The organism is Pseudomonas marincola (assembly GCF_900116605.1).
Lineage (GTDB): Bacteria > Pseudomonadota > Gammaproteobacteria > Pseudomonadales > Pseudomonadaceae > Aquipseudomonas > Aquipseudomonas marincola.
Map to the genome: position 1 here is coordinate 288,358 of NZ_FPBC01000002.1, position 103,070 is coordinate 391,427.

Here is a 103,070-nt window from a genome sequence, read left to right on the forward strand (position 1 = left end):
GATGGCCTGCGTGATGTTGGATCGCAGACCCGCGAGATCTTCAACGTCGAACAGATCGAAGTCAGCAAAGGCCCGGGCTCTGCCTACACGGGTGCAGGTTCTACCGGTGGTAGCCTCAACCTGATCAGCAAGTCGGCGAAAATGGATGACTTCGGTGATGCCAGCTTCACCTACGGCTCCGACCAGACTCACCGCTATACGCTGGATGTGAACCGCAAGCTGGCGGACAACATCGCCGGGCGTTTGAACCTGCTCAAGCATGAAGCCAACGTCGCCGGTCGCGATGGTGTCGATGTAAGCCGCTGGGGTGTTGCGCCGACTATCACATTTGGTTTTGATACGCCGACGCGCCTCACGCTGTCTTACTATCACCTCGAAACAGACGATATGCCTGACTACGGCATTCCGCTGACTGAGGCGAGCGCGAGCAACCCGATCCGTACACCGGTGAACACCGATGAAGATAACTTCTACGGTATCGACTCGCGTGATTACCGCGAAAGCACCAGTGATGCCGGCACCATCAAGCTTGAGCATGACCTGAACGACAACCTGACACTGAGCAACAACTTCCGCGCGGCGCGCACCACCCTCGACTACGTGGTGAGTAACCCGGATGACAGCCGTGGCAACGTCGATGATGGTTTCGTTTATCGTTCGGCCAAGAGCCGTAACTCAACCAACGAAAGCTGGATCAACCAGACCGACCTCAAGGCCTTGTTCAACACCGGCAGCATCGAGCACACGCTGGTAACTGGTATCGAAATCAGCCGTCAGGGCGTGCATAACCGCCCTTATGTTGTGACTTCTGCGGTGAGTGGTTCTACCTGTAATGCGGCGTTGATTGCCAATGGCGACTGCACCTCGTTGAGCAACCCGAATCCGGATTCGGGCTGGACTGGCACCATCACCGACAGCCAGGCCTACACCGACACTGATACCGACACGTTGGCGGGTTATGTGTTTGATACGCTGAAATTCAACGAGCAGTGGTCGTTGAACCTCGGCTTGCGCTACGACGACTACGAGACCACCTCTAGCGGTTACAGCACTGGCGGTCGTACCACGCCAGCAGGTGATTTCAAGTACGAGAACAAAAGCCATTTCTGGAGCTACCAGACTGGTCTGGTGTTCAACCCGACTGAAAACGGCAGCATCTATGTGGCGTGGTCGACTTCCAGCAACCCGGCCGGTGAAACCGCGGGTGAAGGTGCGGACAGCCTGAGCGCCGCTGTTGAATCGCTTGAACCAGAGCGTAACCGTAACTACGAAATCGGCACCAAGTGGGACCTTTTCGACAACCGTCTGGGCTTGAATGCGGCTATCTTCCGCACCGAGAAAACCAACGCCCGTGTCGCCGATGTTGATGGCACCACACGCAATATCGGTGAAACCAAGGTTGATGGTTTCGAGTTGGGTGCAACTGGCCAGATCACCCGTGACTGGCAGGTATTCGCCAGCTACACCTACCTCGATGGCGAGTTGGTGGACGGCGGCGCGGTCAGCGGCGTTGAAGGTGTATACGACGGCAACGATATCCCGAGCACTCCAGAAAACAGCTTCAGCTTCTGGACCACCTACAACATCACTCAAGACCTGAGTGTGGGGGCGGGCGCCAACTACGTCGATTCGCGTTTCGGCAACACCGCCAACACCATCGAAGTGCCTGACTACTGGCGCTACGATGCAATGGCCAAGTACCGTGTCAGCGAGTCGCTGGACCTGCAACTCAACGTGCAGAACCTGACCGACGAGCGTTATTACGATCAGGTTTACGCCAGCCACTACGCCCACGTTGCTGCTGGCCGTACGGCGCTGCTGAGCACCAACTTCCACTTCTGAGTGTCAGCGGTGTAACACAAACGGCCCCAGCAAAAACTGCTGGGGCCGTTTGCGTTTAGAGGGTTGATAGACCCTGGCGATTAACCCGCCGCCACTGGCGTCTGATCAATAATTTTGTCGAGATCGACAATTATTTGTTCGAGTAATTTACCGCCCTGCGTGGTTTGTGCGAGTACAACGGCGATGTACTGGCGACCATCCTTGCGCTCGATAATGGCGCTGTCTGCGTGGTAATCACGCCATGTCCCAGACTTTCTGAACACTTGTGCATCGGGGTGAATGGTGTTCATGCCTTTAACGAATTTATGGTTGATTGCTGAGTCAGCCAGTATGTCTTTCATCACCGGGCAGTTTTCTGGCGAGGCCAACTCACTGCGTTCCAGCATGTAGTAAAAGCGTGCGACTTGCAGGCCACTCGCACCGTGGCTGACATGCTCCAGCGGATCACGTTTCCACGCACCCTCTTTGCCATATTCTTTGCCGACCCAAAGTCCGCCACCGGCGTCCTGGTCGTAGAGCTGATAGCGCTCAGACTGCAAAATCTCGGCAATGCGGGCAGGCCCCACAAGGTGGTAAAGCCTTGAGGCTTCAACATTGGATGAGTGCTTAATCATTGCATCCAACGAGGTGCGCAGTGATGGCGTCATCTCAAGGTTGCCCTGTGAGATTTCTTCGAACACCGCCAGCATGATCGCCAGCTTAGGCAAGCTCGCCGCGTACAGCGTAGTGTCGCCGTTGATGTTGGCCATCTTCGGTTGTTTCAGCTGGCTGATATCAACCAGTGTGATGGAGATTTTCTTTTGCTTCATCAATTGAGAAATCCCGCGTTTGTCGACCACTGAATCAAGCAGTGTTTGCAAGTGTGGGTCGGCTTGCTTGGGGAAATCCTGATCCGCTACAGCCGATGGTGCGGCGTGTGCGGCGCTAATGCCCAAAGTGAACAGCATGCAGGTGGCGAAAAATAGTTTTTTAAACTGCATTTTCAAGCCCTTTAGTAATGAGTAGTCGGGTCGATGGGTTGCAGTACGAAATGGTTATGAGCGCAGAGCCCCGCGTCGTCACTAGCCGTCAGTTTCAGGCTCAGTGGGCTCAAGGCATGCGGTGCCACGCCCCTGAACAGCGCCTCTTTCGCGTGTAAGTTAAGCCAGCTTGGCAGGGCTGAACCGTCTGCCTGTTTGGCGCTCAGGTGTAAGCAGTCACTCGGGTCTGCTGCGGTGAATGTATTGCTGGGGATGCGAAATAACAGCTCTCTGCCCGGCATGACCGGGATTTCATCAAACGGCGCATTCAACTTCGGTGCTTCACCCGGATGTTCAACAATGCGGCGTTGATACTCAGTGCTGATCAGGCGGCTAAATACAATCCAGATAACGCCTAACACGGCGCAAAACATCATCAGTTGAGCGATCCCCCAGCCCAGCCAGTGGATCGATGCGTATATCAAACCCGCCTGAAATAAATCACCCAAGCGCCAAAACAAGGTGTCAATTGCGGTTTTGCCTTCAAACTTTTCCGCATGGGTAACAGGCAAAAACAAGGTTTGACGCACGGTGTTAGTTATAGAGTAATCAAGGCTGTTATCCGTTACTTTGAGCAGGTAAATAAAACTGAAAACGGGTAAAAAACCGCCGAGGAGGTAGCCAATAGTCATCAGCACAGGCATGACTAAAATGGCCACCGGCATGCCGAAGTGAATGAATATCCGGCTGACCACAAATAGCTGTAATGCAAGTGCAATTGCTGTCACCCAAAAGCTGAATTGGGCATACACCTGACCGATGTAATTTTGTCGCTGATACAAATCTACAATGCTCAGACTGTCGACATGGTCGAGCAACGCCTGGGCAAAAATATATTCGCCGCTGCTGTTGATAATGTTCAGTATCAACGCGTAGCCGGCAATCAGTAGCAGCAGTTTGGAGTTAAACACCACGCTGATTCCGCCTAGCAGCCCGCTGGCTTTGGGTTGATATAAATGGCAGTCGATACAGCGCGATTCTTTCGGCACGCTGTTACGGGCAAAGTAGGGCAGTGCAGCGGTTGATGCGATCACCAGCGATGCCACCAGCAAGCCGCTGAACACCCCCGAATAGCTCAGCACCCAACTGGCGATTTGCGCACCCATCAAGCCGCCCACGGATGCGCCCATTAAAATGATCGGAAACAAACGCTTGCCGCTTTTGACATTGAACGAGCCGTTGGCGAACACCCAAAACTGCGCCACCATCACCACGCCATATATCGATACCCAGACGTAATAGACGTAGCCGATATTCATGCCCGCTTGGTAACACGCGGCAAAAGCCAGTCCCATCGCGGCAAAGGCTAACGCCAGAATCATCACCAGCTTTTCACGCGAGACCGCACGAAACAGCGAGCTGTAAACCGGCATAAACAGCAACAACACCAAAGCCGCCAGTGCAGTTGAATAGGCTTTGGCATCTGCAGATGCGGACGCAATAACCAGGGGTTCGCGCAGCGTTTTAAAGATGTAATACGAGATGGTAATCAGGCCCGCATACAGCGCGAAAACGGCGACAGTGCGGCCCTCGCCAGCCCGTACCCGAGTGAAGAGGTTGAGCGTGCGCTCAAATAAGCTGAGTGTTTGGGTCATGGTTTATAGCCGAACTGCCAAATGAAAACCGCCAGTGACACGCAGTCAATCGCGGTTAGGGAGATTTGCCTTGTGGTCAACTACGGGGTTTTATCGGGATGCTGTGCTGCCACCAGCTTGGCCACACGGGCTGCCAGCGTTTGGTGTGCAACTGCCGAATTCACGCGCAGTACGTTCGATTGCACAACTACCAGATAGTGATACTTACGCTGCTTGGCGGGTGACTCGACAATCGCCAGTGAGGCGAGCAAGTTGCGTTTATTGCCTTTGTATTTGCCGCAGCTAAAGCCGGCTTCTTTTACGCAGCTGTAGAGCGAGCCAGATTTGAAGTAAATCGCATCGCCATACATATTGGGGTGCGAGGCATAACGAATCCGCCGTTCTGTGAGATACATCAAACGCTTGATTTCGATACTGGAAAACTGATCAACCAGTTGCCCGGCTTCCATCAGGTAGAGCAGTTTCATCAACTCGCGACTGGTGCCGTAACTGCTGGTGCCGGGAATACGTTGCTTACCGGTTCGGGTAAAAAAGCTGCCTTGGCGCAGTTTGCTGGTATCAATGCCCAACTCAATCAGCGGCGCATTCATGGCGTTTAGAAACACCTCGCCCAATTGTTTCTTGGGGGTGTTCTTCAGGTATGCCGCGCTTTCGTTACTCGGGGCGGGATAGCGCTTACCGAAGTGGCTCATCAATACCAGTTCTCGTTGCACCATAGCCGCGGCTGAGTTGGAACTGGGTGACAGCATCCAGTCGAGGTATTCGTAAAGATTACCGCTGTCACCGGGGCGCAGTGGTGCGCGGCGCAAGGTGCGTTTTTCGACATTCCAGAATCGCACGGTGTGACTGTCGCGCAGGCTGAACGAGTCGGCTACCACGCGGGTGTCTTTCAGAATCGCCTGGCGCTTGGCCGTGTCGTCGGGGTAGATGTCGCGCAGTTTGGCGAACAGGGCAACTGCGACCAGCATTTTCCCTACGCTGCCGACGTTATCGCGAAAGCCTGGATTATGTTCTGCATACAGCGGTTTATCGGGGTCGGATAAATCCAGCAGGCTGATGCTGTAACGGCTGGGTTGAGACGGTATTAATTTGCCAAGCTTTGCACTCAACTGGCGGTCTACGTTGGGCAATTTAACGGCGTTCTGTTGAGTGTCGAGCAAGCGCGGCATCACCGCTGGAGTGAGGAGTCTGGCGCCTTCATAGAGTTTTTTGCCTTTGATTAACCCTGCATCACCCAGGCGGTAATATTCCAAACGGCGGATGCCGGTTTCGGGGTAGCCATCGACGGGATAGGCGTAACTGAGGTCGGCGCTCAGCGTCAGTAAGCAGGCGCTAATACCACGCAAAAAATACTTCATGTTGGGCCTCATTCCTTGAGCGAATTATTCAGTGGGGCGTTTCAGGTCGACGGTTTTATGGGCGCTTTTGTTTAGCGCTTGATCCAGTCGCGTCAGACGGGTATCGAGGCTCGAAACCTTTGATTCCACCAGCGGGCGAATCTGAAACAGCACGAATTGCTCATTGAGAAAGCCGAACTCGACATCGGCAATGGCGTGCGGATCATCGCTGAACCATTGGCCGACGTTATTGCTGAAGGTGATCAAATCCTTAACATTGCCTGCGCTCAACTGCCGGGCTTTACCGCTCGCAGGCACTTGTGTGGCCCCACCGGTTTTCAGCAGTACGGTTTTGTAAGGGGCGGTGGCACTGGTATGCAGGTCGACATGGGCGCTGGCTTTATCAATCAGCACGCTTTGTGCGGACAATCCATCGACTCCGCCGGATACGCCCTCATTGAGAACCACCGTGAGCTTGTCGGGCTGCTGATTGAACACATCTGTTGTGACCAGTACGCCGGATTTATCCGACGCCACACTCTTGTGCAGCAGGATCGCAGTGTAGACGTGCTCCGGCTGGTTCATGCGGGCTTGCCGCCAGCCGAATGCGCGCTCACTGAAAGGCGATGCCCAAACTTCGCGGATCGCGTGCAAGATCACGTCGAAGCCAACCGCATTGGTCACGGTTAAATTTAAACCCGCGCCAGTGAAGCCGGGTAAGTCTTCAACATTGGTGTCGCTGCGCACGAATACGCCGTAGCTGCCATCGGGGCCGAACTCTCGGCGCATTTTGCGTTTCAAGTCGGCGACAAATACAGGGTCAAGTTTGACCGTCATAAACCAACTGCGCAGCTCGCTGAGCATCTTTCGCCGTGCTTGCGTTTTGGCGGTGCCGTGCAAGGTTTTAAGCGTTTTATATTGACTGCGAATCCACTCAAACATGCTCACGCCACTGGCATGTTGATTGTCGTCGAGCAGTTTTCTGAAGGTGCCAAATGGAATGGCCAAGCCAGGTGATACCTGGCCTGGGAACTGCTGACTCAACTGCGCCACCTTCGCCGCTTTAGGGCCAACGCTGACGCCTGAGTCGCTACTGTCTAAGTCTTTAGTTGAGCGCGCCAGGGTTTGTGTTAAATCGAGTTTGTCGGCATCGACAGTGATGGTCACGACACTTTTCTGTTGGCCTGCGCTGGTCTGGTTGATGGCTTCATTGGCTGCCAGTTGACGAACCTCAACCACGCCGCCCGCACTGGCGAGTAACTCAATACGTTGACCGTAATGCGGTTTCAATTTGGCTAATAATTGCGGGCCGACGACCACATTGGGCACGCCCAGATTCCGCGCGAGCAATTGCACATGTGACAGTTGGTTGCCCTCAAAAGCGGTGAGCAAGCCGGTGACAGCGGGTAAATCCGCCAACGTTTCGGGCACAACCAGAATCAGCCCTTCAGGTGGCGTGCGTTTAGCCGCGAGCATTTGCGGTGTCAGTAGCAGGCCGCGGGCAACGCCGGGATTGAGTACGCGAAACCCGCGACTAACTGGCGCTTTAAAGAGGCGATGGCTGATACCACTGAGACGTGATGAGTCTTTATTCAGTTGGTTGAGGACCGCGGTGTATATCAGCAGCGGCGAGCCGCGTAATCGATCCGGAATATAGTCATGCGCTTTGGGTTCGATCTGGCTGAAGCGTTGCACTTGGCCTTGGAAAAAGAACTGCAAGCGCCGCTCAGCCCAGACGGGGACGCGATCAAGGTCTTTTAACAAGCGTTGATAGGCGGCCAGGGTTAATTCTTTATCCGCTGATTTCTGTGCTTGTTGGATACTGCTGTCGGCCTGTTGCAGCTCAGCCTCCGTGAGCAAACCGACGCCGTAAAGCATGTCGTGGCTGGCCGCTAGCAGGTTGAGCAAGTCAGCGCGACTCATGCGGGATAATGTGTCGGGTGAGGCCAGTAATTGGCGACCTTTGGCAAAGACGATTTGCTCAAGTTGGGCGACTTGGTTGAACCTCTCAATACGGTTTTTGGGCGATTGCTCAATTTGCTCGCGTAGTTTCTTGCTGGCGCTTGCCAGCACTTGATACTGCTGACTTGGTGTTTTGGCTGCAGACCACTGCTGCGCAAGCGAGGCAAAGATCGCCGGTTGGCTCTGGGCTAAATCAGCCACCACTTGGCTGATGCGCTCAAAGGCAAATATTGAGTCGATATTGGCCGCGAGGGTGAGCATCTGCTTGTGCACGCTGCGCCCTTGGTAATCGCGGGCAAACTCGCGCACGCGCTGTGCATCTTTAGCATCGAGTTTGCCGTGGATCTTATTGCGCAGCGTGCCAAAGCGTGGCACTTGGTTTTGTATCGCCACCGCACTGCTGCGCACGGTGCTTAACAGTTGTTGGTCGCCACGGGTTGAGGGCAGGTTTTTGACTGCTTCTAATATCAGGGCGTAGCGCTCGGCTATCGGTTGGTTCGCAGCCGTGAGGCGGGTCAGAATCTGGTTGCCGACACGCTCCTCGCTTTCTATCTGAAATGCGCCACGATAGAAGCGTGCTTTGCGCAGAATCCATCCGTCATCGACGTTAAGTAAGAATTGCTCGATCAGAATGGCTTGTAATTCACCGTCTGGCGAATAGTGCTCAGCGATGGATTTGGCGTCAGCATCGGCGAGTACATTGGCGATCAGGAATCCAGACTGGCGCATCTTTTTAGTTTTAGCGCTCCACTCACCATGCTGTTCACCGCCGCGCTTGCCGCAAGCGTATGGTTTGGGCGGTAGCACACGGCCGTCGGCGCAAAACCAGCGCAGCCGCGCAAATGGGCCGCGTGGCAAGGTTTTCATCTGGGTAATCCACGTGCGGTATTGGCTGGCCTGCAGCGCACTAACCTTGGTTTCAGTGCTGACAGGTGCAGCATTGAGACCGCTACTGACCGCTAGAACCAGCGAAATCAGTGCACTCCGAGTGGCGTGGGCGAGCAAACCTGGGGCGTTTTTCTGCGGACGAGCAGATACGTTCATGAACAATCCCTGTTCTGTGCAGCCTGACGGCCTGCGTGCGGTATTGCAGGGCCGGGCACGCACATGAGAGCCCGGCCATACAGTTGAATCCGGCGTGGCCTTCCTGGCCGCGCAAGCATCTTGGGGTTGCAGCAATGGGCGAACGGTTCGCGGCAGGATTTATCCTAATACCCTGCGCGCACTGCGTTGCGCCATGGTCGCACAGCGATTGGTTACTGCCTATGCAATGGGTGGAGACCTCGTCGAATGGTCTGTAGTGGGCGTTAGCAAGCCAAACGCCCACCGTCTCTCAGCTGTTTATGACCTCGACGTGATGGCAGGCCACTTGCCGCGAGTCAATCAGGCGCAGCTCGGGCAGCGATTGTTCGCACAACTCGGTCGCATGCGGGCAACGCTTGTGAAATGCACAGCCCGATGGCGGATTGAGCGGGTTGGGCAGTTCGCCGACGATCTTGATTTTCGGTTTGTTCGGGTCAGCGTGAATGGCCGGCGTCGCCGAGAGCAGGGCTTTGGTGTAAGGGTGCAACGGCCGTTGGTAAATCAGCTCGCTGGGGCCCATTTCCGCCGGACGCCCCAAGTACATGACCAGCACATCATCGGCCACATGGCGCACCACGGAAAGGTTGTGCGAGATAAACACATAGCCGGTGTTGAACTCCTCTTGCAGGTCCATGAACAGGTTGAGCACCTGCGCCTGAATCGACACGTCCAGCGCCGAGGTGGGTTCATCGGCAACCAGTACCTTGGGCTGCAAAATCATGGCCCGGGCCAGGGCAATACGTTGGCGCTGACCGCCGGAGAACATGTGCGGGTAACGTTGGTAATGCTCGGGACGCAGGCCAACTTGTTGCATCATTGCCTGTACTTTTTCGCGGCGCTCGCTGCGTGACAATTGGGTGTTGATCAGCAGCGGCTCGGCCAGCTGATCACCAATCTTCTGTCGTGGATTAAGCGAGGCATAAGGGTTCTGGAAAATCATCTGCACATCGCGGCGCAAGCTCTTGCGTTGTGCCTTGCTCGCACCGGCGACTTCTTGCCCGGCGATTTTCAGGGAGCCTGAACTGGGTTCTTCAATCAGCGTGAGTGCGCGGGCCAAAGTGGATTTTCCGCAGCCGGACTCGCCGACCACCGCCAGGGTTTTGCCCGCTTCAAGTTCAAACGATACGCCATTGAGTGCGCGCACTTCGGCGCTCGGCTGGAACAAGCCACGGGACACCGAATAGTGGCGCGTGAGGTCACGGGCGGTGAGTACAGTCTGGGTTGGCGTGGTGCTCATTACGCCACCTCCGAATTCAGATTAAGCGGATAAAAGCAGCGCACGGCGCCGTGGGCATGAGGAACCAGATCGGGTCGTTGGGCTTTACAGTCGGCTTGTGCATATGGGCAGCGCGGCGATAACAGGCAGCCGTGCGGTCGATCGAAGCGCCCGGGCACAATGCCTGGCAATGTGGCCAGCCGCTTGGCGCCCAGCGAGTGCTCCGGGATCGCCTTGAGCAGTGCTTCGGTATACGGATGCTTGGGGCTGTCGAACAGCATCGGCACATGGCCCAGTTCTACCGCTTGCCCGGCGTACATCACGCATACGCGCTGAGCGGTTTCGGCGACTACGGCGAGGTCGTGAGTAATCAGCACCAACGCCATGTTTTGTTCGCGCTGCAAATCGAGCAGCAGCTCCATGATCTGCGCCTGAATCGTCACATCGAGTGCGGTGGTTGGCTCGTCGGCGATCAGCAGTTTCGGCTCGGCGGCAATCGCCATGGCAATGGCCACACGTTGGCTCATGCCGCCAGAAAGTTGGTGCGGATAGGCATCGAGGCGGCTGGCGGCAGCGGGTATTTCTACCCGTTCGAGGAGTTGCAGGGCGCGTGCGCGAGCAGCTTTGCCCTTGAGGCCCAGATGCTGCTGCAGCACTTCTTCAATCTGATAACCCACGGTGAAGCTGGGGTTGAGCGCGGTCATGGGGTCCTGAAACACCATCGACAAATCCTTGCCGACAATCTTGCGCCGTTGCTTGCCTTTGAGGCTGAGCATGTCGTGACCGTCGAACTGCAGCTGATCCGCCTTGACGATGCCGGGGGCTTCGATCAAGCCCATTAGCGCCATCATGGTGACCGACTTGCCCGAACCGGACTCGCCGACAATCGCCAGCACTTCGCCTTCGTTGACCTCGATATCGAGGCCGTCGACTACCGGCACTGCGTTAGCGTCACCGAAGCGCACGCTGAGATTCTTGATGTTAAGCAAACTCATGTCGGGCTCCTCAGACTGCGTTCTTGAGTTTCGGGTCGAGTGCATCGCGCAGCCCGTCGCCCATCAGGTTGATCGCCAGCACACTAAGCAGAATCGCCAGCCCCGGCAGCGTTACCACCCACCAGGCCCGCTCGATATAGTCGCGTGCCGAGGCCAGCATGGTGCCCCACTCAGGTGTTGGCGGTTGTACGCCAAGACCGAGGAAACCCAGCGCCGCGGCGTCGAGAATTGCCGAGGAAAAGCTCAGGGTTGCCTGCACGATAAGCGGCGCCATGCAATTGGGCAGCACGGTGACGAACATCAAGCGCAGCAGACCTGATCCGGCCAGGCGCGAGGCGGTGACATAGTCGCGATTCAATTCGCTCATCACCGCCGCGCGAGTCAGGCGTACGTAAGAGGGCAGCGACACAATCGCGATCGCCACCACAGTGTTGATCAGGCCAGGGCCAAGAATGGCGACGATTGCCACGGCCAGCAGCAAGGATGGCAACGCCAGCATGACGTCCATCAAGCGCATGATTGAGGGGCCAAGCAGGCGCGGGAAGAACCCGGCGACAAGCCCGAGCAATATGCCCGGCAGCATCGACAACAGTACCGAAGCCAGGCCGATCATCAAGGACAGGCGAGCACCGTGAATCAGCCTTGAGAGCATGTCGCGGCCGAGTTCGTCGGTGCCGAGCAGAAACTGCATCTGGCCGCCTTCAAGCCAGGACGGTGGCGTGAGCAGAAAATCACGGAATTGCTCGCTGGGGTTGTAAGGCGCAAGCCATGGTGCGAACAGCGCGCAGATAATCATGCCAATCATGAACAGCAGGCCGGCAACAGCGCCCTTGTTGTGGGCAAATGCCTGCCAGAATTCTTTTAACGGTGAAGGGTAAAGCAGGCTCTGATCGACTGCTTCCGGTGTCGTTGAGTGAGTCATGTTCAGGCCTCCTTAGCGCTGATGGCGAATGCGTGGGTTGGCCAGACCGTAGAGAATATCCACGATAAAGTTGACCAGAATGACCAGGCAGGCGATGAGCAAAATGCCGTTCTGGACCACTGGGTAATCACGCGCGCCAATCGACTCGATCAGCCACTTGCCGATGCCCGGCCAGGAGAAAATGGTTTCGGTGAGCACCGCGCCCGCGAGCAGGGCGCCAATTTGCAGGCCGAACACGGTCAGCACCGGAATCAGTGCGTTGCGCAGGCCGTGAATAAATACCACGCGCGCCGGCGATAAACCTTTGGCGCGGGCGGTGCGCACGTAGTCTTCACGCAGCACTTCGAGCATGGCCGAGCGGGTCATGCGGGCGATTACTGCTAGTGGGATTGTGCCAAGCACCACCGCCGGCAGGATCAGGTGGCGCAGGGCGCTGACAAACGCGCCTTCTTCATCGGACAGCAAGGTGTCGATAAGCATGAAACCGGTGCGCGGTTCGATGTCGTAGAGCAGGTCGATACGCCCCGAAACCGGCGTCCAGCCGAGCCACACCGAGAAGAACATGATCAGCAGCAGGCCCCACCAGAAAATCGGCATGGAGTAGCCCGCCAGCGATATGCCCATCACCCCGTGATCGAATAATGAGCCGCGCTTGAGCGCCGCAATAACCCCGGCAATCAGCCCCAGCGTACCGGCGAACAATAATGCTGCCAGCGACAGTTCGAGGGTGGCCGGAAACAGCGTGGTGAACTCGTGCCAGACGCTTTCGCGGGTACGCAGAGACTCGCCCAGATCGCCTTGGGCGAGGTTGCCGATATAGTCGAAATACTGCGTGTAAAGCGGTTTGTCCAAGCCCAGACGGTGCAGGGCTTCGGCGTGCATGGCGGGGTCTACGCGACGCTCGCCCATCATCACTTCCACCGGGTCTCCGGGGATCATTCTGATGAGGGCAAAGGTGAGTAGAGTCACGCCGAAAAAGGTGGGGATCAGCAGTCCCAGACGTCTGGCTATGAAGGACAACATGGTTAGAGGAAACTCCAGCGGTTTATTCGGGCAGCACTGCGTGGTGCAGCATTGTTGTTGTGCGTGTGTGGTGACAGTCGTGGTTTATCAGGTCGTTGCTTTCACGGTGTGCGGCTGACGCGGGCAAAGTTGTTGGAACCCATGGGGCTCTGCACGAAACCCTGAACATCGTTGCGCAGGGCGGTGAATTGCTTGGGGAAGGCCAGCGGAATCCACGGCGCCTCGTCGTGAAACACAGACAGCGCTTCGCGGTACAGGGCAATCCGTTGCGGGCGCGAACTGACGCGGCGGGCTTCGGTGATCAGCGCATCGAAGTGTTCATCACACCAACCCGACATGTTTTCGCCGGACTTGGCCGCGGCGCAGGACAGATTGGGCGTGAGGAAGTTATCGGGGTCGCCGTTGTCGCCAGCCCAGCCCATGAAAATCAAGTCGTGCTCGCCGCGCTTGGCGCGCTTGATCAGCTCGCCCCACTCGAATACCCGAATATCGCTGTCGATGCCGATAGCCGCGAGGTCGGCCTGGAGCATTTGTGCGCCGATTCCGGGATTGGGGTTGGTCGGGCCGCCGCCTGGCCGGGTCCAGATCGACAGCTTGAGGTCGTCGCCATGACCAGACTCGATCAGCAATTGCCGCGCGCGTTTGGGGTCATGTGGCCAGCCCAGCATTTGCGAGTCATGGCCCCAGAGCGTTGGCGGATAAGGCGCGACTGCCGGGCTGGCGCCGCCTTCACCGTATTGCGCACGCAGGTAGGCGCTCTTGTCGAATGCCATGTTCAGTGCCTGACGCACGCGTACATTATCCAGCGGTGCATGGCCGGTATTGATGGCGATATAGGCGGTGAGCAATGAATCCAGCGATTGGATTTTGATGTTGCTGTCGGCTTTCAGCGCAGCAATATCGGTTGGGCGCGGATAGAGCGCAATCTGGCAGGCGCCGGCTTTGAGTTGCTGAATGCGCACGTTCGGGTCTGGCGTAATCGCGAACAGCAGCTTTTGGATTGCAGGCGCGCCATCCCAGTAACCGGCGTTGGCGTGGAAGCGCACCTGAGCATCCTTGGCGTAGCGGTCAAACACGAACGGGCCTGTGCCAATCGGCAGTTTGTTGAGCTGGCCGGGCTTACCGGCCGCCAGCAACTGGTCGGCGTATTCGGCGGAATAGATAGAACTGAATCCCATGGCCAGATTGGCCAGAAACGGCGCTTCGGCATGCTTCAGCGTGAACCGCACTGTGTAGGCGTCTAGCGCCTCGATGCGCTCGATCAACTCGGCCATGCCCATCGACTGGGCATACGGGAAGCCTCGCACGGCCTTGTCATGCCAGGGATGTTGCGGATCAAGCTGGCGTTGAAAACTCCAGAGCACATCGTCGGCATTCAACTCGCGGCTCGGGGTAAACCATTCGGTGTGATGAAACTTGACCCCGTGGCGCAAGTGAAAGGTGTAGGTCAGGCCATCTGCGCCAACCTCCCAGCTTTCGGCCAACGCGGGCGCAAGCTCGGTGGTGCCCGGAATGAAACGCACCAGGCGCTCGAACAGTGTTTCGGCAGTCGCGTCTGCGGTTGTCGCGGCGGTGTACTGCACCAGATCGAAGCCTTCGGGGCTGGCTTCGGTACAGACCACCAGTGAATTCTTGTCATCAGCCATTGCCGGCGCTGCCAATGGCAGGGCGGCGAGCAACAGGCTGGTAAGTAGCAACAGTGACGGCTTGGGCATTGAGTGATACCTGTGGCGATTCGGTCTGCGCAGCGTCACCACGTCGGTAACGAGCGCCCGATTGGCGGACCGGAGGATAACCGGCCCGCCAACTACTTCGCGGGTTACTTCTCGACGCTTACGCCGTAAAACGAGTTGAGACCGAACGGACTGATTTTGAAGTCCTTGACGGTTTTGCTCATCGGTTGGAACACGGTTGAGTGAGCGACCGGTGTGATCGGTACGTTCTTCTTGAGGATCTGCTGGGCTTCCATGTAGAGGGCGCTGCGCTGATCCTTGTCATTGAGGGTCTTGGCTATTTTGACCTTGGCGTCGAAGTCCTTGTCGCACCAGCGGCTGTAGTTGTTGCCGCCAATGGCATCGCAACCGTATAGCACGCCCAGCCAATTGTCCGGGTCACCATTGTCGCCAGTCCAACCGATCAGCAGGGCGTCATGCTCGCCGGCCTTGGCGCGCTTGTTGTACTCGCCCCATTCGTAGCTGACGATCTTGGCCTTGATGCCAATTTTCGCCCAGTCGGATTGCAGCATTTCCGCCATCAGCTTGGCGTTGGGGTTGTACGGACGCTGAACCGGCATGGCCCAGAGCGTGATCTCGGTGCCTTCCTTAACGCCGGCTGCCTTGAGCATGGCCTTGGCTTTTTCCGGATCGTAGGCGGCGTCCTTGATGCTGGTGTCGTAGGACCATTGCGTCGGCGGCATGCTGCCAACTGCCAGCTGACCGGCACCCTGATACACCGCGTTGATGATCGCCTGCTTGTTCACCGACATATCAAGCGCCTGACGCACTTCGAGTTTGTCGAACGGCGCATGCTCCATGTTGTAGGCGATGTAGCCGAGGTTGAAACCGGCCTGCTCAGGCATTTGCAGCTTGGGCTCTTTTTGCAGCGATTCGATGTCTGCTGGGCGGGGGAATACCGAGACCTGACATTCGCCGGCTTTAAGCTTTTGCATACGCACCGAGGCGTCGGTGTTGATGGCGAAGATCAGGTTGTCGATCTTCACATCCGCAGGGTTCCAGTACTCTTTGTTACCGGTGAAGCGGATTTGCGAGTCTTTCTGATAACGCTTGAATACGAACGGACCGGTGCCGATTGGCTTCTGGTTGATGTCGCTGGCTTTGCCCTCTTTGAGCAACTGCGCGGCGTACTCTGCAGACTGGATAGAGGCGAAGCTCATGGCCAGGTTCTGGATGAATGCAGCATCAACCGAGTTGAGCGTGAAGCGCACCGTCATGTCGTCGAGCTTGTCGATCTTGGCGATGTTCTGGTCCATGCCCATGTCGGTGAAGTAGGGGAATTCAGTTGGGTAAGCTTTGCGGAACGGATCGTCTTTGTTGAGCATGCGCTTGAATGTAAACAGCACGTCGTCAGCATTGAACTCGCGGCTTGGCTTGAAATAGTCGGTGGTATGAAATTTCACGCCGGGGCGCAGGTGGAAGGTGTAGTTGAGACCGTCATCGGTCACTTCCCACTTTTCTGCAAGCCCGGGGATGACTGCAGTGCCGCCGCGCTCAAACTGGGTAAGACGGTTGAAAACAGTCTCTGCTGCAGCGTCGAAGTCAGTGCCGGTGGTGTATAGCGCGGGGTCGAAACCTGCCGGGCTACCTTCTGAGCAAAACACCAGATTGCTGGCTGCCTGAGCGAGTGGCGCAGTGGCGATCAGCCCGGCTACCAGCATCGCTTGTATGACGGCGTTCTTACGCATAAAAACCTCATAGTTGTTGTGGTTATGTATTGAGGGGTCTCTTGTGAAGACCTTGCAAGAAACTATGCAGGGCACGTGCCTGAGGCAAGCCCCCTGATGAAAATAGCTTAGCAACTGTGAGCGGGGTGTAAGGCGTTGTCGCATATTCGACATTTCGCGTCTAACAGCTGGCAAAACGCCGCTATCTTGCGAGAGCGGCGTTGTTTGCAAACGGTGCGTGTTGCGCACGGATGTTCAAGGCATCTGCACTTCAATGGCGCCATCGGCGTTTACCGTTACCTGGCTGCTGCCGCCCTCTATCTCGGGCGTTGGCGCTGAGTCCATCATCATCGCGCCCTTTGCGCGCATCATCATCGGTGGCTGAAAACCTGAAGTATTGAGGTTCAGGCTGACCAGTTTGTAGCCGCTGCCACCGAGTGCTTCGGTGGCCAACTGTGCGCGTGCCTTGAAGGCGTCAACCGCCTCTTTGATCAGCTTGTCTTCTTCGGCTTTGCGGGTCTTGTCGGCGATGCTGAAACTCATGTTGCCCATGCTCATATTTTGCAACATTTCGCCCGAGAGCTTCGACAGGGCAGCGAAGTCGGCACTTTCCAGGCGCACTTCACCGCGCTCACGCCAGCCAGTGATTTTCTGGCGTTTTTCGTCGTAAAGCGGATAACTGTTGCGACTGCCCAGCGCAACCTTCACGCCTTCTGCCTTGCGCGCCTGCTCCAGCGCCTTGTTCAGGTTACGGGTGATTTGCGCCCCGAGTGCGGCGGGGTCGGCGTCTTGCGCTTCGCTGTAGAGCGTTACCTGCATGAGATCGTGGGCAATTTCGTGGCTGACCTCGGCACGCAATGAAACCTGGTTGTAACGCGCCTCATCAGCTTGAGCCGCCGTCGCCAGCGTCAGAACGGCGCTGCTCAGCACCAAGCTTTGGGTCAGGCGGGCAAGACGAGAAGATGTTCGCATGGGTATTCCTTGAACAATGGTAATGAGTTGGCTTGCGACGGATCGCAAGGTTCTGCTCAGAGTAGACGGGCCAGGTTTTCAAAACGGGTTAAGCGCCGTTAAAAATATTTTCTGCTCTGCCAGCGTTGCCGGTCAGAGGCTCCGGTAGTCTGGCTGTGAGTACTTGCATGCGGCGTGTTGCCGCATCAAGCAGTGGCGAGCGTTGGTTATACTCGCATTGCTCGGTTGCCGAGTTTTTTGGAGTGCATATGCTCGCCCCGGTTCCACTACTTTCCGCAAGCCGACAGAATCTCTGGCGGCTGATCCTGATCCGCTTTCTGGTCCTCGCCGCACAAGCCGGTTCGGTAGGTCTCGCCTATAAATCCGAGTTATTGCCGCTGCCCTGGTTTGAACTCAGCGTGACGCTGTGCATCTCGTTGCTGCTCTGCGTATTCACCATGATCCGCCTGCGCGGCCCCTGGCCGGTTACCGAGCTTGAGTACGCCGTGCAGTTGGGCCTGGACTTGGTGATTCATAGCGTCCTGTTGTTTTACTCGGGCGGTTCGACCAATCCGTTCGTGTCCTATTATCTGGTACCGCTGACCATTGCTGCTGCCATCTTGCCCTGGCTGTATACCCTGACACTGTCTGGGCTGGCGCTCGGCGGCTACACGCTGTTGCTGGTCTGGACGCACCCGCTCGAGGTACCGTCTGAACCGCGTCAGAGTTTGCTGATTTATGGCATGTGGCTGAGCTTTGCCCTGGCGGCGGCGTTGATCACCTTCTTTGTGTCACGCATGGCCGGTGAGCTGCGTCGTCAGGAAGAACAGCGCGCGGAACGTCGGGAGGAGGGCCTGCGCGATCAGCAATTACTCGCCGTGGCCACGCAGGCAGCGGGCGCGGCGCACGAACTGGGTACGCCTCTGGCGACCATGAGCGTGCTGATCAAGGAACTGCGTCGTGAGCATCCCGAACCCATGCTGCAAGAAGATCTGGCGGTGCTGCAGGAACAGGTCAAGCTGTGTAAGGACACGCTGCAGCAACTGGTTAGAGCCGCAGAGGCTGACCGACGTCAGGCGATTGTCGAGCAGTCCAGTGTAGACTGGCTCGAAACCACGCTTAACCGCTGGCACCTGATGCGTCCCGAAGCGAGCTACCGTTATCAATGTCTGGGCCGCGGAACACCGCCTCGGCTGATGCCTCCGGCAGACCTCACGCAAGCATTGCTCAATTTGCTCAACAACGCCGCCGATGCTTGTCCCGAGAAGCTGGATATACGCCTCGACTGGGATCACCAGTGGCTGCAACTGAGCATCCGCGACTTTGGTGCGGGCGTGCCGTTGGCCATTGCCGAGCAACTTGGGCGGCCGTTCTTTACCACCAAGGGTAAAGGTTTCGGTCTGGGCCTGTTTCTTAGTCAGGCCAGCGTGACCCGCGCCGGTGGCACAGTTAAGCTTTATAATCATGAAGAGGGCGGCACCCTCACCGAGTTGAAGTTGCCGCGCTCCTACGGCTCAGCCTGAGGCCGACCAGCAAGGAGTATCAAATGTCTGATGAGGCGCTGTTTGAAGGCGACGAGCAACCGCACCTGTTGCTGGTTGACGATGATCCGACCTTTACCCGCGTCATGGCCCGCGCCATGAGCCGCCGTGGTTTGCGTGTGTCGATTGCCGGGTCTGCCGAAGAAGGCCTGACCCTGGCCAGCCATGACTTGCCCGACTATGCCGTGGTCGACCTGAAGATGGACGGCGACTCCGGTCTGGTGTTGCTGCCAAAATTGCTCGAGCTGGACGCAGAGATGCGAGTGGTGATCCTGACCGGCTACTCCAGCATTGCCACTGCTGTTGAGGCGATCAAGCGCGGGGCGTGCAATTACCTGTGCAAACCTGCCGATGCCGATGACGTGTTGGCCGCGTTGTTGACCCAGCATGCCGATCTCGATTCGCTGGTGCCGGAAAATCCGATGTCGGTGGACCGTCTGCAGTGGGAGCACATTCAGCGGGTTCTCGCCGAACACGAAGGCAATATCTCAGCCACTGCGCGGGCGCTGGGTATGCACCGGCGAACCTTGCAGCGTAAATTGCAGAAGCGTCCGGTTCGTCGTTAAGCGATTAAATATTTCACCCGCAGCCAGCTATCCAGATAGTTGGCTTGCTATCATTAGCCTCATTCAGTTCGGCGCCTTCGCGTCTGTTTTTTGAGGCTTTCATGTTCGCAGTCTTTCAGCAAACCATCAGCATCACGGCGCCGGTGTTCGTCATGCTGTTCCTCGGCCTGGGTCTGCGTCGGCTGGGTTGGATTGACGCTGCGTTCATCAATACGGCCTCGGCACTGGTCTTTCGCGCGACCATGCCGGTGCTGCTGTTTCTCGGTATTGTCCAGGCCGATCTTAAAACCGCATTGCAGCCGGCTCTCATTGCCTACTTCATCGGCGCGACCATTGTAAGTTTTCTGCTTGCCTGGGCCTGGGCACACTGGCGTTGCCCGCAAGAAGACCGCGGAGTCTTTGTTCAGGGCGCGTTCCGCGGCAACAACGGTATTGTCGGCCTGGCGCTGGCCACTAGCATGTACGGCGACTACGGCCTGGCGGTGGGCAGTGTGTTGGCCGGTGTAGTGATCTTTTGCTACAACGTGCTGTCGATAATCGTGCTGGCCATCTATGCGCCAGGGGTGAAATCGGACTTCGCAGCAATCGTGCGCAGCATTGTCACCAACCCGCTGATTATCGGTGTCGCCCTGGCGATTCCGGTGGCTTACTGGCAACTGCAATTGCCGGAATGGCTGCTAACGTCGGCGGGCTATTTTGCGCACATGACCCTGCCGCTCGCCCTCATCTGCATCGGTGGCACGCTGAGCCTGGCCGCGCTGCGCAAGAGCAGCTCGATAGCGCTGAGTTCGAGTTTGATGAAGCTGGTCTGGTTGCCTTTGGTGACAACGCTGGGGGCCTGGCTGTTTGGCTTTCGCGATGCTGATCTGGCTATCCTGTTTCTCTACTTCGCAAGCCCGACCGCTGCGGCCAGTTATGTAATGGCGCGCGAAGTCGGTGCCAATCACGAGCTGGCCGCGGCGATTATAGTGATCAGCACGCTGCTGGCGGTGATCACCGTTAATCTCGGGTTATTGCTGATGCAGGCGATTGGCTGGGTTTAAACCTTGTAGTTGCTCAGGATTGCTTGCGTTCACTGACGTAGCGACTGAACGCATCGAAGTCGGTTGTGCAAAGTAGGTGGGCGATGGAGTGGATCTCTTCAGCAGGCCAATCCCACCAAGCCGACGCTTGCAGCATCTGCCGAACAGGTTCTTCAAAGCGCCAGCGGATCAGGCGAGCCGGGTTGCCGCCAACCACGGCATAGGCCGGAACGTCCTTGGTGACAACTGCGCCCGCCGCAACTACTGCACCGTCGCCGATAGTGACGCCGGATAGAATCATCACGTTTGAGCAAATCCAGCAGTCATTGCCAATGACTACATCGCCATTGCTGATGATTGAGTCCTGGATGCCTGCCAGCTCTTTTATCTGCAACGGGAACGGGTAATTACTGATCCAGTCGGCGCGGTGATGGCCACCCAGATAGATATTCACACCGCCAGCAATAGATGTGTAAGCGCCAATGCGCAAGGTTGTGCCGTTATCCCAGTCATGCACTTCAGGATTGCCATAAGTGCCATCGCCAAAGGTATATTGCGGGTAGCGCTCTTTAAGGCGTTGAGTGCCTCTGTAGAGTTTTGGCGTGTTGCGGATTCGCTTTCTGGCGCTGCGATTTAATAGTTTTTTTATGAACCTCATCTTGACCAGTCCTTGAGGTGGAATGCTAGCCCGCGGTGTAACAGAAGTATCACAAAAGGCAGAGCAGGCTATCTTAAGTCCTTCTGTTAAGGCTTGTGTTCAAAAAAATTAAATTTCAGCGAAGTGCACGGCACAAACGCGATTTCATCAGCGCCGGCAAATAAAAAAGCCGGGCATCGCCCGGCTCCTTCAATCACGGTTCAGCATTTACTGTTTCGAGTACTCGTCAATCACTTCCTGGGCTGCGCGAAACGCGTCGACTGCGGCCGGAACCCCGGCGTAGACGGCGCAATGCAGCAGCGCTTCGCGAATTTCTTCGACCGTGCAGCCATTGTTCAAGGCGCCGCGCACGTGGCCTTTCAGTTCTTGCGGGCACTTCAATGCAGTCAGTGCCGCCAGCGTGATCAGGCTACGGGTTTTGCGCGGCAAGCCTTCGCGGTTCCAAACGCCGCCCCAAGCGTGGTCGTTGACGAAGTTCTGCAGCGGCTGGCTGAACTCGGTTGCGTTGTTCAGCGCGCGGTCAACGAAGCTGTCGCCCATGACTTCGCGGCGCACTTGCTGGCCATCCAGAGGTTTATCGGTCATTTAAAGCTGCCTCTTTATTAGTTTGCCGTACGTTGTTTGTGCCAGCTGCGAGCCGCCACTACCAGCAGTGTCAGTGCCGTTAGCGGGATTACATAGCCGATCATGGCGTGGCCGAATGTTTCCACGGCAGGGCGCCCTGTGGCGAACAGCACCAGATACAGGGTGTAGGCGCCGTAGTACGCGAGGAACAGCAGGCCTTCCCAGCGGTTGATGCGGTAACCGGTGAAGAAGATCGGCAAGCAGGCAACTGCTACGGCGATCATTACCGGGAAATCGAACGCCAGTGCATTGGGGGATACCGAAATCGGGCTCGGCGAAACCAGAGCCGCCAGACCCAGCACGCTGAGCAGGTTGAACAAGTTGCTGCCGACTATGTTGCCCACGGCAATATCGCGCTCACCTTTGAAGGCCGCCAGTATTGAGGTGGCCAGCTCAGGCAGGGAGGTGCCGATAGCGATAACGGTCAGGCCGATTACCAGCTCCGACAGGCCCAGTGCACGGGCCAGCGTCACGGCGCCTTCAACGAGGAAGTGTGATCCACCCACCAGCAGGACCAGGCCCACTACAATCAGGACCAGATTGATCAGCCAGGCATAAGGCTTGGCTGGCTCGTTAAGGCCAAACTCGGCCGCGAATTCATCGTCCGGCTCGTCGAGACTGTTGCGATTGCTGCGGATCAGGAAGAAGGTATAAGCCACAATGCCGGTGAACAAGATTGCCCCGTCGATCTTGCTCAGTTCGCCATCCCATGCCAGACCAAACGTGAGCAAGCTCGCGCCGATCATCAGTGGCACGTCCATACGGATTAACTGACGCGAGACGATCAACGGTGCGATCAGTGCGGTTGCGCCGAGTACCAGCAACACGTTGGCGATGTTGCTGCCGACCACGTTACCAATCGCCAGATCGCCGCTGCCATTCATTGCCGCTTGAACGCTCACGGCTGTCTCGGGTGCGCTGGTGCCGAACGCGACAACGGTCAGACCGATAACCAGAGGCGGAATACCGAATTGCGCGGCCAGCTTGGCAGCGCCGCGAACCAAAACTTCTGCACCACCGACCAGTAAAACCAAGCCGGCAATCAGGTACACAAAGGTCATTAACGTCATATCAGCGAGCTCCGAAAAGTGCCGCTAGTGTAGTGATCCGTTTAGCCTGCGCCAGTGGGCGCAAATGCTGTTTGGTTACCAGATGTAAAGCTTGCAAGTCATTACTCCAATTGTTCAATACGCACCGTTGCAACCCCTTCGCGAAGCATATCCAACTGCTCGGCGGCGTGCTTTGAAAGGTCGATTATCCGACCTCGCGCATACGGCCCGCGATCATTGATCCGCACCACTACGCTCTTGTCATTGCGCAGATTAGTCACCCGCACGCGGCTGCCAAAGGGCAGGGTGCGATGTGCGGCCGTCAGGGCGTTTTGGTTGAACGCTTCGCCACTGGCGGTTTTCTTGCCGTGATGCCGCGCGCCGTAATAAGACGCCTTACCCTCTGCGCTGTAGCCACCGGTCAATGTATGGCTGGCGCACCCGCTGAACAGGGCGACTAGTGTCAGCAGCAATGCAAAACGCAACATGGGTTGGACTCCTGAGAACTCAATAAAACGCCGGGCATGCCCGGCGTTTTAACTGCAACGATGGCTTTATCAGCCTTCGAGCTTCTTCTTCAGCAGTTCGTTCACTTGTTGCGGGTTAGCTTTGCCTTTGGAGGCTTTCATGGCCTGGCCCACAAAGAAGCCGAACATCTTGCCGCGCTTGGCTTCTTCGGCCGCACGGTATTGCTCAACCTGCTCAGCGTTAGCGGCGAGCATCTCGTCCAGCATCGACTCGATGGCGCCACTGTCGGTGACTTGTTTGAGGCCTTTGGCTTCGATGATCTGGTCGGCCGAGCCTTCGCCGGCGGCCATGGCTTCAAAGACCATCTTGGCAATCTTGCCGGAGATGGTGTTGTCTTTGATGCGCAGAATCATCCCGCCCAGTTGCTCGGCGCTAACCGGCGACTGCTCGATCTCCAGGTTGTCTTTGTTGAGCAGGCTCGAAAGCTCGCCCATTACCCAGTTGGCTGCCAGTTTCGGGTCGGCGCAAATCTGTTGCACCGCTTGGAAGTAGTCGGCCATCTCGCGGCTGGCGGCCAGCACGCTGGCGTCATACGCCGACAAGCCGAACTGCGCCTCGAAACGCTCGCGCTTCTGCACCGGCAATTCCGGCAGGGTGGCGCGCAAAGCTTCCAGGTAGCTTGGCTCGATGACGACCGGTAACAGGTCCGGGCAAGGGAAGTAACGGTAATCGTTGGCTTCTTCCTTGCTGCGCATCGAGCGCGTCTGATCCTTGTTCGGATCATACAGGCGGGTTTCCTGAACCACTTTGCCGCCGTCTTCGATCAGCTCGATCTGGCGCTGAACTTCGTGGTTGATTGCCTTCTCGATAAAACGGAACGAGTTGACGTTCTTGATCTCGGCGCGGGTGCCAAATTCAGTCTGGCCTTTGGGGCGAACCGACACGTTGCAGTCGCAACGCAGCGAGCCTTCGGCCATGTTGCCATCGCAAATACCCAGATAACGCACCAGCGCATGGATGGCTTTGACGTAGGCAACCGCTTCCTTGGCGCTGCGAATGTCCGGCTCCGAGACGATTTCCAGCAACGGTGTGCCTGCGCGATTGAGATCGATACCGCTCATGCCCTGGAAGTCTTCGTGCAGGCTTTTGCCGGCATCTTCTTCAAGGTGCGCGCGGGTAATGCCGATGCGCTTGACGGTGCCGTCTTCAAGGGTGATATCCAGATGACCGATGCCGACGATTGGGTCGTCCATCTGGCTGGTCTGATAACCCTTTGGCAGATCCGGGTAGAAATAGTTTTTACGGGCGAAAATATTGCGCTCGGCAATGTGCGCATCAATCGCCAGGCCAAACATGCAGGCCATGCGCACGGCTTCGGCGTTGAGCACCGGCAAGGTGCCTGGCATGCCCAGATCAACCAGGCTGGCCTGGGTGTTCGGTTCGGCACCAAAGGTGGTGGCGCTGGCCGAGAATATCTTCGAGTTAGTCGCGAGCTGTGCGTGGATTTCCAGCCCGATCACGGTTTCCCATTGCATCTGAGTGATCCTTAAAATCCAGCTGGCACGCGAGTGTGCCAATCAGTGACTTGTTGATATTGATGCGCAACGTTGAGCAGGCGGCCTTCCTGGAAGTACGGTGCGAGCAGTTGCACGCCCACCGGCAGACCGTCGACAAAGCCTGCTGGCATCGACAAGCCGGGGATACCGGCAAGGTTAGCGGTGATGGTGTAGATGTCTTCGAGGTAAGCAGCAACCGGGTCGTTGTTCTTCTCGCCGAGCTTCCACGCCGGGTTTGGCGTGGTTGGGCCGAGAATTACATCAACGTCATTGAAGGCAGCGACGAAGTCGTTCTTGATCAGGCGGCGGATCTGCTGAGCCTTGATGTAGTACGCATCGTAATAACCAGCCGACAGGGCGTAGGCACCGACCATGATCCGGCGCTTAACTTCAGCACCAAAACCTTCGCCGCGTGAACGCTTGTAGAGGTCTTCAAGGTTCTGCGGATTTTCACAGCGATAGCCGAAGCGAACGCCATCAAAACGCGACAGGTTGGAAGACGCTTCAGCCGGGGCGATCACGTAATACGCAGCAATTGCGTTCTGGGTGTTTGGCAGGCTGATGTCTTTAACTGTGGCGCCAAGTGTTTTCAGTTGCTCGACGACGGCCATCACGGCATCGGCGATGCGGCTGTCGAGGCCAGCGCTGAAATACTCTTTCGGCAAGCCGACGCGCAGGCCTTTCAGCGGCTGCGTCAGGGCTGCCAGATAATCATCAAGCGGCTGGTCGACGCTGGTGGAATCTTTCGGATCGAAGCCGGCCATGGCTTGCAGCATCAATGCGCAGTCTTCGGCGGTGCGGGCCAATGGACCGCCCTGATCGAGGCTGGAGGCATACGCGATCATGCCCCAGCGCGACACGCGACCATAGGTTGGCTTGAGGCCGGTAAGGTTGGTCAGTGCCGCAGGCTGGCGGATCGAACCGCCGGTGTCTGTGCCGGTGGCTGCTGGCAGCAGGCGTGCGGCCACAGCAGCGGCAGAGCCGCCCGATGAGCCGCCGGGAACACGTTCAAGGTTCCACGGGTTCTTCACCGCGCCGAAGTGGCTCGACTCGTTGGCCGAGCCCATGGCGAATTCGTCCATGTTCAACTTGCCAAGCGTGACGGTGCCAGCCTCGGCGAGCTTTTCGACTACGGTGGCGTTATAAGGCGCCTTGAAGTTGCCGAGAATCTTCGAGCCGCAACTGGTGAGGATGTCCTGCGTGCAGAACAGGTCCTTGTGTGCAATCGGCGCGCCCAGCAACGGACTGGTGTCACCGTCGGCGCGACGCTGGTCAGCGGCCTTGGCCTGGGTCAGTGCCAGGTCTTCGGTGACTGTAATAAAGCTGTTGAGCTGCGGGTCGAGTTGCTGAATACGCGCCAGCAGGCTGCGCGTCAGTTCTTCGGCGGAAAATTGTTTAGCGGCGAGTCCGCGGGCGATCTCGGCCAGATTCATTTGATGCATGCTGGGCGTTTTCCCTTACTCGATGACTTTCGGAACGAGGTACAAGCCGTTTTCTACGGCTGGCGCAATCTTCTGATACGCTTCGCGATGATTTTCTTCGGTTACTTCGTCGGCTCGCAGGCGCTGAGTCGTTTCGAGCGGGTGAGCCAGCGGCTCAATGCCCGTGGTATCGACTGCCTGCATCTGGTCGACGAGTCCGAGGATGCTGTTGAGTGTCTCTGTAGTTTGCGGAATTTCGCTGTCATTCAAGCTTAATCGTGCAAGATGAGCGATTTTTTCCACTTCGGAGCGATCAAGCGCCATCGGGTTCTCCATGGAAAGGCGGTCGTTAAGACGGCCAGTTGAAGTGTGAACGGGTTGCCATGCATCGGAAAATGCAGGGAACGGATGCAGTGAACTGGCGGTCAAACGCCGCGATGTTGGGCTCTAGTGCCCAGAAAACAGGCAATCTAACACATTGGTGCCTTGCTCAAAATCCCTACCGTTGTTAGAGTTTGCCGCACTTTTTTACCCACGCGTTTCCTAGGGTCCCATATCCCATGTTCAAAAAACTGCGTGGCATGTTTTCCAGTGATCTTTCGATTGACCTGGGCACTGCCAATACCCTTATTTATGTGCGCGAGCGCGGTATCGTCCTGAATGAACCGTCTGTCGTCGCAATTCGTACCCACGGCAACCAGAAAAGCGTTGTCGCGGTCGGTACTGAAGCCAAACGTATGCTGGGTCGTACTCCAGGCAATATTGCGGCTATTCGCCCGATGAAAGATGGCGTTATTGCCGACTTCAGCGTTTGCGAAAAAATGCTTCAGTACTTCATCAACAAGGTTCACGAGAACAGCTTCCTGCAGCCCAGCCCGCGTGTGCTGATCTGCGTGCCGTGCAAATCCACCCAGGTGGAGCGCCGTGCCATCCGTGAGTCGGCCCTTGGTGCTGGCGCCCGCGAAGTGTTCCTGATTGAAGAGCCAATGGCGGCTGCCATCGGTGCCGGCTTGCCGGTTGAAGAAGCACGCGGTTCGATGGTTGTAGATATCGGAGGTGGTACCACTGAAATCGCTCTGATCTCGCTTAACGGCGTGGTTTACGCAGAGTCGGTTCGTGTCGGTGGTGACCGTTTCGATGAAGCCATTATCACCTATGTTCGCCGTAACTACGGCAGCCTGATTGGTGAGTCGACTGCTGAGCGTATCAAGCAGGAAATCGGCACGGCTTACGCCGGTGGCGAAGTTCGCGAAGTTGATGTGCGTGGTCGCAACCTGGCTGAAGGTGTTCCGCGTAGTTTCACACTGAACTCCAATGAAGTGCTCGAAGCGCTGCAAGAGTCGCTGGCGACTATCGTTCAGGCGGTTAAGAGCGCGCTTGAGCAGTCTCCGCCAGAGTTGGCTTCGGACATCGCCGAGCGCGGCCTGGTGCTGACCGGTGGTGGCGCGTTGCTGCGTGACCTCGACAAACTGCTGGCACAGGAAACTGGCCTGCCTGTTATCGTTGCCGAAGACCCGCTGACTTGTGTGGCCCGTGGCGGTGGTAAGGCACTGGAAATGATGGATCGTCACACCATGGACCTGCTGTCCACGGAATAAGCCATCAGTTGTCAGTCTCAAGCTGCAAGTCGGGCCCGCCCACTTGCAGCTTTTTGTTACTGGCGGATGTGTAGAGGAATTTGTTATCAAACCGCTCTTCACCAAAGGTCCTTCGCTTGGTGTGCGCCTGTTGGTGCTGGCCGTGCTTTCGGTCGCCTTGATGGTGGTCGATGCCCGCTTTGCCTTTCTGAAGCCTTTTCGCAGCCAGCTTGGGGTTATCGTCGAGCCGATCTACTGGCTGGGCAATCTGCCCGTCACGCTTTGGGAAAATACCACCCAGGAACTGAGCTCGCGCACTGAGCTTGCCGCTGAAAACGAGAAGCTCAAGACCGAGCAGTTGCTGTTGCAGCGTCGCCTGCAAAAGCTCGCTGCCCTTACCGAACAGAACGTGCGCTTGCGTGAACTGCTGAACTCGGCTGCGCTGGTGGATGACGACGTGCTGGCGACCGAGCTGATCGGTATTGACCCGAACCCGTTCACCCACCGCATTCTTATCGACAAGGGCGAGAAAGACGGCGTAGTGATTGGTCAGCCGGTTCTTGATGCGCGCGGGTTGATGGGCCAGGTGGTTGAGGTGATGCCTTATTCCGCTCGCGTGCTGTTGCTGACCGACACCAATCACAGTATTCCGGTGCAGGTGAACCGCAACGGCTTGCGCGCCATTGCCAGTGGCACCGGTAACCCGGAGCGTCTGGAACTGCGTCATGTTGCCGACACGGCCGACATCAAGGTGGGCGACTTGTTGGTAAGTTCGGGGTTGGGGCAGCGCTTTCCGTCGGGCTATCCGGTGGCGACCGTAAGTGAAGTGATTCATGACTCTGGCCAGCCGTTTGCGATTGTCCGCGCGATTCCGACTGCCAGCCTCAATCGCAGCCGATACATGCTGTTGGTGTTTACCGACACACGCACGCCTGAGCAGCGGGCAACTGAATCGGCCGAGGCCGAGGTTGCCGCCGATCAGAAGGCGCTCGAAGAAAAGGCTGAAACGGCAGCAGGCTCGAATACGCCAGCGCCGAGTCAGTCCACCGCACCTGCGCCTGCGCAAGCCCCGTCAACCACTGCCCCCGCTCCGGTGAGACCCGCTCAATGAGTGCAACCAGCCCGCGCAATGTTTGGGTTATTTGGGTATCCATGCTGTTTGCTTTGCTGCTCAGCGTCTCGCCGCTGCCAGACTTCATGGAGATGGGCCGCCCGCTGTGGCTGGCGCTGTTCATGACTTATTGGTTGCTGGCTTTGCCGCAACGGGTCGGCATGCTCACAGCCTGGTGTTTTGGCCTGCTGGCCGATGTGCTCAACGGCGCGCTGCTGGGTCAGAATGCGCTGATTCTGACGTTGGTGACTTTCCTGGTGCTGAGCCTGCATCAGCGCCTGCGCATGTTTCCGCTGTCGCAGCAGTGCATCGTTCTGCTGATGGTCTTCGGCCTCGCGCAGCTGGTTCAGTTGTGGCTCAACGCACTCACCGGCAACCGCCCGCCGACTCTGGTTTTTATCCTGCCAGCGGTGGTCAGCGCCTTGCTGTGGCCTTGGGTCTCGATGATCCTGCGCTGGTTGCAGCAGCGTTTCGGCGTTAACTAACCCTTCCATCAAGCTCGGGATATCCAAATGGCATCGTTGTATCTGGCTTCAAGTTCACCGCGCCGCAGTGAGCTTCTGCAACAGATAGGCGTGCCGTTCACGCTGTGCATCGCGCCTGTCGACGAGACGCCTTTTGCTGGCGAATTGCCCTGCGACTACGTGCAGCGTCTTGCACTCGCCAAGGCGCAAGCGGCGCTTGCCAGCTTGCCTGAGGGCGACGCGGTCGTGCTTGGCGCCGATACGGCTGTAGTCCTTGGTCAGCAAATTCTCGGCAAGCCTTTGGATCGGGATGATGCATTGGCGACGTTGCGTAGCCTGTCTGGTCGTGAGCATCAGGTATTAAGTGCTGTGGCTGTGGTCAGTGCGCAACGATCGGACGTTCGTGTTGTCAGTACTGCCGTGACATTCCGCGCGCTCAGTGACGCCGAGATCGAAGCCTACTGGGCCACGGGCGAACCCTGCGATAAAGCTGGAAGCTACGGCATTCAGGGGCTTGCAGGGGTGTTTGTAACGCAGTTGCAAGGCAGCTATTCGGCCGTTGTGGGTTTGCCGTTGTGCGAAACAGCAGAGCTACTGGCCAGTTTCGACGTAGCCTGCTGGCAGGACAGCAACCCTACACTTTGATCGCAGACTCTTCAGTGCATGGCGATGATTGAGGCTGTGTATCGCCGACAGTCGCTTTTCTGATTTGTCGCCTGCGCAGCAGATCGCTTACTCTCGTGACATTACGCTGTAAGCTCTCGTCGCCTGCCTCGCGGCATACGTTGCAAGATGCAGCTAGCACCCTCCCGGATGAGACGGACACATGAGTGAAGAAATTCTGATCAATATCACGCCAATGGAATCGCGCGTGGCGGTGGTTGAAAATGGTGTCCTGCAAGAGGTTCATGTCGAGCGTACGCAGCGCCGCGGGATCGTGGGCAATATCTACAAGGGTAAAGTCGTGCGGGTTCTGCCTGGTATGCAGGCCGCTTTTGTCGATATCGGCTTGGAGCGTGCGGCATTTATCCATGCCTCGGAAATCTCCACGCGCGAAGGCGCGGCCGTTGAGAGCATCAGTGCGCTGGTGCACGATGGGCAAAGCCTGGTGGTGCAGGTTACTAAAGACCCAATCGGCAGCAAGGGCGCACGCCTGACCACGCAGCTGTCGATTCCTTCACGTTATCTGGTGTACATGCCGCGCACTGCGCATGTCGGCATTTCGCTGAAGATCGAAGATGAAGTGGAGCGTGAGCGCCTCAAGCAAGTGGTCACCGACTGCATCGCGGCGGAAGGTATCGAAGAAGTCGGCGGATTCATTCTGCGCACGGCGGCCGAAGGTGCCGGCGCCGATGAGATTCTGATAGATATCCGTTACCTGCGCCGCCAATGGCAGCAGATTCATCAGCAGATGCAAAGCTGCCCAGCGCCCACGCTGATTTATGAAGACCTCAATCTGGCCATGCGCACGTTGCGTGATCTGGTCAGCTTGCGCACAGAAAAGCTGCGGGTCGACTCGCGCGAAACCTTCCAGAAAATCACCCAGTTCGTCGATGAACTGATGCCCGAAATTGCCGATCGCCTGGAGCATTATCCGGGTGAACGGCCGATTTTTGATCTGTACGGCGTTGAGGATGAAATCCAGCGCGCACTGGAGCGCAAAGTGCCGTTGAAGTCCGGCGGCTATCTGGTGATTGATCCAACCGAAGCGATGAGCACCATCGACGTCAACACCGGCGCGTTCGTGGGACATCGCACGCTTGAAGAAACCATTTTCAAAACTAATCTTGAAGCGGCGACAGCGATCGCGCGGCAACTGCGCCTGCGCAATCTGGGTGGCATCATCATTATCGATTTTATCGACATGGAAGACCTGGAACATCAACGTCAGGTTTTGCGCACGCTGGAGAAACAGCTGGAGCGCGACCATGCCAAAACCAACATCATCGGTATAACCGAGCTGGGTTTAGTGCAGATGACCCGCAAACGCACGCGTGAAAGCCTTGAGCAGGTGCTGTGTGAGCCATGCGAGGGTTGTCAGGGCCGCGGCAAACTCAAAACCCCGGAAACCATCTGCTACGAAATTTTCCGTGAGATTCTGCGCGAGGCGCGGGCCTACCAGGCTGAAGGTTATCGGGTGCTGGCGAATCAGCGGGTCGTCGATCGCCTGCTCGATGAAGAGTCAGGCAATGTTGCCGATCTTGAAGCATTCATCGGCCGCACCATCAAGTTTCAGGTCGAGACCATGTACTCACAGGAGCAATACGATGTGGTCTTGCTCTAGCGTGTCGCGCACGCCAAACGAGCGCCGCTAAGTGCTGGCGCTAAGTCGGGGTATCTCGGCGCTGTTGCGTTGGGGGTTGGCGCTGCTTGCCTTGCTGTTGGTGCTGGCAGCGATTTACGTGAGCGTTGGTCGCGTGCTGTCGCCGATGGTGGCCGACTACCGTGATGAAGTGGCGACCAAAGCCACTGAGCTGCTGCAAATGCCGGTGTCGATTGGCCGACTGGAAGGCGGCTGGCACGGTTTCGCCCCGGAGCTTATCGCCCATGATCTGGTGCTGGGCGAGGCGGACGATGCGCTCAAGCTGAGCCGGGTCAGCCTCATTCCTGATTTACTGCAAAGCCTGCTCAGGCGTCAGCCACGCATTGCCCATTTGGTTGTCGAGGGCTTGCGCCTGAGCGCGCAGCAAGACGCCGAAGGCAAATGGAGTGTTGCAGGCTTGCCGCAGCCCAAAGCCAGTGCGCCAGTGGACATGCAGCAGGTGCTGCAACAGCTGAAGTCGCTGGAGCAGGTCTCGTTGCTCGACAGCCAGGTGACTGTCGAGGCGAATGCGCAGTCGCCAGTCACCCTCAAAGCTATCAATCTGACCTTGCGTCGAACGCTTCAGGGCCAGCGCCTGGATATGCGCCTGCACCTGCCCAACGGCAAGCCGCTGGAGTTGCAAGTCAACGCGGATCTCAACGCGCAGGAGTGGCAAGCCTCGAGCCTCGACGCTTACTTGAAGGTGGCGCCTGGCGATTGGGCAGACTGGATTCCGCCGTCCTACATTGGCGCCTGGCATTTGCAGCAGGCGCAACTGGGCGGTGAGGCCTGGCTGAGCTGGCGCGATGGCGTCGTACAGCGGGCAGTGACGCGCATGGTCGTGGCGAATCTGCAGGTGGCCCTGGGAGAGCAGGAACCCGTCGCGCTGCAAGACATCAAGCTCAACAGTTATTTCGCTGCTAACGAGCAAGGTTTTACCCTGCGCATGGCTGACCTTGGCCTGCGCATAGGCGAGGAGCGTTGGGGCAAGGTTCAGCTCGGCATTACCCGCAAGGTTGCTGATGACACTTGGCAGCTAAGCGCCGATCAGTTCGATGTCACGCCGTTGGTGCCACTGGTGACTGCGCTAGCGCCGTTGTCCGAGAATGGACGCAAGATCATCGAGACCCTGCAACCGCATGGCAAGTTGAACAACCTGCAACTGGCTTTTAAACCGCAGGCCGAGTTGGCCCGGCGTTTGAGCTTTTCCGCCAATCTCGACAAGGTTGGGTTCTCGGCGTTTGAAGCATCGCCTTCGGTGCAGAACATCAGCGGCAGCGTCGAGGGCGATATCGGCCACGGCGTGGTGCATGTCGATGCCGAGGAGTTCTCCCTGCATCTGGCAACCCTGTTCCCCAAACCCTGGGTTTATACCAAGGTCAACGGGCAGTTTGACTGGACCTGGGACGATGCCGGCGTAACGCTGCGCAGCCCTTATCTGCAAGCGATCGGCCCGGAAGGTAAAGCCGGTGCTGATTTCATTATCCGTTTGCTGGCTGATCCAGAAGCGGAAGATTACATGGACCTGCGTGTGGGGATTCGCGAAGGCGATGCGAGCTACACCAGCAAGTACCTGCCAACCCGCGTGCCGAGTTTCAGCCCGCAACTGGGCAAATGGCTGGCTGACTCGATCAAGGGCGGCGCGGTAAGTCAGGGTTTCTTCCAGTATCAGGGTTCGATCAATCACGGCTCGCCGCCAACCGCGCACAACATCAGCCTGTTCTTCGATGTCGACGATGCCGAACTGGATTACCAAGCCGGTTGGCCGGCTCTGAGCAAGGCCAAGGCGCAGGTTCGGGTTGAAGACACTGGCGTGCGCATCGACGTTGCCAAGGGCCAGATACTCAACAGCACGGTAACCGATGCGACAGCCAATATCGCGCTGGGCGTACCCGGCGGCGATACGCATCTGTTGATCGACGGCAAGCTGGCCAGCAACGTTGGCGATGCCATGCAGATTCTTCAGGATTCGCCGTTGCCCACAGCTGAAACCTTTGCCGGCTGGAAAGGCCAAGGGACGCTCGAAGGGGCGCTGAAACTCGATTTGCCGCTGCAGGACATGAGCAAGGTTGTGGTGCAGGTGGATTTCAGCAGCAAGGATTCATCGCTGACCATCGCCTCACCAAAACTTGAGCTGAGCAAGATCAAGGGTGACTTCAATTTTGATTCCCGCAAGGGCCTCAGCGCCGAAGGTTTGAGTGCGCGGGCGCTCGGCCACACGGTGACCGGCAAGGCCATTGCCGGCACGCCAGACGGCGCTAGCAATACCCTGTTCGACCTGAAAGGCAAGGTTGCGCTGGAGACTTTAACCCAATGGCTGGCGTTCAACCAACCGATACCAGCCAACGGTGTTATTCCGTATCGGCTGAGGATCAATCTGGGCGCGCAAGACAGCTATCTGCAGGTTAATTCCGATTTGCAGGGCTTGGCCATCGACCTGCCTGAGCCGCTGGGCAAGCCTGCGGCAAGCAGCAGCGATGCCGAGTTCAAGATGAGCCTTGGTTCAGTGCCTGCGACCTACACGGTGCAATATGCCGACCGCGCCAGCCTCGCTTATACCGCAGGGGCTGAGAACTTCCTGGATGGCGGTGGCCGCCTGGTGCTTGGGGCCGGGCGGGCGCAGCCCGGTCGTAACAAGGGCCTTAATATCAGTGGGCGCATTGCCGAGTTGGATGTCGATGCGTGGCAGGCCGCGATCAAGCCGTATCAGAATGCCCCGGTGGGGGATGCCAAGCAGTTGCTCAATGAGGCGCGCCTGCGCATTGATCATTTCAAGGGCATGGGCGTCGAGGCGGATAATCTCAACCTCGATTTGAAGCGCACAGGCGCGGCCTGGTCGGTGGGGCTCGACAGCTCATTGGCCAAGGGCCAGGTTAAATTGCCCGATTCTTCCAGCACGCCAATCGTGGTCAATCTGGATTACCTCAAGCTGCCCGCACCCAAGCCTACAGCCGACGGCGCGCCTTCTCCGGATGTTCTGGGCTCGATTAACCCGGCCGATGTTCCGCCCATAGACCTCAATATCAAGCTTGTCTCGCTGGGCGAGCGTCAGCTCGGCAGTTGGTCATTCAATGCCCGGCCGCTGGCCAACGGTGTGCAATTCAGCAATCTGGCCTTGCAACTCAGCGGCGCCACCATGAGCGGCACTGTCGGCTGGCAGGGCGCGGCGGGTAGCGCCAGCAGTTGGTACAAGGGCCGTCTGGAAGGTGAGAATCTGGTTGATACGCTGGTGGCGTGGGGATTTGCACCATCGGCTACCAGCGAAAGTTATCACCTTGATGTAGACGGTCACTGGCCCGGTTCGCCGGCCGGTTTTGCGCTGGCGCGTTTCAGCGGTTCGATGGACGCCTCGCTGAAGAAAGGCCAGTTTGTCGAGGTCAAGGGCTCGGCTAATGCCTTGCGAATTTTTGGCTTGCTCAACTTCAACTCGATCGGCCGACGCCTGCGTCTGGACTTCTCTGACCTGTTTGGCAAAGGCCTCAGCTACGACCGGGTGAAGGGCTTGCTGGTCGCCACCGATGGGGTTTACGTCACCAAAGAGCCATTGGCGCTCAAGGGGCCATCGAGCAACGTCGAAGTTAACGGCACCCTCGATCTGGCGCGCGAGGTCATCGACGCGAAGTTGCTGGTGACGCTGCCGGTCAGTAACAACCTGCCGTTAGCGGTGATCATTGCCGGCTTCAACCCGGCCATCGGCGGTGCGCTGTTCGTTGCCGATAAACTGCTCGGTGACAATATCGCCCGCTTGGCGAGTGTGCAGTACGACATCAAGGGGCCGCTCAGTGACCCCGAATTCACCTTTGACAAACCGTTTGAAAAACAGAAGTAGCGGCGCAAACGGGCAACTGCCCAGCGCCTGTGCTTGTTGTTCTCAACGCTTGCAGGAGCCGGTATGACACTCGCGGTTATCCAGATGGTCAGTCTGCCTGATGTCATGGCCAACCTGCAGGCCGCGCGCCAATTGCTCGAACGCGCGGCAGAAGGCGGAGCCAGGCTTGCGGTTTTGCCTGAAAACTTTGCCGCCATGGGAAGTCGTGACCTTCCCACGCTGAGCCGTGAAGAGGCGCTGGGGACCGGGCCAATTCTGCCTTGGTTGAAAAAAGCCGCCAGTGACCTCAACCTATGGATAGTGGCTGGTACGTTGCCGTTGCCGCCAGATGGTCAGCCGGATGCCAGGCCTAATGCCTGTTCCCTGCTGATTGATGATCGCGGCGAACGTGTGGCCCGTTACGACAAACTGCATCTGTTTGATGTGGATGTTGCCGACAGCCGCGGGCGATACCGAGAGTCCGATGACTACGCCTACGGTGGCCAGGTTGTGGTGGCTGACACGCCCGTGGGTCGCCTCGGTTTGACCGTTTGCTATGACCTGCGGTTTCCTGAGTTTTATGGCGCTCTGCGTGATGCTGGCGCCGAATTGATCAGCGCGCCGTCGGCGTTTACCGCCGTGACGGGCGCTGCCCATTGGCACGTATTGATCCGCGCCCGGGCGATTGAGACCCAGTGCTACATGCTGGCCGCCGCGCAGGGTGGAACCCACGCAGGTGGCCGCGAGACGTTTGGCCATGCGGCGATTGTCAATCCCTGGGGGCGGGTTTTGGTGGAACAGGCCTCTGGCGAGGCGATGCTGCTGGCCCCGCGTGATGCGGTCGAGCAGGCCGGCATTCGCCAGCAAATGCCGGTTATCCGGCATAAACGATTTTTTGCAGCGGCCGAACCGCGGCTGCCAGGTTTGGAGTAGTTATGAGCGATATGTTGTTATCCGTGTCCGAGCATATGTTGAGTCCTGGCGGCATGAGCCTCGACCTGTTGCCGGGTGTGCTGGGCGAATTGGCCGGCCCCGGTATCGATGCGGCGGACCTGTATTTCCAGAGTCAGGTTTCTGAAACCTGGGTGCTGGAAGACGGCATCGTCAAAGAGGGCAGTTTCAATCTTGATCAGGGCGTGGGCGTGCGTGCGCAGTCCGGTGAAAAAACCGGTTTCGCCTACAGCAACGCGATTACCCCGGATGCGCTGAGCCAGGCTGCTCAGGCTGCCCGTTCGATTGCACGCGCCGGTCAGAATGGCACGGTTCAGGCTTTCAAAACCGCGCAGATTGCGCCCCTGTACGCGCCACAGAATCCGCTGGACGTGTTGGACCGTGCGCAAAAGGTCGAGCTGCTGAAAGAGATCGATCAAGCCACGCGCGCGCTGGACTCGCGTATCAAGCAAGTCACCGTCAGCCTGGCTGGCGTCTGGGACCGCATTCTGGTGGCCGCGACTGACGGCAGCCTGGCGGCGGATATTCGTCCGCTGGTGCGTTTCAACGTCAGCGTTATCGTCGAGCACAACGGCCGTCGCGAGCGCGGCGGGCATGGCGGCGGCGGGCGCACTGACTATCGCTATTTCCTTGAACGCGAAGCCAATAATGAAACCCGGGCAATGGGTTACGCCCGCGAGGCGTTGCGTCAGGCCTTGGTCAATCTTGAAGCCATTGCCGCGCCGGCTGGCAGTATGCCGGTGGTAATGGGCGCCGGTTGGTCTGGTGTGCTGCTGCACGAAGCGGTGGGTCATGGTCTGGAAGGTGACTTCAATCGTAAGGGCAGTTCGGCCTACAGCGGGCGGATTGGTGAGAAAGTGGCGTCGAGCCTGTGCACTATCGTCGACGACGGAACGCTGGCTGAGCGCCGCGGCTCGTTGAGTGTCGACGACGAAGGCACGCCGACCCAGTGCACCACATTGATCGAGAATGGCATTCTCAAGGGCTACATGCAGGACAAGCTCAATGCGCGGCTGATGGGCGTTGGCGCAACCGGTAACGGCCGCCGTGAATCCTATGCGCACCTGCCAATGCCGCGTATGACCAATACCTACATGTTGGCGGGCGAGAGCGATCCTGAGGAGATCATCCGTTCGGTGAAGAAAGGCATCTACTGCGCCAACCTCGGCGGCGGTCAGGTGGACATCACCAGCGGCAAGTTCGTGTTCTCGACCAGCGAAGCCTATTTGATCGAAGACGGCAAGATTACTGCGCCGGTCAAAGGCGCAACTCTGATTGGCAACGGCCCAGAGGCGATGAGCCGGGTGTCGATGGTGGGTAACGATTTGGCGCTGGACAGTGGCGTCGGCACTTGCGGTAAAGACGGCCAGTCGGTGCCGGTTGGCGTGGGTCAGCCGACCTTGAAGATTGATGCGATTACCGTCGGCGGAACCGGTGCGTAACAGGAATAAGGGCTTGGGTGGAGTCTGACTCCACCCTGACGATGGCTTAACGCAAACCGCGTTGAGTTTCGTCCAGCTCGCGGATGTATTTAAAGATTTTGCGTGAAGCGGCTGGTGCTTTGTTCTGCGCCAGTTCGTGCTGGGCCTGACGGATCAGGTTGCGCAGGTGTTGGCGGTCGGTCTCGGGGTATTCGATTACGAATTTCTCGAGAATGGCGTCATCGCCGGCAATTAACCGGTCGCGCCAGCGTTCAAGGCCGTGAAAACGCTCGTTGTATTGGCGGGTAGAGGCGTCCAGTTGGTCGAGGAGGGTAAGAATCGCCTCAATGTCCTGGTCACGCATTAACCGGCCAATGAATTGGACGTGGCGTTTTTTGGCCGAGTTGGCCGTGTGCTTGGGTGCCTCTTCGAGGGCTTTGCGCAGGGCATCGGTCAGCGGTAGCTTGTTCAGCAGGTCCGGCTTTAGGGTGGTCAGGCGTTGTCCAAGATCTTGCAGAGCATGCAGCTCGCGTTTGACTTGGGTTTTGCTCTTCTCATCGGAGAAGTCATCAAGGTATTCAGACATGGGGACAATCCAGTGGATAACGTCGTCATGATAGCAGCAAGTTTCTGACTGCAAACGTCCGGCCATAGGCTGATGACGTATGAAGTTGATAAATCAGGAGTGGTTATGAGTGCAGTAGAAGTGGTCGGCCCACAAGGTTTGCCCGCATTGCAGGCGCAAGTGGAGCAAATTCTCGCCGAAGCCAAGAAGCAGGGCGCCAGTGCCTGCGAGGTTGCCGTGTCGGTCGAACAGGGCCTCTCGACCAGTGTGCGTCAGCGTGAAGTAGAAACGGTTGAATTCAACCGTGACCAGGGATTTGGGATCACCCTGTACGTGGGTCAGCGTAAAGGTTCTGCGAGCACTTCGGCGAGTGGCGACGCGGCCATTCGCGAAACTGTGGCGGCGGCGTTGGCGATTGCCAAGCATGCCTCCGAAGACGAGTGTTCCGGTTTGGCAGATGCCGGCCTGATGGCGCGTGAGCTGCCGGATCTGGATCTTTATCACGCCTGGTCAATTAGCCCGGAGCAGGCCATTGAGCAAGCACTGCAGTGCGAGGCCGCGGCCTTTGATACCGATGCGCGGATCAAGAATGCCGACGGCACCTCGCTGAGTACGCACCAAGGCTGCCGGATTTATGGCAACAGCCATGGCTTTATCGGTGGTTACGCCAGTACGCGTCATAGCCTCAGTTGCGTGATGATTGCCGAGCAGGACGGCCAGATGCAGCGCGACTATTGGTACGACGTTAATCGTCAGGGCGAGATGTTGGCGAGTGCTGAAAGCATTGGCCGTCGCGCCGCTTTGCGTGCCGTCAGCCGCTTGGGCGCGCGTCCGGTGCCTACTTGCGAAGTGCCGGTGCTGTTTTCGGCTGAGCTGGCGACTGGCTTGTTCGGTAGTTTCCTCGGCGCCATTTCGGGCGGCAGCATCTACCGCAAGTCTTCGTTCCTTGAGGGCACTATCGGCGAGCAGTTGTTTCCGCAATGGCTGAATATTGATGAGCGCCCGCATATTCCGCGTGCAATGGGCAGCGCAGCCTTTGATGGTGACGGCCTTGCAACTTACGCCAAGTCATTCGTCGAGAGCGGTGAGCTGTTGAGCTATGTGCTGGGCACCTACTCAGGCCGTAAGCTGGGAATGCCAAGTACTGCCAACGCCGGCGGCGTGCATAATCTGTTCGTCAGCCATGGCGATGAAGACCAGCAGGCGCTGATCAAGCGCATGGGGCGCGGGCTGTTGGTAACTGAACTGATGGGCCACGGCCTGAACATGGTAACCGGCGATTACTCGCGCGGCGCTGGCGGTTACTGGGTCGAAAACGGCGAGATCCAGTTCCCGGTGCAGGAAGTGACCATTGCCGGCAACATGCGTGACATGTTCAAGCAAATCGTCGCGGTGGGTAATGATCTGGAACTGCGCAGCAATATTCGCACGGGTTCAGTGCTGATTGAGCGCATGACCGTCGCCGGCTCTTAAGTCGCCGTAGCGTCATTTGCCAAAACCAGCACCCAATAAAAAAGCAGACGTTTAGAGCGTCTGCTTTTTTTGTGCGCGAAAGGGGGCTATTCGCCTTCGTCGAAGAAGTTATTGATCAACTCGATCAGCGCTTCTAGCGCCTCTTGCTCCTGTTCGCCTTCGGTGTGCAGGTGTACGGGCGTGCCTTTACCGGCGGCCAGCATCATTACCGCCATGATGCTTTTACCATCGACCAGGCTTTCTGGGCTGCGGCCAACACGAACTGTGCACGGGAAACGGCCGGCCACGCCGACAAACTTGGCGGCGGCGCGGGCATGCAGGCCCAGCTTGTTGATAATGATGATTTCGCAAGCAGGCATCGCGCCTTATCCTTAGCTGAGGTCGCGGTGGCGAACCTGAACATTCTTCAGTTGAGTTTTAAGCGCTTCACTCAGGCGCTGGGCCAGGTACACGGAGCGATGTCGCCCGCCAGTGCAGCCAATGGCGACGGTCACGTAGGCGCGGTTGCTGGCAGCGATACGCGGCAGCCATTTCTGCAGATAACCGGCGATGTCCTGATACATCTCTTCCACTTCGGGTTCTGCGCTCAGGTAATCATTGATTGGCTGATCCAGGCCGCTGTAATCACGCAGCTCGGGTTTCCAGTACGGGTTCGGCAGGCAACGCACGTCGAACACCAGATCGGCATCAACCGGCAGGCCACGTTTGAATCCGAAAGACTCAACCAGATAAGCAGTGCCCGGCGCCGGTTGCTTGAGCAGGCGCAGGGTTAGCGTGTCACGCAGTTGGTAGAGATTGAGATGAGTGGTGTCGATGCGCAGGTCAGCAAGGTCGATAATCGGTTCGAGCAACTTGCTTTCATCGCCGATAGCCTCCGACAGCGAGCGATGCTCGGAGGTCAGCGGGTGACGTCTGCGTGTTTCCGAGAAGCGCTTGAGCAGGGTGTCTTGCGCGGCATCAAGGTAGACGATATCGCAGCGGATGTTGCGGTCACGAACCTGACGCAGCAGCTCGGGGAAGCGCTTGAGCTGGCTGGGCATGTTGCGCGCATCAATCGACACCGCCACAAAAGGTTGCAGCTGCTCGGGATGCAACAGGGCCCGTTCCGCCAACTCGGGTAACAAGTCGGCAGGCAGGTTGTCGATGCAGTAGTAACCGTTGTCTTCGAGGACATCAAGGGCCGTACTTTTGCCCGAGCCCGAACGACCGCTGACGATGATTAAGCGCATAGGGCGTTTTCCTACTGGCCGCTTTGTACGTCCACTACAACGTCATAGAGGGCCTGATTGCTGTCAGCATGGCGCAGGCGTTCACGGACTTCGTTGCGGTCTAGCATGCTGGCAATCTGGCGCAGCAACTCAAGATGCTCGTCAGTTGCCGCTTCCGGAACCAGCAATACAAACAGCAGGTCGACGGGAGCGCCGTCAATAGCGTCGAAGTCGACTGCTGAGTCAAGTCTGAGTACCGCACTCACCGGCGCACTACAGCCAGGCAGACGACAATGCGGGATCGCAATGCCATTACCAAAACCGGTGGAGCCGAGTTTTTCGCGGGCAATCAGGCTTTCAAAAATGTCTTGGCCGTCAAGGTCGCTCAAGTCACGAGCGACCAGATTGGCGATTTGTTCAAGAACACGTTTTTTACTGCCGCCCGGCACGTTCACAAGGGAACGGCCGGGGGTCAGGATGTCTTCAAGTCGGATCATAGGAGGTGAGCGATGTCAGCGGGCCATAGCGCCTTGCTGACGGTCGAGCTGCTTTTCCTTGTGCTTGATAAGTTGTCGGTCAAGTTTGTCTGTTAGTAAATCGATTGCTGCGTACATGTCATCGTGTTCAGCGTTGGCAACGACTTCGCCGCCCGCTATGTGCAAGGTCGCTTCAATTTTCTGCTTGAGCTTCTCGACCTCCATGATGACTTGTACATTGGTGATCTTATCGAAGTGGCGTTCTAATCGACTGAGTTTCTCCTCGATATAGTCACGCAGGGCGTCGGTCACATCCAGCTGGTGTCCACTGATGTTGACTTGCATACCGCTTTCTCCTTGTTGCCGTGTAGTAGTGACAGGCAATTTGCCTGCCGCCGGAACACTGAAGCTTGCTCACTTACCCTGTAGCGGTTCTGCGGTGCTGTGTAACGCTGTTTGACGCGGGTTGTGTTGCCTCAAACATGTCGGACCTGCATATCACCCAGAGTAAGCAGATTGTCTGCCGGGTCGCTTCGGCTTCTGCCGTGCGCTTTGCTCAGCCCTGATATCAGTATGGCTGTTTTGCAGGAAAGCACAGGGTTTGCTTTGGCGACTCCCTCACATTAATCGTTTGCGCTCGCTGGACGGTGCTATGCCGAGTGACTCACGGTATTTGGCAACGGTGCGGCGAGCGACTTGAATACCTTGTGCCTCCAGTAAACCAGCGATCTTGCTGTCGCTCAATGGCTTTTTTGCATTTTCCGCAGCAACCAGTTTTTTAATGATTGCGCGAATCGCTGTCGACGAGCATTCACCGCCTTCAGAGGTGCTTACGTGGCTTGAGAAGAAATATTTCAACTCGTAAATGCCGCGTGGTGTGTGCATGAATTTTTGCGTGGTGACGCGTGAAATCGTCGACTCGTGCATACCGACAGCCTCGGCAATATCGTGCAGAACCAGCGGTTTCATGGCCTCGTCACCATAGTCGAGGAAGCCGCGCTGGTGCTCGACAATCTGCGTGGCAACCTTCATCAGGGTTTCGTTGCGGCTCTGCAAGCTCTTGATGAACCAGCGCGCTTCCTGCAACTGATTACGCATGAAGGTGTTATCGGCGCTTGAGTCTGCGCGGCGCACGAAACCTGCGTACTGCGGGTTGACCCGCAAGCGCGGCATGGCTTCCTGATTGAGTTCTACCAGCCAGCGGTCATTGTGTTTGCGCACAATGACGTCGGGCACCACATACTCCGGCTCGCCAGACTCGATCTGCGAGCCGGGGCGCGGGTTGAGGCTCTGGATCAGCTCAATGACCTGACGCAGTTCGTCTTCCTTGAGCTTCATGCGGCGCATCAGTTGGCTGTAGTCGCGGCTGCCCAGCAGGTCGAGGTAATCATTTGCCAGACGCTGGGCTTCAGCCAGCCAAGGTGTTTTCGCGGGCAATTGGCGCAGCTGCAGCAACAGGCACTCGCTGAGGGTGCGTGCGGCAATGCCAGCGGGCTCGAACTGCTGGATGCGGTGCAGAACTGCTTCGACTTCATCAAGCTCGATGTCGAGTTCCGGGTCGAATGCGCTGACCACTTCATCGAGGGTTTCTTCGAGATAACCCTGCTGATTGATGCAGTCGATCAGGGTCGCCGCGATAAGCCGGTCTTTGTCCGACATTGGCGACAGGTTGAGTTGCCACAACAAATGGCTTTGCAGGCTTTCGCCTGTCGAGGTGCGCGTGGTGAAGTCCCACTCGTCATCGTCGTTGCTGGGCAGGCTGCTGGCGCTTGTCTGATAAACGTCTTCCCAGGCGGTATCTACCGGCAGCTCATTGGGAATGCGCTCATTCCACTCGCCATCTTCCAGGTTGTCTACGGTTTGCGACGGTTCCTGATAGGTCGGTTCCTGGAAATTGGCCTCTTCCTGATTCGGTGAGGCAGCCGTTTCCGCTCCGTCAGCCATAGGGTCGGAATTATCGAAGTCGTCGCCATCTTCTTGGCGCTCGAGCATCGGATTGGACTCCAACGCCTCCTGAATCTCTTGTTGCAGATCCAGGGTTGAGAGTTGAAGTAGGCGGATGGCTTGTTGCAGCTGAGGCGTCATCGTCAGCTGCTGGCCCATCTTCAGGACTAGCGATGGTTTCATTGCAGACCTTATTAACCGGCGTCTATGCGCAATCCACTACAGGGCATTTGAGCCACAAGGAGGCAGAGTATATGCCTTTCCCCGTGGCCTTTGCCTAGCACTGCTTTTGAGTTTGGGCATGATTCGGCTAGAGCCTGAACTCATGTCCCAAATAGACTTCTTTTACAATCTCGTTGGCCAGAATGGCTTCGGAGTCACCTTCGGCAATCAGTTGGCCGTCACTGACAATGTACGCAGTTTCGCAAATATCCAGCGTTTCGCGAACGTTGTGGTCGGTGATCAGAACGCCAATACCTTTGGCTTTCAGGTGGTGAATAATCTGTTTGATGTCCCCGACCGAAATCGGGTCCACCCCGGCAAATGGTTCGTCGAGCAGTATGAATTTAGGCGCCGTGGCCAGTGCGCGGGCAATTTCAACCCGACGACGTTCACCGCCCGACAAGCTCATGCCGAGATTATCGCGGATGTGGTGAATATGAAATTCTTCAAGCAGGCTTTCCATCTCCGCGTGACGCGCAGCACGGTCGAGCTCCTTACGGGTCTCGAGAATCGCCATGATGTTGTCCGAGACGCTGAGCTTGCGAAAGATCGACGCTTCCTGCGGCAGATAACCAATGCCGGCGCGCGCGCGGCCATGCATCGGCAGGTGGCTGACATCCAGGTCGTCGATCAAGACGCGACCCTGATCAGCCTGCACCAAGCCTACAATCATGTAGAAACAGGTGGTTTTACCGGCGCCGTTAGGCCCGAGCAGGCCAACAATCTGGCCGCTTTCGATGTTCAGGCTGACGTCACGCACGACCTGGCGGCTTTTATAGCTTTTGGCCAAATGCTGGGCTTTCAGAATCGCCATCGTTATTCGGCCGCCTGTGGTTCAGCTGGTTTGCTTTTCGGCTGGATAACCATGTCGATGCGCGGACGCGGTGTGGTGATCTGGTTGCCCGTGGCGCGACCGGCATTAACGATCTGACGCTGCGTGTCGTAGACGATTTTCTCGCCTTCGAAGGTATTACCTTCTTGAATGACCTTGGCCTGATCGATCAGGACAATGCGATTCTTGCTGGCGAAATACTGGATGGTAAGGCCATAGGCTTTAACCAGTTCTTTGTCTTCTGCGGGCTTCTGCTCGTAATAAGCCGGTGTGCCGACAGAGGTGAACACGTCGATATCACCTTGAGCGGTTTGCGTGATCGTCACGGTATTGCCGGTGATCTTCATGGTGCCCTGAGTGATGATCACATCGCCGCGGTACACGGCTACGCCCTGTTTATCATCCAGTTCGGCGCTGTCTGCTTGCACGCGAATGGGCTGATCTTTGTCAGAAGGCAGCGCCCAGGCATTGAAGCTGCCGAATGTGGCGCCCAAGCTGAGCAGAAGGGGAAGGGTTTTAACGAACCTCATGCTGGCCTCTTACTTTGGACAGAAGGAGCATCCTGCTGTCATCCAAATATGCTTTCATTCCGACCGCGGTCGTTACGCCGTTGGCAGCGTCGATTCTAACGGCTTGCTCAGTCTGCGCATATTGTTTATCGGGGAATACTGTCAGTCTGCTGGTATTGAGTATGGTCGGACGACCTTTTGCATCGGTGCGCTCGACCTTCACCTTGTCGATCAGCTCGACTTCCTGGCCGCCAGGGCCAATCTCGCCTTTTTCGCTGCGAACGTGCCACGGGTATTCCGTGCCACGGTAAAGCATCAGGTTAGGCAGCGTCACGTTGGTGATGTCGGTTGCCTTGAAGTGTTCCAGTTTGTCGGCCTTCAAGGTGTAGTGGCGGCTACCGTCCGGCATGTATTGCACGGTAGAGGTATTAACCACATAAAAATCGATTGGGCTGTCGTTAGTTGCCGCTGGCTGGCGATCCGAGAAGGTTTCCTGGTTGATGTTCCAGTAACCGACGGCCACGAGCAATGCAGCCCCAATGGCGTACAGCAGCAGTGACAGCAATTTACGTGGGTTAGGCATAATCAATTCTATAAGTAAGCGGCTTGAGCAGCTTCGAGGCTGCCTTGGGCTTGCATGATCAGCTCGCAAAACTCGCGCGCTGCACCTTCTCCGCCTTTGGCCTGAGTCACTGCGAAGGCGTGTTCGCGGACAAACGGGTCGGCGCTGGCAACTGCCATACCCAAGCCAACGCGGCGAATAACCGGCAAGTCGGGCAAGTCATCGCCGAGGTAGGCCACTTCAGCATAGTCGAGACCGAGTTCGCCAAGCAGTTCGTCCAGTACCACCAGTTTATCTTCTCGCCCTTGGTACAGGTGCTGAATGCCGAGGTTTTGCGCGCGACGTTCAACCACCGGTGTTTTACGGCCGGTGATAATAGCGGTGCGCACGCCGGATTGGATCAGCAATTTAATGCCGTGGCCGTCGAGGGTGTTGAAGGTTTTGAATTCGCTGCCATCAACCAGAAAGTACAGTTTGCCGTCGGTCAGTACGCCGTCGACGTCGAAAATCGCCAGCTTGATCTTGGCGGCGCGCGCTTGCAGTTCGGTGCTTAGTGCTTGTTTAGTCATTACAGAACACCGGCGCGCAACAGATCGTGCATGTTGAGGGCGCCTGTTGGCCGGTCGTTGTCATCGACAACCACCAGCGAGTTGATTTTGTGGTCTTCCATTATTTTCAGGGCTTCCGCTGCGAGCATTTCGGCGCGTGCGGTCTTGCCATGAGAGGTCATGACCTGATCAATAGTTGCAGTGCGTACATCGATATTGCGATCGAGCGTGCGGCGCAAGTCACCGTCGGTGAAGATCCCAGCCAGTTTGCCGTCCGCCTCAAGTATTACCGCCATGCCCAGGCCTTTCTGGGTCATTACCAGCAACGCATCGCGCAGGCTGGTGCCGCGGTTGACCACCGGCAGGCTCTCGCCGCTGTGCATCACATTCTCAACTTTGAGCAGCAAACGCCGGCCAAGTGCGCCGCCCGGGTGCGAGAACGCAAAGTCTTCGGCGGTGAATCCGCGGGCTTCAAGCAGCGCGATGGCTAGTGCGTCACCGAGTACCAACGCAGCAGTGGTCGAAGAGGTGGGCGCCAGATTGAGCGGGCAGGCTTCCTCGGCAACGCGTGCGTCCAGATTGACGTCCGCTGCGCGTGACAGTTCTGAGTCCGGGTTGCCGGTCATGCTGATAAGAGTGATGCCGAGGCGTTTGATCAACGGCAGCAGGGTGATGATTTCAGCGGTCGAGCCGGAATTGGACAGGGCCAGAACCGTATCGTCGCGGGTGATCATGCCCATGTCGCCATGGCTGGCTTCAGCCGGGTGCACAAAGAAAGCCGTGGTGCCGGTGCTGGCCAGTGTGGCCGCAATCTTGTTGCCGATGTGCCCGGATTTGCCCATGCCGACCACCACCACGCGGCCCTTGCTGGCGAGGATTAGTTCGCAGGCACGAACAAAATTGTCATCAATTCGCGGCAACAGTGCTTCCACCGCCTGCAGTTCAAGGCGGATAGTGCGTTCCGCGGATTTGATCAGTTCGCTGGGCTGGCTCATGGTATTCAATCATCACGGTTGAACAAAAAGGGGGCGATTATATCGCGAAAGGGCGAGGGACTCACCGTGCAATTCCTCGGGCTGGACTAAACGCCAGTAAATACAAGCAAACCACCCGTGGTGTTGGGTAGGGCCGCGCAGCAGTGATATAGTTCGCGGCTAATTTTGGGTGTCCGCCTGACGTGGTGCCTTCTTGGTGAAGTGGCGCGTCTACGAGGAAGCTTGTAGGTAATGGAGTCCAGATGAACGCCGATGAAAAGTATGCGGTCGAGCTGAAAGGTCTGAGCTTTAAGCGCGGCACGCGCGATATCTTCAAAGATATCGATATTCGCATACCGTGCGGCAAGGTTACCGGGATCATGGGGCCGTCCGGCAGTGGTAAAACCACGCTGTTGCGGCTTATTGGGGCTGAACTACGCCCCGATGCAGGTGAGGTTTGGGTTAACGGGGTCAATCTGCCCACGCTTTCGCGTACCGAACTGTTCGATATGCGCAAGAAAATGGGCGTACTGTTCCAGAGCGGCGCACTGTTTACCGATCTTGATGTGTTCGAAAACGTAGCCTTCCCGTTGCGGGTTCACACCAAGCTGCCCGAAGCCATGATCCGTGACATCGTCCTGATGAAACTTCAGGCGGTAGGTCTGCGTGGCGCCGTGCAGCTGATGCCCGATGAACTCTCAGGCGGTATGAAGCGCCGCGTCGCCCTGGCGCGAGCGATCGCGCTGGACCCGCGCATCCTCATTTATGACGAGCCATTTGTAGGGCAGGACCCGATCGCAATGGGGGTTTTGGTGCGCCTGATCCGCCTGCTCACTGATGCTTTGGGTATCACCAGCATTGTTGTCTCGCATGATTTGGCCGAAACCGCGAGCATCGCCGACTATCTCTATGTGGTGGGCGACACCCAGGTTTTGGGGCAGGGGACTCCGGAGGAGTTGATGAATTCGGATAATCCGCGGGTTCGCCAGTTCATGCAGGGCACGCCTGATGGTCCCGTGCCGTTCCATTTTCCGGCGGACGATTACCGCTCAGAATTGCTAGGGGGGCGCTGATGCGCAGAAAATCACCGCTCGAACGCGTGCAGTTGCTAGGCCGTGCCGGCATTGATGTCGTCACCAGCCTTGGCCGTTCGACCATTTTTCTGCTGGCGGCGCTGTTCGGGCGTGGCACCTCAGGGAAGTTCACTCAGCTTCTGATCAAGCAGCTGTATTCGGTTGGTGTGATGTCGCTGGCGATTATCGTCGTGTCCGGTGTGTTCATCGGCATGGTGTTGTCGCTGCAGGGCTTCAGCATTCTGGCCGCTTACGGCTCCGAACAAGCGGTTGGGCAGATGATTGCGCTGACCCTGTTGCGTGAACTCGGCCCGGTGGTGACTGCACTGTTGTTCGCCGGCCGCGCCGGTTCGGCACTGACCGCAGAGATCGGCAACATGAAATCGACCGAGCAGCTTTCGAGCCTGGCGATGATCGGTGTCGATCCGCTGAAATATATTGTGGCACCAAGATTGTGGGCCGGGTTTATCTCCATGCCTTTGTTGGCGATGATATTCAGCGTCGTCGGGATCTGGGGCGGTTCGATGGTTGCTATCGACTGGCTGGGTGTCTACGAGGGCTCGTTCTGGTCCAATATGCAGAACAGCGTGTCGTTCACCGATGATGTGGTTAACGGCATTATCAAGAGCATTGTGTTCGCCTTCGTGGTGACATGGATCGCGGTCTTTCAAGGCTATGACTGTGAGCCGACCTCGGAAGGCATCAGCCGCGCAACCACCCGAACAGTTGTTTATGCCTCGCTTGCAGTGCTGGGGCTGGACTTTATTCTGACTGCATTGATGTTTGGAGATTTCTGATGCAAAACCGCACACTGGAAGTAGGTGTCGGCCTGTTCTTGCTGGCTGGTATGTTGGCTCTTATGTTGCTGGCATTGCGCGTAAGCGGTCTGGCTGTTGGCGCGGGCGAGGATACCTACAAGGTCTATGCGCATTTCGACAACATCGCTGGTCTGACCGTTCGCTCAAAGGTCACCATGGCTGGCGTGAGCATCGGTAAAGTCACCGCAATCGACCTGGATCGCGACAGCTACACCGGTCGCGTTACCATGGAGTTGAACAAGGACGTGGATAACCTCCCGATCGACTCAACCGCGTCGATCCTCACGGCAGGCTTGCTGGGAGAAAAATACGTCGGTATCAGTGTAGGTGGTGAGGAAGAGCTACTGGCCGACGGCGGCACCATCCACGACACCCAGTCCTCACTGGTGCTGGAAGAATTGATTGGTAAGTTTCTGCTGAATTCGGTCAACAAAGATTCGGCCAACTAACGAGGCTCAAAATGATTAAGTTGTTGCGTAATAGCGTATTGGTATTGCTGGCAGCGTTGCCTCTGTTTGCCTCTGCAGCGCAGACGGCCACTGAGGTGGTTGAGACGGCGACCAACACATTGTTGGCTGATCTGAAGGCCAACAAAGAACAGTATCGCGCTAATCCGGACGAGTTCTACGCCGCCCTCAACCGTATTCTGCTGCCGGTTGTAGACGTTGAAGGTATCTCGCGTGGCGTGATGACCGTGCGTTTTTCGCGCAAGGCTACGCCTGAGCAAATGACTCGCTTTGAAGAGAACTTCAAGCGCAGCCTGATGCAGTTTTATGGCAATGCACTGCTTGAGTACAACAACGAAGACGTCCGCGTGCTGCCAGAATCCGGCAAGCCGGGCGCTGACCGTGCCTCGGTGAATATGGAAATCACCGGTTCCGGTGGCGCGGTTTACCCGCTGACTTACACCATGGTGCGCAAAAACAACACCTGGGTCATGCGTAACCTGATCATTAACGGGATCAACGTTGGCAAGCTGTTCCGCGACCAGTTCGCCGAGCAGATGCAGGTCAAGAACAACGATCTCGATAAAGTGATCGATTCCTGGGCTGACGTCGTCGCCAAGGCGCGCAATGCAAAGGGTGATGCGTGAGTCAGGCCAGTATTGAGTCGTTATCGCCCGGCGTTTTGTGCCTGTGCGGAGACATCGACTTTACCAGCGGGCCGTCACTGCGCGAGCAGGGCGGCAAGTTGATTGCCGCCAGCCAAAGCACACAGGTTGTCGTCAACTGCGCCAAAATTGAACGCTCAAGCAGCGTCGGTTTGTCTCTCTTGCTGGCCTTTATGCGCGATGCACAGGCCGCCGGGAAAAGCATTTTGGTGCGCGACATGCCGAAGGAATTGCATGAGTTGGCCCGGGTTTCGGGCCTGTTGGACATTTTACCTATCGAAGCCTGAGTGGGTGTGGCCGGCTCACCGGCTATCACGTGGGGTTCGCAGGGTATGGGCTTTTTTGTATGATGCACGACCCCGCGGGCCCGGAAGCCGTAAATCGGCCCCAAAACTCTGGCGCGCACATGAATTCGTTGATTGAGGTTGAGCATGCAGGCCTTAGAAGTAAAAACTTTCCTAGAGGCGCAGTTGTCAGACACCCAGGTTGAGGTTGAAGGCGAAGGCTGCAACTTCCAGCTGAATGTTATTAGTGACGAGTTGGCCGGTTTGAGTCCGGTTAAGCGTCAGCAGCAAGTCTATGCTCATTTAAATCCGTGGATTGCTGATGGCAGCATTCACGCCGTGAGCATGAAATTCTTCAGCCGTGCCGATTGGGCAGCGCGTTCATAAGCCTGCGGGCGACGAGATAACTATGGATAAACTGATTATTACCGGCGGCGTTCGCCTTGATGGCGAAATTCGCATTTCCGGTGCCAAGAACTCGGCTTTGCCGATTTTGGCTGCAACGTTGCTGGGCGACTCGCCGATTACCATCTGCAACCTCCCGCACCTGCACGACATCACCACGATGATCGAGCTGTTCGGGCGCATGGGTATCGAGCCGATTATTGATGAAAAGCTCAGCGTTGAAGTCGACGCGCGCGCCATCAAGACGCTGGTAGCGCCTTATGAGCTGGTGAAAACCATGCGCGCCTCGATCTTGGTTCTGGGACCAATGGTTGCGCGCTTTGGCGAGGCAGAAGTTGCCCTGCCGGGTGGTTGCGCGATTGGTTCGCGTCCGGTGGATCTGCACATTCGCGGCCTCGAAGCCATGGGTGCGAAGATCGACGTTGAAGCCGGTTACATCAAGGCCAAGGCACCTGAAGGTGGCCTGGTCGGCGCCAACTTCCACTTTGACATGGTCAGTGTTACGGGCACCGAAAACATCATGATGGCTGCTGCATTGGCCAATGGCCGCAGTGTCCTGACGAACGCCGCACGCGAGCCGGAAGTCGTGGATCTGGCTAACTGCCTGATCGCCATGGGCGCAAAAATTGAAGGTGCCGGTACTGACACCATCACCATCGACGGCGTTAAGCGCCTCGGCGGCGCGACGTTCAGCGTGATGCCAGACCGTATCGAAACCGGTACTTACCTGGTGGCCGCCGCTGCTACGGGTGGTCGCGTCAAGGTCAAGGACACCGATCCGAGCACGCTCGGCGCGGTTCTCGAAAAGCTTGAAGAAGCCGGCGCTGTAGTTACTTGTGGTCCGGACTGGATCGAACTCGACATGCAGGGCAAGCGTCCCAAGGCGGTAAGCCTGGTAACTGCTCCGTATCCTGAGTTCCCGACCGACATGCAGGCTCAGTTCATCGCGCTCAATGCGATTGCTGACGGCGTGGGCACCATTGTTGAAACGGTGTTCGAAAACCGCTTCATGCATGTACATGAAATGCTGCGCATGGGTGCGCAAATCCAGGTTGAAGGCAACACGGCCACTGTTACCGGTGCCGAGCGACTGGTGGGTGCGCCGGTTATGGCCACCGACTTGCGTGCATCGGCCAGTCTGGTAATTGCCGCGCTGGTTGCTGAAGGCGACACCCTGATCGACCGCATCTACCACATTGACCGTGGTTACGAGTGCATCGAAGAGAAGCTGCAATTACTCGGCGCGAAAATCCGCCGCGTTCCGGGCTGATCAAACGCAATAGACGTCTGCGAGCAGGGTTTTAGAACTGCTCGCAGGGTTGTCCTGCGTTTGCGGTTGCGCTGATTGCAATCGTGCCTGTGACGATACAACCGCTTTTAAAGGTTTGAATAAAAATGCTCACCATTGCGTTGTCCAAAGGCCGCATTCTCGATGACACCCTGCCATTGTTGGCAGAGGCCGGCATTGTGCCGACAGAGAATCCGGATAAAAGCCGCAAGCTGATTATCCCGACGACACAGGAAGATGTTCGCCTGCTGATCGTGCGTGCGACCGATGTACCGACCTATGTTGAGCATGGCGCGGCTGATCTGGGGATTGCAGGTAAAGACGTGCTGATGGAGTACGGCGGTCAGGGCTTGTATGAGCCGCTCGACCTGCGTATCGCCCGTTGCAAGCTGATGACCGCTGGAGCTGTAGGTGCGCCGGAGCCGAAAGGCCGCCTGCGTATCGCCACCAAGTTCGTCAACGTTGCCAAGCGTTATTATGCCGAGCAGGGCCGTCAGGTCGATGTCATCAAGCTGTATGGCTCGATGGAATTGGCGCCGCTGGTGGGCCTTGCCGACAAGATTATCGACGTGGTCGATACCGGTAACACGCTGCGTGCCAATGGCCTTGAGGCGCAAGACCTGATCGCCACGATCAGCTCGCGTCTGGTGGTCAACAAAGCGTCGATGAAAATGCAGCACGCGCGCATCCAGGCGCTGATCGATGCCTTGCGCATTGCGGTCGAGTCGCGTCACCCAAGCTGATTCCCTTCGGCATTACGCCGCACTTTGCGCCACGGACGGCGCAAATGCCGAATTCGCAGGAGCGACTCGGTTCCCCTATCCGTGTAATAGCCAGAATTGTCAGGTGCCCGCACGGTGCGGCTGGTATTGTATGGGCGCCTGAAAATCTTCGTTCTCAGGATTACGTACCCGTTTTGTGACCTTGCCAAACAATGAGGCCCGCTATGACCGCTCCCATCGCTATCCGCCGACTCAATGCTGCTGAGCAGGGTTTTGCCCATCATCTTGATCAGCTGCTGAGCTGGGAAAGCGTGTCTGATGACGGCGTCAATCAGCGGGTGCTGGAAATCATTGCCGCCGTGCGCAGCCGCGGTGACGCCGCTCTGGTCGAGTACACCCAGCGTTTCGACGGACTGGAAGTGGCCAGCATGGCCGACCTGATTCTGCCGCGTGCCCGTTTGGAGCAGGCTCTGCAACGGATTACCGCCGAGCAGCGCACAGCACTCGAAACCGCCGCTGAACGTGTGCGCAGCTACCACGAGAAGCAGAAGCAGGATTCCTGGCGTTACACCGAAGCAGACGGCACCGTGTTGGGCCAGCAAGTAACGCCGCTCGACCGCGCCGGTCTTTACGTGCCGGGTGGTAAGGCGACTTATCCGTCGTCGGTGTTGATGAACGCGATCCCTGCCAAGGTCGCGGGCGTGGCCGAAGTGGTCATGGTTGTGCCGACGCCGCGTGGCGAAATCAACGAGATGGTGCTGGCCGCTGCCGCGATTGCCGGCGTAGACCGGGTCTTCACTATCGGTGGTGCGCAAGCCGTTGCAGCGCTCGCGTACGGCACCGAAAGCGTGCCGCCGGTCGACAAGATTGTTGGCCCGGGCAATATCTATGTGGCCACCGCCAAGCGCCACGTATTCGGTAAAGTCGGTATCGACATGATCGCCGGTCCTTCGGAGATTCTGGTGGTGTGTGACGGCCAGACCGATCCGGACTGGATCGCCATGGACCTGTTCTCGCAGGCCGAACACGATCAGGATGCGCAGTCGATTCTGCTCAGCACCGACGCGGCGTTCCTCGACAAAGTCGCAGAAAGCATCAACCGTTTGCTGCCGACCATGGAGCGTGCAGACATTATCCGCACCTCGCTGGAAGAGCGTGGCGCCTTGATTCATGTTGCCGACAAGGCACAGGCCGTCGAAGTGGCCAACCGGATTGCACCAGAGCACCTGGAATTGTCGGTTGAATCGCCAGAAGAGTGGCTGCCGCTGATCCGTCACGCTGGCGCGATTTTCATGGGCCGTTACACCGCCGAGGCTCTGGGCGATTACTGCGCTGGCCCGAACCACGTATTGCCAACGTCCGGCACGGCGCGGTTCTCATCGCCGCTGGGGGTTTATGACTTCCAGAAGCGTTCGTCGATCATTTATTGCTCGGCAGATGGCGCCTCGGTGTTGGGTAAAACCGCCTCGGTGCTGGCGCGCGGTGAATCGCTGACAGCCCACGCGCGCAGTGCTGAATACCGGATCAAGTCGTAATCGGCTTCATGCCCGATTGAATTGCCATATTTTCGAGGAGACAAGGGTGATGAGTAAGTTCTGGAGCCCTTTCGTCAAAGACTTGGTGCCTTATGTGCCGGGTGAACAGCCCAAGTTAACCAAGCTGGTTAAACTCAATACCAACGAAAACCCTTACGGCCCTTCGCCCAAAGCCATCGCGGCGATGCAGGCCGAAGTCACTGATGACTTGCGCCTTTATCCAGACCCTAACGGTGATCGGCTGAAGCAGGCGGTAGCCGATTATTACGGCGTGCAGACCAATCAGGTGTTCGTCGGTAACGGTTCGGATGAAGTGTTGGCACATGCCTTCCACGGCCTGTTCCAGCACGGCAAACCGCTGCTGTTTCCGGACATCAGCTACAGCTTCTATCCGGTTTATTGCGGCCTGTATGGCATTGAAGCCAAGCAGATTGCGCTGGATGAGCAGTTCCAGATTCGCATCGAAGATTACGTGCAGGCCAATGCCGGCATCATCTTCCCGAACCCGAACGCCCCAACCGGTTGCCTGCTGGCGCTGGAGGCCATTGAGCGCTTGCTGCAACTCAACACCGAAACAGTGGTGCTGGTGGATGAAGCCTACGTTGATTTCGGCGGTGAGACGGCGATTTCGCTGGTCGATAAATACCCGAACCTGCTGGTCACCCAGACGTTGTCTAAATCACGTTCGCTGGCCGGTTTGCGCGTGGGGCTGGCCGTTGGTCATCCTGATCTGATCGAGGCGCTGGAGCGTATCAAGAACAGTTTCAACTCCTACCCGCTGGACCGCATGGCCATTGCGGGTGCCGCGGCGGCGTTCACAGACCGTGAGTATTTCGCGCAAACCTGCAAAGCGGTTATCGACAGCCGTGAAACAGTAGTGGCTGGTTTGCAGGCGCTGGGCTTTGAAGTGCTGCCGTCCAAGGCCAACTTCGTTTTCGCCCGTCACCCGCAGCATGACGCGGCCAAGTTGGCGGCCAAGTTGCGAGAGCAAGGGGTTATCGTGCGCCACTTCACGCAGGCGCGCATCGCTCAGTTTCTGCGCATTACCATCGGTACCCCTGAGCAGAATCAGGCCTTGCTGGATGGGCTTGAAGGCGTTTAATACAGCTTAACTGTTCGGCATAAAAAAGCCGGATCATCCTGGGGTGATCCGGCTTTTTGCCGTCAGCACCTTGTGCTTAGTTGGTTGACGCTGGCGGGCGAATACCGACTTCTGCAGTGAGTTGCATGGCCTCGCCGTTGCGCATGATATCAATGCGAATCTTGTCGCCGGGTTTGGCCCGGGCCACCTGATTCATTGAGCGGCGGCCGTCGCTGGCAGACTCGCCATCAATCGTCAGAATCAAATCGCCGGGTTGCAGGCCGGCCTTTTGCGCCGGGCCGTCGCGGTAGATGCCGGCAACAATAATGCCTGGGCGACCTTCCATGCCGAACGATTCAGCCAGTTCAGGGGTCAGAGGTTGTACTTCAATTCCCAGCCAGCCACGGATGACTTGGCCATGTTCGATGATTGCCTGCATAACATCCAATGCCAGCTTGACCGGAATCGCGAAGCCGATCCCTTGCGAGCCGCCAGACTTGGAGAAAATCGCAGTGTTAATGCCGACCAGATTGCCGTAGGCATCAACCAGCGCGCCGCCGGAGTTGCCGGGGTTGATCGCGGCGTCGGTCTGGATAAAGTCTTCGTAGGTATTGAGGCCCAACTGGTTGCGACCGGTTGCGCTGATAATGCCCATGGTCACGGTCTGGCCAACACCGAACGGGTTACCGATGGCCAGCGTGACATCGCCAATCTTGATGTTGTCGGAGCGTCCGAGGGTGATCGAGGGCAAGTCATCAAGGTCGATCTTGAGCACTGCCAGGTCGGTTTCCGGGTCACTGCCAATCACGCGAGCCAGCGTTTCGCGACCATTTGAGGGCCACGACAATTTGGTCGGCGTCTGCGGTCACGTGATTGTTGGTCAGCAGATAGCCTTCTGGGCTCATGATTACCGCCGAGCCCAGGCTCGACTCCATGCGCCGCTGCTTGGGCAGGTTGTCGCCGAAGAACTTGCGGAACTGCGGGTCCTCAAACAGCGGGTGAGCCGGTTTGTTGACGTACTTGGTGGTGTACAGGTTGGCCACAGCCGGAGACGCCAGCGTCACCGCATCCGCATAAGAGGCCGGGCCCTGCTTGCTGAGACTGTATTTGGGGGATTGCGTGAGTTGCACATCCTGGCTTGGAAGGCCAACCCACTGGGGATAGCGCTGAATAATCAGCAGCGCCAACAACACACCAGCAAGCAGAGGCCAACCGAGAAAACGCAGAGCCTTGGGCATCAATCAAATCCTGAGGGTTGCTAGGGCAAAAAAGGCCCCTTAATGTGGGCATTATAAAGGGCGGGTCGCTAATAAAGCAGCGTTCTGCCGCGTTTGATAGGGAATCTTAATGGCAATTGCACTGTCCACTCTCGTTGATGAAGCTGAACGCTACCTGAATTCCGCCTCTATAAACGATTACTGTCCAAATGGCCTGCAAATCGAAGGTCGTCCGCAGGTGCGTAAAATCGTCTCAGGTGTCACCGCCAGTCAGGCGTTGATCGACGCCGCAATCGAAGCCGAAGCCGATGTTCTGTTGGTTCATCACGGCTACTTCTGGAAGGGTGAAAATCCGTGTGTCACCGGCATGAAGCAGCGCCGCCTGAAAGCCCTGCTGGCCAATGACATCAGCTTGCTCGCGTTCCACTTGCCGCTCGACGTTCACCCCGAGGTCGGCAACAACGTTCAGCTTGCCGCGCAATTGGGTATCACCGTTGAAGGTCCGCTCGAGCCGGGCAATCCGCGCACTGTTGGGCTGGTCGGCTCACTGCCGGAAGCGCAAACCGCTGAAGAGTTTGCCCAGCGGGTAAAACAGGTATTGGGACGCGAGCCTTTACTGGTTGCCGGGCCGCAGATGATTCGGCGAGTCGGCTGGTGCACCGGCGGTGGGCAGGGCTATATCGATCAGGCGGTTGCTGCCGGCGTTGACCTGTATTTGACCGGCGAAGCCTCCGAGCAAACCTTCCATAGCGCCCAGGAAAATGCCATCAGCTTTATCGCGGCAGGCCACCACGCGACAGAGCGCTACGGCGTGCAAGCGCTGGGTGATTATCTGGCGCGACGCTTCGCCCTTGAGCACCAGTTCATCGACTGCCCGAACCCTATTTGATCCGCCCTCCAACCAGCAGTACTCGCCTCTGAGTGCTGCTTTCGCCGGCATAATGTTAGACCGTTTTGTTCTAGATAGCGCCCTGAATAGACCGTTGTGCTGTGCTAGAGTGCGGCTCTAATCCACGGCCCGCCGGCCCAATGATATAGCCAATCGTGAGTAGCCATGCTCGATAAACTGACGCACCTGAAACAGCTGGAGGCGGAGAGTATCCACATCATTCGTGAAGTGGCCGCCGAATTCGATAACCCGGTGATGCTCTATTCCATCGGTAAAGATTCCGCCGTGATGCTCCATCTGGCGCGCAAGGCATTCTTCCCGGGCAAATTGCCTTTCCCGGTATTGCACGTCGATACGCGCTGGAAATTCCAGGAGATGTACCGCTTCCGCGAGCAGATGGTCACGGAAATGGGCCTGGATCTGATCACCCACATCAACCCTGATGGCGTGGCGCAGAATATCAACCCGTTCACCCACGGCAGCGCCAAGCATACCGACATCATGAAAACCGAAGGCCTCAAGCAGGCACTCGACAAGCATGGTTTCGATGCCGCTTTCGGTGGTGCCCGCCGTGACGAAGAGAAGTCGCGTGCCAAAGAACGCGTGTATTCCTTCCGTGACAGCAAGCATCGTTGGGACCCGAAGAACCAGCGTCCTGAGCTGTGGAATGTTTACAACAGCAAGGTCAAGAAGGGTGAGTCGATTCGGGTGTTCCCGCTCTCCAACTGGACCGAGCTGGATATCTGGCAGTACATCTACCTTGAGCAGATCCCGATCGTGCCGCTTTACTTCGCTGCCGAGCGTGATGTGATCGAGAAGAATGGCACGCTGATCATGATTGATGACGAGCGCATTCTTGAGCACCTCACCGATGAAGAGAAGTCGCGGATCGAGAAGCGCAAAGTGCGTTTCCGTACCCTTGGCTGCTATCCGTTGACGGGTGCTGTCGAGTCCGAGGCCGAAACCCTCACCGATATCATTCAGGAAATGCTCCTGACCCGTACGTCCGAACGCCAGGGGCGCGTCATCGATCACGATGGAGCGGGCTCTATGGAAGAGAAAAAACGTCAGGGCTACTTCTAAGGATCGCGCACGATGAGTCATCAATCCGATTTGATCAGCGAGGACATCCTCGCCTATCTGGCCCAGCACGAACGCAAGGAACTGCTGCGCTTTCTTACTTGCGGTAACGTCGACGACGGCAAGAGCACGCTAATCGGCCGCCTGCTGCACGACTCCAAGATGATCTACGAAGATCACCTTGAAGCGATTACCCGCGACTCGAAAAAGAGCGGCACCACTGGCGAAGAAGTGGATCTGGCGCTGCTGGTTGATGGTCTGCAAGCCGAGCGCGAGCAGGGCATCACCATTGACGTGGCCTACCGTTATTTCTCGACCGCCAAGCGCAAGTTCATCATTGCCGATACGCCAGGCCATGAGCAGTACACGCGCAACATGGCCACGGGCGCCTCGACCTGTGACCTGGCGATTATTCTGATTGATGCGCGTTACGGCGTGCAGACTCAGACCAAGCGACATAGCTTTATTGCCTCGTTGCTGGGCATCAAGCACATCGTAGTGGCCGTCAACAAGATGGACCTCAAGGGCTTCGATGAAGGCGTCTTCGAGCAGATCAAGGCCGATTACCTGAAGTTCGCCGAAGGTATCCAGCTCAAGCCAACATCGCTGCACTTTGTGCCGATGTCTGCGCTCAAAGGCGACAACGTGGTCAACCACAGCGAGCAGTCGCCTTGGTACACCGGCCAGACGCTGATGGAAATTCTTGAGACCGTTGAAGTCGCGGGTGATCGCAACTTCACCGACCTGCGTTTCCCGGTGCAGTACGTTAACCGTCCGAACCTGAACTTCCGTGGCTTTGCCGGCACGCTCGCCAGTGGCATCGTGCACAAGGGCGACGAAGTGATGGTGTTGCCTTCGGGCAAGAGCAGCAAGGTCAAGTCCATCGTCACCTACGAAGGTGAGCTTGAGCAGGCCGGTCCTGGCCAGGCGATTACCCTGACTCTGGAAGACGAGATCGACGTGTCGCGTGGCGACATGCTGGTGCATGCCGACAACCGTCCGCAGGTCACTGACAGCTTCGATGCCATGCTGGTGTGGATGGCCGAAGAGCCTATGCTGCCGGGCAAGAAATACGACATCAAACGCGCCACCAGCTACGTGCCGGGCACTATCGCCAGCATTACTCACCGCGTGGATGTAAATACCCTGGAGCAAGGCGCTGCGAGCAGCCTCAACCTGAACGAAATCGGTCAGGTCAAAGTGGCTCTGGATGCATCGATTGCGTTGGATGGCTACGCGCATAACCGCACCACGGGCGCGTTTATCGTGGTCGACCGGCTGACCAATGGCACCGTGGGCGCCGGCATGATCATCGCCGATGCTGTCGGCTCGCAAGGCGGTTCGCATCACGGCAAACAAGCTCACGTTTCGACTGAGGAGCGTTCTGCGCGTCTCGGTCAGCAGCCCGCTACTGTGTTGTTCAGCGGCCTGTCGGGCGCTGGCAAGAGCACCTTGGCTTACGCGGTTGAGCGCAAGCTGTTTGATATGGGCCGTGCGGTTTACGTGCTTGATGGTCAGAACCTGCGTCACGACCTCAACAAAGGTCTGCCGCAAGACCGTGTTGGCCGTACCGAGAACTGGCGTCGTGCCGCACACGTGGCGCGCCAGTTCAACGAAGCGGGCCTGCTGACACTGGCCGCGTTCGTCGCGCCGTCGGCTGAAGGCCGTGAGCAAGCACGCACATTGATCGGCGCCGAGCGCATGATTACTGTTTACGTGCAGGCTTCACCGCAGGCGTGCCGCGAGCGTGACCCGCAGGGCTTGTATGCCGCCAATGGCGACAACATCCCGGGCGAGTCCTTCCCGTATGACGTGCCGCTGGATGCGGATCTGGTTATCGACACGCAAAGCGTCTCGGTCGAGGAAGGCGTCAAGCAGGTACTCGCGGTACTGCGCGAACGCGGCGCGATTTAACGCCACTGGTCCACTGCGGCGGATTCGTTGCAGTGGGCTTCGGTTGTTAACGCACTAATCGCCAGACAATAAAAAACCCGCATTCAAATGAGTGCGGGTTTTTTATTGTCTGGTATTTATTGACCAGTGTGCGCTTAACGTTTGCTTTTAAGGCCGTAATTCTCGTCGAGCATGCCCGGTACGTCTGCGCCTTTTGGGGCGTAGTCTTTTGGCATCTCATTGTCGCGTGGCGGCGTCAGGCGTTCACGACGCTCGCTGCCTTCACCTGAGTGCAGTGCCGCCAGCAAACTCTGCCGGGTCACGTCATCCAGTGCCAGGCGGTGTGCGCCTTCGGCCAGGTGCTGTTCAACATCTTCATAGCTCTGGGTCAGTTTCTTGACCAGGCTGCTGGTGGTTCTGAAGTGGCTGACGACCTCACTCTGGTAAGCGTCAAATTTGTCCTGCATGTCGTCCAGCTGACGCTGTGTGCGGCTTGGGGCTGCATTCGGTGCCAGGCGGGCAATCAGAAAACCGATAGCAATACCTGCTACCAGTGCGAGGGCTGGTAACAGCCAGTCGGTTAGCGTCTGTTCCACGAGTCCTTCCTCTCTATACGGCTTTGCATTACGTTAACGGCTCGAACCTGCGCTGTATACTGCTTTGCATTGCCGATGAGTGCAGTGCAGGTTGTCTTTCTAGACGAGTCTATCGAGTTATTGGTCACGGAGCGTAGCGTTGCTTAGTCGAGAAACCCCTTTGTTTATAAACGGCCCGTGCGGTCAATTGGAAGCTTTATCGCTCACAGTAGCTGATGCGCGAGGCGTTGCGTTGATCTGCCATCCGAATCCGGTGCAGGGCGGTACAATGCTCAACAAGGTTGTTTCGACCTTGCAGCGCACGGCGCGTGATCAGGGCTTGCATACCTTGCGCTTCAATTATCGCGGAACCGGCGCAAGTGCCGGCAGCCACGACATGGCGTTCGGTGAGGTTGATGATGCCGAAGCAGCCCTCAACTGGCTGCGCGAACAGCATCCGCAATTACCCATCACGCTTATGGGATTCTCTTTTGGCGGTTTTGTTGCAGCCGCACTGGCAGGTCGACTGGAAGAGCAGGGCGTGGAGCTGGCGAACTTGTTCATGGTCGCGCCTGCCGTCAATCGCCTGAGCGCCGATACGCCGCTGTCCACGCGCTGCCCGATGACCATCATTCAGCCAGAAACCGATGAAGTGATCCCGCCAGAAGTGGTTTATCAGTGGTCGGCTGCGCTTGAACGTCCCCATGAGTTGCTGAAAGTGGCAGAATGCGGTCACTTTTTCCATGGCAAGCTGACCGATCTCAAGGATCTGTTGCTGCCACGTCTTTGAATCCGTATGCAGTCTGACAAGCGATAAGCCATGACCACACGTATCCTTACTGGCATCACCACCACCGGCACTCCGCACCTGGGCAACTATGCGGGCGCGATTCGTCCGGCCATTGTTGCCAGCCGCAGTGACAACTTTGACTCGTTCTATTTTCTGGCGGACTACCACGCGCTGATCAAATGTGATGATCCGGCGCGTATTCAGCGTTCGCGTCTGGAAATCGCCGCCACCTGGCTGGCCTGTGGTCTGGACGTTAACCGGGCGACTTTTTATCGCCAGTCCGACATCCCGGAAATCCCTGAGCTGTGCTGGTTGCTGACGTGCGTGGCGGGCAAGGGCTTGCTCAATCGCGCTCACGCCTACAAGGCCTCGGTCGACAAGAATGTGGAGAACGGTGAAGACCCGGATGCCGGTATCACCATGGGCCTGTTCAGCTATCCGGTGCTGATGGCCGCCGATATTCTGATGTTCAACGCGCAGAAGGTTCCGGTCGGTCGCGACCAGATCCAGCACGTTGAAATGGCCCGCGACATTGCTCAGCGCTTTAATCATCTGTTTGGTCAGGGCAAGGAACTGTTCGCCCTGCCAGAAGCGGTGATTGAAGAGGATGTCGCCACATTGCCAGGCCTCGATGGCCGCAAGATGTCGAAGAGCTACGACAACACCATTCCGTTGTTCGGCACCGCCAAGCAACTGAAAGACGCCGTGGCGCGGATCGTTACCGACTCCAGGCTGCCGGGCGAAGCCAAAGACCCTGACAACTCGCATCTGTTTACCTTGTATCAGGCGTTCTCGACGGCTGAACAACAGGCTGCTCTGCGCGCCGAGTTGCTCGACGGTCTGGCGTGGGGCGAAGCCAAGCAGCGTCTGTTCGAATTGCTCGACAATGAGCTGGGCGAAGCTCGTGAGCGCTACAACGCGCTGATCAGCAAGCCTGCCGATCTGGAAGACATTCTGCTCGACGGCGCGGCAAAAGCGCGTAAAACCGCAACGCCGTTCCTGGGTGAGCTGCGTGAAGCGGTCGGCCTGCGCTCGTTCCGCAGCGCTGCAGTCGATACTCAGGCCGGTAAAAAGAAAGCGGCGAAAAGCGCGCGCTTTGTCAGCTTCCGTGATGAAGACGGCAGCTTCCGTTTCCGTTTGCTGGATGCGGCAGGCGAGCAGCTGTTGTTGTCAGTCGCTTTTGCCGACGGCAAGTCTGCCGGCATGGTCAACAAGCGTTTGCAGTCGGGTGATGAGTTGGATGTTCGCCAGCACAACAGTGGTTTTGCCGTGTGGCTGGATGATGCCGCTGTTGCGCACAGCCCTGACTTTGCCGATAGCGCCAGCTGCGAGTCGGCTATTGCGCGCCTGCGCGAAGCGCTGCAAGGCGAGTAAAGGCAACCTTTACTGCACCGCACGCTGGCTGACGCACCAGCGTGCGGGCTGCCCCCGGCGATGTGCCGTAGCGCCTGATTTTGCGCGGCTTAACGGCCCATACGGGATGATTTCAGCGTTCACACCACCGCTAGACAGATAGCCGATTGCCATTCCAAGCGTTCGTCGCTAAAGTTACGCCCCTATTTTTGTTACCCAGCTAACGAATATGACTCCGCTAGAACGCTATCAAGCCGATCTTAAACGCCCCGACTTCTTCCATGACGCCGCGCAAGAAACAGCTGTGCGTCATTTGCAGCGCCTGTATGACGATCTGGTCGCTGACTCGAAGAGCAAGCCGGGCATGTTCGGCAAGCTGTTTGGCAAGAAGCAGGCCGCGCCGGTTAAAGGTCTGTACTTCTGGGGTGGCGTTGGCCGGGGTAAGACTTATCTGGTCGATACTTTCTTCGATTCGTTGCCGTTCGAGCGCAAGGTGCGCACCCACTTCCACCGTTTCATGAAGCGCGTGCACGAAGAGATGCGTACCCTCAAAGGCGAGAAGAACCCGCTGACCATCATTGGCAAGCGTTTCGCCGATGAAGCGCAAGTCATCTGCTTTGACGAGTTCTTTGTTTCCGACATTACCGACGCAATGATTCTGGCGACCTTGCTCGAAGAGTTGTTCAAGAACGGTGTGTGTCTGGTGGCAACGTCGAACATCGTGCCTGACGGCTTGTATAAAGATGGTTTACAGCGCGCGCGTTTCCTGCCTGCGATTGCGTTGCTCAAGCAGCACACTGATATCGTCAACGTCGACAGTGGCGTCGATTATCGCCTGCGTGCGTTGGAGCAGGCCGAGTTGTTCCATTGGCCGCTGGACGCCGAAGCAGAGGCCAGCTTGCACCGTAGCTTCAGCAGCTTGCTGCCGGATTGCACGCATGCAGTCGAAGGCGAAGCGATCATGATCGAGAATCGCGAAATCAAGGCGGTTCGGGTCTGTGAAGACGTTGCCTGGTTCGAGTTCCGCGAATTGTGCGACGGCCCGCGCAGCCAGAATGACTACATTGAACTGGGCAAGATCTTCCACGCGGTGTTGTTGGCTAACGTCGAGCAGATGGGCGTGGCCAAAGACGACATGGCGCGGCGTTTTATCAACCTGGTTGATGAATTTTACGACCGCAACGTCAAGCTGATCATCTCGGCCGAAGTTGAACTGAAAGACTTGTACACTGGCGGTCGTTTGACCTTTGAGTTCCAGCGCACCCTGAGTCGTTTGCTGGAGATGCAGTCGCACGAGTTCCTGGCGCGGGCGCACAAGCCCTAAGCTGTTCGCGATTGCTGAAAAGGCTGCCAGTGGCAGCCTTTTTTTTGTTCAGCGGATGGTCTTTGCAGTGGCTGCAATTATGCCGGGCCGTCCTTGTGCTGAAACTGGCGACGGTACTGGTTAGGCGACAACTCGGTGTGCTGGCGGAACAAGCGCGCAAAAAAGCTCGCATCGTCATAGCCGACTTCGTAGCTGATGGTCTTGATGCTCTTGCGCGTGGCGCTGAGCAGGCCCTTGGCCGTTTCAATACGCAGGCGCTGTAGATAGTGCAGTGGCTTGTCGCCAGTGGCGCCCTGAAACCGGCGCATGAAATTACGAATGCTCATGCCATGCTCGCGGGCAACATCCTCGAAGCGAAACTTCTCGGCAAAGTGCTCCTCAAGCCACTGCTGAATTTGCAGGATGATGACATCGTGATGCTGTTTCTGGCCGCCAAAGCCGATACGGCCAGGGCTGTAACTGCGCTGCAGTTCGAACAGAATATCGCGGGCAACGCCTTGGGCGACGCTGGGGCCGCAGAAGCGCTCAATCAGGTAGATGTAAAGGTCGCTCGCTGAGGTGACGCCGCCTGCGCAAAACAGGTTATCGGCATCGGACAGGTGCTTGTCCTGATTGAGCAGCACTTTCGGGAAGCGCTGCTTGAATTCGCTGAAAAAACGCCAGTAAGTGGTCGCTTCCTTACCGTCCAGCAAACCGGCTTCCGCCATCCAGAATACGCCGGTAGCTTCACCGCAGATCAGGCTGCCTTTGGCATGTTGCTGGCGCAGCCAGTCGAGAATCTGCGGGTAGCGCTTTTTCAGCGCATCAAAATCATCCCAAAAGGCCGGCAGAATGATGAGTTCGGCATCACCTAAACCTGCCTCACTGGTGATCATCACATTGCTGAAACTTTTCACCGGTTGAGCGTCCGGTGAGACCAGCGAAATCTCGAACGCGGCGGTGAAACCCAGGCCGAGTTGCTTGCCGTAGCGCAAGCTGGCCATGTGGAAAAAATCCTTGGCTTGCATCAGGGTCGAGGCAAAAACGCCTTCGGTTGCCAGAATGCAGACTCGTTTTAGCGGTGTAGTCTGGATCAAACTCATGGTTTTTATTCTTGGTGTTTGGCGCGGGGCGCGTGAAGCACTTCTCTGGGGTAAAGTGGTCAGAGTGCGGCTGGATCGTCCTATTTTTTGGCGCATGTGTCCAGTGCGTTAGCCTCAGCTCTAGCCTACAGTCGCTGCCTGTTTTGTTTTTTCTTCCATTCAACGGTCAAGGTGATAGCGATGATTCCAAGAACAATTTTTAGCTCAGACCACGAATTATTCCGCGATAGCGTTCGCAAATTCCTTGAGCAGGACGCCGTGCCTTTCCATGCTCAGTGGGAGAAAGACGGCTTCATTGACCGCGCTTTGTGGAACAAGGCGGGCGAGGCGGGCATGCTTTGCTCGCATATTCCGGAAGAATACGGCGGCATCGGCGCCGATTTTCTCTACAGCACGGTGGTGATCGAGGAAATCGGTAAGCTGGGACTGACCGGCATCGGCTTTTCCCTGCACTCGGATATCGTTGCGCCGTACATCCTGCATTACGGCTCCGAGGCGCTTAAGCAGAAGTACCTGCCAAAAATGGTAACGGGTGAAATGGTCACGGCAATTGCCATGACCGAGCCAGGCGCGGGTTCGGATTTGCAGGGCGTGAAGACCACCGCGGTGCTGGATGGCGATGACTACATCATCAACGGCTCGAAGACCTTCATCACCAACGGCTACCTGGCGGATCTGGTGATTGTGGTCGCCAAGACCGACCCGAAAGCAGGCGCTAAAGGCACCAGTCTGTTTTTGGTCGAGGCCAGCACGCCCGGGTTCACCAAGGGGCAGCGTCTGGAAAAGGTCGGCATGAAGGCGCAAGACACCTCTGAGCTGTTTTTCCAGGATGTGCGTGTACCGAAAGAGAATTTGCTGGGGCAGGCCGGTATGGGCTTCGCCTACCTGATGCAGGAGTTGCCGCAAGAGCGCCTGACCGTTGGTATTGGTGCAATCGCCTCGGCGCAGGCTGCACTCGGGTGGACGCTTGAATACACGCGTGATCGCAAAGCATTCGGCAAGGCCATCTCTGACTTCCAGAACACCCGTTTCAAGTTGGCAGAAATGGCAACCGAGATTCAGGTCGGGCAGGTGTTTGTCGATCGCTGTCTGGAGTTGCACCTCAACGGCAAGCTCGATGTGCCAACCGCCGCGATGCTCAAATACTGGGGCACCGATTTGCAGTGCAAGGTACTTGATGAGTGTGTGCAGCTGCACGGCGGCTACGGCTTCATGTGGGAATACCCGGTCGCCCGCGCCTGGGCGGATGCACGCGTGCAGCGCATTTATGCCGGCACCAACGAAATCATGAAAGAGATCATCGCCCGCTCGTTGTAACCCGTCCGCGGCCCGGCTCGAAATCGCCATGACGGAAACCCCGTTGGGGGTTCCATCCTCCGGTTGGCGCAGCAGGCATAAATCGGAGGTTGGAATCCGCGCAGCGGCTTCCGACATGGCGGCGTAATGATCGTGCGCGGTTTGGTTGTGCACCTCCAAACCGCGCAATCGCAAGCGCCAATGCTGGCGGAACTGCCGGTTCGTGGTCCGGCTTGAAATCGCTATGACGGAAACCCCTTCGGGGGTTCCATCCTCCGGTTGGCGCAGCAGGCATAAATGGAGGTTGGAATCCGCGCAGCGGCTTCCGACATTACGGCGTAATGATCGTGCGCGGTTTGGTTGTTCAGCCTCAGGCCGCGCAATCGACGGCGCCAATGCTGGCGGAACAGCCGATTCGCGGCCCGGCTTGAAATTGTTATGACGGAAACCCCGTTGGGGGTTCCATCCTCCGGTTGGCGCAGCAGGCATAAGTCGGAGGTTGGAATCCGCCGGTTGGTGCGACAGGCATAAGCTGGAGGTTGGAATCCGCGCAGCGGCTTCCGACATGACGGCCTATCGGTCGTGCGCGGTTTACGCTTGCGCGCTGCTGACCATCTGCCTTGCATGCGCCAGCGACTCTTCGGTGAGGTCGACGCCGCCGAGCATGCGGGCGATTTCTTCTACGCGCTGGGCTTCACTCAGGTTACTTACGGCGGTGCGTGTGGCGTCACTGCCGCGTGCCTTGTGTACGAATAAATGGTGATGGCCCTGCGCCGCAACCTGGGGCAGGTGGGTAACTGTTAACACTTGGCCGCGTTCACCCAGGCGGCGCAGCAGTTGCCCGACCACTTCGGCCGTCGGGCCGCCAATGCCCACGTCTACTTCGTCAAATACCAGCGTTGGCACGCGCGATGTTTGCGCGGTAATCACCTGAATCGCCAGGCTGATCCGCGACAGTTCACCGCCAGAGGCTACTTTGGCTAATGCCTTCATCGGCTGGCCGGGGTTGGCGCTGACCAGAAACTCGACGTGCTCCATGCCGTTTGGATGGGGTTCATCCAGCTGGTTGGCTTGCAGGGTGATGCTGAATCGCCCGCCTGGCATACCCAGCGTTTGCATCTCCGCTTCGGCTGCGACTGCCAGCTTATTGGCCGACTCCGCCCGGCGATTGCTCAGCTCCAGCGCCTTTTCCTGATAGTGACGTTCATACGAGGCCAGCTCTTCGGTCAGGCGCTCAACAGCCTGATCATCGGCATTCAGGCTTTCGAGCTCTTCAAACAGTTGCTGTTGCAGGGCTTCAAGTTCCTGCGGCTGGGTGCGGTGCTTACGTGCCAGTGTGTAGATGGCATCGAGGCGTTCTTCGAGTATTTGCAGGCGCTCGGGGTCTGCGTCGAAGTGGTCAAGGAAGCGATTAAGCTCGCCGACGGCTTCTTCTACCTGAATCTGCGCGCTGCCAAGCATGTTGGCGGCTTCAGTCAGTGCGCCGGGTTGGCCTTTGAAGCTGCCCAGGCGATTGAGACTGGCGGTGAGTGCAGACAACACGTTGCCAGAGTCGCTCTCGCTGCAAAAGTCGATCACCTGACGGCAGGCGCTGAGCAGGCTCTCGGCATTGGTCAGGTTCTTGTGTTCCTGCTCGAGCTGCTCCAGTTCGTTCTGGCCAAGCCCCAGGTTATCGAGCTCTTCGAGCTGATAGCTGAGCAGTTGGTGACGCGCGCGCTGTTCGTCGCCGATGTTGGCGATGCGGGTCAGTTCACTGCGGGTTTGCTTCCAGCGTTGCGCGGCCAGTTGCACCTGACGCGCCAGATCCTGGCAGCCGGCGAACTCGTCGAGCAGGCGGCGATGGGTTTCGGCCTTGAGCAGGGATTGGTGTTCATGCTGGCTGTGGATATCAATCAGCAATTCGCCAAGGGCTTTTAAATCCCCGAGAGGGCAGGGCGTGCCGTTGATGTAGCCGCGCGAGCGCCCTTCGGCGGTTATCACACGGCGCAAAATGCACGGGCCGTCCTGTTGCAGGTCACGCTCCGCCAGCCAGGCCTTGGCCTCGCTGATGTCGCTGATGTCGAAGCTGGCGAGAATGTCCGCTTTGTCTGCGCCGGGGCGCACCACACCGCTGTCTGCACGATCGCCCAGCGTCAGGCCCAGCGCGTCGAGCATGATCGACTTGCCCGCGCCGGTTTCGCCGCTGATGACGCTCATGCCGCCGTCCAGCTCAAGATCAAGATGCTCAACGATTGCGTAGTTATGTACGGACAGGTGCACCAGCATGGCGTGGCCTCCCAGAAATTAGGTCTGGTTATTTATACAGTAGTTTATTTGTGCCTTGCAATTACCTTGGGATGAGATTGTGTGCAGTTGGTCGTTTGCGCGTATTAAGGCCTTGAAGCCACACAAATAGCCCCCATATAGACGGCAGACGCGTGAGTTATCGACACCACGCCAGTTATTGACAGGAGGAACGCATGGCTGACGAACAGACCCTGAATACGCAAGATCTCGAGGAACAAGTAGCGCCGGACGCTGCCTCGGGTGATGACCTGGCTGCTCGCGTAGAAGCGCTGGAAGAGCAGTTGGCCGCTGCGCAGGATCAATCGCTGCGCGTAGCTGCTGATTTACAAAACGTGCGTCGCCGCGCCGATCAGGATGTCGAGAAGGCGCACAAGTTTGCCCTGGAAAAATTCGCCAACGACCTGCTGCCCGTTGTGGACAGTCTGGAGCGTGGCCTTGAGATGACCAGCGCCGAAGATGAATCGATCAAAGCGGTTCGTGAAGGCATGCAGCTGACCCTCAAACTGTTCCAGGACACGTTGGCGCGTTACCAGTTGGTTGCTGTCGACCCGCAAGGTGAGCCATTCAACCCTGAGCATCATCAGGCAATGGCCATGCAGGAAAGCAGCCTGGTCGAGCCGAATAGCGTGTTGCAAGTATTCCAGAAGGGTTACCTGTTGCACGGTCGTCTGCTGCGCCCGGCCATGGTCGTGGTCAGCAAGGCGCCGGCACCGGCTTCACCTTCTATTGATGAGCAGGCTTGAAATATTTCCTCAAGCCCCCATTTAACAGTCAAGCGTATTAGAGCTACCGCTGCTGAGCTAGAACCAGCGGCGGAATAATCAAAGTTTCGGGAGAGCAAACATGGGTAAAATTATCGGTATTGACCTGGGGACTACCAACTCCTGCGTCTCCGTTCTTGAAAACGGTAAAGCCAAAGTTATCGAAAACGCCGAAGGCGCGCGTACCACCCCGTCGATCATTGCTTATGCAAATGACGGTGAGATCCTGGTAGGTCAGTCGGCCAAGCGACAAGCAGTGACCAATCCGCACAACACCCTGTACGCGGTTAAGCGTCTGATCGGTCGTCGCTTCGAAGAAGAAGTGGTTCAGAAAGACATCCAGATGGTGCCGTACAAAATTGTCAAAGCTGACAATGCGGACGCCTGGGTTGAAGTAAACGGCCAGAAAATGGCTCCGCCACAGATCTCGGCTGAAATCTTGAAAAAGATGAAGAAAACGGCCGAAGACTATCTGGGCGAAGCGGTCACTGAAGCGGTGATCACTGTTCCTGCGTACTTCAACGACAGCCAGCGTCAGGCGACTAAAGACGCCGGCCGTATTGCGGGCCTGGACGTTAAGCGCATCATCAACGAGCCAACCGCAGCTGCTCTGGCTTACGGTATGGACAAGGCCAAGGGCGACCACACTGTCATCGTTTATGACCTGGGTGGCGGTACGTTCGACGTTTCGGTTATCGAAATTGCTGAAGTTGATGGCGAGCACCAGTTTGAAGTGTTGGCAACCAACGGTGACACCTTCCTCGGCGGTGAAGACTTTGATATTCGTCTGATCGACTACCTCGTCGACGAATTCAAGAAAGAAACCGGCATGAACCTTAAGGGTGACCCGCTGGCAATGCAGCGTCTGAAAGAAGCTGCTGAGAAAGCCAAGATCGAGCTGTCTTCGAGCCAGCAGACTGACGTGAACCTGCCGTACATCACTGCAGATGCGTCCGGTCCTAAGCACTTGAACGTGAAAATTTCGCGCTCGAAGCTCGAAGCACTGGTTGAAGACCTGGTTCAGCGCACCATCGAACCTTGCCGCATCGCGTTGAAAGACGCCGGTGTTGATGTGAGCTCGATCAACGACGTGATTCTGGTCGGTGGTCAGACTCGTATGCCGTTGGTACAGAAGCTGGTAACCGATTTCTTCGGCAAAGAAGCCCGTAAAGACGTTAACCCGGACGAAGCTGTTGCCATGGGCGCGGCCATTCAGGGTGCGGTGTTGGCTGGCGACGTTAAAGACGTACTGCTGCTCGACGTATCGCCTCTGACCCTGGGTATCGAAACCATGGGTGGCGTGATGACTGCGCTGATCGAGAAGAACACCACTATTCCGACCAAGAAGTCGCAAGTGTTCTCGACCGCTGATGACAACCAGAATGCCGTGACTATTCACGTGCTGCAGGGCGAGCGTAAGCAAGCTTCGCAGAACAAGTCGCTGGGCAAGTTCGATCTGGCTGAGATTCCGCCAGCTCCGCGTGGTGTTCCGCAGATCGAAGTGACCTTCGACATCGATGCTAACGGCATCCTGCACGTAGGCGCTAAAGACAAGGCCACTGGCAAGACTCAGTCCATCGTGATCAAGGCCAACTCGGGTCTGTCCGATGAAGAGATCGAGCAAATGGTTCGTGATGCCGAGGCTAACGCTGAGGAAGATCGCAAGTTCGAAGAGCTGGCAACTGCTCGCAACCAAGGTGATCAGCTGGTTCACGCCAGCCGCAAAATGGTCACCGAGGCTGGCGATAAGGTGACTGAAGAAGAGAAAACTGCAATCGAAGCCGCGGTCTCTGCCCTTGAAGTTGCCGTTAAGGGCGACAGCAAGGAAGAAATCGAAGCGAAGATGGCTGCACTCTCCGAAGTGACTGCTCCGCTGGCGCAGAAAATGTACGCCGAGCAGCCGCAGCCGGGTGCTGAGGCTCAGCCAGAAAACAACGACAAAGGCGCTGCCGATGATGTTGTTGATGCTGAGTTCGAAGAGGTTAAAGACAACAAGTAAGCGCACGCTTGCTAAGCACGCCCAGCGAAAACTCGCCGGGCGTGCAAGGCTCCAGCCGGTTGTGGTGCTAGCTAGAATCGGTATGATCCGTCGCGCGGGGGCTTGCTCCCGCGTTGGCGTGTCTGGAGAGGATGATTTGCAAGGCGTTAATCAGTGACGCGGGTGCGATGACTTTTTAACGAATTGTTCGAGGTCTTGAGGATTTATGTCTAAACGTGACTATTACGAGGTGCTGGGTGTCGAGCGCGGCGCTAGCGATGCGGAGCTGAAAAAGGCTTACCGGCGCCTGGCGATGAAGCATCACCCGGACCGTAATCCTGACGATAAAGTTTCGGAAGAGAAGTTCAAAGAGGCCAACGAGGCCTATGAAGTTCTGTCCGATGCCAGCAAGCGCAGCGCCTATGATCAATACGGCCATGCCGGTGTAGATCCAAGCATGGGCGGCGCCGGCGCGGGTGGCGCAGGTTTCGGTGGCGCTAACTTCTCCGATATTTTCGGTGATGTGTTCAGCGACTTCTTCGGCGGTGCTGCCGGTGGCGGCGGTCGCGGTCGTGGCGGTGCGCAGCGCGGCAGTGACCTGCGCTACACGCTTGAACTGGATCTGGAAGAGGCCGTTCGCGGCACAACCGTGACCATTCGTGTGCCGACACTGGTCAACTGTAAGCCGTGCGACGGTACGGGCGCCAAGAAAGGCTCCGCGCCGGTTACTTGTACCACTTGTGGCGGTATCGGCCAGGTGCGTATGCAGCAGGGCTTCTTCTCGGTGCAGCAAACCTGCCCGCGTTGCCACGGCAACGGCAAGATGATTACTGATCCGTGCACCAGCTGCCACGGTCAGGGTCGTGTTGAAGAGCACAAAACCTTGTCGGTCAAAGTGCCGGCGGGTGTTGATACCGGTGACCGCATTCGTCTTAGCGGCGAAGGTGAAGCCGGCGCAATGGGCGGCCCGGCAGGTGATCTGTACGTGGTAGTGAATGTGCGTGAGCACGCGATCTTCCAGCGTGACGGCAAGCATCTGTACTGCGAAGTGCCAATCAGCTTTGCTGATGCCGCGTTGGGTGGCGAGCTTGAAGTGCCGACCCTCGATGGTCGTGTCAAGTTGAAGATCCCGGAAGGCACGCAAACCGGTAAGTTGTTCCGTTTGCGTGGCAAAGGTGTTGCGCCGGTGCGTGGTGGTGGTGCGGGTGACTTGATGTGCCGTGTGGCTGTCGAGACGCCGGTTAAGCTGGATCGTCGTCAGCGTGAGCTGCTTGAAGAGTTCCGTCAGTCGTTGGCCGGTGACAGTTCTCACTCGCCCAAGGCCAATGGCTGGTTCGAAGGCGTGAAGCGCTTCTTCGGCGACCTGTGAGGAATACGCTGACAAGTTGCGATTGAGCGCTTGCAGTGTTGAATGAGCTGCTTGATGTGCAGGCCCGCTGAGGCGGGTTGCACGTTAAGCGGCTTGTTTTATTTTAGCCCCGGCCATCACGCTGTTTATGGGTTATAAAGTGCGCAGGTTGGGTGGGTTATGCGCGCCGCCTGGGCATAGGTTTTCAGTTTGGAGTTGTTTGATATGCAACGTATTGCTGTGATGGGCGCCGCTGGGCGCATGGGTAAAACCCTGATCGAGGCTGTTCAGCAGGCTCAAGGCGTAACGCTGAGCGCTGCGGTGGATCGTCCGGACAGCAGTCTGGTAGGTGCTGATGTTGGTGAGTTGGCGGCGCTGGGCAAGATTGGCGTGCAGCTGTCGGGTGATTTGAGCAGTGTGCTCAATGACTTCGATGTGCTGATTGATTTCACTCACCCGACCGTGACCCTGAAAAACCTCGAAATCTGCCGTCAGGCAGGCAAGGCGATGGTAATTGGCACCACCGGTTTCAGCGTTGAAGAGAAACAGTTGCTCAGCGATGCGGGCAAGCAAATCCCGATCGTGTTCGCGGCCAATTTCAGTGTCGGCGTCAATCTGTGCCTGAAATTGCTCGATACCGCGGCGCGCGTGCTGGGTGATGATGTGGACATTGAAATCATCGAAGCTCACCACCGTCACAAGGTCGATGCGCCGTCCGGCACCGCCGTGCGTATGGGTGAGGTTGTTGCCAATGCCCTGGGTCGTGATCTGCAAAAGGTCGCGGTTTATGGTCGTGAAGGGCAGACCGGAGCGCGTGAGCGCGAAACCATCGGTTTTGCCACTGTGCGCGCCGGTGATGTGGTCGGTGATCACACTGTGCTGTTTGCTGCCGACGGCGAGCGCGTGGAAATTACTCACAAAGCATCGAGCCGCATGACCTTTGCCAAAGGTGCCGTTCGTGCAGCTTCCTGGCTGCAGGGTCAGCCGGCAAAACTGTATGACATGCAGGACGTGCTTGAGTTGAATTGAGTCACTCGATCAGTGGTGTGCAATCGATGAATTTTTAGCTTAAGTTGGGTGGACCAAAAAGCGCTTTTCCTGTAAGCTTTTCGCTTTAGTGTGTCCACTAAAAGTTACGCAGAATGAATTCATATAAAAAGCGGGATGACGGTTCACACGTCATCCCGCTTTTTTACAATCTGCGTTTGCTTCAAGCTTAGATCTTCGGAGGTTTTCTTGAGTAAGCCAGCCTATAAACCTGCCATTTTGGCGTTAGCTGATGGCAGTATTTTTCGCGGCGAGGCAATCGGTGCCGACGGCCATACCATTGGTGAGGTAGTTTTCAACACTGCCATGACCGGCTATCAGGAAATCCTTACCGATCCTTCCTATGCCCAGCAAATCGTAACCCTGACCTATCCGCACATCGGCAATACCGGCACCACGCCGGAAGATGCCGAGTCTGATCGTGTTTGGGCGGCTGGTTTGATCATTCGTGACCTGCCGCTGATCGCCAGTAACTGGCGCAGCAAGCAATCACTGCCAGAGTATCTGGCCGAGAATGGCACTGTTGCCATCGCGGGTATCGATACCCGTCGCCTGACCCGCATTCTGCGTGAGAAAGGCTCGCAAAATAGCTGCATCCTCGCCGGTGAAGATGCCACCGAAGAAAAAGCCCTTGAGCTTGCGCGCAGCTTCCCTGGCCTGAAAGGCATGGATCTGGCCAAAGTCGTCAGCTGCACCGAGCAGTACGAATGGCGCTCGACGGTCTGGGACCTGAAAACCGACAGCCACGCTGAAGTGCCAGCCAGTGAGTTGCCGTACCACGTAGTCGCTTATGATTACGGCGTTAAGTGGAACATCCTGCGCATGCTGGTTGCCCGCGGCTGCCGCCTGACTGTCGTGCCAGCGCAAACGCCTGCGAGCGACGTGCTGGCGCTGAATCCGGATGGCGTGTTCCTGTCCAACGGTCCAGGCGATCCTGAGCCATGCGACTACGCAATCACTGCAATCAAAGACGTGCTGGAAACCGACGTACCGGTGTTCGGTATCTGTCTGGGTCACCAGCTGCTGGCGCTGGCCTCTGGTGCCAAAACCCTGAAAATGGGTCACGGCCACCACGGCGCCAACCACCCGGTTCAAGACCTCGATTCGGGCGTGGTGATGATCACCAGCCAGAACCACGGTTTCGCGGTGGAAGAGAGCAGCCTGCCGGACAATGTCCGCGCCATTCACAAGTCACTGTTTGATGGCACTCTGCAAGGCATCGAGCGTACCGATAAAGTCGCGTTCAGCTTCCAGGGTCACCCTGAAGCGAGCCCGGGCCCGCACGACGTCGCGCCGCTGTTTGACCGCTTCATCGAAGCCATGGCCAAACGCCGCTAAGCCTGCTGACTGTGACCAACGGATTCGAGTGAGTAAAAATGCCAAAACGTACAGATATTAAAAGCATCCTGATCCTCGGCGCCGGCCCGATCGTTATCGGCCAGGCGTGCGAGTTCGATTACTCCGGTGCTCAGGCGTGTAAAGCGCTTAAAGAAGAAGGTTTCCGGGTCATCCTGGTTAACTCCAACCCCGCTACCATCATGACCGACCCGAGCATGGCTGACGCCACGTACATTGAGCCGATCAAGTGGGCGACCGTTGCCAAGATCATCGAGAAAGAGCGTCCAGACGCGCTGCTGCCAACCATGGGCGGCCAGACTGCACTGAACTGCGCACTCGATCTTGAGAAGCACGGTGTGCTTGAGAAGTTCGGCGTTGAGATGATCGGTGCCAACGCCGATACCATCGACAAGGCTGAAGACCGCTCCCGCTTCGACAAGGCGATGAAAGACATCGGCTTGGCGTGCCCGGTTTCCGGCATCGCGCACAGCATGGAAGAGTCTTACGCGGTTCTCGAAAAAGTCGGTTTCCCGTGCATCATTCGTCCGTCCTTCACCATGGGCGGCACCGGTGGCGGTATCGCCTACAACCGTGAAGAGTTCGAAGAGATCTGCTCGCGCGGCCTCGACCTGTCGCCAACTCGCGAACTGCTGATCGATGAATCGCTGATCGGCTGGAAAGAATACGAGATGGAGGTTGTCCGCGATAAGAAGGACAACTGCATCATCGTCTGCACCATCGAAAACTTCGACCCGATGGGCGTGCACACCGGTGACTCGATCACCGTTGCGCCGGCACAGACCCTGACCGACAAAGAGTTCCAGATTCTGCGTAACGCATCGCTGGCTGTTCTGCGCGAAATCGGCGTGGAAACCGGCGGCTCCAACGTGCAGTTCGGTATTTGCCCGAACACCGGCCGTATGGTCGTGATCGAGATGAACCCGCGCGTATCGCGCTCCTCGGCACTGGCCTCGAAAGCCACCGGCTTCCCGATTGCCAAGATCGCGGCCAAGCTGGCTGTGGGTTACACCCTGGATGAGCTGTCCAACGACATCACCGGCGGCCGTACGCCAGCGTCGTTTGAGCCGGCCATCGACTACGTTGTGACCAAGATCCCGCGTTTTGCTTTCGAGAAATTCCCGAAAGCCGACGCCCGCCTGACCACCCAGATGAAGTCTGTTGGTGAAGTCATGGCCATCGGTCGCACCTTCCAGGAATCCCTGCAGAAAGCCCTGCGCGGTCTGGAAGTGGGCGTTTCGGGCTTCGATCCGAAACTCGACCTGAAAGATCCGGAGCTTGAAGGCACCCTCAAGCGCGAGCTGACAGTTCCAGGCGCAGACCGCATTTGGTACATCGCCGATGCATTCCGCGCGGGCAAGACTGTTGAAGAAGTATTCGCACTGACCAACGTTGATGAGTGGTTCCTGGTGCAGATCGAAGATCTGATCAAGGACGAAGAGCTGATCAAGACTCAGGGCCTGACCAACATCGATCGCGATGTAATGTTCAAGCTCAAGCGCAAAGGTTTCTCAGATTCGCGTCTGGCCAAGCTTTTGGGTGTGACCGAGAAGAACCTGCGCAGCCACCGTCACAAGTTGAAGGTGTTGCCGGTCTACAAGCGTGTTGATACTTGCGCGGCCGAGTTCGCCACCGACACCGCTTACATGTACTCGACCTACGAGGAAGAGTGCGAAGCGAATCCGTCGACTCGCGACAAGATCATGATTCTCGGCGGTGGCCCGAACCGTATTGGTCAGGGCATCGAGTTCGACTACTGCTGCGTACACGCGGCCCTGGCGATGCGTGAAGACGGTTACGAGACCATCATGGTCAACTGCAACCCGGAAACCGTATCGACCGACTACGACACCTCTGACCGCCTGTACTTCGAGCCGGTAACACTGGAAGACGTGCTGGAAATCGTCCGCGTCGAGCAGCCGAAAGGCGTCATCGTCCAGTACGGCGGTCAGACGCCGTTGAAGCTGTGCCGTGCGCTGGAAGAAGCTGGCGTGCCGATTATCGGTACTAGCCCGGATGCAATCGACCGCGCTGAAGACCGTGAGCGTTTCCAGCAGATGGTTGAGCGCCTGAACCTGCGTCAGCCGCCTAACGCCACTGCGCGCAGCGAAGACGAAGCGTTTGCAGCGTCCAAGGCCATCGGTTATCCGCTGGTGGTGCGCCCGTCCTACGTACTGGGCGGCCGTGCGATGGAAATCGTTTACCAGGAAGACGAACTGCGCCGCTACATGCGCGAAGCGGTTCAGGTCTCGAACGACAGCCCTGTGTTGCTCGATCACTTCCTTAACTGTGCAATCGAAGTCGATATCGACGCGGTCTGCGACGGTGAGCAAGTGGTGATCGGCGCAATCATGCAGCACATCGAACAAGCCGGTGTTCACTCCGGTGACTCGGCGTGCTCGCTGCCGCCGTATTCGCTGCCTGCGCACATCCAGGACGAAATCCGTGATCAGGTCAAGAAAATGGCCCTTGAACTCGGCGTTATCGGCTTGATGAACGTGCAGATGGCTGTGCAGGGTGAGGACATCTTCGTCATCGAAGTGAACCCGCGTGCATCGCGTACCGTGCCGTTCGTGTCCAAGTGCATCGGCGAGTCGCTGGCCAAAGTGGCGGCCCGGGTAATGGCCGGCAAGACCCTGGCAGAGATTGGTTTCACTACAGAAATCATCCCGCCGTTCTACAGCGTCAAGGAAGCGGTGTTCCCGTTCGCCAAATTCCCGGGCGTTGACCCGATTCTCGGTCCAGAGATGAAGTCCACCGGTGAAGTGATGGGCGTGGGCGACAGCTTCGGCGAAGCCTTCGGCAAAGCTCAGCTGGGCGCCAGCGAAATCCTGCCGAACTCCGGTTGCGCTTTCATCAGCGTGCGTGATGACGACAAGCCGCAAGCGGCTGACGTGGCGCGTGACCTGATCGAGCTGGGCTTCGAAGTTGTGGCAACGGCTGGCACGGCTAAAGTGATCGAGGCGGCTGGCCTGAAAGTTCGTCGCGTCAACAAGGTGACCGAGGGTCGTCCGCACGTTGTCGATATGATCAAGAATGACGAAGTCACGCTGATCATCAATACCACCGAAGGGCGTCAGTCGATTGCTGACTCCTATTCGATCCGTCGTAACGCTCTGCAACACCGGATCTGCTGCACAACCACCCTCGCGGCGGGTGCAGCTATCTGTGAGGCGCTGAAGTTTGGTCCAGAGAAGACCGTGCGCCGCTTGCAAGATCTCCATGCAGGAATCAAGGCATGACCAAATACCCAATGACCGTCCAGGGCGCTCGCGCCCTGGAAGAAGAACATCTACACCTGACCAAGGTGGTGCGTCCGAAGCTGAGCCAGGACATCGGCACCGCCCGCGAGCTGGGTGACCTCAAGGAAAACGCTGAATACCATGCAGCGCGTGAGCAGCAGGGTATGGTCGAGGCGCGCATCCGTGACATCGAAGGGCGTTTGCAGAACGCTCAGATCATCGATGTTACGGCGATCCCGCACACCGGCAAGGTTATCTTTGGCACTACGGTGGAAATCGCCAACTGCGAAACGGATGAGTCAGTGACTTACCAGATCGTGGGTGATGACGAAGCCGATATCAAACAGCGAAAAATCTCGGTCAATTCGCCTATCGCCCGCGCCCTAATCGGCAAGGAAGAAGGTGATGTGGTCGCCGTTAAAACGCCAAGCGGCCTGGTTGAGTACGAGATTGTCGAAGTTCGTCACATCTAAGCCCAAGTCGCTGACGGCGGGCTCAATCAGCTGGCTGCTGGCCCAGACGTTCTGGGTTGGCGGCCTCTGGTTGCTGCAGTTTGTGTTGCTGCCGGCCATGAGTCATTCCGGCCTGGCATCCATGCTGGTCAGCGATATGTCGGCTGTGCTGGCGCCATTGCTGGTCGGCCTGGCTGCTTGCTGTGTCTTCTTGCAGCTGCTGGTGCTGGTAAGCGCAGAAGGGTTGCGGAGTATGTGGCAGGACATGCGCGGGCAGTTGCTGCTCGCGGTGTTGGGCTTAGCAGCGAGTTATTTGCTGGCTGATCAATTATGGTCAGATCCGCGTCGCTGGCAGTTATTCAGCTATCTGGTGATGGCGCTGTGCGGTTTGCTGCTGGTTTTGCAGCCCGTGCCGGTGTCGGCCAAACGTAAGCCGATTTGAGATTATTTGTGGGCGGCAATGCGCGCCCACAAATATCAACACTCAACCGTTATGACGGCTGATGTTGGAAAGGTTTTTATTAGCTTTAGGGTTTTTGCGGTAGATCAGCGCCATTTTGCCGATGATTTGTACTAGTTCGGCGTTGCCGGCTTTGCACAATTCTTCGATCGCGGCGATGCGGTCTTCGCGTTCGGTGATGCGCAGCTGAACTTTGATAAGCTCGTGATCGCTCAAAGCGCGTTCAAGTTCGGCCAGAACGCCCTCGGTCAATCCATTGTCTGCCACAATCAATACCGGTTTCAGGTGGTGGCCAATAGATTTGTATTGTTTCTTCTGCTCTTGAGTGAGCGGCATAATCTGACCCCTACGTCTGATCTGGTAAAAAATATGGCGCCCAGTTTACCCGAGCGCTCCGTAACTCGCCCAGATATTCACTGTTCACATTTTTTAATATTGATAGAGGTGCCACGTGGCCCGTTCCAAAACAAGCCTGCGTTGGCTTAAAGAACACTTCGACGATCCATACGTAAAGATGGCGCAGAAGGACGGTTACCGTTCACGTGCCAGCTACAAGCTGCTCGAAGTGCAGGAAAAAGACCGGATTTTACGTCCCGGCATGACCGTGGTTGACCTCGGCGCTGCGCCGGGCGGGTGGTCGCAGGTGACCAGCCGGGTGATTGGCGATAAAGGTACGCTGATCGCTTCGGACATTCTGGAGATGGACAGCATCCCGGATGTGACCTTCATTCAGGGCGACTTCACTGAAGATGAAGTGTTCGCGCAGATCCTCGAGGCCATCGGTAATAATCCGGTAGACCTTGTGATTTCCGATATGGCCCCCAATATGAGTGGTGTAAGGACAGCGGATCAGGCGCGCGCGATGTATCTGTGCGAGCTGGCGCTGGATCTGGCCAGTCGGGTGCTTAAGCCTGGCGGTGATTTCCTGATCAAGATTTTCCAGGGCGAAGGCTTCGATGTTTATCACAAGCAAGCCCGGGAAATGTTCGAGAAGGTGCAGATGCGCAAGCCATTGTCGTCTCGTGATCGTTCGCGAGAGCAGTATTTGCTGGCGCGGGGCTTCCGTGGAAGCCGCGAGCAGTAGTGCAACCTTGGTCTAAATTGCGGGTCAATATTCATTGTGTGCTTGAATAAAGTTTGCTGATAGTAAATAAAGGGTTACAGACCGCGTCTGCCAGTATTGGGCGTTGTGTAGTAAGTTAGATCGGTTAGAAAACTGGTCGTCATGCGAAGCATGCGTCGACAGGGGCTGCTTCAGAGGGTAGGTAATTGAACGACATGGCAAAGAATCTGATCCTGTGGCTGATCATCGCTGCTGTTCTTGTGACAGTGATGAACAATTTCTCCAGTCCGAGCGAGTCAAACAAGCTCAACTACTCGGAGTTCATTCAGCAGGTTCAAGAGGGTGAAGTTAAGCGGGTCACGGTTGATGGCTACATCATCAGCGGTGTGCGTACTGACGGCTCGTCTTTTGAGACTGTGCGTCCTGCGATTGCTGACAACGGTCTGATCAAAGACCTGATCGACAACAAGGTCGATATTGTTGGTAAGCAGCCGGAGCAACAAAGCATCTGGACCCAACTGTTGGTCGCCAGCTTCCCGATCCTGGTGATTATTGCCGTGTTCATGTTCTTCATGCGGCAGATGCAGGGCGGTGCCGGCGGTAAGGGCGGGCCGATGAGCTTTGGTAAAAGCAAGGCTCGGCTGTTGTCCGAAGACCAGGTTAAAACCACTTTTGCTGACGTCGCCGGTTGTGACGAGGCTAAAGAGGAAGTGAGCGAGCTGGTGGAGTTCCTGCGTGATCCGGGCAAGTTCCAGCGCCTGGGTGGCCGTATTCCTCGCGGTGTGCTGATGGTCGGCTCGCCGGGTACCGGTAAAACCTTGCTGGCCAAGGCGGTAGCGGGCGAAGCCAAAGTACCTTTCTTCACTATTTCCGGTTCGGACTTCGTCGAAATGTTCGTCGGTGTCGGTGCTTCGCGTGTTCGTGACATGTTCGAGCAGGCCAAAAAGCATGCGCCTTGCATCATCTTCATCGACGAGATCGACGCAGTCGGTCGTCATCGTGGTGCGGGCATGGGCGGTGGTCACGATGAGCGTGAACAGACCCTGAACCAGTTGCTGGTAGAGATGGATGGTTTTGAAGCGAATGACGGCATCATCGTTATTGCGGCGACTAACCGTCCAGACGTGCTCGACCCTGCATTGCTGCGTCCGGGTCGCTTCGACCGTCAGGTAGTGGTTGGCTTGCCGGATATTCGCGGTCGTGAGCAGATTCTGAAAGTGCACATGCGCAAAGTGCCAATGGGCGACAACGTTGATGCAGCGGTTATTGCTCGCGGTACGCCTGGCTTCTCCGGTGCTGATTTGGCCAACCTGGTCAACGAAGCGTCGCTGTTTGCCGCACGTTCGGGCAAGCGCACAGTTGAAATGAAAGAGTTTGAGCTGGCCAAAGACAAGATCATGATGGGCGCTGAGCGCAAAACCATGGTTATGTCCGAGAAAGAGAAGCTCAACACGGCTTATCACGAAGCGGGCCATGCGATTGTCGGTAATCTGGTTCCTGAACATGACCCGGTTTACAAAGTGTCGATCATCCCGCGTGGTCGTGCGCTGGGTGTGACCATGTTCCTGCCGGAAGAAGATCGCTACTCGCTGAGCAAGCGTGCGCTGATCAGCCAGATTTGCTCATTGTTCGGTGGCCGTATTGCCGAAGAGATGACGCTCGGCTTCGATGGTGTAACCACTGGCGCTTCTAACGACATCATGCGTGCGACTCAATTGGCGCGAAACATGGTGACCAAGTGGGGCTTGTCTGAAAAGCTTGGCCCGCTGATGTATGCGGAAGAAGACGGCGAAGTGTTCCTCGGTCGCAGCATGGGCAGCCAGAGCAGCAACGTCTCGGGCGATACCGCCAAGATGATCGACCTGGAAATCCGTAGCATCATTGATGAATGTTACGACACCGCCAAGCGTCTGTTGGTCGAGAATCGTGACAAGCTCGAAGCAATGGCTGAAGCGTTGATGAAGTACGAAACAATCGACGCTGATCAGATCAAGGACATCATGAGCGGTAATGCCGTGCGCGAACCTCGCGATTGGACAGGTGGCGGTGGCGGCAATGCTGCGCCGATAACCCCTGAAGACAAACCGGATGCGCCTGAAAAGCCTATTGGTGGCCCGGCTGCTGAAGTTTAAGGTCTGAAATGATCGAGCAACATCCCTTCAACCGGCTGCCCTGTGGCAGCCGGTTTCTTGATTTAAGCCGTCCGCAAGTGATGGGCATTCTCAACGTAACCCCGGACTCCTTCTCTGATGGCGGTCGTTTCACGGCGCGCGATGCAGCGTTGCGTCATGCCGGGCAAATGGTCGCGGCAGGTGCAGGTCTGATCGACATTGGCGGCGAATCAACGCGGCCGGGTGCGCTTGTCGTACCTGTGCAGGAAGAACTTGATCGGGTTATCCCGGTGGTCGAGGCTATCGCTGCCGAGCTCGATGTGATCATTTCGCTGGACACCTCAACCCCTGAAGTCATGCTGGAAGGCGCTGCCAAGGGGGCAGGATTGATCAATGATGTGCGTTCGCTAACCCGTGAAGGCGCACTGCAGGCGGCGGCAAAGTCGGGGTTAGCGGTTTGCCTTATGCACATGCGTGGCGAGCCCACGACCATGCAGCAAAATCCGCAGTACCCGGACATTCTGGCTGAGGTGCATGACTTTTTGCTTGAGCGCATGGCGCGCTGTGAAGAAGCCGGGATCGGTGCTGACAAGTTGATTCTTGATCCGGGCTTTGGTTTCGCCAAAACCCTTGAACACAATTTGAGTTTGTTCAAGCGCATGCCTGCGCTGCTCGAGTTGGGCAGGCCTCTGCTGGTAGGTGTTTCGCGTAAAAGTATGATTGGTAAGGTGCTTGGCCACGAAGTGGATGAGCGGCTTTACGGCAGTTTGGGTCTGGCTGCGTTAGCGCTGACCAAGGGTGCGCACATCCTGCGGGTGCATGATGTGGCTGAAACAGTTGATGTGGTTCGAATGATTACTGCGGTAGAAGCCGCTGATCAGGCATAAGGATACGATGCGATGAGCAGAAAATATTTTGGTACTGATGGTATTCGTGGTCATGTTGGCCAGTTTCCGATTACCCCTGATTTTATGCTCAAGCTCGGCTGGGCAGCGGGCATGGCGTTCCGCAAACAAGGCAAATGCCAGGTTCTGATTGGTAAGGACACGCGCATCTCGGGCTATATGTTCGAGTCTGCGCTGGAGGCTGGCTTGTCGGCTGCGGGGGCAGATGTGCTTTTGTTGGGGCCGATGCCGACCCCGGCCATTGCTTATCTGACGCGTACCTTTCATGCCGAGGCAGGCATTGTTATCAGCGCCTCGCATAACCCGCATGGCGATAACGGCATCAAGTTTTTCTCGGGGCAGGGCAGCAAACTGCCGGATGAAATTGAGCAATTGATTGAAGAATTGCTGGACGCACCGATGACGGTTGTCGATTCGGCTGAGCTGGGCAAGGTTTCGCGCATCAATGATGCGGCGGGTCGCTATATCGAGTTCTGCAAAAGCAGTGTGCCATCGAGCACCGACTTTGATGGCCTGAAAATTGTGCTCGATTGCGCGCATGGTGCGGCCTACAAGGTCGCGCCGAGTGTGTTCCGCGAGCTCGGTGCTGAAGTTTCGGTGTTGGCGGCTGAGCCTAACGGTCTGAACATCAACGACGGTTGTGGCTCGACGCACATGGAATCGCTGCAGGCCGCTGTAGTTGAACGCAAAGCCGATTTGGGTATTGCCTTTGATGGTGACGCCGATCGGGTGCTGATGGTCGATCATACGGGCGCTGTGGTTGATGGTGATGAGTTGCTGTACATCATTGCGCGTGATTTGCAGGCGCGCGGCAAGCTTGAAGGTGGCGTTGTCGGTACGTTGATGAGCAATCTCGGTTTGGAATTGGCGTTGGCCGAATTGAATATTCCATTCAAGCGGGCCAAGGTCGGTGACCGTTATGTACTGGCTGATCTGGCCAGTAACCAATGGCAGCTCGGCGGTGAGAACTCGGGTCACCTAGTGTGTTTGCAGCATACGACTACCGGCGATGCAATTATTGCGGCGCTGCAAGTGTTGATGGCCTTGAGCCGTCGCGGTGAGACGCTGGCGCAGGCGCGCAGCACCATGCGCAAGTGTCCTCAGGTGCTGGTCAATGTGCGATTTGCCGGCGGCAGCGATCCGCTGGAGCACGCAGATGTCATCGCCGCGAGTGAGCGTGTGACCAAGCTGATGGCGGGCCGTGGCCGGGTTTTGTTGCGCAAATCAGGCACTGAACCACTGGTTCGGGTAATGGTTGAAGGTGAGGAAGAATCTGCTGTTCGCGCCTATGCCAATGAATTAGCTAAAATTGTTACGCAAGTATGTGCGTAATTCGGCTTGCCAGCGGTCCTGCTCTTGGGTAATATCTGCGCCCACTCTGACCGACGAGGTAAAGCATGCGTCGCCCAATGGTAGCTGGTAACTGGAAAATGCACGGTACCCGCGCCAGTGTCGCAGAGCTGATCAAGGGTCTTCGCCAGCTAGCGCTGGCGCCTGGAGTGGATGTAGCAGTATTTCCACCTTGCTTGTATATCAGCCAAGTCATTGAAGGACTTGCTGGCAAGTCGATGGCGGTCGGTGCGCAGAATTGCGCAATCGAGCCATTCCAAGGTGCGCTGACTGGCGAGATTGCTGCCAGTCAGTTGCAGGATGCAGGTTGCTCGCTGGTTCTGGTTGGGCACTCCGAGCGTCGTATGCTGTTAGGTGAGAATGATGGAGCGGTTGCGCGTAAGTTTGCGGCGGCTCAGTCATGTGGCTTGACTCCCGTGTTGTGTGTGGGGGAAACCCAGGCGCAGCGTGAGGCAGGTAAAACCCTCGAGGTGGTTGGTCGTCAGTTGGACGGCGTGATCGAGTCTCTGGGTGTAGGAGTTTTTGCGCGGGCAATTATCGCCTATGAACCTGTTTGGGCAATTGGGACTGGATTGACCGCCTCGCCGGCAGAAGCACAAACGGTGCATGCGGCAATACGTGCGCAGCTGGTGGCTGAAAATGCCGATGTAGCGCGCGGTGTAAGAATTTTGTACGGCGGCAGTGTCAAGGCCGCCAGTGCTGCTGAGTTGTTCAGCATGCAGGATATCGATGGGGGGCTTGTTGGTGGAGCCTCTCTGAATGCAGATGAGTTCGGTGCGATCTGTCGCGCCGCAGGAAACTGAATAATGCTGGAAACAGTCGTAGTAGTTCTTCATCTGCTGGGTGCAATCGGTGTTGTAGTGCTGGTTCTATTGCAGCAGGGTAAGGGTGCCGATGCTGGCGCGTCTTTTGGTTCGGGTGCATCTGCTACCGTATTCGGTAGTCAAGGTTCCTCTACCTTTTTGAGTCGCGTTACTGCTATACTCGCCACCGCTTTTTTCGTCACTAGCTTGGGCTTAGGCTACTTTGCTAATGAGAAAGCTCAGGTTATCAGCCAGGCTGGCTTGCCAGACCCAGCGGTACTTGAGCAGCAACAAAAACCGGTTGTCGAAGACGTACCGGTGCTCGAAGAGCAAAAGCCAGCAGTTGATGCTGCAGGCGATGTACCTCAAGCTCCAGAGCAGCAGTAAAGCGTAAAAAATGCCGAGGTGGTGGAATTGGTAGACACGCTACCTTGAGGTGGTAGTGGCCATAGGCTGTAGGGGTTCGAGTCCCCTCCTCGGTACCAATTTTCAGGAAAGCCCGCTACATGCGGGCTTTCTTGTTGCTGGAGTGTAGATTGACCTGCAAGGTGGTTCGGTCGTATACTTCGGCCCCAGCTTTGACGCGGGATGGAGCAGTCTGGTAGCTCGTCGGGCTCATAACCCGAAGGTCGTTGGTTCAAATCCAGCTCCCGCAACCAGTAGTAGCTGAGCCCCTTTTCAAGGGGCTTTTTGCTAGCTGAGAGACAGATTTATCCAGCAGCTGAAGCTGGTTCATGGAGTGGGCGTTTCGCCCATTTTTTATTTGCAAAGCATGCGCGAGGGGTTCAGGTGTCGAGCAAGCTAGAACAGTTGCAGGACTTGTTGGCCCCGGTAGTCGAGGCCCTTGGTTATCAATGCTGGGGTATCGAGTTCCTGTCACAAGGGCGTCATTCGCTGCTTCGAGTCTATATTGATCAAGAAAATGGCGTGCTCGTAGAAGATTGCGAGAAAGTCAGCAGACAGATCAGTGGCGTACTTGATGTAGAGGATCCAATTTCGGCGGAATACACCCTCGAGGTGTCATCACCCGGCATGGATCGTCCACTTTTTACCTTGGAGCAGTTCGCAGCGTTTGCTGGCGAACAGGTAAAAATCAAGCTGCGCATTCCCTTCGAAGGGCGTCGTAACTTTCAAGGTCTCCTCCGCGGTATTGAGGAGCAGGACGTGGTAGTACAGGTGGATGACCACGAATTCCTGTTGCCGATCGATTCGATCGACAAGGCCAATATTATCCCCCGGTTTGATTGAGACGCGGATCCCGCGGATCCAATGGATTGCGAAAGGCGAGGCGTACGATGAGCAAAGAAGTACTGATGGTTGTCGAGTCGGTATCCAACGAAAAAGGCGTACCGGCTGGTGTTATTTTCGAGGCGCTGGAACTGGCATTAGCCACAGCGACCAAAAAGCGTTTTGAGGACGAGGTTGATTTGCGCGTGGCGATTGATCGCCATACCGGAAATTATGAAACCTTCCGTCGCTGGACGATTGTTGAAGATGCTGAGCTGGACGATCCTGCTCATCAGCTAACGCCTGACATGGAGCAAGCGCTCAAGGCCAATGCACAGGTCGGCGAAGTTCTCGAAGAGAAAATCGAGTCGATCGAGTTTGGTCGCATTGCAGCTCAGACTGCGAAGCAAGTTATTGTCCAAAAAGTTCGCGAAGCCGAGCGCGCACAGGTAGTTGAAGCCTACCGTGAGCGTCTGGGTGAAATCATTGCCGGTACTGTTAAGAAAGTCACCCGTGACAGCGTAATCGTTGATCTGGGTAACAATGCTGAAGCAGTGCTGGCACGTGAAGATATTATTTCTCGTGAGACTTTCCGGGTTGGCGCACGTGTACGTGCATTGCTCAAGGAAATTCGCACCGAGAATCGTGGTCCGCAGCTGGTGTTGTCGCGTACAGCGCCAGAGATGCTGATTGAACTGTTCCGCATCGAAGTGCCGGAGATCGCTGAAGAGCTGATCGAAGTCATGGGCGCCTCCCGGGATCCGGGTTCGCGTGCCAAGATCGCGGTACGTTCAAAGGATAAGCGTATTGATCCGCAGGGTGCCTGTATCGGCATGCGCGGTTCGCGCGTGCAGGCAGTATCCGGTGAGTTGGTTGGCGAGCGTGTTGATATCGTGCTGTGGGATGACAATCCTGCCCAGTTCGTAATCAATGCCATGTCACCCGCTGAAGTCGCTGCGATTATCGTTGACGAAGATGCCCATGCCATGGACATCGCCGTTGGCGAAGACAACCTCGCTCAAGCAATTGGGCGTGGCGGTCAAAACGTCCGTCTGGCAAGTCAGCTGACTGGCTGGACGTTGAACGTAATGACCGAGGCAGATATCCAGGCCAAGCAGCAAGCCGAAACCGGCGACATTCTGCAGAACTTCATCGACGAGTTGGAAGTTGACGAAGAACTGGCGCAGGTGTTGGTCGAAGAAGGCTTCACTACCCTGGAAGAAATTGCCTATGTACCGATGGAAGAGATGCTCAGCATTGATGGATTCGATGAAGACATCGTCAATGAGCTGCGTTCGCGGGCAAAAGATCGCCTGCTGACTCGCGCCATCGCTACAGAAGAAAAGCTGGCAGACGCCCATCCGGCCGAAGACCTGCTCTCTCTTGAGGGTATGGAAAAAGGTCTGGCACAGGAACTGGCAGTGCGCGGTGTGATTACCCGCGAAGACCTGGCCGAGCAGTCGATTGACGACCTGCTCGACATCGACGGCATCGACGAAGAGCGTGCCGGCAAGCTGATCATGGCCGCCCGAGCCCACTGGTTCGAGTAAGTTTTACGGCCTGAGGAGAGAAGTGCATGACGCAAGTCACGGTGAAAGAACTGGCCCAAGTGGTCGACACACCGGTAGAGCGCCTGCTGCAGCAGATGCGTGAGGCGGGTTTGCCGCACAGCAGTGCCGAGCAAGTTGTCACCGATAATGAGAAGCAAGCTTTGCTTGCTCATCTCAAGAGCAGCCACGGCGACAAAAAGGTTGAAGAACCGCGCAAGATTACCTTGCAGCGCAAAACCACCAGCACCCTGCGAGTTGCTGGCAGCAAAACTATCAGCGTTGAAGTACGCAAGAAGAAAACCTTCGTTAAGCGTAGCGCTGAAGAGATCGAAGCAGAGAAGCAGCGCGAGCTTGCAGAGCAGCGCGCTGTGGCTGAAGCGGCGCGGGTGAAGGCTGAAGAAGAAGCCAAGCGCAAGGCTGAAGAAGAAGCCAAGCGTCAGCCGCAAGAAACGCCAGCGCCTGCGACTACCGCTGCAGACGTAATTGGTGATGTGCCTGCTGCTGAACCGGTTGTAGAAACGCGTAAAGATGATCGCAAGAAGGACGAGCCACGCCGCCCTGATAAAACTCGCAATGACGATTCCGATCGTCGTGGCGAGCGCAAGGTAGCGCATCGTCCGACCGTCAAGGAAAAGGCTCCGGCACCACGTGTTGCGCCTCGTACTGTGGACGAAGAGAGCGACGGTTTCCGTCGCGGTCGCGGCAAGTCGAAAATGAAGAAGCGCAATGCGCACGGCTTCCAAAGCCCGCAAGGGCCGGTTGTTCGTGATGTTGCCATCGGCGAAACCATCACTGTTGGCGAACTCGCTCAGCAGATGTCGGTTAAAGCGGCTGAAGTTATCAAGTTCATGTTCAAGATGGGCACTCCGGTGACCATCAATCAGGTGCTGGATCAGGAAACTGCCCAGTTGATCGCCGAAGAGCTGGGCCACAAGGTCACGCTGGTAAGCGATAACGCACTTGAAGAGCAGTTGGCTGCATCGTTGAAGTACGACGGTGAGTCGATTTCCCGTGCGCCAGTTGTGACCGTAATGGGCCACGTTGACCACGGTAAGACTTCATTGCTCGACTACATTCGTCGTGCAAAAGTTGCTTCCGGCGAAGCGGGCGGCATTACGCAGCATATCGGTGCCTACCACGTAGAAACCGAGCGCGGCATGGTCACCTTCCTCGATACTCCGGGTCACGCTGCGTTTACCCAAATGCGTGCTCGTGGTGCCAAGGCGACTGACATCGTGATTCTGGTTGTTGCTGCAGACGACGGCGTAATGCCGCAGACCGAGGAAGCTGTTCAGCACGCGAAAGCGGCTGGCGTTCCACTGGTTGTCGCAGTCAACAAGATCGACAAGCAGGGCGCGGATCTTGATCGTATCAAGAACGACCTGGCTGGCCGCGAAGTTGTCCCGGAAGAGTGGGGTGGCAACACTCAATTCGTACCGGTTTCGGCCAAAGTTGGTACCGGTGTAGACGAGTTGCTTGAAGCCGTATTGCTGCAAGCTGAACTGCTCGAACTGAAAGCGACTCCTTCGGCTCCAGGCCGCGGTGTTGTGGTTGAATCGCGTCTTGATAAAGGTCGCGGTCCGGTTGCAACCGTGCTGGTTCAAGACGGTACGCTGCGTCAGGGCGACATGGTTCTGGTCGGCTCGAACTACGGCCGCATCCGCGCCATGATCGACGAGAACGGCAAGTCCATCAAAGAAGCTGGTCCTTCGATTCCGGTCGAAATCCTCGGCCTCGATGGCACGCCGGAAGCGGGCGATGACATGACCGTGGTTGCTGACGAGAAGAAAGCCCGTGAAGTGGCTCTGTTCCGTCAAGGCAAGTTCCGTGAAGTCAAGCTGGCACGTGCTCACGCAGGCAAGCTGGAAAACATCTTCGAGAACATGGGCCAGGAAGAGAAGAAGACGCTTAACATCGTCCTCAAATCTGACGTTCGTGGCTCGTTGGAAGCGTTGCAGGGCTCGCTCAGCGGCCTCGGTAATGACGAAGTTCAAGTGCGCGTAGTGGGCGGCGGCGTTGGTGGTATCACCGAAAGCGACGCTAACCTGGCACTGGCTTCCAACGCTGTATTGTTCGGCTTCAACGTTCGTGCCGACGCTGGCGCGCGTAAGATCGTCGAGCAAGAGTCGCTGGATATGCGTTATTACAACGTCATCTACGACATCATCGAAGACGTTAAGAAGGCCCTGACCGGCATGCTCGGCAGCGATGTTCGCGAGAACATTCTGGGTACTGCCGAAGTACGTGACGTGTTCCGTTCGCCTAAGTTCGGCGCCATTGCCGGTTGCATGGTTATTGAAGGTGTTGTGCACCGTAACCGTCCAATCCGTGTACTGCGCGACGACGTGGTTATCTACGAAGGCGAACTCGAGTCGCTGCGTCGCTTCAAAGACGACATGGCTGAAGTGCGTAATGGCATGGAATGCGGTATTGGCGTTAAGAGCTACAACGACGTCAAGGTCGGCGACAAGATCGAAGTGTACGAGAAAGTCCAGGTGGCTCGTAGCCTGTAAGGCACCTGCCGCAACATGCAACGCCCGGCCCTGCTTAAGCACGGCCGGGCGTTTGCCGCTTCTGAGTCCGATGCTTTTTCAGGCATTGAGACCGTAAAAGGTAGTAAAAATGGCAAAAGAATATAGCCGTGCCCAGCGTATCGGCGACCAGATGCAGCGCGAGCTGGCGCAGTTGATTCTCCGCGAAGTCAAAGATCCTCGCGTCAGTGGTCTGGTCACAGTTACCGCTGTTGAAGTCAGCCGTGACGCCAGCCACGCCAAAGTGTTTATCACGATCATGGGTTCAGAGATTGACGATGAAAGCATCCGTCAGAGCGTTAAAGTGCTCAACGATGCCAGCGGCTTTCTGCGCATGCAGCTGGGCAAGGCAATGAAGCTTCGCAGCGTGCCGAACCTGCGCTTCCATTATGACGAGAGCGTTATTCGTGGTGCGCAATTGTCTGCATTGATCGAGCGCGCCGTAACTGAAGATCGTCAGCATGACGACGAAGCAACCGACGCCAAGGAGTAAGCACGTGGCCCAGGTTAAGCGTATTCGTCGCAAAGTAGACGGCATCATTCTGCTGGATAAGCCGAAGGGCTTCAGCTCCAATGCCGCCTTGCAGAAAGTCCGCTGGTTGCTGAATGCTGAAAAAGCCGGGCACACCGGCAGTCTCGACCCTTTGGCGACTGGCGTGTTGCCGCTGTGTTTTGGCGAAGCCACCAAGTTTTCGCAATACCTGCTCGATGCCGATAAAGGCTACGAGACGCTGATGCAGTTGGGTGTTACGACAACCACAGCTGACGCTGAAGGTGAAGTGATCGAGCGTAAGCCAGTCACCGCTAGTGGCAGCGATATTGAGGCTGTATTGCCGCAGTTTCGTGGCGACATCAGCCAGATCCCGCCGATGTATTCGGCGCTCAAGCGTGACGGCCAGCCGCTTTACAAGCTGGCGCGTGCGGGTGAAGTAGTCGAGCGCGAGCCGCGTGCAGTGAATATTGCGCGTTTGGAGTTGCTTGGCTGCGAAGGCGAAGTGGCACGTTTGGCTGTCGAGTGCAGCAAAGGTACTTACATCCGCACACTGGTCGAAGATATCGGTCACTTGCTCGGTTGCGGCGCACACGTTGCAGAACTGCGCAGAACCCAGGCCGGTCCTTTCGACTTGAGCCAGACCGTCAGCCTTGAAGAGCTTGAAGCTGTTCACGCTGAAGGTGGCAACGAGGCGGTCGATCGTTTCCTGCACCCGGTTGATAGCGGTCTGGAACATTGGCCTTTGCTGCAGTTCTCCGAGCACAGTTCCTTCTACTGGTTGCAAGGCCAGCCGGTACGCGCACCGGAAGCGCCGAAGTTCGGCATGGTGCGGGTGCAGGATCATAACGGTCGTTTCATCGGTATCGGTGAAGTCGGCGAAGACGGTCGCATTGCGCCCCGTCGCTTGATTCGCTCAGAGTGAATAATTCGTAGTAGAATATCTGGCTGAATGAGTGCTTCGGTGCTCAGGTAGCTTCAAAGTAAGATTTAAGTGCCGCTTAGAGCGTCGCGAGCGAAGGCAGAGCAAGGCGAAAAGCCACGAGGGAGCGGAGTTCACTCATGTGAATGAGCATCTTGAGAGACTTTTCAACGCAGCTATGTCGAGTGCAGCAGCTATAAGGGGTACTTAACAAGAGGGTGGCTGTTAGTAGGCACGGTCATACCTCATTTTAAAACATGGGAAGCAGTTCCCAGCCTATTGCGACCGTTTACGGTTGCTTAATTGAGAGGAAGCCACCATGGCACTCAGCGCAGTAGAAAAAGCCCAAATCGTAACTGACTACCAACAAGCTGCTGGCGATACTGGTAGCCCAGAAGTGCAAGTTGCACTGCTGTCCGCCAACATCAACAAGCTGCAAGGCCACTTCAAGGCCAACGGTAAAGATCACCACTCGCGTCGTGGTCTGATCCGTATGGTTAACCAGCGTCGTAAGCTGCTGGACTACCTGAAGGGTAAAGATGTTAGCCGTTACAGCGCCCTGATCGGTCGCCTGGGTCTGCGTCGCTAAGCAATGCTTGCACGTAGCTGAAGCTGAAGCTGGAAGTGGGTTTATCCCACTTCCAGCTTTTTGCGTTTAAGCTACCCGTGTTTTGGACAGTGCCGGGCCGAATCCCGCAGCTGCCCACGAAAAGTTTGACGCTGTTGCTGCAGTCGAATCTGCATTCAACAGTCGCTACATGGAACCGCCTCATCACGCCGAAATGCCAAGCGCAGGCGTTTTGCAGAGCGTTCCAAAAGGTTTCCCCAAGGGCAATATAGAAAAGGAAAACACCGTGAACCCGGTAATTAAGAAGTTTCAATTCGGTCAGTCGACCGTAACTCTCGAGACGGGCCGTATCGCTCGTCAAGCGTCTGGCTCTGTGCTGGTTACCGTCGATGACGACGTTGCCGTTCTGGTTGCTGTAACTGGCGCCAAAACTGCTGACCCAAGCAAAGGCTTTTTCCCGCTGTCTGTTCACTATCAGGAAAAAACCTACGCAGCCGGTAAAATCCCAGGCGGTTTCTTCAAGCGTGAAGCTCGTCCTTCCGAGAAAGAAACCCTGACTTCGCGTCTGATCGACCGTCCGATCCGTCCGCTGTTCCCAGAAGGCTTCCAGAACGAAGTGCAGGTTATCTGCACCGTGATCTCTACCAGCAAGAAGACAGATCCGGACATCGCTGCGATGATCGGTACTTCGGCTGCTCTGGCTATTTCGGGTATTCCGTTCAATGGCCCAATCGGCGCCGCTCGCGTAGCGTTCCACCCAGAAACAGGCTACCTGCTGAACCCTACCTACGAGCAGCTTCAGGCTTCGAGCCTGGACATGGTTGTAGCCGGTACCAAAGACGCCGTGCTGATGGTTGAATCGGAAGCTAAAGAGCTGACCGAAGACCAGATGCTGGGCGCAGTACTGTTCGCCCACGACGAATTCCAGGCTGTGATCGACGCTGTTGCCGAACTGGCTGCAGAAGCCGCCAAGCCGACTTGGGACTGGCAGCCAAAGGCTGAGAACGTTGAGCTGCTGAACGCTATCCGTAGCGAGTTTGGCGCGGCAATCTCACAGGCTTACACCATCACCGTTAAGCACGAGCGTTATGCGCGCCTGGGCGAGCTGCGCAACGAAGTCGTTGCCAAGTTCTCGGGTGAAGAAGGCCAGCCGACTGCCGGCGAAGTTAAAGAAGTCTTCGGCGAAATCGAATACCGCACCGTGCGCGAGAACATCGTTAACGGCCAGCCGCGTATCGACGGCCGTGACACCCGCACTGTCCGTGGCCTGAACATCGAAGTGGGTGTTCTCGACAAGACTCACGGTTCTGCGCTGTTCACCCGTGGTGAAACTCAGGCGTTGGTTGTTGCCACGCTGGGTACTGCCCGTGACGCACAGCTGCTCGACACCCTTGAAGGCGAGCGTAAAGACCCGTTCATGCTGCACTACAACTTCCCTCCTTACTCGGTAGGTGAGTGTGGTCGTATGGGCGCTACTGGCCGTCGTGAAATCGGTCACGGCCGTTTGGCGCGTCGTTCTATCGCGGCCATGCTGCCAGCGGCTGATGAGTTCCCGTACACCATTCGTGTGGTATCGGAAATCACTGAATCCAACGGCTCGAGCTCGATGGCTTCGGTTTGTGGTGCATCGCTGGCTCTGATGGACGCTGGTGTGCCGATGAAGGCGCCGGTTGCCGGTATCGCCATGGGTCTGGTTAAGGAAGGCGAGAAGTTCGCAGTTCTGACCGACATCCTGGGTGATGAAGATCACCTCGGCGACATGGACTTCAAAGTAGCGGGTACAGCTAAAGGTGTTACCGCGCTGCAGATGGACATCAAGATCCAGGGCATCACCGAAGAAATCATGGAAATCGCGCTGGGCCAGGCCCTTGAAGCGCGCCTGAACATTCTCGGCCAGATGAACCAGGTTATCGCCGAGTCGCGTACAGAGTTGTCGGCTAACGCCCCAACCATGATCGCGATGAAGATCGATCAGGACAAGATCCGTGACGTGATCGGTAAAGGCGGCGCGACAATCCGTGCAATCTGTGAAGAAACCAAAGCTTCGATCGACATCGAAGACGACGGTAGCATCAAGATCTTCGGCGAAACCAAAGATGCTGCAGAAGCCGCTAAGCAGCGCGTTCTGGGCATCACTGCAGAAGCTGAAATCGGCAAGATCTACGTCGGTAAAGTTGAGCGTATCGTTGACTTCGGTGCCTTCGTAAACATCCTGCCGGGCAAAGACGGTCTGGTGCACATCTCTATGCTGAGCGATGCTCGCGTTGAGAAAGTGACCGACATTCTCAAAGAAGGTCAGGAAGTTGAAGTACTGGTACTGGACGTGGACAACCGCGGTCGTATCAAGCTGTCGATCAAAGACGTTGCCGCTGCTAAAGCGTCAGGCGTTTAATCGCAGACTGCTGTATGAGTGCTTGATTGAAAACAGCCTTTACTGAGGCATTTGCACACCTCAGGTAAATAGCTGTAGTCACCAGCACTGGAAATCCGATGCCCTAACAGGCATCGGGTTTTTCTTGGCTTTCGAAAAGTGAGCCTGGCGTTTTAGCTGGTAGATCAGATCGCCAAGGCTTGTGTGTTGTGAGGGTGAATTAGTGTGCGCCCGGCGCACGCAGATGCCGACTTTGCCCTGCCTGGTACAGCTCAATGACTGCGGCGAAGGCGATAGGGAATAACCCTGATCTAGGCAATAACGCTTGCGCCGCAGGTCGGGCTCGGCCGGGTTCTGTTTTCAAATATCACCTGCGCCTGATCTTTCGGTCTGTGCGGTAGGCAGCTCTCAGTGTTATCAAATAGTTAGCTTTGAATAAATAGCAATAGATGTGCGCTGCACTGCAGTTTCGCACTCTATATAGCCAGGTTTGAGTCGCATGCGTAAGGAATTACTGCAACCCGAAAATAAAAGGTAGACACGTGAAGATCCAACTGCAGGCAGCATTCAGTTTGATCGAGTTGCTGACAACTATTTCAGTGCTTGCGATTTTGGTAAGTATAGCGGCGCCCAGTATGAGTGAGTGGGTACAGCGCGAACGTAATAACAGCCATATGAACGAATTATTAAGCGGGATTCGATTTGCTCGCGCCAGTGCAATTACCCGTAATGGCACAGTAAGTGTTTGTGCTGGTGTGGTGGTGTGCGCAGATAAGTCAGATTGGAAGTCCAACGTTATGGTATTTGCTGATGGCAATAATAACGGTGAGATGGATGAAGGGGATGAATTGTTGCGCATGTTCAGCATTTCAGATCTTTATCACTGGGATTGGAGCAACTTCAGAGGAAAAGCCTATTTGAGTTTCAAGCCTAACGGTATGACGCACAGCATGAATGGAACCTTCACTTTGTGTGATGGAAGTAAAGAGGTTAGCCGAGCTGTGATTAATACCGCGGGTAGGCTCAGGGTCGAAAGCACCGCTGCAGCCAACCCGTGTTGATAACGACAAAGGAAAAGTCGTTATGAATTGATTGCCGACTTTCAATATAAGAATGTGAATGAGTCATGGACGATAAATTGTTAATAATAGGGCTGCGCAACTTTGCACTTGGGCATGTGCATACAGCGTCTTATGGCGCTTTGCTCTCTGCGCTGTCGAGCATAATTTCATACCTGCTTGGTAGTTTTGGCCTGATTTTCAAACTGCTCTTCGATTGCTCAACAACCGCCGAATGCGGCCCACCTCAGCGCGCAAAGATGGGCCGCGATGATCGGGTTGCGCTTGCTGATGAGCTTGGTGGGATGAGCGGCCTAAACAGCTGCGCAGTGACGACAGCAGGCGCAATACCGCCGAACAACCCCAGCTTCGCTGTAACGTGCGAAAGTCAGCAGCCGTCCGGAAGCCTCGACAGTGATGGGCTCAGATTCGGTAAAAGGCCCCATCTGGCGATAAGCAACATGCAGCGGGGTGTGAGTTTGATCGAGGTACTGATCACGCTGCTGGTGTTGTCGGTTGGGCTAATCGGCTTGGCCGGGCTGCAGATGGTCAGCATTCAAGCCAATAAGAGCGCGTATTACCGCTCTCAAGCCACCTTGCTTGCCTACGACATGGCCGACCGCATGCGCGCAAATCAGGTGCAAGCGAACACCGATGTTTACTTCCTCAATTATCCGGCTTCATCAACAGCGCATGAGGTCTCAGGCAACCAGGCGAATAAAGACCTCAGTGAATGGCTTAATGCCTTGGCGCAGACCTTGCCTGATGGAACTGCAGCGATAAGTCGCGATGAGCGACTACTCAGCATATCAATTCGTTGGAACGACAACCGTGGGCGGGTTAAGGCCAGATCTGACGCCCAGCCATACACCGAAACATTCGTTTATCGAACTGAAATATGAGCCATTCTGTGATCTCCCGGCAGTATGGGCTTTCGCTCGTCGAGCTGATGGTAAGCATGGTCATCGCCCTGATTCTTATGCTGGGTGTGATGCAAGTATTTCTAAGCACCAAGCAGACGTATTCGACTAACAGCGCATTGTCTCGGATTCAGGAGAGCGGTCGATTTTCAATCGGTTTTCTTACTCAAGCGATCAGGGGGCTGGGTTTCACCGACTTGTGTTTTAAGCCTGATTCTAACCACCTAACCGCGAGTCAAACCACCAGCCTGGAATTGAATCAGCCACTTCAGGGCTGGGATGATGTTGAGCGTAAACCTGCCCATCTCAATGGCACGCCTATCAAGGGAACTGACGTTCTTCTGGTCAAGTATGCTGCGGGCTCAAGCAGTGTTGAGGCGACCTTAAGCAACGCAGCGGCGAGTGATTCTGTGCGCTTGCTTGAACCTTCTGCAATCGATTATGGCGCCGTTGCACTGATTACAGATGGCCTGGGTTGTGATCTGTTCTTGAATGCAGCAACAGCAAGCGACAAGACTGTCTCAAAGCATGATGCCTCGAAACCTTGGAGTCGCGCCTACTCCGAGGAGGTAGACGTTCTCGGCGTGCACCATGCCACGTATTACATACGTAAGAATATGAGTGGTAATTCTTCACTTTTCAGGCAGCGATTGAACCCTCAAAAATCGCTGGGTGAATTGAAGTGGACAACTGAAGAATTGATCGAAAATATTCAGGATATGCAAATTAGTTACGGCTTATCGGGAGACGATAAGCAAGTGACTCGCTATGTCACTGCTGATCAAGTACCTGATTGGCAGAGTGTAGTTTCTGTGCATGTCGAAATTCTAGTTGTCAGCCCGCAGTTAAATGCTGTCACTGAAAATCAAACAATAAAATTTAACGGTGTGGTGTTGGAAATCCCCAGCCGAAAATTAGCTGAGGTTTTTTCTAATACTATAAGCATCAGGAATCGCCTGCCATGAAAAAGCTGCAACAGGTTGAGTTTAATTTCCGCCAGCGTGGAACGGTCCTTATTGTTGCGCTCATTATGCTATTGATATTGACCGTAATTGCAGTATCAAGCATGCAGGGCACATCGCTGCAAGAAACCATGGCCGGCAGTGCGCGTGATAAAAACCTGGCTTTTCAAGCATCTGAAGCTGCGTTGCGTGAGGGCGAGCGTGCAGCGATTGGTCAGTTTCTAACTGCTGATATAAACGATCTCAGGGATGAGCCGATTACGGGATTTTATGAGGACTTTCCAGGTGTTGCTCAGCCTCCGGAGTATAAGGTCATTTTAGTTGATGTTATCGACCATACCACTAAAGCCGGCGAGCCGAAGGTTGCGGACGGCGCCCTAACGCGGATTGAGTCAACCGGTTTTGGAAAAAGTATAGCGGCTGATAACACGCCTGTATCTCAGGCTAAATTAGTATCTACTTTTATAGTTGAGTTTAAAGATGGATAGTGAAGTCGAACGGATACGACGCTGGGGTAAAGGTGGCGGGCTTATCGTTGCTGCTATATCGTGTGGTCGCCGTTCGGTTTGGAGGCTATGCTGTTGTTCTTTATTTATAAGTCCGGCTTTTGCTCAGGTCGCTCAGACGCCCCTTATTCTTGGCAGCAATACAGTGTCTGGGAATCTTGCCTTAGTCCCTTCGGTTGAGTTTCCAACAGTTATCAGTGTTGCCAATATAGCCAATAAATTCGCCGAAGGGAGTGATTATGTAGGTTATTTTGATAGCGATAAGTGTTATGAATATATCCGGAAAAGCTTTAGGCATGTTTATTTTGGGTTAATAACAGGGGCGGATGGCGGGGGATACTTTACGCCAGTGAGTCATGGACGCTCATGTGCAGGGAAATGGAGTGGTAATTACCTCAACTGGGCGACCACACAGACCATAGACCCCTTTAGAAAGGCTCTGACGGGCGGCTATCGCTCTGTGGATACAGCAACACAAACTATACTGGAGAAAGCTACACGAGATAGTCGCGGTGGGGAAAAGTCCCGATTTAAAGATCGAGTCTTGTCGGGGAAGCAAGTTATTGGCCGAATATCTCCGTATGGGTCTAGTTCGATCAAGAGTTCCGTCATTTCCGCAAATCCTGAAGCGACCGAGCATGTTCAAAACTATCAGCGCAATAAAACGCTGGCGATCAAAAACGGGAGCAATAAGCAGTATTATTCTGTGCGAGTAGAGGTGTGTAAGAGTGCCGCGCTTTTGGAAGATAACTGTGTGCGCTACGGTAATCATTGGAAACCAGAAGGATTGATACAACGTTACGCCGCTGATATTCGATTCAGCGCCTTTAGCTATCTCAATATTGATGGGGATAATAGAAACGGTGGCGTCCTTCGCTCCAAGCAAGGGTATGTAGGTCCACTTAAGCGCGAACCCGGCACCGCCGGAACCTTCACAAACCCCAGCGTCGAATGGGATTCGGATAGCGGCGTGCTTTATTTGAATCCGCATCATGCAAAGGTCGGTAATAGTGGTGTGATTAACTATATTAATAAGTTTGGTGAACTGACCAATCAACACAAGTCCAGTGACCCTGTTAGTGAGCTTTATTACGCCGCGTTACGCTATTTTAAAAAGCAAGGAAATATTCCTGCTTACTCAAATACTTCTACGGTTAAGCAAACAGATAAATTTCCAGTGGTCACCGATTGGAATGATCCGATCCAATATGCATGCCAGAATAATTTCATTCTAGGAATTGGAGATGTGTACACGCACGAGGATCAAGATCTACCTCATAGTGATGATCGCTTGAATGTTCGTACGTATACGCAAAAAGTGTTTGATTTGGAGGGTATTGGTAAGTCGGCTGGTGCTGAATTCACTGAATATAATAACTCAGCTTTCATTGCCGGAATGGCCTATTACGCAAACACGTCTGATATTCGATCGGATTTACCGGGTAAGCAGACTATTTCAACCTATTGGGTTGATGTGCGTGAGAACAGAAAATTACAGCCTAGAGAGAATAACCAGTACTGGTTAGCTGCAAAATACGGAGGCTTCGATGTACCTGACGACTTTGGTAACCCGCTCCAGCGTAGCCGTCCACTGGTCAGGGCTTGGTGGCATACTAACAATCAGCGTCTAAGCACTAATGATTTGAGGCCCGATAATTTTTATGTGGCCAGTGATGCTGCCAATATGGTCGCAGGATTAACCCGTGCTTTTGCGAAAATAGCCAACGAGGTCACGAGTACCACGACTTCACTCGCCACCAACTCGACGCGGATTTCCACCGACAACGCTATTTTTCAGTCGCGCTTTAACAGCAAAGCATGGAGCGGTGACTTACTTGCCAAGCGCATCGACGCGGATGGCCCCGCTTCTGAAGAGCCGCTGTGGAGCGCTGCGCAAAAGTTGGATGCGATCAAGGATATTACTCAGCGCAATATCCTGACTGTCGTCCCGCCTTCGGGGGCGGCTAATGTGGGTGGACGTATTGCCTCTCAGGGGATCGAGTTTACCTGGGGCGCTTTGAGCCATGAGCAGCAACAACTACTAACGTTGGATGATGAGAGCAGCGCTACTGCCAAGTTGCGGCTTGAGTACCTTCGGGGCGATCGCTCACAAGAGATCACCGATAAGATTCGCAGCCGTCCTTTCCGTCAGCGTGGCAGTCGCTTAGGTGACATCGTCAACTCCGATCCCCAATACCTGCATCATCAAAACTTTGGCTACGCCAACCTTAAATGGTCGAGCGGAACGGTCGGCCAAGCTTATAAAACATTCCGGTCCAGCAATAAGTACCTGAAACGCTCCCCGCTTGTCGTCGTAGGTGCCAACGACGGAATGCTCCACGGCTTTGATGCAACGAGCGATGATAAAGGCGGTACAACACTCGGTGGCCGTGAGCTTTTCGCCTATGTACCTGCCAGTCTGTTTGGCAAGCTGCCAGCGTTAAGTGATCCAAATTATACGCACCGCTATTTTGTCGATGGCACGCCAAGATTCGGTGATGTGTGGCTAGGCTCCCGTTGGGCTAGCGTTGTAGTTGGTAGTGGTGGCGCCGGCGGCAACAGTATTTTCGCCCTCGATGTTACCGACCCGGAAAATGTGGGCCCCAGCAGCGTTCTGTGGGAATTCAGCCATCCGCGCATGGGTTATAACCTAGGGCAGCCCACGCTGGTTGCCTTACCCAATGAACGATTTGCCGTGCTGGTCACCAGTGGTTACCACGATACCGAGCCCGATACTGACGGCAAACTGTGGGTATTGGATGCTAAGGATGGGCACGTAATCCGCGAGATAAACCTGCCTACCAGCGCCAACCTGGGCACCCCTTTAGCCTCTGACACCAACCGTGACCTTGTTGCCGATCGTGCTTATGTGGCGGATACGGCTGGCAATCTCTGGCGCATCGACCTTGCGGATAAAGATCCTGCGAAATGGGGCATTGCGTCCAGTCTTGCTGATGGGCCGCTATTTGTCGCCAAAGATAAAAATGGCCAACGCCAAGCCATTACGGCGCCTTTAACGTCTGCCTTCAACCAGAAAAATCAGCACATGGTTTTCTTTGGAACCGGCAGTTTCTACCGCACAACCGACAACGAAATTCCCAGCGAGCCTGCGGTAGAGACGTTTTATGGGCTGATTGATGACGGTGAAGCCATTGAGGGTCGAAGTCGTCTTTTGCAGCAAACAATCTTTGAGGAGCAAACACTAGCGGGTGGATTGAATGTTCGGGCAATCACCGACCATGAGCTAACCACTGAGCCCGGTTGGTATATGGATCTGGTTCTGGAGGGTGGCAGTGGCAAGGGTGAACGCGTACTCGCCGAGGCGACTGTGCGCAGTCAGCAGATCATCATCACCACGATGACTCCTTCGGCAGACCCCTGTGCGTTCGGCGGCAATAGTTGGGTCATGGCTGTAGATCGTGACACTGGCTCACGATTGGACTCGGTCTATTTTGATACCAACCATGATGCGCTCTTTGATCGTAAGCGCTCCATAAACCCCACCTGCCTATAGCCCGCAGATCAGCGGATGCTGAACTCCTGTTTTCTCTGGAGTTCATCCCATGATGCGTCCCGACGCCAAGGTCCAAAAGGTTTATCTGTATCCCAAGCCTGTCGACTTCCGCAAATCCATCAATGGCCTGGCGGCGCTGGTCGAGCTGGACATCAAGGTGGAGGTGTTCAACCCGGTGCTGTTCGTGTTCCTCAATCGCACCCGCAGCCAGGTCAAGATTCTCTACTGGGAGCGCAATGGCTTCTGCCTGTGGCTCAAGCGTCTGGAAGCCGAGCG

Annotated in this window: 90 protein-coding genes, 2 tRNA genes and 1 pseudogene (1 of these 93 running past the window's edge); 59 read left to right on the forward strand and 34 right to left on the reverse strand. The window is 56.5% G+C overall.

The features are described 5' to 3' along the window. Positions 1 to 1,842: the 3' portion of a TonB-dependent receptor gene (locus tag BM395_RS05760; RefSeq protein ID WP_069898053.1), read on the forward strand. The gene continues 393 nt to the left of window position 1, outside the view; the window shows 1,842 of its 2,235 coding nt (coding positions 394-2,235); its start codon lies off the left edge, out of view; the stop codon is at positions 1,840 to 1,842. An 80-nt stretch (positions 1,843 to 1,922) separates the two neighbouring features. Here BM395_RS05760 and BM395_RS05765 read toward each other — a convergent pair whose 3' ends face one another. The 11 genes from BM395_RS05765 to BM395_RS05815 all read right to left on the reverse strand — a co-directional run bounded on the left by BM395_RS05765 (position 1,923) and on the right by BM395_RS05815 (position 17,366). Further along, on the reverse strand, positions 1,923 to 2,822 hold the full coding sequence (locus BM395_RS05765) for a serine hydrolase (RefSeq protein ID WP_090509656.1): 900 nt from the start codon (positions 2,820 to 2,822) through the stop codon (positions 1,923 to 1,925). 11 nt (positions 2,823 to 2,833) lie between these two features. After that, positions 2,834 to 4,456, reverse strand: a complete 1,623-nt coding sequence (locus BM395_RS05770) for an ATP translocase (protein ID WP_090509659.1) — start codon at positions 4,454 to 4,456, stop codon at positions 2,834 to 2,836. Between the two features lie 80 nt (positions 4,457 to 4,536). After that, positions 4,537 to 5,814 (reverse strand): serine hydrolase, encoded by a 1,278-nt coding sequence (locus tag BM395_RS05775; RefSeq protein ID WP_090509662.1) that lies wholly within the window; start codon positions 5,812 to 5,814, stop codon positions 4,537 to 4,539. Positions 5,815 to 5,838: 24 nt separating this feature from the next. Beyond that, positions 5,839 to 8,799, reverse strand: a complete 2,961-nt coding sequence (locus tag BM395_RS05780; protein WP_090509664.1) for a PEP/pyruvate-binding domain-containing protein — start codon at positions 8,797 to 8,799, stop codon at positions 5,839 to 5,841. 289 nt (positions 8,800 to 9,088) lie between these two features. Beyond that, complete coding sequence (locus BM395_RS05785) at positions 9,089 to 10,075, reverse strand: peptide ABC transporter ATP-binding protein (protein WP_090509667.1); 987 nt, start codon at positions 10,073 to 10,075, stop codon at positions 9,089 to 9,091. Beyond that, positions 10,075 to 11,049 (reverse strand): ABC transporter ATP-binding protein, encoded by a 975-nt coding sequence (locus BM395_RS05790; RefSeq protein ID WP_069898047.1) that lies wholly within the window; start codon positions 11,047 to 11,049, stop codon positions 10,075 to 10,077. The genes BM395_RS05785 and BM395_RS05790 overlap by 1 nt, the downstream gene beginning before the upstream one ends. Positions 11,050 to 11,059: 10 nt before the next feature. Next, complete coding sequence (locus tag BM395_RS05795) at positions 11,060 to 11,971, reverse strand: ABC transporter permease subunit (RefSeq protein ID WP_090509670.1); 912 nt, start codon at positions 11,969 to 11,971, stop codon at positions 11,060 to 11,062. A 12-nt stretch (positions 11,972 to 11,983) separates the two neighbouring features. Beyond that, positions 11,984 to 12,994, reverse strand: a complete 1,011-nt coding sequence (locus tag BM395_RS05800) for an ABC transporter permease subunit (RefSeq protein ID WP_090509674.1) — start codon at positions 12,992 to 12,994, stop codon at positions 11,984 to 11,986. Positions 12,995 to 13,095: 101 nt separating this feature from the next. Continuing rightward, positions 13,096 to 14,709 (reverse strand): ABC transporter substrate-binding protein, encoded by a 1,614-nt coding sequence (locus tag BM395_RS05805; protein ID WP_090509676.1) that lies wholly within the window; start codon positions 14,707 to 14,709, stop codon positions 13,096 to 13,098. A 104-nt stretch (positions 14,710 to 14,813) separates the two neighbouring features. Beyond that, the gene (locus BM395_RS05810; RefSeq protein WP_090509679.1) at positions 14,814 to 16,415 is read right to left on the reverse strand and encodes an ABC transporter substrate-binding protein; all 1,602 of its coding nucleotides are present in this window, start codon (positions 16,413 to 16,415) and stop codon (positions 14,814 to 14,816) included. 234 nt (positions 16,416 to 16,649) lie between these two features. Further along, on the reverse strand, positions 16,650 to 17,366 hold the full coding sequence (locus BM395_RS05815; protein WP_090509681.1) for an SIMPL domain-containing protein: 717 nt from the start codon (positions 17,364 to 17,366) through the stop codon (positions 16,650 to 16,652). Between the two features lie 248 nt (positions 17,367 to 17,614). On the opposite strand from BM395_RS05815, the gene BM395_RS05820 reads away from it, so the two are divergent. The 3 genes from BM395_RS05820 to BM395_RS05830 all read left to right on the forward strand — a co-directional run bounded on the left by BM395_RS05820 (position 17,615) and on the right by BM395_RS05830 (position 20,495). Next, positions 17,615 to 18,868 (forward strand): ATP-binding protein, encoded by a 1,254-nt coding sequence (locus tag BM395_RS05820; protein WP_069898541.1) that lies wholly within the window; start codon positions 17,615 to 17,617, stop codon positions 18,866 to 18,868. 23 nt (positions 18,869 to 18,891) lie between these two features. Next, the gene (locus BM395_RS05825) at positions 18,892 to 19,452 is read left to right on the forward strand and encodes a response regulator transcription factor (protein ID WP_069898041.1); all 561 of its coding nucleotides are present in this window, start codon (positions 18,892 to 18,894) and stop codon (positions 19,450 to 19,452) included. A gap of 101 nt (positions 19,453 to 19,553) precedes the next feature. Then, positions 19,554 to 20,495 carry an AEC family transporter gene (locus BM395_RS05830; RefSeq protein WP_090509684.1) on the forward strand — a complete coding sequence of 314 codons (942 nt, stop codon included), beginning with the start codon at positions 19,554 to 19,556 and terminating at the stop codon, positions 20,493 to 20,495. Between the two features lie 13 nt (positions 20,496 to 20,508). On the opposite strand, the gene BM395_RS05835 is transcribed toward BM395_RS05830, so the two are convergent. From BM395_RS05835 to gatC, 7 genes are all read right to left on the reverse strand, one after another. Continuing rightward, positions 20,509 to 21,132: a CatB-related O-acetyltransferase gene (locus tag BM395_RS05835; protein ID WP_090509689.1), complete on the reverse strand. Its 624-nt coding sequence runs from the start codon at positions 21,130 to 21,132 to the stop codon at positions 20,509 to 20,511. A 207-nt stretch (positions 21,133 to 21,339) separates the two neighbouring features. Continuing rightward, positions 21,340 to 21,717 carry a carboxymuconolactone decarboxylase family protein gene (locus BM395_RS05840; RefSeq protein WP_090509691.1) on the reverse strand — a complete coding sequence of 126 codons (378 nt, stop codon included), beginning with the start codon at positions 21,715 to 21,717 and terminating at the stop codon, positions 21,340 to 21,342. A gap of 17 nt (positions 21,718 to 21,734) precedes the next feature. Then, entirely contained in the window at positions 21,735 to 22,826 is a 1,092-nt protein-coding gene (locus BM395_RS05845) for a calcium/sodium antiporter (RefSeq protein ID WP_090509693.1), read from the reverse strand. Positions 22,827 to 22,927: 101 nt separating this feature from the next. Continuing rightward, positions 22,928 to 23,293 carry a septal ring lytic transglycosylase RlpA family protein gene (locus BM395_RS05850; protein ID WP_090509696.1) on the reverse strand — a complete coding sequence of 122 codons (366 nt, stop codon included), beginning with the start codon at positions 23,291 to 23,293 and terminating at the stop codon, positions 22,928 to 22,930. 69 nt (positions 23,294 to 23,362) lie between these two features. Next, positions 23,363 to 24,808 (reverse strand): Asp-tRNA(Asn)/Glu-tRNA(Gln) amidotransferase subunit GatB, encoded by a 1,446-nt coding sequence (gene gatB / locus BM395_RS05855; RefSeq protein WP_090509699.1) that lies wholly within the window; start codon positions 24,806 to 24,808, stop codon positions 23,363 to 23,365. 11 nt (positions 24,809 to 24,819) lie between these two features. Then, complete coding sequence (gene gatA, locus BM395_RS05860; protein WP_090509701.1) at positions 24,820 to 26,271, reverse strand: Asp-tRNA(Asn)/Glu-tRNA(Gln) amidotransferase subunit GatA; 1,452 nt, start codon at positions 26,269 to 26,271, stop codon at positions 24,820 to 24,822. A 15-nt stretch (positions 26,272 to 26,286) separates the two neighbouring features. Beyond that, positions 26,287 to 26,574, reverse strand: coding sequence for an Asp-tRNA(Asn)/Glu-tRNA(Gln) amidotransferase subunit GatC (gene gatC, locus BM395_RS05865; RefSeq protein WP_069898033.1), 288 nt, complete (start codon positions 26,572 to 26,574; stop codon positions 26,287 to 26,289). Between the two features lie 236 nt (positions 26,575 to 26,810). Here gatC and mreB point away from each other — a divergent pair, with 236 nt between their 5' ends. From mreB to tldD, 8 genes are all read left to right on the forward strand, one after another. Further along, positions 26,811 to 27,848, forward strand: coding sequence for a rod shape-determining protein MreB (mreB, locus tag BM395_RS05870; RefSeq protein ID WP_069898032.1), 1,038 nt, complete (start codon positions 26,811 to 26,813; stop codon positions 27,846 to 27,848). 121 nt (positions 27,849 to 27,969) lie between these two features. Continuing rightward, positions 27,970 to 28,938 (forward strand): rod shape-determining protein MreC, encoded by a 969-nt coding sequence (gene mreC, locus BM395_RS05875; RefSeq protein ID WP_244528941.1) that lies wholly within the window; start codon positions 27,970 to 27,972, stop codon positions 28,936 to 28,938. After that, positions 28,935 to 29,423 carry a rod shape-determining protein MreD gene (mreD, locus tag BM395_RS05880; RefSeq protein ID WP_069898030.1) on the forward strand — a complete coding sequence of 163 codons (489 nt, stop codon included), beginning with the start codon at positions 28,935 to 28,937 and terminating at the stop codon, positions 29,421 to 29,423. Before mreC ends, mreD begins: the two co-directional genes overlap by 4 nt. 27 nt (positions 29,424 to 29,450) lie before the next feature. Further along, the gene (locus BM395_RS05885) at positions 29,451 to 30,047 is read left to right on the forward strand and encodes a Maf family protein (RefSeq protein WP_090509704.1); all 597 of its coding nucleotides are present in this window, start codon (positions 29,451 to 29,453) and stop codon (positions 30,045 to 30,047) included. A 181-nt stretch (positions 30,048 to 30,228) separates the two neighbouring features. Further along, positions 30,229 to 31,686 carry a ribonuclease G gene (gene rng, locus BM395_RS05890; RefSeq protein WP_069898028.1) on the forward strand — a complete coding sequence of 486 codons (1,458 nt, stop codon included), beginning with the start codon at positions 30,229 to 30,231 and terminating at the stop codon, positions 31,684 to 31,686. A 31-nt stretch (positions 31,687 to 31,717) separates the two neighbouring features. Further along, positions 31,718 to 35,533: a YhdP family protein gene (locus BM395_RS05895; protein ID WP_244528933.1), complete on the forward strand. Its 3,816-nt coding sequence runs from the start codon at positions 31,718 to 31,720 to the stop codon at positions 35,531 to 35,533. 63 nt (positions 35,534 to 35,596) lie between these two features. Further along, a complete protein-coding gene (locus BM395_RS05900) occupies positions 35,597 to 36,445 on the forward strand; it encodes a carbon-nitrogen hydrolase family protein (protein ID WP_090509706.1) in 849 nt (282 codons plus the stop codon). Between the two features lie 2 nt (positions 36,446 to 36,447). After that, positions 36,448 to 37,905 (forward strand): metalloprotease TldD, encoded by a 1,458-nt coding sequence (tldD, locus tag BM395_RS05905; protein ID WP_090509709.1) that lies wholly within the window; start codon positions 36,448 to 36,450, stop codon positions 37,903 to 37,905. Positions 37,906 to 37,951: 46 nt separating this feature from the next. On the opposite strand, the gene yjgA is transcribed toward tldD, so the two are convergent. Beyond that, entirely contained in the window at positions 37,952 to 38,470 is a 519-nt protein-coding gene (gene yjgA / locus BM395_RS05910) for a ribosome biogenesis factor YjgA (RefSeq protein WP_069898024.1), read from the reverse strand. A 105-nt stretch (positions 38,471 to 38,575) separates the two neighbouring features. Between yjgA and pmbA the strand changes: the two genes are divergently transcribed. Next, a complete protein-coding gene (gene pmbA, locus BM395_RS05915; protein WP_090509711.1) occupies positions 38,576 to 39,922 on the forward strand; it encodes a metalloprotease PmbA in 1,347 nt (448 codons plus the stop codon). 86 nt (positions 39,923 to 40,008) lie between these two features. On the opposite strand, the gene BM395_RS05920 is transcribed toward pmbA, so the two are convergent. From BM395_RS05920 to BM395_RS05965, 10 genes are all read right to left on the reverse strand, one after another. Next, positions 40,009 to 40,281, reverse strand: coding sequence for an HPr family phosphocarrier protein (locus BM395_RS05920; protein ID WP_090509714.1), 273 nt, complete (start codon positions 40,279 to 40,281; stop codon positions 40,009 to 40,011). A gap of 12 nt (positions 40,282 to 40,293) precedes the next feature. After that, on the reverse strand, positions 40,294 to 41,151 hold the full coding sequence (rapZ, locus tag BM395_RS05925) for an RNase adapter RapZ (RefSeq protein WP_069898022.1): 858 nt from the start codon (positions 41,149 to 41,151) through the stop codon (positions 40,294 to 40,296). A gap of 11 nt (positions 41,152 to 41,162) precedes the next feature. Continuing rightward, positions 41,163 to 41,627: a PTS IIA-like nitrogen regulatory protein PtsN gene (gene ptsN / locus BM395_RS05930; protein ID WP_090509716.1), complete on the reverse strand. Its 465-nt coding sequence runs from the start codon at positions 41,625 to 41,627 to the stop codon at positions 41,163 to 41,165. A gap of 15 nt (positions 41,628 to 41,642) precedes the next feature. Next, positions 41,643 to 41,951: a ribosome hibernation-promoting factor, HPF/YfiA family gene (gene hpf / locus BM395_RS05935; RefSeq protein ID WP_069898020.1), complete on the reverse strand. Its 309-nt coding sequence runs from the start codon at positions 41,949 to 41,951 to the stop codon at positions 41,643 to 41,645. Positions 41,952 to 42,224: 273 nt separating this feature from the next. Then, positions 42,225 to 43,733 carry an RNA polymerase factor sigma-54 gene (locus BM395_RS05940; RefSeq protein ID WP_069898019.1) on the reverse strand — a complete coding sequence of 503 codons (1,509 nt, stop codon included), beginning with the start codon at positions 43,731 to 43,733 and terminating at the stop codon, positions 42,225 to 42,227. A 127-nt stretch (positions 43,734 to 43,860) separates the two neighbouring features. Next, positions 43,861 to 44,586, reverse strand: a complete 726-nt coding sequence (gene lptB, locus BM395_RS05945; RefSeq protein ID WP_090509718.1) for an LPS export ABC transporter ATP-binding protein — start codon at positions 44,584 to 44,586, stop codon at positions 43,861 to 43,863. A gap of 2 nt (positions 44,587 to 44,588) precedes the next feature. Then, positions 44,589 to 45,134: a lipopolysaccharide transport periplasmic protein LptA gene (lptA, locus tag BM395_RS05950; RefSeq protein ID WP_069898017.1), complete on the reverse strand. Its 546-nt coding sequence runs from the start codon at positions 45,132 to 45,134 to the stop codon at positions 44,589 to 44,591. Beyond that, on the reverse strand, positions 45,121 to 45,696 hold the full coding sequence (gene lptC / locus BM395_RS05955; protein ID WP_090509720.1) for an LPS export ABC transporter periplasmic protein LptC: 576 nt from the start codon (positions 45,694 to 45,696) through the stop codon (positions 45,121 to 45,123). Before lptC ends, lptA begins: the two co-directional genes overlap by 14 nt. Before the next feature lie 8 nt (positions 45,697 to 45,704). After that, complete coding sequence (locus BM395_RS05960; RefSeq protein WP_090509723.1) at positions 45,705 to 46,244, reverse strand: KdsC family phosphatase; 540 nt, start codon at positions 46,242 to 46,244, stop codon at positions 45,705 to 45,707. Beyond that, complete coding sequence (locus BM395_RS05965) at positions 46,244 to 47,218, reverse strand: KpsF/GutQ family sugar-phosphate isomerase (RefSeq protein WP_069898014.1); 975 nt, start codon at positions 47,216 to 47,218, stop codon at positions 46,244 to 46,246. Before BM395_RS05965 ends, BM395_RS05960 begins: the two co-directional genes overlap by 1 nt. A gap of 242 nt (positions 47,219 to 47,460) precedes the next feature. On the opposite strand from BM395_RS05965, the gene BM395_RS05970 reads away from it, so the two are divergent. The 10 genes from BM395_RS05970 (at position 47,461) to hisC (ending at position 55,535) form a co-directional block, all read left to right on the forward strand. Next, a complete protein-coding gene (locus BM395_RS05970) occupies positions 47,461 to 48,270 on the forward strand; it encodes an ATP-binding cassette domain-containing protein (RefSeq protein WP_069898013.1) in 810 nt (269 codons plus the stop codon). After that, on the forward strand, positions 48,270 to 49,067 hold the full coding sequence (mlaE, locus tag BM395_RS05975; protein WP_069898012.1) for a lipid asymmetry maintenance ABC transporter permease subunit MlaE: 798 nt from the start codon (positions 48,270 to 48,272) through the stop codon (positions 49,065 to 49,067). The genes BM395_RS05970 and mlaE overlap by 1 nt, the downstream gene beginning before the upstream one ends. Continuing rightward, a complete protein-coding gene (mlaD, locus tag BM395_RS05980; RefSeq protein WP_069898011.1) occupies positions 49,067 to 49,537 on the forward strand; it encodes an outer membrane lipid asymmetry maintenance protein MlaD in 471 nt (156 codons plus the stop codon). Before mlaE ends, mlaD begins: the two co-directional genes overlap by 1 nt. 11 nt (positions 49,538 to 49,548) lie before the next feature. Next, positions 49,549 to 50,181, forward strand: coding sequence for an MlaC/ttg2D family ABC transporter substrate-binding protein (locus BM395_RS05985; protein WP_069898010.1), 633 nt, complete (start codon positions 49,549 to 49,551; stop codon positions 50,179 to 50,181). Next, complete coding sequence (locus BM395_RS05990; protein ID WP_090509724.1) at positions 50,178 to 50,486, forward strand: STAS domain-containing protein; 309 nt, start codon at positions 50,178 to 50,180, stop codon at positions 50,484 to 50,486. The genes BM395_RS05985 and BM395_RS05990 overlap by 4 nt, the downstream gene beginning before the upstream one ends. 144 nt (positions 50,487 to 50,630) lie before the next feature. Beyond that, positions 50,631 to 50,870 (forward strand): BolA family protein, encoded by a 240-nt coding sequence (locus tag BM395_RS05995; RefSeq protein ID WP_069898008.1) that lies wholly within the window; start codon positions 50,631 to 50,633, stop codon positions 50,868 to 50,870. A 22-nt stretch (positions 50,871 to 50,892) separates the two neighbouring features. Beyond that, positions 50,893 to 52,158, forward strand: a complete 1,266-nt coding sequence (gene murA / locus BM395_RS06000; protein ID WP_069898007.1) for a UDP-N-acetylglucosamine 1-carboxyvinyltransferase — start codon at positions 50,893 to 50,895, stop codon at positions 52,156 to 52,158. A gap of 125 nt (positions 52,159 to 52,283) precedes the next feature. Continuing rightward, on the forward strand, positions 52,284 to 52,919 hold the full coding sequence (hisG, locus tag BM395_RS06005) for an ATP phosphoribosyltransferase (protein ID WP_069898006.1): 636 nt from the start codon (positions 52,284 to 52,286) through the stop codon (positions 52,917 to 52,919). A gap of 203 nt (positions 52,920 to 53,122) precedes the next feature. Then, positions 53,123 to 54,433: a histidinol dehydrogenase gene (hisD, locus tag BM395_RS06010; protein ID WP_090509726.1), complete on the forward strand. Its 1,311-nt coding sequence runs from the start codon at positions 53,123 to 53,125 to the stop codon at positions 54,431 to 54,433. Positions 54,434 to 54,482: 49 nt separating this feature from the next. Then, positions 54,483 to 55,535 carry a histidinol-phosphate transaminase gene (gene hisC, locus BM395_RS06015; protein ID WP_090509728.1) on the forward strand — a complete coding sequence of 351 codons (1,053 nt, stop codon included), beginning with the start codon at positions 54,483 to 54,485 and terminating at the stop codon, positions 55,533 to 55,535. A gap of 76 nt (positions 55,536 to 55,611) precedes the next feature. On the opposite strand, the pseudogene algW reads toward hisC, so the two are convergent. After that, positions 55,612 to 56,752, reverse strand: a pseudogene (gene algW, locus BM395_RS06020) (Do family serine endopeptidase AlgW). 109 nt (positions 56,753 to 56,861) lie between these two features. On the opposite strand from algW, the gene BM395_RS06025 reads away from it, so the two are divergent. The 3 genes from BM395_RS06025 to cysN all read left to right on the forward strand — a co-directional run bounded on the left by BM395_RS06025 (position 56,862) and on the right by cysN (position 60,614). Further along, positions 56,862 to 57,620 (forward strand): Nif3-like dinuclear metal center hexameric protein, encoded by a 759-nt coding sequence (locus tag BM395_RS06025; RefSeq protein ID WP_090509731.1) that lies wholly within the window; start codon positions 56,862 to 56,864, stop codon positions 57,618 to 57,620. 165 nt (positions 57,621 to 57,785) lie between these two features. Further along, positions 57,786 to 58,703: a sulfate adenylyltransferase subunit CysD gene (gene cysD / locus BM395_RS06030; RefSeq protein WP_069898001.1), complete on the forward strand. Its 918-nt coding sequence runs from the start codon at positions 57,786 to 57,788 to the stop codon at positions 58,701 to 58,703. Positions 58,704 to 58,715: 12 nt separating this feature from the next. Continuing rightward, on the forward strand, positions 58,716 to 60,614 hold the full coding sequence (gene cysN / locus BM395_RS06035) for a sulfate adenylyltransferase subunit CysN (protein ID WP_069898000.1): 1,899 nt from the start codon (positions 58,716 to 58,718) through the stop codon (positions 60,612 to 60,614). A gap of 134 nt (positions 60,615 to 60,748) precedes the next feature. Here the strand turns inward: cysN and BM395_RS06040 are convergent, their stop codons facing one another. Continuing rightward, positions 60,749 to 61,189, reverse strand: coding sequence for a Z-ring associated ZapG family protein (locus BM395_RS06040; RefSeq protein WP_090509734.1), 441 nt, complete (start codon positions 61,187 to 61,189; stop codon positions 60,749 to 60,751). A gap of 139 nt (positions 61,190 to 61,328) precedes the next feature. Between BM395_RS06040 and BM395_RS06045 the strand changes: the two genes are divergently transcribed. From BM395_RS06045 to zapE, 3 genes are all read left to right on the forward strand, one after another. Further along, positions 61,329 to 61,958: an alpha/beta hydrolase gene (locus tag BM395_RS06045; protein WP_090509736.1), complete on the forward strand. Its 630-nt coding sequence runs from the start codon at positions 61,329 to 61,331 to the stop codon at positions 61,956 to 61,958. Positions 61,959 to 61,988: 30 nt separating this feature from the next. Then, positions 61,989 to 63,332, forward strand: coding sequence for a tryptophan--tRNA ligase (locus tag BM395_RS06050; RefSeq protein WP_090509739.1), 1,344 nt, complete (start codon positions 61,989 to 61,991; stop codon positions 63,330 to 63,332). Positions 63,333 to 63,540: 208 nt separating this feature from the next. After that, positions 63,541 to 64,635, forward strand: coding sequence for a cell division protein ZapE (gene zapE, locus BM395_RS06055; protein ID WP_090509741.1), 1,095 nt, complete (start codon positions 63,541 to 63,543; stop codon positions 64,633 to 64,635). Between the two features lie 77 nt (positions 64,636 to 64,712). Here the strand turns inward: zapE and BM395_RS06060 are convergent, their stop codons facing one another. Beyond that, positions 64,713 to 65,717, reverse strand: coding sequence for a GlxA family transcriptional regulator (locus BM395_RS06060; RefSeq protein ID WP_069897995.1), 1,005 nt, complete (start codon positions 65,715 to 65,717; stop codon positions 64,713 to 64,715). A gap of 171 nt (positions 65,718 to 65,888) precedes the next feature. Between BM395_RS06060 and BM395_RS06065 the strand changes: the two genes are divergently transcribed. After that, complete coding sequence (locus BM395_RS06065; RefSeq protein ID WP_170860556.1) at positions 65,889 to 67,034, forward strand: acyl-CoA dehydrogenase family protein; 1,146 nt, start codon at positions 65,889 to 65,891, stop codon at positions 67,032 to 67,034. A 570-nt stretch (positions 67,035 to 67,604) separates the two neighbouring features. Here the strand turns inward: BM395_RS06065 and recN are convergent. Continuing rightward, positions 67,605 to 69,278 carry a DNA repair protein RecN gene (gene recN / locus BM395_RS06070; RefSeq protein WP_069897993.1) on the reverse strand — a complete coding sequence of 558 codons (1,674 nt, stop codon included), beginning with the start codon at positions 69,276 to 69,278 and terminating at the stop codon, positions 67,605 to 67,607. A 194-nt stretch (positions 69,279 to 69,472) separates the two neighbouring features. Here recN and grpE point away from each other — a divergent pair, with 194 nt between their 5' ends. The 8 genes from grpE (at position 69,473) to BM395_RS06110 (ending at position 79,925) form a co-directional block, all read left to right on the forward strand. Next, positions 69,473 to 70,042, forward strand: coding sequence for a nucleotide exchange factor GrpE (gene grpE / locus BM395_RS06075; protein ID WP_069897992.1), 570 nt, complete (start codon positions 69,473 to 69,475; stop codon positions 70,040 to 70,042). Between the two features lie 100 nt (positions 70,043 to 70,142). Then, complete coding sequence (gene dnaK / locus BM395_RS06080; protein WP_069897991.1) at positions 70,143 to 72,059, forward strand: molecular chaperone DnaK; 1,917 nt, start codon at positions 70,143 to 70,145, stop codon at positions 72,057 to 72,059. Positions 72,060 to 72,264: 205 nt separating this feature from the next. Further along, positions 72,265 to 73,407 carry a molecular chaperone DnaJ gene (gene dnaJ / locus BM395_RS06085; protein ID WP_069897990.1) on the forward strand — a complete coding sequence of 381 codons (1,143 nt, stop codon included), beginning with the start codon at positions 72,265 to 72,267 and terminating at the stop codon, positions 73,405 to 73,407. A gap of 204 nt (positions 73,408 to 73,611) precedes the next feature. Continuing rightward, positions 73,612 to 74,415 (forward strand): 4-hydroxy-tetrahydrodipicolinate reductase, encoded by an 804-nt coding sequence (gene dapB / locus BM395_RS06090; protein WP_090509747.1) that lies wholly within the window; start codon positions 73,612 to 73,614, stop codon positions 74,413 to 74,415. A 207-nt stretch (positions 74,416 to 74,622) separates the two neighbouring features. Further along, positions 74,623 to 75,771, forward strand: a complete 1,149-nt coding sequence (gene carA, locus BM395_RS06095) for a glutamine-hydrolyzing carbamoyl-phosphate synthase small subunit (RefSeq protein WP_090509749.1) — start codon at positions 74,623 to 74,625, stop codon at positions 75,769 to 75,771. A 38-nt stretch (positions 75,772 to 75,809) separates the two neighbouring features. Next, positions 75,810 to 79,031, forward strand: a complete 3,222-nt coding sequence (carB, locus tag BM395_RS06100; protein ID WP_069897987.1) for a carbamoyl-phosphate synthase large subunit — start codon at positions 75,810 to 75,812, stop codon at positions 79,029 to 79,031. Next, positions 79,028 to 79,504, forward strand: coding sequence for a transcription elongation factor GreA (gene greA / locus BM395_RS06105; protein ID WP_069897986.1), 477 nt, complete (start codon positions 79,028 to 79,030; stop codon positions 79,502 to 79,504). The genes carB and greA overlap by 4 nt, the downstream gene beginning before the upstream one ends. Positions 79,505 to 79,514: 10 nt before the next feature. Further along, on the forward strand, positions 79,515 to 79,925 hold the full coding sequence (locus BM395_RS06110) for a DUF4149 domain-containing protein (protein WP_090509819.1): 411 nt from the start codon (positions 79,515 to 79,517) through the stop codon (positions 79,923 to 79,925). 42 nt (positions 79,926 to 79,967) lie between these two features. Here the strand turns inward: BM395_RS06110 and yhbY are convergent, their stop codons facing one another. Further along, positions 79,968 to 80,279 carry a ribosome assembly RNA-binding protein YhbY gene (gene yhbY / locus BM395_RS06115; protein ID WP_090509752.1) on the reverse strand — a complete coding sequence of 104 codons (312 nt, stop codon included), beginning with the start codon at positions 80,277 to 80,279 and terminating at the stop codon, positions 79,968 to 79,970. Positions 80,280 to 80,394: 115 nt separating this feature from the next. On the opposite strand from yhbY, the gene rlmE reads away from it, so the two are divergent. The 21 genes from rlmE to tnpB all read left to right on the forward strand — a co-directional run. Beyond that, on the forward strand, positions 80,395 to 81,027 hold the full coding sequence (rlmE, locus tag BM395_RS06120) for a 23S rRNA (uridine(2552)-2'-O)-methyltransferase RlmE (protein ID WP_069897983.1): 633 nt from the start codon (positions 80,395 to 80,397) through the stop codon (positions 81,025 to 81,027). 194 nt (positions 81,028 to 81,221) lie between these two features. Further along, on the forward strand, positions 81,222 to 83,138 hold the full coding sequence (ftsH, locus tag BM395_RS06125; RefSeq protein WP_069897982.1) for an ATP-dependent zinc metalloprotease FtsH: 1,917 nt from the start codon (positions 81,222 to 81,224) through the stop codon (positions 83,136 to 83,138). Positions 83,139 to 83,146: 8 nt separating this feature from the next. Next, entirely contained in the window at positions 83,147 to 84,004 is an 858-nt protein-coding gene (gene folP / locus BM395_RS06130) for a dihydropteroate synthase (protein WP_170860557.1), read from the forward strand. Positions 84,005 to 84,016: 12 nt separating this feature from the next. Then, the gene (gene glmM, locus BM395_RS06135; protein ID WP_069897980.1) at positions 84,017 to 85,354 is read left to right on the forward strand and encodes a phosphoglucosamine mutase; all 1,338 of its coding nucleotides are present in this window, start codon (positions 84,017 to 84,019) and stop codon (positions 85,352 to 85,354) included. A gap of 65 nt (positions 85,355 to 85,419) precedes the next feature. After that, positions 85,420 to 86,175: a triose-phosphate isomerase gene (gene tpiA, locus BM395_RS06140; protein ID WP_090509755.1), complete on the forward strand. Its 756-nt coding sequence runs from the start codon at positions 85,420 to 85,422 to the stop codon at positions 86,173 to 86,175. A gap of 3 nt (positions 86,176 to 86,178) precedes the next feature. Next, a complete protein-coding gene (secG, locus tag BM395_RS06145; protein ID WP_069897978.1) occupies positions 86,179 to 86,562 on the forward strand; it encodes a preprotein translocase subunit SecG in 384 nt (127 codons plus the stop codon). A gap of 12 nt (positions 86,563 to 86,574) precedes the next feature. Further along, positions 86,575 to 86,660, forward strand: a tRNA-Leu gene (locus BM395_RS06150). 97 nt (positions 86,661 to 86,757) lie between these two features. Continuing rightward, positions 86,758 to 86,834 (forward strand) — tRNA-Met (locus tag BM395_RS06155). Positions 86,835 to 86,964: 130 nt separating this feature from the next. Continuing rightward, positions 86,965 to 87,423 carry a ribosome maturation factor RimP gene (gene rimP, locus BM395_RS06160; RefSeq protein WP_069897977.1) on the forward strand — a complete coding sequence of 153 codons (459 nt, stop codon included), beginning with the start codon at positions 86,965 to 86,967 and terminating at the stop codon, positions 87,421 to 87,423. A gap of 47 nt (positions 87,424 to 87,470) precedes the next feature. Next, a complete protein-coding gene (gene nusA / locus BM395_RS06165) occupies positions 87,471 to 88,952 on the forward strand; it encodes a transcription termination factor NusA (RefSeq protein WP_069897976.1) in 1,482 nt (493 codons plus the stop codon). A gap of 26 nt (positions 88,953 to 88,978) precedes the next feature. Then, positions 88,979 to 91,465: a translation initiation factor IF-2 gene (gene infB / locus BM395_RS06170; protein ID WP_090509758.1), complete on the forward strand. Its 2,487-nt coding sequence runs from the start codon at positions 88,979 to 88,981 to the stop codon at positions 91,463 to 91,465. A gap of 109 nt (positions 91,466 to 91,574) precedes the next feature. Next, the gene (rbfA, locus tag BM395_RS06175; RefSeq protein ID WP_069897974.1) at positions 91,575 to 91,976 is read left to right on the forward strand and encodes a 30S ribosome-binding factor RbfA; all 402 of its coding nucleotides are present in this window, start codon (positions 91,575 to 91,577) and stop codon (positions 91,974 to 91,976) included. 4 nt (positions 91,977 to 91,980) lie between these two features. Next, positions 91,981 to 92,898, forward strand: a complete 918-nt coding sequence (gene truB / locus BM395_RS06180) for a tRNA pseudouridine(55) synthase TruB (RefSeq protein ID WP_090509761.1) — start codon at positions 91,981 to 91,983, stop codon at positions 92,896 to 92,898. Positions 92,899 to 93,214: 316 nt separating this feature from the next. Beyond that, complete coding sequence (gene rpsO / locus BM395_RS06185; RefSeq protein ID WP_069897972.1) at positions 93,215 to 93,484, forward strand: 30S ribosomal protein S15; 270 nt, start codon at positions 93,215 to 93,217, stop codon at positions 93,482 to 93,484. Between the two features lie 265 nt (positions 93,485 to 93,749). After that, complete coding sequence (gene pnp / locus BM395_RS06190; RefSeq protein WP_069898540.1) at positions 93,750 to 95,855, forward strand: polyribonucleotide nucleotidyltransferase; 2,106 nt, start codon at positions 93,750 to 93,752, stop codon at positions 95,853 to 95,855. Positions 95,856 to 96,376: 521 nt separating this feature from the next. After that, entirely contained in the window at positions 96,377 to 96,895 is a 519-nt protein-coding gene (locus BM395_RS06195) for a GspH/FimT family pseudopilin (RefSeq protein ID WP_090509763.1), read from the forward strand. 458 nt (positions 96,896 to 97,353) lie between these two features. Further along, on the forward strand, positions 97,354 to 97,794 hold the full coding sequence (gene pilV, locus BM395_RS06200) for a type IV pilus modification protein PilV (protein WP_090509825.1): 441 nt from the start codon (positions 97,354 to 97,356) through the stop codon (positions 97,792 to 97,794). After that, entirely contained in the window at positions 97,791 to 98,777 is a 987-nt protein-coding gene (locus BM395_RS06205; protein WP_090509828.1) for a PilW family protein, read from the forward strand. The genes pilV and BM395_RS06205 overlap by 4 nt, the downstream gene beginning before the upstream one ends. Continuing rightward, on the forward strand, positions 98,774 to 99,262 hold the full coding sequence (locus BM395_RS06210) for a pilus assembly PilX family protein (protein WP_090509766.1): 489 nt from the start codon (positions 98,774 to 98,776) through the stop codon (positions 99,260 to 99,262). Before BM395_RS06205 ends, BM395_RS06210 begins: the two co-directional genes overlap by 4 nt. Beyond that, entirely contained in the window at positions 99,255 to 102,794 is a 3,540-nt protein-coding gene (locus BM395_RS23560; protein ID WP_244528935.1) for a pilus assembly protein, read from the forward strand. The genes BM395_RS06210 and BM395_RS23560 overlap by 8 nt, the downstream gene beginning before the upstream one ends. Before the next feature lie 49 nt (positions 102,795 to 102,843). Continuing rightward, positions 102,844 to 103,070: IS66 family insertion sequence element accessory protein TnpB (tnpB, locus tag BM395_RS06225; RefSeq protein WP_244528936.1), on the forward strand; the 227-nt coding region annotated here is incomplete at its 3' end.

Bases quoted from the DNA above. Each gene is read 5' to 3' on its own strand.
- BM395_RS05960 (WP_090509723.1), bottom strand. From the start codon at position 46,244: ATGACTAAACAAGCACTAAGCACCGAACTGCAAGCGCGCGCCGCCAAG.
- tpiA (WP_090509755.1), top strand. From the start codon at position 85,420: ATGCGTCGCCCAATGGTAGCTGGTAACTGGAAAATGCACGGTACCCGC.
- glmM (WP_069897980.1), top strand. From the start codon at position 84,017: ATGAGCAGAAAATATTTTGGTACTGATGGTATTCGTGGTCATGTTGGC.
- gatC (WP_069898033.1), bottom strand. From the start codon at position 26,574: ATGGCGCTTGATCGCTCCGAAGTGGAAAAAATCGCTCATCTTGCACGA.
- BM395_RS05840 (WP_090509691.1), bottom strand. From the start codon at position 21,717: ATGACCGATAAACCTCTGGATGGCCAGCAAGTGCGCCGCGAAGTCATG.
- carB (WP_069897987.1), top strand. From the start codon at position 75,810: ATGCCAAAACGTACAGATATTAAAAGCATCCTGATCCTCGGCGCCGGC.
- pilV (WP_090509825.1), top strand. From the start codon at position 97,354: ATGCAGCGGGGTGTGAGTTTGATCGAGGTACTGATCACGCTGCTGGTG.
- BM395_RS05790 (WP_069898047.1), bottom strand. From the start codon at position 11,049: ATGAGTTTGCTTAACATCAAGAATCTCAGCGTGCGCTTCGGTGACGCT.
- greA (WP_069897986.1), top strand. From the start codon at position 79,028: ATGACCAAATACCCAATGACCGTCCAGGGCGCTCGCGCCCTGGAAGAA.
- gatA (WP_090509701.1), bottom strand. From the start codon at position 26,271: ATGCATCAAATGAATCTGGCCGAGATCGCCCGCGGACTCGCCGCTAAA.
- rapZ (WP_069898022.1), bottom strand. From the start codon at position 41,151: ATGCGCTTAATCATCGTCAGCGGTCGTTCGGGCTCGGGCAAAAGTACG.
- BM395_RS05970 (WP_069898013.1), top strand. From the start codon at position 47,461: ATGAACGCCGATGAAAAGTATGCGGTCGAGCTGAAAGGTCTGAGCTTT.
- BM395_RS05885 (WP_090509704.1), top strand. From the start codon at position 29,451: ATGGCATCGTTGTATCTGGCTTCAAGTTCACCGCGCCGCAGTGAGCTT.
- infB (WP_090509758.1), top strand. From the start codon at position 88,979: ATGACGCAAGTCACGGTGAAAGAACTGGCCCAAGTGGTCGACACACCG.
- BM395_RS05815 (WP_090509681.1), bottom strand. From the start codon at position 17,366: ATGCGAACATCTTCTCGTCTTGCCCGCCTGACCCAAAGCTTGGTGCTG.
- lptA (WP_069898017.1), bottom strand. From the start codon at position 45,134: ATGAGGTTCGTTAAAACCCTTCCCCTTCTGCTCAGCTTGGGCGCCACA.
- gatB (WP_090509699.1), bottom strand. From the start codon at position 24,808: ATGCAATGGGAAACCGTGATCGGGCTGGAAATCCACGCACAGCTCGCG.
- lptC (WP_090509720.1), bottom strand. From the start codon at position 45,696: ATGCCTAACCCACGTAAATTGCTGTCACTGCTGCTGTACGCCATTGGG.
- yhbY (WP_090509752.1), bottom strand. From the start codon at position 80,279: ATGCCGCTCACTCAAGAGCAGAAGAAACAATACAAATCTATTGGCCAC.
- BM395_RS05795 (WP_090509670.1), bottom strand. From the start codon at position 11,971: ATGACTCACTCAACGACACCGGAAGCAGTCGATCAGAGCCTGCTTTAC.
- BM395_RS05995 (WP_069898008.1), top strand. From the start codon at position 50,631: ATGCAGGCCTTAGAAGTAAAAACTTTCCTAGAGGCGCAGTTGTCAGAC.
- BM395_RS05805 (WP_090509676.1), bottom strand. From the start codon at position 14,709: ATGCCCAAGCCGTCACTGTTGCTACTTACCAGCCTGTTGCTCGCCGCC.
- BM395_RS06205 (WP_090509828.1), top strand. From the start codon at position 97,791: ATGAGCCATTCTGTGATCTCCCGGCAGTATGGGCTTTCGCTCGTCGAG.
- BM395_RS06210 (WP_090509766.1), top strand. From the start codon at position 98,774: ATGAAAAAGCTGCAACAGGTTGAGTTTAATTTCCGCCAGCGTGGAACG.
- mlaE (WP_069898012.1), top strand. From the start codon at position 48,270: ATGCGCAGAAAATCACCGCTCGAACGCGTGCAGTTGCTAGGCCGTGCC.
- BM395_RS05900 (WP_090509706.1), top strand. From the start codon at position 35,597: ATGACACTCGCGGTTATCCAGATGGTCAGTCTGCCTGATGTCATGGCC.
- BM395_RS05810 (WP_090509679.1), bottom strand. From the start codon at position 16,415: ATGCGTAAGAACGCCGTCATACAAGCGATGCTGGTAGCCGGGCTGATC.
- BM395_RS05825 (WP_069898041.1), top strand. From the start codon at position 18,892: ATGTCTGATGAGGCGCTGTTTGAAGGCGACGAGCAACCGCACCTGTTG.
- nusA (WP_069897976.1), top strand. From the start codon at position 87,471: ATGAGCAAAGAAGTACTGATGGTTGTCGAGTCGGTATCCAACGAAAAA.
- BM395_RS05920 (WP_090509714.1), bottom strand. From the start codon at position 40,281: ATGCCTGCTTGCGAAATCATCATTATCAACAAGCTGGGCCTGCATGCC.
- BM395_RS05965 (WP_069898014.1), bottom strand. From the start codon at position 47,218: ATGAGCCAGCCCAGCGAACTGATCAAATCCGCGGAACGCACTATCCGC.
- BM395_RS05820 (WP_069898541.1), top strand. From the start codon at position 17,615: ATGCTCGCCCCGGTTCCACTACTTTCCGCAAGCCGACAGAATCTCTGG.
- BM395_RS05835 (WP_090509689.1), bottom strand. From the start codon at position 21,132: ATGAGGTTCATAAAAAAACTATTAAATCGCAGCGCCAGAAAGCGAATC.
- grpE (WP_069897992.1), top strand. From the start codon at position 69,473: ATGGCTGACGAACAGACCCTGAATACGCAAGATCTCGAGGAACAAGTA.
- rpsO (WP_069897972.1), top strand. From the start codon at position 93,215: ATGGCACTCAGCGCAGTAGAAAAAGCCCAAATCGTAACTGACTACCAA.
- BM395_RS06025 (WP_090509731.1), top strand. From the start codon at position 56,862: ATGGCAATTGCACTGTCCACTCTCGTTGATGAAGCTGAACGCTACCTG.
- mlaD (WP_069898011.1), top strand. From the start codon at position 49,067: ATGCAAAACCGCACACTGGAAGTAGGTGTCGGCCTGTTCTTGCTGGCT.
- cysN (WP_069898000.1), top strand. From the start codon at position 58,716: ATGAGTCATCAATCCGATTTGATCAGCGAGGACATCCTCGCCTATCTG.
- BM395_RS05775 (WP_090509662.1), bottom strand. From the start codon at position 5,814: ATGAAGTATTTTTTGCGTGGTATTAGCGCCTGCTTACTGACGCTGAGC.
- BM395_RS06050 (WP_090509739.1), top strand. From the start codon at position 61,989: ATGACCACACGTATCCTTACTGGCATCACCACCACCGGCACTCCGCAC.
- BM395_RS05940 (WP_069898019.1), bottom strand. From the start codon at position 43,733: ATGAAACCATCGCTAGTCCTGAAGATGGGCCAGCAGCTGACGATGACG.
- ptsN (WP_090509716.1), bottom strand. From the start codon at position 41,627: ATGATCCGACTTGAAGACATCCTGACCCCCGGCCGTTCCCTTGTGAAC.
- secG (WP_069897978.1), top strand. From the start codon at position 86,179: ATGCTGGAAACAGTCGTAGTAGTTCTTCATCTGCTGGGTGCAATCGGT.
- lptB (WP_090509718.1), bottom strand. From the start codon at position 44,586: ATGGCGATTCTGAAAGCCCAGCATTTGGCCAAAAGCTATAAAAGCCGC.
- dapB (WP_090509747.1), top strand. From the start codon at position 73,612: ATGCAACGTATTGCTGTGATGGGCGCCGCTGGGCGCATGGGTAAAACC.
- hisG (WP_069898006.1), top strand. From the start codon at position 52,284: ATGCTCACCATTGCGTTGTCCAAAGGCCGCATTCTCGATGACACCCTG.
- BM395_RS05845 (WP_090509693.1), bottom strand. From the start codon at position 22,826: ATGACGTTAATGACCTTTGTGTACCTGATTGCCGGCTTGGTTTTACTG.
- BM395_RS05780 (WP_090509664.1), bottom strand. From the start codon at position 8,799: ATGAACGTATCTGCTCGTCCGCAGAAAAACGCCCCAGGTTTGCTCGCC.
- dnaK (WP_069897991.1), top strand. From the start codon at position 70,143: ATGGGTAAAATTATCGGTATTGACCTGGGGACTACCAACTCCTGCGTC.
- tldD (WP_090509709.1), top strand. From the start codon at position 36,448: ATGAGCGATATGTTGTTATCCGTGTCCGAGCATATGTTGAGTCCTGGC.
- BM395_RS05785 (WP_090509667.1), bottom strand. From the start codon at position 10,075: ATGAGCACCACGCCAACCCAGACTGTACTCACCGCCCGTGACCTCACG.
- BM395_RS05985 (WP_069898010.1), top strand. From the start codon at position 49,549: ATGATTAAGTTGTTGCGTAATAGCGTATTGGTATTGCTGGCAGCGTTG.
- BM395_RS05800 (WP_090509674.1), bottom strand. From the start codon at position 12,994: ATGTTGTCCTTCATAGCCAGACGTCTGGGACTGCTGATCCCCACCTTT.
- BM395_RS06060 (WP_069897995.1), bottom strand. From the start codon at position 65,717: ATGAGTTTGATCCAGACTACACCGCTAAAACGAGTCTGCATTCTGGCA.
- dnaJ (WP_069897990.1), top strand. From the start codon at position 72,265: ATGTCTAAACGTGACTATTACGAGGTGCTGGGTGTCGAGCGCGGCGCT.
- hisD (WP_090509726.1), top strand. From the start codon at position 53,123: ATGACCGCTCCCATCGCTATCCGCCGACTCAATGCTGCTGAGCAGGGT.
- mreB (WP_069898032.1), top strand. From the start codon at position 26,811: ATGTTCAAAAAACTGCGTGGCATGTTTTCCAGTGATCTTTCGATTGAC.
- BM395_RS05770 (WP_090509659.1), bottom strand. From the start codon at position 4,456: ATGACCCAAACACTCAGCTTATTTGAGCGCACGCTCAACCTCTTCACT.
- pmbA (WP_090509711.1), top strand. From the start codon at position 38,576: ATGAGTGCAGTAGAAGTGGTCGGCCCACAAGGTTTGCCCGCATTGCAG.
- BM395_RS05850 (WP_090509696.1), bottom strand. From the start codon at position 23,293: ATGTTGCGTTTTGCATTGCTGCTGACACTAGTCGCCCTGTTCAGCGGG.
- rng (WP_069898028.1), top strand. From the start codon at position 30,229: ATGAGTGAAGAAATTCTGATCAATATCACGCCAATGGAATCGCGCGTG.
- hpf (WP_069898020.1), bottom strand. From the start codon at position 41,951: ATGCAAGTCAACATCAGTGGACACCAGCTGGATGTGACCGACGCCCTG.
- hisC (WP_090509728.1), top strand. From the start codon at position 54,483: ATGAGTAAGTTCTGGAGCCCTTTCGTCAAAGACTTGGTGCCTTATGTG.
- cysD (WP_069898001.1), top strand. From the start codon at position 57,786: ATGCTCGATAAACTGACGCACCTGAAACAGCTGGAGGCGGAGAGTATC.
- murA (WP_069898007.1), top strand. From the start codon at position 50,893: ATGGATAAACTGATTATTACCGGCGGCGTTCGCCTTGATGGCGAAATT.
- folP (WP_170860557.1), top strand. From the start codon at position 83,147: ATGATCGAGCAACATCCCTTCAACCGGCTGCCCTGTGGCAGCCGGTTT.
- BM395_RS05830 (WP_090509684.1), top strand. From the start codon at position 19,554: ATGTTCGCAGTCTTTCAGCAAACCATCAGCATCACGGCGCCGGTGTTC.
- yjgA (WP_069898024.1), bottom strand. From the start codon at position 38,470: ATGTCTGAATACCTTGATGACTTCTCCGATGAGAAGAGCAAAACCCAA.
- mreD (WP_069898030.1), top strand. From the start codon at position 28,935: ATGAGTGCAACCAGCCCGCGCAATGTTTGGGTTATTTGGGTATCCATG.
- ftsH (WP_069897982.1), top strand. From the start codon at position 81,222: ATGGCAAAGAATCTGATCCTGTGGCTGATCATCGCTGCTGTTCTTGTG.
- BM395_RS05765 (WP_090509656.1), bottom strand. From the start codon at position 2,822: ATGCAGTTTAAAAAACTATTTTTCGCCACCTGCATGCTGTTCACTTTG.
- BM395_RS23560 (WP_244528935.1), top strand. From the start codon at position 99,255: ATGGATAGTGAAGTCGAACGGATACGACGCTGGGGTAAAGGTGGCGGG.
- rbfA (WP_069897974.1), top strand. From the start codon at position 91,575: ATGGCAAAAGAATATAGCCGTGCCCAGCGTATCGGCGACCAGATGCAG.
- zapE (WP_090509741.1), top strand. From the start codon at position 63,541: ATGACTCCGCTAGAACGCTATCAAGCCGATCTTAAACGCCCCGACTTC.
- recN (WP_069897993.1), bottom strand. From the start codon at position 69,278: ATGCTGGTGCACCTGTCCGTACATAACTACGCAATCGTTGAGCATCTT.